Annotated in this window: 125 protein-coding genes and 4 pseudogenes (2 of these 129 cut by a window edge); 63 read left to right on the top strand and 66 right to left on the bottom strand. The window is 39.1% G+C overall.

What is annotated here, in order from left to right:
• On the top strand, positions 1-378 hold the 3' end of the coding sequence (locus tag RCG21_RS05970) for an SGNH/GDSL hydrolase family protein (RefSeq protein WP_308912969.1). It extends 1,254 nt beyond the left edge of the window; only the last 378 of its 1,632 coding nucleotides appear in the window; its start codon lies beyond the left edge, outside the window; its stop codon occupies positions 376-378.
• An 82-nt stretch (positions 379-460) separates the two neighbouring features.
• On the opposite strand, the gene RCG21_RS05965 is transcribed toward RCG21_RS05970, so the two are convergent.
• Positions 461-796 (bottom strand): hypothetical protein, encoded by a 336-nt coding sequence (locus RCG21_RS05965; RefSeq protein ID WP_308912968.1) that lies wholly within the window; start codon positions 794-796, stop codon positions 461-463.
• A 239-nt stretch (positions 797-1,035) separates the two neighbouring features.
• Between RCG21_RS05965 and RCG21_RS05960 the strand changes: the two genes are divergently transcribed.
• Together RCG21_RS05960 and RCG21_RS05955 are read left to right on the top strand one after the other, a co-directional pair.
• Positions 1,036-1,998 (top strand): D-2-hydroxyacid dehydrogenase, encoded by a 963-nt coding sequence (locus RCG21_RS05960; protein WP_308912967.1) that lies wholly within the window; start codon positions 1,036-1,038, stop codon positions 1,996-1,998.
• A gap of 104 nt (positions 1,999-2,102) precedes the next feature.
• Positions 2,103-2,936 carry a glycerophosphodiester phosphodiesterase family protein gene (locus RCG21_RS05955; RefSeq protein ID WP_308912966.1) on the top strand — a complete coding sequence of 278 codons (834 nt, stop codon included), beginning with the start codon at positions 2,103-2,105 and terminating at the stop codon, positions 2,934-2,936.
• Between the two features lie 48 nt (positions 2,937-2,984).
• Here RCG21_RS05955 and RCG21_RS05950 read toward each other — a convergent pair whose 3' ends face one another.
• Positions 2,985-5,729 carry a dynamin family protein gene (locus tag RCG21_RS05950; RefSeq protein WP_308912965.1) on the bottom strand — a complete coding sequence of 915 codons (2,745 nt, stop codon included), beginning with the start codon at positions 5,727-5,729 and terminating at the stop codon, positions 2,985-2,987.
• Positions 5,730-5,968: 239 nt separating this feature from the next.
• Between RCG21_RS05950 and RCG21_RS05945 the strand changes: the two genes are divergently transcribed.
• Positions 5,969-6,496: a hypothetical protein gene (locus RCG21_RS05945; protein WP_133336360.1), complete on the top strand. Its 528-nt coding sequence runs from the start codon at positions 5,969-5,971 to the stop codon at positions 6,494-6,496.
• Positions 6,497-6,539: 43 nt separating this feature from the next.
• On the opposite strand, the gene RCG21_RS05940 is transcribed toward RCG21_RS05945, so the two are convergent.
• The 4 genes from RCG21_RS05940 to RCG21_RS05925 all read right to left on the bottom strand — a co-directional run bounded on the left by RCG21_RS05940 (position 6,540) and on the right by RCG21_RS05925 (position 9,922).
• Entirely contained in the window at positions 6,540-7,262 is a 723-nt protein-coding gene (locus RCG21_RS05940) for an amino acid ABC transporter ATP-binding protein (protein ID WP_133336362.1), read from the bottom strand.
• Positions 7,259-7,915: an amino acid ABC transporter permease gene (locus RCG21_RS05935; RefSeq protein ID WP_026573120.1), complete on the bottom strand. Its 657-nt coding sequence runs from the start codon at positions 7,913-7,915 to the stop codon at positions 7,259-7,261. Before RCG21_RS05935 ends, RCG21_RS05940 begins: the two co-directional genes overlap by 4 nt.
• A 129-nt stretch (positions 7,916-8,044) precedes the next feature.
• A complete protein-coding gene (locus RCG21_RS05930) occupies positions 8,045-8,857 on the bottom strand; it encodes a basic amino acid ABC transporter substrate-binding protein (protein ID WP_133336364.1) in 813 nt (270 codons plus the stop codon).
• Between the two features lie 252 nt (positions 8,858-9,109).
• Positions 9,110-9,922 (bottom strand): basic amino acid ABC transporter substrate-binding protein, encoded by an 813-nt coding sequence (locus tag RCG21_RS05925; protein ID WP_133336366.1) that lies wholly within the window; start codon positions 9,920-9,922, stop codon positions 9,110-9,112.
• A gap of 348 nt (positions 9,923-10,270) precedes the next feature.
• On the opposite strand from RCG21_RS05925, the gene ykzB reads away from it, so the two are divergent.
• From ykzB to leuD, 14 genes are all read left to right on the top strand, one after another.
• Positions 10,271-10,408: a protein YkzB gene (gene ykzB, locus RCG21_RS05920; protein WP_165976309.1), complete on the top strand. Its 138-nt coding sequence runs from the start codon at positions 10,271-10,273 to the stop codon at positions 10,406-10,408.
• 13 nt (positions 10,409-10,421) lie between these two features.
• Positions 10,422-10,583 carry a Fur-regulated basic protein FbpA gene (locus RCG21_RS05915; RefSeq protein ID WP_133336368.1) on the top strand — a complete coding sequence of 54 codons (162 nt, stop codon included), beginning with the start codon at positions 10,422-10,424 and terminating at the stop codon, positions 10,581-10,583.
• 136 nt (positions 10,584-10,719) lie between these two features.
• Positions 10,720-11,049: a MerR family transcriptional regulator gene (locus tag RCG21_RS05910; RefSeq protein WP_208025380.1), complete on the top strand. Its 330-nt coding sequence runs from the start codon at positions 10,720-10,722 to the stop codon at positions 11,047-11,049.
• A gap of 217 nt (positions 11,050-11,266) precedes the next feature.
• The gene (locus RCG21_RS05905; protein ID WP_133336370.1) at positions 11,267-12,526 is read left to right on the top strand and encodes an ammonium transporter; all 1,260 of its coding nucleotides are present in this window, start codon (positions 11,267-11,269) and stop codon (positions 12,524-12,526) included.
• Between the two features lie 91 nt (positions 12,527-12,617).
• Entirely contained in the window at positions 12,618-13,574 is a 957-nt protein-coding gene (locus tag RCG21_RS05900; RefSeq protein WP_308912964.1) for a DUF294 nucleotidyltransferase-like domain-containing protein, read from the top strand.
• Positions 13,575-13,581: 7 nt separating this feature from the next.
• A complete protein-coding gene (locus RCG21_RS05895; protein ID WP_308914250.1) occupies positions 13,582-14,313 on the top strand; it encodes an exonuclease domain-containing protein in 732 nt (243 codons plus the stop codon).
• A 475-nt stretch (positions 14,314-14,788) separates the two neighbouring features.
• Positions 14,789-16,456: a dihydroxy-acid dehydratase gene (ilvD, locus tag RCG21_RS05890; protein ID WP_308912963.1), complete on the top strand. Its 1,668-nt coding sequence runs from the start codon at positions 14,789-14,791 to the stop codon at positions 16,454-16,456.
• A gap of 506 nt (positions 16,457-16,962) precedes the next feature.
• A complete protein-coding gene (ilvB, locus tag RCG21_RS05885) occupies positions 16,963-18,687 on the top strand; it encodes an acetolactate synthase large subunit (protein WP_133336379.1) in 1,725 nt (574 codons plus the stop codon).
• Positions 18,684-19,205, top strand: a complete 522-nt coding sequence (ilvN, locus tag RCG21_RS05880) for an acetolactate synthase small subunit (RefSeq protein ID WP_133336381.1) — start codon at positions 18,684-18,686, stop codon at positions 19,203-19,205. The genes ilvB and ilvN overlap by 4 nt, the downstream gene beginning before the upstream one ends.
• Before the next feature lie 28 nt (positions 19,206-19,233).
• Positions 19,234-20,268 carry a ketol-acid reductoisomerase gene (ilvC, locus tag RCG21_RS05875; RefSeq protein WP_133336383.1) on the top strand — a complete coding sequence of 345 codons (1,035 nt, stop codon included), beginning with the start codon at positions 19,234-19,236 and terminating at the stop codon, positions 20,266-20,268.
• Positions 20,255-21,799, top strand: a complete 1,545-nt coding sequence (locus tag RCG21_RS05870) for a 2-isopropylmalate synthase (RefSeq protein ID WP_133336385.1) — start codon at positions 20,255-20,257, stop codon at positions 21,797-21,799. Before ilvC ends, RCG21_RS05870 begins: the two co-directional genes overlap by 14 nt.
• Before the next feature lie 95 nt (positions 21,800-21,894).
• Complete coding sequence (gene leuB / locus RCG21_RS05865; RefSeq protein WP_133336387.1) at positions 21,895-23,001, top strand: 3-isopropylmalate dehydrogenase; 1,107 nt, start codon at positions 21,895-21,897, stop codon at positions 22,999-23,001.
• Positions 23,002-23,117: 116 nt separating this feature from the next.
• Positions 23,118-24,536 carry a 3-isopropylmalate dehydratase large subunit gene (gene leuC, locus RCG21_RS05860; RefSeq protein WP_133336389.1) on the top strand — a complete coding sequence of 473 codons (1,419 nt, stop codon included), beginning with the start codon at positions 23,118-23,120 and terminating at the stop codon, positions 24,534-24,536.
• A 3-nt stretch (positions 24,537-24,539) separates the two neighbouring features.
• On the top strand, positions 24,540-25,124 hold the full coding sequence (gene leuD / locus RCG21_RS05855) for a 3-isopropylmalate dehydratase small subunit (RefSeq protein ID WP_133336392.1): 585 nt from the start codon (positions 24,540-24,542) through the stop codon (positions 25,122-25,124).
• A gap of 179 nt (positions 25,125-25,303) precedes the next feature.
• Here the strand turns inward: leuD and RCG21_RS05850 are convergent, their stop codons facing one another.
• Both RCG21_RS05850 and RCG21_RS05845 read right to left on the bottom strand, forming a co-directional pair.
• A complete protein-coding gene (locus RCG21_RS05850; protein WP_133336394.1) occupies positions 25,304-25,618 on the bottom strand; it encodes a DUF3892 domain-containing protein in 315 nt (104 codons plus the stop codon).
• 121 nt (positions 25,619-25,739) lie between these two features.
• Positions 25,740-26,408: a hypothetical protein gene (locus RCG21_RS05845; protein ID WP_133336396.1), complete on the bottom strand. Its 669-nt coding sequence runs from the start codon at positions 26,406-26,408 to the stop codon at positions 25,740-25,742.
• 273 nt (positions 26,409-26,681) lie between these two features.
• On the opposite strand from RCG21_RS05845, the gene RCG21_RS05840 reads away from it, so the two are divergent.
• Positions 26,682-27,146 (top strand): VanZ family protein, encoded by a 465-nt coding sequence (locus tag RCG21_RS05840; protein WP_133336398.1) that lies wholly within the window; start codon positions 26,682-26,684, stop codon positions 27,144-27,146.
• Between the two features lie 89 nt (positions 27,147-27,235).
• Positions 27,236-28,810, top strand: a complete 1,575-nt coding sequence (locus RCG21_RS05835; RefSeq protein ID WP_308912962.1) for a glycosyl hydrolase family 28-related protein — start codon at positions 27,236-27,238, stop codon at positions 28,808-28,810.
• 16 nt (positions 28,811-28,826) lie between these two features.
• Here RCG21_RS05835 and RCG21_RS05830 read toward each other — a convergent pair whose 3' ends face one another.
• Complete coding sequence (locus RCG21_RS05830; RefSeq protein ID WP_308912961.1) at positions 28,827-29,417, bottom strand: DUF1836 domain-containing protein; 591 nt, start codon at positions 29,415-29,417, stop codon at positions 28,827-28,829.
• 129 nt (positions 29,418-29,546) lie between these two features.
• Here RCG21_RS05830 and trhA point away from each other — a divergent pair, with 129 nt between their 5' ends.
• Complete coding sequence (trhA, locus tag RCG21_RS05825; RefSeq protein WP_133336402.1) at positions 29,547-30,194, top strand: PAQR family membrane homeostasis protein TrhA; 648 nt, start codon at positions 29,547-29,549, stop codon at positions 30,192-30,194.
• A gap of 26 nt (positions 30,195-30,220) precedes the next feature.
• On the opposite strand, the gene RCG21_RS05820 is transcribed toward trhA, so the two are convergent.
• From RCG21_RS05820 to RCG21_RS05795, 6 genes are all read right to left on the bottom strand, one after another.
• Positions 30,221-30,583: a DUF488 domain-containing protein gene (locus RCG21_RS05820; RefSeq protein WP_133336404.1), complete on the bottom strand. Its 363-nt coding sequence runs from the start codon at positions 30,581-30,583 to the stop codon at positions 30,221-30,223.
• An 88-nt stretch (positions 30,584-30,671) separates the two neighbouring features.
• Entirely contained in the window at positions 30,672-31,019 is a 348-nt protein-coding gene (locus RCG21_RS05815) for a YrdB family protein (protein WP_133336406.1), read from the bottom strand.
• 246 nt (positions 31,020-31,265) lie between these two features.
• The gene (locus RCG21_RS05810) at positions 31,266-32,360 is read right to left on the bottom strand and encodes an LLM class flavin-dependent oxidoreductase (RefSeq protein ID WP_308912960.1); all 1,095 of its coding nucleotides are present in this window, start codon (positions 32,358-32,360) and stop codon (positions 31,266-31,268) included.
• A gap of 79 nt (positions 32,361-32,439) precedes the next feature.
• Positions 32,440-32,670, bottom strand: coding sequence for an excisionase family DNA-binding protein (locus RCG21_RS05805; RefSeq protein WP_133336408.1), 231 nt, complete (start codon positions 32,668-32,670; stop codon positions 32,440-32,442).
• Positions 32,671-32,678: 8 nt separating this feature from the next.
• Positions 32,679-33,707 (bottom strand): P1 family peptidase, encoded by a 1,029-nt coding sequence (locus RCG21_RS05800; protein ID WP_133336410.1) that lies wholly within the window; start codon positions 33,705-33,707, stop codon positions 32,679-32,681.
• On the bottom strand, positions 33,704-34,639 hold the full coding sequence (locus RCG21_RS05795) for a dipeptidase (RefSeq protein ID WP_133336412.1): 936 nt from the start codon (positions 34,637-34,639) through the stop codon (positions 33,704-33,706). Before RCG21_RS05795 ends, RCG21_RS05800 begins: the two co-directional genes overlap by 4 nt.
• Before the next feature lie 154 nt (positions 34,640-34,793).
• On the opposite strand from RCG21_RS05795, the gene RCG21_RS05790 reads away from it, so the two are divergent.
• A complete protein-coding gene (locus RCG21_RS05790; RefSeq protein ID WP_133336414.1) occupies positions 34,794-35,171 on the top strand; it encodes an SET domain-containing protein in 378 nt (125 codons plus the stop codon).
• A gap of 45 nt (positions 35,172-35,216) precedes the next feature.
• On the opposite strand, the gene RCG21_RS05785 is transcribed toward RCG21_RS05790, so the two are convergent.
• From RCG21_RS05785 to RCG21_RS05775, 3 genes are read right to left on the bottom strand one after another with little or no spacing between them, the layout of a single operon-like run.
• On the bottom strand, positions 35,217-36,527 hold the full coding sequence (locus RCG21_RS05785; protein WP_308912959.1) for a purine/pyrimidine permease: 1,311 nt from the start codon (positions 36,525-36,527) through the stop codon (positions 35,217-35,219).
• Positions 36,528-36,550: 23 nt separating this feature from the next.
• Complete coding sequence (locus tag RCG21_RS05780; protein WP_133336418.1) at positions 36,551-37,525, bottom strand: bile acid:sodium symporter family protein; 975 nt, start codon at positions 37,523-37,525, stop codon at positions 36,551-36,553.
• A gap of 15 nt (positions 37,526-37,540) precedes the next feature.
• Positions 37,541-37,897 (bottom strand): rhodanese-like domain-containing protein, encoded by a 357-nt coding sequence (locus tag RCG21_RS05775; protein ID WP_372512747.1) that lies wholly within the window; start codon positions 37,895-37,897, stop codon positions 37,541-37,543.
• A gap of 206 nt (positions 37,898-38,103) precedes the next feature.
• Here RCG21_RS05775 and liaG point away from each other — a divergent pair, with 206 nt between their 5' ends.
• Positions 38,104-38,955, top strand: coding sequence for a LiaG family protein (gene liaG, locus RCG21_RS05770; protein WP_133336422.1), 852 nt, complete (start codon positions 38,104-38,106; stop codon positions 38,953-38,955).
• Between the two features lie 100 nt (positions 38,956-39,055).
• On the opposite strand, the gene RCG21_RS05765 is transcribed toward liaG, so the two are convergent.
• The gene (locus RCG21_RS05765) at positions 39,056-39,991 is read right to left on the bottom strand and encodes a COX15/CtaA family protein (RefSeq protein WP_308912957.1); all 936 of its coding nucleotides are present in this window, start codon (positions 39,989-39,991) and stop codon (positions 39,056-39,058) included.
• Between the two features lie 302 nt (positions 39,992-40,293).
• On the opposite strand from RCG21_RS05765, the gene RCG21_RS05760 reads away from it, so the two are divergent.
• Both RCG21_RS05760 and RCG21_RS05755 read left to right on the top strand, forming a co-directional pair.
• A complete protein-coding gene (locus RCG21_RS05760) occupies positions 40,294-40,608 on the top strand; it encodes a YuzC family spore coat inner layer protein (RefSeq protein WP_504928515.1) in 315 nt (104 codons plus the stop codon).
• 246 nt (positions 40,609-40,854) lie between these two features.
• Entirely contained in the window at positions 40,855-41,370 is a 516-nt protein-coding gene (locus RCG21_RS05755; RefSeq protein ID WP_133336428.1) for a DoxX family protein, read from the top strand.
• A gap of 43 nt (positions 41,371-41,413) precedes the next feature.
• On the opposite strand, the gene RCG21_RS05750 is transcribed toward RCG21_RS05755, so the two are convergent.
• From RCG21_RS05750 to RCG21_RS05730, 5 genes are all read right to left on the bottom strand, one after another.
• Positions 41,414-43,078, bottom strand: a complete 1,665-nt coding sequence (locus tag RCG21_RS05750) for a glycoside hydrolase family 13 protein (protein WP_308912955.1) — start codon at positions 43,076-43,078, stop codon at positions 41,414-41,416.
• Between the two features lie 34 nt (positions 43,079-43,112).
• The gene (locus RCG21_RS05745; protein ID WP_133336432.1) at positions 43,113-44,138 is read right to left on the bottom strand and encodes a LacI family DNA-binding transcriptional regulator; all 1,026 of its coding nucleotides are present in this window, start codon (positions 44,136-44,138) and stop codon (positions 43,113-43,115) included.
• 166 nt (positions 44,139-44,304) lie between these two features.
• Positions 44,305-45,147, bottom strand: a complete 843-nt coding sequence (locus tag RCG21_RS05740; protein ID WP_133336434.1) for a sugar ABC transporter permease — start codon at positions 45,145-45,147, stop codon at positions 44,305-44,307.
• Between the two features lies 1 nt (position 45,148).
• Positions 45,149-46,441, bottom strand: a complete 1,293-nt coding sequence (locus tag RCG21_RS05735; RefSeq protein ID WP_308912954.1) for a carbohydrate ABC transporter permease — start codon at positions 46,439-46,441, stop codon at positions 45,149-45,151.
• A 410-nt stretch (positions 46,442-46,851) separates the two neighbouring features.
• Complete coding sequence (locus RCG21_RS05730; protein WP_308912953.1) at positions 46,852-48,120, bottom strand: extracellular solute-binding protein; 1,269 nt, start codon at positions 48,118-48,120, stop codon at positions 46,852-46,854.
• 266 nt (positions 48,121-48,386) lie between these two features.
• Between RCG21_RS05730 and RCG21_RS05725 the strand changes: the two genes are divergently transcribed.
• The gene (locus tag RCG21_RS05725; protein WP_308912952.1) at positions 48,387-50,147 is read left to right on the top strand and encodes an alpha-glycosidase; all 1,761 of its coding nucleotides are present in this window, start codon (positions 48,387-48,389) and stop codon (positions 50,145-50,147) included.
• Positions 50,148-50,279: 132 nt separating this feature from the next.
• Here RCG21_RS05725 and RCG21_RS05720 read toward each other — a convergent pair whose 3' ends face one another.
• On the bottom strand, positions 50,280-51,950 hold the full coding sequence (locus tag RCG21_RS05720; RefSeq protein WP_133336442.1) for a glycoside hydrolase family 13 protein: 1,671 nt from the start codon (positions 51,948-51,950) through the stop codon (positions 50,280-50,282).
• 200 nt (positions 51,951-52,150) lie between these two features.
• Here RCG21_RS05720 and RCG21_RS05715 point away from each other — a divergent pair.
• Together RCG21_RS05715 and RCG21_RS05710 are read left to right on the top strand one after the other, a co-directional pair.
• Positions 52,151-53,866 (top strand): annotated as a pseudogene (locus tag RCG21_RS05715) (SpoIID/LytB domain-containing protein); the annotation flags it as partial.
• Between the two features lie 30 nt (positions 53,867-53,896).
• A complete protein-coding gene (locus RCG21_RS05710) occupies positions 53,897-54,394 on the top strand; it encodes an Ig-like domain-containing protein (protein ID WP_268884113.1) in 498 nt (165 codons plus the stop codon).
• A 114-nt stretch (positions 54,395-54,508) separates the two neighbouring features.
• Here RCG21_RS05710 and RCG21_RS05705 read toward each other — a convergent pair whose 3' ends face one another.
• A complete protein-coding gene (locus RCG21_RS05705) occupies positions 54,509-55,543 on the bottom strand; it encodes a TDT family transporter (RefSeq protein ID WP_165976311.1) in 1,035 nt (344 codons plus the stop codon).
• A 245-nt stretch (positions 55,544-55,788) separates the two neighbouring features.
• On the opposite strand from RCG21_RS05705, the gene RCG21_RS05700 reads away from it, so the two are divergent.
• Both RCG21_RS05700 and RCG21_RS05695 read left to right on the top strand, forming a co-directional pair.
• Positions 55,789-56,304 carry a DinB family protein gene (locus tag RCG21_RS05700; RefSeq protein WP_133336450.1) on the top strand — a complete coding sequence of 172 codons (516 nt, stop codon included), beginning with the start codon at positions 55,789-55,791 and terminating at the stop codon, positions 56,302-56,304.
• Between the two features lie 234 nt (positions 56,305-56,538).
• A complete protein-coding gene (locus RCG21_RS05695; protein WP_133336452.1) occupies positions 56,539-56,967 on the top strand; it encodes a VOC family protein in 429 nt (142 codons plus the stop codon).
• A gap of 86 nt (positions 56,968-57,053) precedes the next feature.
• Here RCG21_RS05695 and RCG21_RS05690 read toward each other — a convergent pair whose 3' ends face one another.
• The 7 genes from RCG21_RS05690 to RCG21_RS05660 all read right to left on the bottom strand — a co-directional run bounded on the left by RCG21_RS05690 (position 57,054) and on the right by RCG21_RS05660 (position 62,445).
• Positions 57,054-57,671, bottom strand: coding sequence for an exonuclease domain-containing protein (locus tag RCG21_RS05690; protein ID WP_308912951.1), 618 nt, complete (start codon positions 57,669-57,671; stop codon positions 57,054-57,056).
• A 272-nt stretch (positions 57,672-57,943) separates the two neighbouring features.
• Entirely contained in the window at positions 57,944-58,618 is a 675-nt protein-coding gene (locus RCG21_RS05685; protein WP_133336456.1) for a YwrJ family protein, read from the bottom strand.
• A 27-nt stretch (positions 58,619-58,645) separates the two neighbouring features.
• On the bottom strand, positions 58,646-60,010 hold the full coding sequence (locus RCG21_RS05680; RefSeq protein WP_308912950.1) for an arsenic transporter: 1,365 nt from the start codon (positions 60,008-60,010) through the stop codon (positions 58,646-58,648).
• 308 nt (positions 60,011-60,318) lie between these two features.
• The gene (locus RCG21_RS05675; RefSeq protein WP_133336460.1) at positions 60,319-60,885 is read right to left on the bottom strand and encodes a TetR-like C-terminal domain-containing protein; all 567 of its coding nucleotides are present in this window, start codon (positions 60,883-60,885) and stop codon (positions 60,319-60,321) included.
• Between the two features lie 3 nt (positions 60,886-60,888).
• Positions 60,889-61,605 carry an MBL fold metallo-hydrolase gene (locus RCG21_RS05670; RefSeq protein WP_133336462.1) on the bottom strand — a complete coding sequence of 239 codons (717 nt, stop codon included), beginning with the start codon at positions 61,603-61,605 and terminating at the stop codon, positions 60,889-60,891.
• Positions 61,606-61,737: 132 nt separating this feature from the next.
• Positions 61,738-62,010 carry a hypothetical protein gene (locus RCG21_RS05665; protein ID WP_308912949.1) on the bottom strand — a complete coding sequence of 91 codons (273 nt, stop codon included), beginning with the start codon at positions 62,008-62,010 and terminating at the stop codon, positions 61,738-61,740.
• A gap of 180 nt (positions 62,011-62,190) precedes the next feature.
• Positions 62,191-62,445, bottom strand: coding sequence for a YciI family protein (locus RCG21_RS05660; protein WP_133336466.1), 255 nt, complete (start codon positions 62,443-62,445; stop codon positions 62,191-62,193).
• A gap of 184 nt (positions 62,446-62,629) precedes the next feature.
• Here RCG21_RS05660 and RCG21_RS05655 point away from each other — a divergent pair, with 184 nt between their 5' ends.
• Both RCG21_RS05655 and RCG21_RS05650 read left to right on the top strand, forming a co-directional pair.
• Positions 62,630-63,400, top strand: a complete 771-nt coding sequence (locus tag RCG21_RS05655) for an IclR family transcriptional regulator (RefSeq protein WP_308912948.1) — start codon at positions 62,630-62,632, stop codon at positions 63,398-63,400.
• 265 nt (positions 63,401-63,665) lie between these two features.
• Positions 63,666-65,024 carry an MFS transporter gene (locus RCG21_RS05650; protein ID WP_133336470.1) on the top strand — a complete coding sequence of 453 codons (1,359 nt, stop codon included), beginning with the start codon at positions 63,666-63,668 and terminating at the stop codon, positions 65,022-65,024.
• Between the two features lie 281 nt (positions 65,025-65,305).
• Here the strand turns inward: RCG21_RS05650 and RCG21_RS05645 are convergent, their stop codons facing one another.
• The 3 genes from RCG21_RS05645 to RCG21_RS05635 form a co-directional block, all read right to left on the bottom strand.
• On the bottom strand, positions 65,306-65,443 hold the full coding sequence (locus tag RCG21_RS05645; protein WP_155925483.1) for a hypothetical protein: 138 nt from the start codon (positions 65,441-65,443) through the stop codon (positions 65,306-65,308).
• A 12-nt stretch (positions 65,444-65,455) separates the two neighbouring features.
• Positions 65,456-66,715: a helix-turn-helix domain-containing protein gene (locus RCG21_RS05640; RefSeq protein ID WP_308912947.1), complete on the bottom strand. Its 1,260-nt coding sequence runs from the start codon at positions 66,713-66,715 to the stop codon at positions 65,456-65,458.
• A 115-nt stretch (positions 66,716-66,830) separates the two neighbouring features.
• Positions 66,831-68,462: a M4 family metallopeptidase gene (locus RCG21_RS05635; RefSeq protein ID WP_308912946.1), complete on the bottom strand. Its 1,632-nt coding sequence runs from the start codon at positions 68,460-68,462 to the stop codon at positions 66,831-66,833.
• Positions 68,463-68,708: 246 nt separating this feature from the next.
• Here RCG21_RS05635 and RCG21_RS05630 point away from each other — a divergent pair, with 246 nt between their 5' ends.
• The 4 genes and pseudogenes from RCG21_RS05630 to RCG21_RS05615 all read left to right on the top strand — a co-directional run bounded on the left by RCG21_RS05630 (position 68,709) and on the right by RCG21_RS05615 (position 72,485).
• On the top strand, positions 68,709-69,272 hold the full coding sequence (locus tag RCG21_RS05630; RefSeq protein WP_308912945.1) for a biotin transporter BioY: 564 nt from the start codon (positions 68,709-68,711) through the stop codon (positions 69,270-69,272).
• Positions 69,273-69,363: 91 nt separating this feature from the next.
• Positions 69,364-70,827 (top strand): AMP-binding protein, encoded by a 1,464-nt coding sequence (locus tag RCG21_RS05625; RefSeq protein ID WP_308912944.1) that lies wholly within the window; start codon positions 69,364-69,366, stop codon positions 70,825-70,827.
• A pseudogene (locus RCG21_RS05620) lies at positions 70,823-71,919 on the top strand (acetyl-CoA C-acyltransferase). The gene RCG21_RS05625 and the pseudogene RCG21_RS05620 overlap by 5 nt, the downstream one beginning before the upstream one ends.
• An 89-nt stretch (positions 71,920-72,008) precedes the next feature.
• The gene (locus RCG21_RS05615; RefSeq protein WP_308912943.1) at positions 72,009-72,485 is read left to right on the top strand and encodes a hypothetical protein; all 477 of its coding nucleotides are present in this window, start codon (positions 72,009-72,011) and stop codon (positions 72,483-72,485) included.
• A 40-nt stretch (positions 72,486-72,525) separates the two neighbouring features.
• On the opposite strand, the gene RCG21_RS05610 is transcribed toward RCG21_RS05615, so the two are convergent.
• The gene (locus RCG21_RS05610; RefSeq protein WP_133336483.1) at positions 72,526-73,770 is read right to left on the bottom strand and encodes an MFS transporter; all 1,245 of its coding nucleotides are present in this window, start codon (positions 73,768-73,770) and stop codon (positions 72,526-72,528) included.
• A gap of 1,035 nt (positions 73,771-74,805) precedes the next feature.
• Between RCG21_RS05610 and RCG21_RS05605 the strand changes: the two genes are divergently transcribed.
• Positions 74,806-75,216 carry a VWA-like domain-containing protein gene (locus tag RCG21_RS05605; protein WP_133336487.1) on the top strand — a complete coding sequence of 137 codons (411 nt, stop codon included), beginning with the start codon at positions 74,806-74,808 and terminating at the stop codon, positions 75,214-75,216.
• A gap of 33 nt (positions 75,217-75,249) precedes the next feature.
• Here RCG21_RS05605 and RCG21_RS05600 read toward each other — a convergent pair whose 3' ends face one another.
• The 3 genes from RCG21_RS05600 to RCG21_RS05590 all read right to left on the bottom strand — a co-directional run bounded on the left by RCG21_RS05600 (position 75,250) and on the right by RCG21_RS05590 (position 78,042).
• Complete coding sequence (locus RCG21_RS05600) at positions 75,250-76,497, bottom strand: cation:dicarboxylate symporter family transporter (protein WP_026573040.1); 1,248 nt, start codon at positions 76,495-76,497, stop codon at positions 75,250-75,252.
• 507 nt (positions 76,498-77,004) lie between these two features.
• Entirely contained in the window at positions 77,005-77,466 is a 462-nt protein-coding gene (locus RCG21_RS05595) for a hypothetical protein (RefSeq protein ID WP_133336489.1), read from the bottom strand.
• A 312-nt stretch (positions 77,467-77,778) separates the two neighbouring features.
• The gene (locus tag RCG21_RS05590) at positions 77,779-78,042 is read right to left on the bottom strand and encodes a spore coat protein (protein ID WP_235824845.1); all 264 of its coding nucleotides are present in this window, start codon (positions 78,040-78,042) and stop codon (positions 77,779-77,781) included.
• Between the two features lie 21 nt (positions 78,043-78,063).
• Between RCG21_RS05590 and RCG21_RS05585 the strand changes: the two genes are divergently transcribed.
• From RCG21_RS05585 to RCG21_RS05560, 6 genes and pseudogenes are all read left to right on the top strand, one after another.
• On the top strand, positions 78,064-78,339 hold the full coding sequence (locus tag RCG21_RS05585; protein WP_308912942.1) for a spore coat protein: 276 nt from the start codon (positions 78,064-78,066) through the stop codon (positions 78,337-78,339).
• Positions 78,340-78,357: 18 nt separating this feature from the next.
• A pseudogene (locus RCG21_RS05580) lies at positions 78,358-79,493 on the top strand (zinc-dependent alcohol dehydrogenase).
• Between the two features lie 314 nt (positions 79,494-79,807).
• A complete protein-coding gene (locus RCG21_RS05575; protein WP_133336495.1) occupies positions 79,808-79,906 on the top strand; it encodes a YjcZ family sporulation protein in 99 nt (32 codons plus the stop codon).
• A 36-nt stretch (positions 79,907-79,942) separates the two neighbouring features.
• Complete coding sequence (locus RCG21_RS05570; protein ID WP_133336497.1) at positions 79,943-80,080, top strand: YjcZ family sporulation protein; 138 nt, start codon at positions 79,943-79,945, stop codon at positions 80,078-80,080.
• 172 nt (positions 80,081-80,252) lie between these two features.
• Positions 80,253-80,405: a hypothetical protein gene (locus RCG21_RS05565; RefSeq protein WP_165976313.1), complete on the top strand. Its 153-nt coding sequence runs from the start codon at positions 80,253-80,255 to the stop codon at positions 80,403-80,405.
• Between the two features lie 241 nt (positions 80,406-80,646).
• Complete coding sequence (locus RCG21_RS05560; protein ID WP_133336499.1) at positions 80,647-81,318, top strand: hypothetical protein; 672 nt, start codon at positions 80,647-80,649, stop codon at positions 81,316-81,318.
• A gap of 426 nt (positions 81,319-81,744) precedes the next feature.
• Here the strand turns inward: RCG21_RS05560 and RCG21_RS05555 are convergent, their stop codons facing one another.
• The 3 genes from RCG21_RS05555 to RCG21_RS05545 all read right to left on the bottom strand — a co-directional run bounded on the left by RCG21_RS05555 (position 81,745) and on the right by RCG21_RS05545 (position 85,144).
• Positions 81,745-83,979 carry a sensor histidine kinase gene (locus RCG21_RS05555; RefSeq protein WP_308912941.1) on the bottom strand — a complete coding sequence of 745 codons (2,235 nt, stop codon included), beginning with the start codon at positions 83,977-83,979 and terminating at the stop codon, positions 81,745-81,747.
• The gene (locus RCG21_RS05550) at positions 83,957-84,649 is read right to left on the bottom strand and encodes a response regulator transcription factor (protein ID WP_308912940.1); all 693 of its coding nucleotides are present in this window, start codon (positions 84,647-84,649) and stop codon (positions 83,957-83,959) included. The genes RCG21_RS05555 and RCG21_RS05550 overlap by 23 nt, the downstream gene beginning before the upstream one ends.
• A gap of 294 nt (positions 84,650-84,943) precedes the next feature.
• On the bottom strand, positions 84,944-85,144 hold the full coding sequence (locus RCG21_RS05545; RefSeq protein ID WP_133336506.1) for a hypothetical protein: 201 nt from the start codon (positions 85,142-85,144) through the stop codon (positions 84,944-84,946).
• A 120-nt stretch (positions 85,145-85,264) separates the two neighbouring features.
• Between RCG21_RS05545 and RCG21_RS05540 the strand changes: the two genes are divergently transcribed.
• On the top strand, positions 85,265-86,020 hold the full coding sequence (locus RCG21_RS05540; RefSeq protein WP_133336508.1) for a hypothetical protein: 756 nt from the start codon (positions 85,265-85,267) through the stop codon (positions 86,018-86,020).
• Positions 86,021-86,091: 71 nt separating this feature from the next.
• Here RCG21_RS05540 and RCG21_RS05535 read toward each other — a convergent pair whose 3' ends face one another.
• The gene (locus tag RCG21_RS05535; RefSeq protein ID WP_308912939.1) at positions 86,092-86,583 is read right to left on the bottom strand and encodes an SRPBCC family protein; all 492 of its coding nucleotides are present in this window, start codon (positions 86,581-86,583) and stop codon (positions 86,092-86,094) included.
• Between the two features lie 260 nt (positions 86,584-86,843).
• On the opposite strand from RCG21_RS05535, the gene RCG21_RS05530 reads away from it, so the two are divergent.
• Both RCG21_RS05530 and RCG21_RS05525 read left to right on the top strand, forming a co-directional pair.
• Positions 86,844-87,062, top strand: coding sequence for a hypothetical protein (locus RCG21_RS05530; RefSeq protein ID WP_133336512.1), 219 nt, complete (start codon positions 86,844-86,846; stop codon positions 87,060-87,062).
• 26 nt (positions 87,063-87,088) lie between these two features.
• Positions 87,089-87,571, top strand: a complete 483-nt coding sequence (locus tag RCG21_RS05525; protein WP_133336514.1) for a hypothetical protein — start codon at positions 87,089-87,091, stop codon at positions 87,569-87,571.
• Positions 87,572-88,088: 517 nt separating this feature from the next.
• On the opposite strand, the gene RCG21_RS05520 is transcribed toward RCG21_RS05525, so the two are convergent.
• Together RCG21_RS05520 and murG are read right to left on the bottom strand one after the other, a co-directional pair.
• The gene (locus RCG21_RS05520) at positions 88,089-88,271 is read right to left on the bottom strand and encodes a hypothetical protein (RefSeq protein WP_133336518.1); all 183 of its coding nucleotides are present in this window, start codon (positions 88,269-88,271) and stop codon (positions 88,089-88,091) included.
• Between the two features lie 150 nt (positions 88,272-88,421).
• Entirely contained in the window at positions 88,422-89,489 is a 1,068-nt protein-coding gene (gene murG / locus RCG21_RS05515) for an undecaprenyldiphospho-muramoylpentapeptide beta-N-acetylglucosaminyltransferase (RefSeq protein WP_133336520.1), read from the bottom strand.
• 234 nt (positions 89,490-89,723) lie between these two features.
• On the opposite strand from murG, the gene RCG21_RS05510 reads away from it, so the two are divergent.
• Entirely contained in the window at positions 89,724-90,215 is a 492-nt protein-coding gene (locus tag RCG21_RS05510; protein ID WP_133336523.1) for a YozF family protein, read from the top strand.
• A 95-nt stretch (positions 90,216-90,310) separates the two neighbouring features.
• Here RCG21_RS05510 and RCG21_RS05505 read toward each other — a convergent pair whose 3' ends face one another.
• Entirely contained in the window at positions 90,311-91,204 is an 894-nt protein-coding gene (locus tag RCG21_RS05505) for a LysR family transcriptional regulator (protein WP_133336525.1), read from the bottom strand.
• Between the two features lie 123 nt (positions 91,205-91,327).
• On the opposite strand from RCG21_RS05505, the gene RCG21_RS05500 reads away from it, so the two are divergent.
• Positions 91,328-91,768, top strand: a complete 441-nt coding sequence (locus RCG21_RS05500; protein WP_308912938.1) for a class I SAM-dependent methyltransferase — start codon at positions 91,328-91,330, stop codon at positions 91,766-91,768.
• An 11-nt stretch (positions 91,769-91,779) separates the two neighbouring features.
• Positions 91,780-92,013, top strand: coding sequence for a hypothetical protein (locus RCG21_RS05495; protein ID WP_308912937.1), 234 nt, complete (start codon positions 91,780-91,782; stop codon positions 92,011-92,013).
• A gap of 98 nt (positions 92,014-92,111) precedes the next feature.
• Here RCG21_RS05495 and RCG21_RS05490 read toward each other — a convergent pair whose 3' ends face one another.
• The 4 genes from RCG21_RS05490 to RCG21_RS05475 are packed head-to-tail and all read right to left on the bottom strand — an operon-like array spanning position 92,112 to position 93,898.
• Complete coding sequence (locus RCG21_RS05490; protein ID WP_133336529.1) at positions 92,112-92,414, bottom strand: hypothetical protein; 303 nt, start codon at positions 92,412-92,414, stop codon at positions 92,112-92,114.
• A gap of 29 nt (positions 92,415-92,443) precedes the next feature.
• A complete protein-coding gene (locus tag RCG21_RS05485) occupies positions 92,444-93,325 on the bottom strand; it encodes a pentapeptide repeat-containing protein (protein WP_372512746.1) in 882 nt (293 codons plus the stop codon).
• Between the two features lie 28 nt (positions 93,326-93,353).
• Entirely contained in the window at positions 93,354-93,608 is a 255-nt protein-coding gene (locus tag RCG21_RS05480; protein WP_308912936.1) for a hypothetical protein, read from the bottom strand.
• A gap of 50 nt (positions 93,609-93,658) precedes the next feature.
• Positions 93,659-93,898 carry a hypothetical protein gene (locus tag RCG21_RS05475; RefSeq protein ID WP_133336535.1) on the bottom strand — a complete coding sequence of 80 codons (240 nt, stop codon included), beginning with the start codon at positions 93,896-93,898 and terminating at the stop codon, positions 93,659-93,661.
• A gap of 296 nt (positions 93,899-94,194) precedes the next feature.
• On the opposite strand from RCG21_RS05475, the gene RCG21_RS05470 reads away from it, so the two are divergent.
• The 3 genes from RCG21_RS05470 to RCG21_RS05460 all read left to right on the top strand — a co-directional run bounded on the left by RCG21_RS05470 (position 94,195) and on the right by RCG21_RS05460 (position 95,226).
• On the top strand, positions 94,195-94,326 hold the full coding sequence (locus RCG21_RS05470) for a hypothetical protein (RefSeq protein ID WP_268884110.1): 132 nt from the start codon (positions 94,195-94,197) through the stop codon (positions 94,324-94,326).
• A gap of 170 nt (positions 94,327-94,496) precedes the next feature.
• Positions 94,497-94,721 carry a hypothetical protein gene (locus RCG21_RS05465; RefSeq protein WP_133336537.1) on the top strand — a complete coding sequence of 75 codons (225 nt, stop codon included), beginning with the start codon at positions 94,497-94,499 and terminating at the stop codon, positions 94,719-94,721.
• Positions 94,722-94,884: 163 nt separating this feature from the next.
• Positions 94,885-95,226, top strand: a complete 342-nt coding sequence (locus RCG21_RS05460) for a DUF3889 domain-containing protein (protein ID WP_133336539.1) — start codon at positions 94,885-94,887, stop codon at positions 95,224-95,226.
• Positions 95,227-95,319: 93 nt separating this feature from the next.
• On the opposite strand, the gene RCG21_RS05455 is transcribed toward RCG21_RS05460, so the two are convergent.
• On the bottom strand, positions 95,320-95,442 hold the full coding sequence (locus RCG21_RS05455) for a hypothetical protein (RefSeq protein ID WP_268884111.1): 123 nt from the start codon (positions 95,440-95,442) through the stop codon (positions 95,320-95,322).
• 183 nt (positions 95,443-95,625) lie between these two features.
• Between RCG21_RS05455 and RCG21_RS05450 the strand changes: the two genes are divergently transcribed.
• Positions 95,626-97,056 (top strand): LutB/LldF family L-lactate oxidation iron-sulfur protein, encoded by a 1,431-nt coding sequence (locus RCG21_RS05450; RefSeq protein WP_133336541.1) that lies wholly within the window; start codon positions 95,626-95,628, stop codon positions 97,054-97,056.
• A complete protein-coding gene (locus RCG21_RS05445) occupies positions 97,053-97,772 on the top strand; it encodes a LutC/YkgG family protein (RefSeq protein ID WP_133336543.1) in 720 nt (239 codons plus the stop codon). The genes RCG21_RS05450 and RCG21_RS05445 overlap by 4 nt, the downstream gene beginning before the upstream one ends.
• A gap of 57 nt (positions 97,773-97,829) precedes the next feature.
• Here RCG21_RS05445 and RCG21_RS05440 read toward each other — a convergent pair whose 3' ends face one another.
• The 3 genes from RCG21_RS05440 to RCG21_RS05430 all read right to left on the bottom strand — a co-directional run bounded on the left by RCG21_RS05440 (position 97,830) and on the right by RCG21_RS05430 (position 99,181).
• A complete protein-coding gene (locus RCG21_RS05440; protein WP_133336545.1) occupies positions 97,830-98,285 on the bottom strand; it encodes a DUF2269 family protein in 456 nt (151 codons plus the stop codon).
• 218 nt (positions 98,286-98,503) lie between these two features.
• Positions 98,504-98,842 carry a hypothetical protein gene (locus RCG21_RS05435; RefSeq protein ID WP_133336547.1) on the bottom strand — a complete coding sequence of 113 codons (339 nt, stop codon included), beginning with the start codon at positions 98,840-98,842 and terminating at the stop codon, positions 98,504-98,506.
• Positions 98,843-98,968: 126 nt separating this feature from the next.
• A complete protein-coding gene (locus RCG21_RS05430) occupies positions 98,969-99,181 on the bottom strand; it encodes a hypothetical protein (RefSeq protein ID WP_133336549.1) in 213 nt (70 codons plus the stop codon).
• Between the two features lie 166 nt (positions 99,182-99,347).
• Here RCG21_RS05430 and RCG21_RS05425 point away from each other — a divergent pair, with 166 nt between their 5' ends.
• Entirely contained in the window at positions 99,348-99,644 is a 297-nt protein-coding gene (locus RCG21_RS05425; protein ID WP_133336551.1) for a hypothetical protein, read from the top strand.
• A gap of 237 nt (positions 99,645-99,881) precedes the next feature.
• Here RCG21_RS05425 and RCG21_RS05420 read toward each other — a convergent pair whose 3' ends face one another.
• Positions 99,882-100,178 carry an antibiotic biosynthesis monooxygenase family protein gene (locus tag RCG21_RS05420; RefSeq protein ID WP_133336553.1) on the bottom strand — a complete coding sequence of 99 codons (297 nt, stop codon included), beginning with the start codon at positions 100,176-100,178 and terminating at the stop codon, positions 99,882-99,884.
• A gap of 96 nt (positions 100,179-100,274) precedes the next feature.
• On the opposite strand from RCG21_RS05420, the gene RCG21_RS05415 reads away from it, so the two are divergent.
• Positions 100,275-100,787: a CBO0543 family protein gene (locus RCG21_RS05415; RefSeq protein ID WP_133336555.1), complete on the top strand. Its 513-nt coding sequence runs from the start codon at positions 100,275-100,277 to the stop codon at positions 100,785-100,787.
• A 24-nt stretch (positions 100,788-100,811) separates the two neighbouring features.
• Positions 100,812-100,955: a hypothetical protein gene (locus RCG21_RS05410; protein WP_165976315.1), complete on the top strand. Its 144-nt coding sequence runs from the start codon at positions 100,812-100,814 to the stop codon at positions 100,953-100,955.
• Here the strand turns inward: RCG21_RS05410 and RCG21_RS05405 are convergent.
• Genes RCG21_RS05405 through RCG21_RS05395 form a run of 3 tightly spaced genes read right to left on the bottom strand, consistent with a single transcriptional unit; the run spans position 100,952 to position 102,857 of the window.
• On the bottom strand, positions 100,952-101,452 hold the full coding sequence (locus tag RCG21_RS05405) for a GNAT family N-acetyltransferase (protein ID WP_133336557.1): 501 nt from the start codon (positions 101,450-101,452) through the stop codon (positions 100,952-100,954). The two genes, RCG21_RS05410 and RCG21_RS05405, sit on opposite strands and share 4 nt — an antisense overlap.
• A gap of 7 nt (positions 101,453-101,459) precedes the next feature.
• A complete protein-coding gene (locus RCG21_RS05400) occupies positions 101,460-102,464 on the bottom strand; it encodes a glutathione S-transferase family protein (RefSeq protein ID WP_133336559.1) in 1,005 nt (334 codons plus the stop codon).
• Positions 102,465-102,476: 12 nt separating this feature from the next.
• Positions 102,477-102,857 carry a PaaI family thioesterase gene (locus RCG21_RS05395; protein WP_372512577.1) on the bottom strand — a complete coding sequence of 127 codons (381 nt, stop codon included), beginning with the start codon at positions 102,855-102,857 and terminating at the stop codon, positions 102,477-102,479.
• A 171-nt stretch (positions 102,858-103,028) separates the two neighbouring features.
• Between RCG21_RS05395 and RCG21_RS05390 the strand changes: the two genes are divergently transcribed.
• The gene (locus tag RCG21_RS05390) at positions 103,029-104,183 is read left to right on the top strand and encodes an amidohydrolase (protein WP_133336784.1); all 1,155 of its coding nucleotides are present in this window, start codon (positions 103,029-103,031) and stop codon (positions 104,181-104,183) included.
• A 458-nt stretch (positions 104,184-104,641) separates the two neighbouring features.
• Positions 104,642-105,199, top strand: a complete 558-nt coding sequence (locus tag RCG21_RS05385) for a cysteine hydrolase family protein (RefSeq protein ID WP_268884112.1) — start codon at positions 104,642-104,644, stop codon at positions 105,197-105,199.
• Between the two features lie 101 nt (positions 105,200-105,300).
• Here the strand turns inward: RCG21_RS05385 and RCG21_RS05380 are convergent, their stop codons facing one another.
• The 5 genes from RCG21_RS05380 to RCG21_RS05360 form a co-directional block, all read right to left on the bottom strand.
• Entirely contained in the window at positions 105,301-106,437 is a 1,137-nt protein-coding gene (locus RCG21_RS05380) for a Ger(x)C family spore germination protein (RefSeq protein WP_133336565.1), read from the bottom strand.
• Positions 106,421-107,527, bottom strand: a complete 1,107-nt coding sequence (locus RCG21_RS05375; protein ID WP_133336567.1) for a GerAB/ArcD/ProY family transporter — start codon at positions 107,525-107,527, stop codon at positions 106,421-106,423. Before RCG21_RS05375 ends, RCG21_RS05380 begins: the two co-directional genes overlap by 17 nt.
• Positions 107,517-109,016 (bottom strand): spore germination protein, encoded by a 1,500-nt coding sequence (locus RCG21_RS05370; RefSeq protein ID WP_133336569.1) that lies wholly within the window; start codon positions 109,014-109,016, stop codon positions 107,517-107,519. The genes RCG21_RS05375 and RCG21_RS05370 overlap by 11 nt, the downstream gene beginning before the upstream one ends.
• A 112-nt stretch (positions 109,017-109,128) precedes the next feature.
• A complete protein-coding gene (locus tag RCG21_RS05365) occupies positions 109,129-109,569 on the bottom strand; it encodes a ferritin-like domain-containing protein (RefSeq protein WP_133336571.1) in 441 nt (146 codons plus the stop codon).
• Between the two features lie 84 nt (positions 109,570-109,653).
• Positions 109,654-110,325 carry an alpha/beta family hydrolase gene (locus RCG21_RS05360; protein WP_133336573.1) on the bottom strand — a complete coding sequence of 224 codons (672 nt, stop codon included), beginning with the start codon at positions 110,323-110,325 and terminating at the stop codon, positions 109,654-109,656.
• A gap of 322 nt (positions 110,326-110,647) precedes the next feature.
• Here RCG21_RS05360 and RCG21_RS05355 point away from each other — a divergent pair, with 322 nt between their 5' ends.
• The 3 genes from RCG21_RS05355 to RCG21_RS05345 all read left to right on the top strand — a co-directional run bounded on the left by RCG21_RS05355 (position 110,648) and on the right by RCG21_RS05345 (position 113,912).
• Positions 110,648-112,321, top strand: a complete 1,674-nt coding sequence (locus tag RCG21_RS05355) for a ribonuclease J (RefSeq protein ID WP_133336575.1) — start codon at positions 110,648-110,650, stop codon at positions 112,319-112,321.
• A 179-nt stretch (positions 112,322-112,500) separates the two neighbouring features.
• Complete coding sequence (locus RCG21_RS05350) at positions 112,501-112,953, top strand: cupredoxin domain-containing protein (protein ID WP_133336577.1); 453 nt, start codon at positions 112,501-112,503, stop codon at positions 112,951-112,953.
• Positions 112,954-113,405: 452 nt separating this feature from the next.
• Complete coding sequence (locus RCG21_RS05345) at positions 113,406-113,912, top strand: HAD hydrolase-like protein (RefSeq protein ID WP_308914248.1); 507 nt, start codon at positions 113,406-113,408, stop codon at positions 113,910-113,912.
• Positions 113,913-114,013: 101 nt separating this feature from the next.
• On the opposite strand, the gene RCG21_RS05340 is transcribed toward RCG21_RS05345, so the two are convergent.
• Together RCG21_RS05340 and RCG21_RS05335 are read right to left on the bottom strand one after the other, a co-directional pair.
• Positions 114,014-114,223: a DMT family transporter gene (locus tag RCG21_RS05340; protein ID WP_133336581.1), complete on the bottom strand. Its 210-nt coding sequence runs from the start codon at positions 114,221-114,223 to the stop codon at positions 114,014-114,016.
• A 279-nt stretch (positions 114,224-114,502) separates the two neighbouring features.
• Positions 114,503-114,924: pseudogene (locus RCG21_RS05335) on the bottom strand (recombinase family protein); the annotation flags it as partial.
• Between the two features lie 259 nt (positions 114,925-115,183).
• On the opposite strand from RCG21_RS05335, the gene RCG21_RS05330 reads away from it, so the two are divergent.
• On the top strand, positions 115,184-115,343 hold the start of the coding sequence (locus tag RCG21_RS05330) for a spore germination protein (protein ID WP_133336583.1). 1,436 nt of this gene lie beyond the right edge of the window; only the first 160 of its 1,596 coding nucleotides appear in the window; its start codon is at positions 115,184-115,186; its stop codon lies off the right edge, out of view.

Below are 115,343 nucleotides of genomic sequence, written 5' to 3'. Positions count from 1 at the left end.
GTCCAAAAAGTAAAGGTCATCGAAATTAATAACATTAAATCGAAAACAGACGATCCTGGGAATGGAAATCCTGGTGATGACGGTACTACTAACCCTGGCGATAATCCAGGAGATACCGGTAATGATAACCCTACTGATAATCCCGGGGATACTGGTAATGACACCACTACTGAAAATCCTGGGGATGGCGGAAGTGATCACCCAACATCAGATTCCGCTGATAAAGGCAGCAAGAGTCCTGCATTCGCAACAGATAATTCATTACCAGACACTGCAACATCAATGTACAATTATGCTGCATTGGGACTTGCCCTACTACTAGCTGGATTAGTGGCAATGAGGGTCCAGCAAGTAAGAAGAAAGAGAGAAAATATCTAATTTAATAAGAGATTCGTTTCATTAGAGACTAATTATAAATAAACCTGCCATTAAAGGCAGGTTTATTTGTTGTTATATTCTTCTAAGATGCGAAATTTTCCGAATCACCAAGACCCAACTCCGGCGGTTGTTTCCGGAAAAACTTTGTGATGAACAGCAAATGAATGATTCCTATGAGACTTTCTATTTTTTTAACAAAATTATTAAGTAAATCATAGTTATCAAACAAATCGTACTCGACCACGCCAAAGAACGTTCCATCTTTTTCATAGATAGGGTACCGCGTACTAATGAGGGTCGCATTTTCTAAAAAATAAGGGTCAGCAATGGCGGGTGTTTTCATTTCGACCGTTTTATGAATTTTCGTGGTGGGAATCACATCGTGAACATGTTTTCCAATAATCTCTTTCAGATCCACCTTAATTTAGTCTGCCGTTTTTTGATTCATATATATGATTTTCGCATCTTTATCCACTACAACTAACCCGTCAATATATTCTAAAATTAAGTGACATTGCTCCAATGAAAGCATAATACATCCTCCCAGGAATTTAATCTGGTAACAAACTTTATTAATATAAAGATGTTACCATTTTTCCTATTTTTCCGTTATCATAAAATTTAGTTAATAGATTTTTAATAGAACGGAGCGATGGTATGGAAAAGAGAAAAATGGTCATTACCCATAAATTAACACAGCAGCAAGTTAACCTAATCCAAGAAATCATCCCTGATTGGGAATTAATCGTAGGAAAAGATAAAGAAATTTGGCAAGAACACCTGCAGGATGCAGAAATTATTGCCGGTTGGAAACGGGGGCTTGAAGAATCTTGCCTCACCCCTGATTCAAAACTAAAATGGCTTCAGACATGGAGTGCCGGAGTCAACTCCCTGCCAATTGAAAAACTGGAATCAAAAAACGTTTTCGTGACGAGCGCTAATGGTGTGCATTCCTACCCTATTTCTGAAACCATCTTTGGCTTAATGCTAGGGTTAACGAGAAAAATCCATACCTATGTAAAGAACCAACAATCGAAAAAATGGCACCATGCAAACATGGGCTTGGAATTGCATGAAAAGACGATTGGAATTTTAGGTGTTGGGGCAATCGGAAAGGAAACCGCAAAAATAGCGAAAGCCTTTGGTATGCATGTAATCGGCGTCCGTCACTCAGGAAATCCTGAAGAATATGTCGATGAAATGTATACACCGAACAAACTCGATGCCCTCCTGCCAAATTGTGATTATGTTGTGATTACAATGCCATTAACGAAGGAAACGTATCAATTAATCGGAAAAGAGCAATTTGATCAAATGAAACCTTCTGCCTTTTTCATTAATATTGGCCGTGGTGAAATTGTCGTAGAAAAGGATTTGGTTCAAGCCCTACAAAACGGAAAAATTTCCGGTGCTGGGCTCGATGTTTTTGAAAAAGAACCATTGACTGAAGACAGTCCGTTATGGGAAATGGAGAACGTGATTATTACCCCACACACCTCCGGCTCAACTGAACATTATAATCAGCGGGTAATTGAAAAAATACTTATTCCAAATTTAAAAAGCTATCTTTCCGAACAAACTCCATCAGAAAATCTAGTAGATTTTTCGAAAGGCTACTAGTGGTCTATGGCGCAAATCACCATTGATAAAACAAAAAGGCGAGGCGTCAAATTTTTAAAGATTCTTGTACCGGCTCTTCTTCTTTTTCTGCTCCTGTTAATCTTTTGCCCGTTCAGCCTATTAAGGAGAAGCCATTTTTCAAAAATAACCGTCCATTGGTTGTTGCCCATCAAGGCGGTGAACTGCTCGCTCCCTCCAATACAATTGCGTCATTTTCTAATGCAGCAAAACTTGGGGTTGATGCACTCGAAACTGACCTCCATATAACAAAAGATGGGCAGTTAGTAGCCATCCATGACCCGACTGTTGACCGGACAACAAATGGACATGGGGCTGTAAAAGACTTGACCCTGAAGGAAATCCAAAAGCTTGATGCCGGGTACCATTTTAAAGACGTGCACGGCCAATACAGTTTTCGTGGCAAAGGTGTTTATATTCCAACCGCTGTAGAGATTTTTCAAAGGTTCGGGAACATGAGGATTGAGATGGAGATTAAGGATGATAATCCGCCGAAGCGATATGAAGAAATGGCTAAAAAGCTCTGGGCTTTAATTGAAAAGTATCACATGGAGGATAAAATACTTGTTGCCTCTTTTGACCAAAATATTCTTAAAACCTTTGATAAGTACGCAAAGCAGCGAGTGGCTACTTGTGCTGGTAAACAAGAGGTAACAAAATTTGTTGTGTTTCATAAGTTCTTTTTACGAGATTTATATCAGCCGCAGGTGGATGATTTTCAGTTACCCGTTGCGGATAGCGGTTTCGATTTAACGGACAAGAAATTGATTGATGGTGCACATCTGCGCGGCATGCAAGTTCATTACTGGACCATTGATGATCCGAAAACAATGAAAAAATTAATTGCAGCCGGGGCAGATGGGATCCTAACCAACAGGCCGGACCTGCTGCTTAAAGTGATGAAAGAAATGGGGATATAATACGAAAGGCTGCAGATTGATTGATAACCAACCGGCAGCCTTTTTTTATTAATAAACCGTTTGTGCCCCTTTACCCGCAACCGTCATCCATTCAAACTGTCGAAGTCTAACCTCAAACAATGTCAATGGGTCGCGGAATAGTTCAGGATTGGTGTTCATTTTTCCAAGCAAATCTTGATTCGTTTCAATTTCTGATTGCGCTTCTTCAATTGCTCGCGATACCACGCTTGCCGGGCCTCTAAAAAACAAGCTAATATCCCGTTCCAACGCTTTTTCAAATAATTCAAATTGCTGGAAAAAACGAGCATTTACCAGTGCAACCGTTTCAGAATAATCCTCATTCTCCACAAATGCTTTGTACTTATTGAACAACATGGTTTTGTTTTGCGACAACGCACCTAACAGCTTCCCTGCACTTTTTAACAAGAACTGTGATGGGGTACGGCGCAGCAGGATATTAACAGGCTCTAAGATGAATCGGCTTGTCATTCGATCCGTATCCCTCCGCCAATCATCAAGAACCTTAAAATCACATTCCAGCTTAAACCGTTCCTCTCCATACATGACATTGAAGCCTTCCGCCATTTCGTCTAAAAATTGTTGGCTTTGAATGAATTCCTCTTTCGTTTGCCCAATCCACTCCTGCAACGAAGTATAGTATTTCGGAAGAATCGTCTGCTCTAAATATTCTTGCATTCTTTTATTCATTTCGTTATTTAGCTCAAGATGAATATTGCTAAAATCGCTATTTTCTTTGATTAATAGAGAGCATTCCTTCAGCATTTTCGGTATCACACCAGAAATTTCCTTCTGAAGTTCCGTCTTAATGAGTCCATAGCTCCTTGAAATGGTCTCAGCTTTTTGTGATTCGGTATCCTTTAGTTGATTAAGGGCTCCGGTCAATTTCATGTGCATCTCTTCATTCCATCGTACCGATTCAATTAATTGGTTCTCCACATCAATACGTTTTTGCAGCAGCTCTGTTATGGTAGAACGGATAAAAAATAATAATTTTGCCAGCCGTTTATCTTCAAGATTTCTAGTATGCTTAATCGATTGGATAAACTCAGTCAACTCACTTAACTGCTGACCGCGATCATTTTGCGACGAAAACGCCAAAACCTTCGAATCTGGTAAATAGGAATTGATTTCCGCCTTTGTTTCATTAAAAATCCGTACGGTATCCTGTTCATTCGCAATCGTATCCATTTTATTCAGCAGAAAATGGATTGGAACATTCGGTGCCTGGTCATGGATTTGTGAGAGAATTCCCCGCTCCTTAGCAGTAAAGGGTGCATTGGCATCTAGCACAAATAACACCGTATCTGCCGCATGAATCTGTTTCATCACTTCATACTGATTCCCATTTAGCCCAGGAGTATCAATCATTGCAAGTCGATTCTCCTTCAAAAATGGATTAGGCCGCTTAAATTCAATCAGCGACTCTAATGCATTCCGACGCCGATCCATTCTTTCTTGAAAGTCAACTAGGTCCGTCAATTGAACCGTTTCCTTATTGTTGATTTCATCTATTTCAAGTTCCGGATGGTCCTTAAACATAACAACAGATGAAGTGGGACTATCCTGCAAATCTTCACCAGAAATCATATTGATAAAAGTTGATTTGCCACTACCGCTCAATCCGGTTAGTAAAAGATGATGGGTTTCAAAATCAATTAGCTGCTGAACCATCCACTTTAGACGATGATTCTCTCCCATTTCGTGTGCTTCTGCCCAATGTAAAATCGATTCAAACAGCTTTAGGCATTCTTCGAGTTCGTCGATTTCATGATCCATTTTACTGATAAACTTTTCAGCCTCACTCACAATCAACATATTAATGCTTACTGGAAATAACTCATTCCAAGAAAGGACCGCAGCTGACGCCAAAACAAGTTGGGAAGAATTCGAGATCCGAATCCAATTAGAAAGTAAATCAGGAATTATATCAGTTAATTCCTTAATCAAATAGCTTCCATCTATCAAGCTGAAATAGGTTTCTTTAAAAAGGGCAGAAAGTTTTTCCCAGTGTTCGTTTTGATCCATTTCCAAATTGGATAAAAGGTAATTGATTTCTTTTAACCAGGTAAAATAGCAATCTTCCGTTTTATAACTGTTCCAAAGTGCAGCGGTCAACTCTTCAAATTGCTTCCTATCTAATGTATAAACCACGTTCAAGGCATGTGAAAAATAGCCTGGTAAAAGACGTTTTGTTACACCATTATTCACATAGGAGTTTACAATTCCGAACCATTCCGATGACTCTGTACGAATGGCCTCATTTACTGCAAGTTCAATGGCATTTTGCCAATCCTGCCGTTCCTCAAAAAACTTTCTGGCGATTTCTGTAACCTGCGGATAATCCGGATTGGAAAGAACCGTTTTCTTGATGACTTCGACTGCTGAGTCCATTTTTCCGCGTTCAATATAAAGTATAAATAACTGTAAAGATACTTCAGTCTTTAAGGTAAGATTGTCGGTTTCAATAGCGGTATACAAGTCCTCCGCATTGGACAACAGCCCCATTTCGTAATAAGCATCTGCTGTATTTTTTTGCGCCCATGGCTCCAGTTCATTAATAATATTTCCCCATTTAAAAATGGCTGTCTCAAAGTCTCTATTGTGAAAATACACTTCACCTTGTGCAAAACGTATATAGGCTAAATCCGGTATATCCTTTTGCATTTCTTCTTGATAGGCATCCCCGAGAACACGAATCGGATGTACCTCTTCATGTTCATTAATGAACATGCTATAGTACTGTTTCTCTGTTAGCTGCTTTTCTACCGACATTGTTTTCCCTCCAATTGCAAGCACTTCTATGTCATTCATATGGAAAAGAGGCATATTTATTCCTCATACTATTCGAACAATGGGACGATTATAAGTCCATAACAGAATAATTCTACCAAATGAATTTTTAAAAGCGATTTCAGTTATGTTTCATTTTGGAGACAAAGCTTTTCAAATCGCTTTTTTTCTCCGCTTTTACACCGTATAATGATGTCAAAGAAAGCTAAGGAGCAATCATTTTGGAAAAGGAACAGGCAATCTCACTCAGTAATTGTATAGAAAAGTGGAATGGAACTGGCTATGAAATCACTCAGTTAAAAACAATTGACAATACTTTACCAAAGTTTCATCAATGGACAAATGGAAAATCTGTTGTAGCGGGTTATAGAGTTACCCGGATTGACTATGATACAAGCTACTACTTTATATTTATTGACTGGCATCGAAACGACAAGTATTATTTAGTGATTTATACGCATGATAAATCGACGACCGTCGCTGAAATTCGTAATGTGGAAGAAATTAACGGGGACCAGCATCTGTTATGGACATATAATCCATTAAAGAGGGACGGAAAAAATGCAGAACGTAAAGCCTACTTTAAACAAATGTTTGGCTCTGTGACTGTTCAGATTAAGCTTCCATCATCCCCCCTTGAGTTAGCCGAATTCTTTAGCCAACTATTTCTTCTTTGTTCAAGAAGGATAAAAGCGGACCGGATTGTCGAAGTCTTTGACTTTGATGATCCACATAAACTAGAACGATAGTAAATTGAAAGGGAGGCCATTAGCGGGCCTCCCTTTCACAAGATTATAAAACCTTACTCAAAAATGATTTCGTTCTCTCTTCTTGCGGGTTATCAAATAGCTCACTTGGAACATTTTCCTCGACAATCAGGCCGCCATCCATGAAAATAACCCGGTCTCCAACTTCCTTGGCAAAGCCCATTTCATGCGTGACGACAACCATCGTCATGCCTTCTTTTGCGAGCTGCTTCATTACCTCTAACACTTCACCGACCATTTCTGGATCAAGCGCTGAGGTTGGCTCATCGAAAAGCATGATTTTCGGCTCCATCGCCAGTGCCCTTGCAATTGCAACCCGCTGTTTTTGCCCTCCGGAAAGCGAATCCGGATAGGCATCCGCTTTTTCTGCTAATCCTACCTTTTTCAATAAATCCAGACCTTTTGATTTCGCCTTTTCGGCAGATACATTCCTTACCTTCATCGGTGCCAGCATTATATTTTCAATGACGGTTTTATGCGGAAATAGGTTAAATTGCTGAAACACCATTCCTACTTCTGTTCGCACTTTATTAATATCTGTCTTTTTATCAGTTATATCGATTCCCTCAATCAAGACATGTCCGCCTGTGATGGTTTCTAGTAAGTTAATACAGCGAAGAAAAGTGGATTTCCCTGATCCGGAAGGCCCGATGACAACAACCACTTCCTGGGGTTTTACGGTAACATTAATATCTTTTAAAACTTCATGATTACCAAAGCTTTTTTTCAAATTGGTTACTTTAATCATTCTGTGGCCAACCTTCTTTCAAGTCGAGATAACAGGAAGCTTAAGGAAAGAGTTAACACTAAATAAATCGCTGCTGCTGTAAGATATGGCTCCCACACACGGTAATACTGCCCTTGCATGGCTTGTCCCCAGTACATAAGCTCTGGTGCCGCAATGAGCGCTGCGAGGGAGGAATCTTTGATTAATACAATAAATTCATTTCCAAGTGGCGGAATCATACGTTTAAAGGCCTGCGGCAAGATGACAAATCGCATTGATTGTACATGGTTCATACCTAATGAACGGGCTGCTTCCATTTGTCCTTTATCAATTGATTGAATCCCGGCACGGAAGATTTCAGCGATGTAGGCAGCTGAGTTTAAAGAAAGTGCAACAATGGCAGCCACAATCGCATTGGTTTCGCCAAGGAATACTGGAACCACAGCAAAATGGATGAGCAATATTTGAACCATAAACGGTGTCCCGCGGAAAAAGGCAATATACCATTTAAACGGTAGCGCTGCCCATTGATTTTTCATCATTTTTCCTAATCCAATTAATAGCCCCAGTACTGTTCCAATGATGATACTGCCAATGGAAAGCCCAATGGTTAATAGGGTTCCCTTCAAGAAAAAAGGACCATACTCAGCTAATAAATCCCAACGAAAATCCATTCATTGACCCCCTCAATCTTTTTAAAAATCCACCTTTTATACTTTAGTTATTTATCGCAATAAAATATTTTAAGCAGATGCAAAAATTGCGTAACTGCTAGTATTCTAGAGTTACGCAATTTTCATCTTCTATTGTTGCTTTAACGAATTCAAATCCGGTTCAAACTTAAACCATTTTTGATAAATTTTTGTGTATTCACCGTTTTCCATCATTTTCTTAATCGCCTGATCAAATTCTGCCTTTATCTTACTTCCTTTTGGAAACAATACGCCATAAAACTCTTTAGCAAATGCAGAGTCATCTGGAATGACAACAAAATTTTCATTTGGATTATTTTTTACATATTGCTCAACAACTGTGTTATCAGCGACCACTGCATCGGTACCGCCGCTCTTAAGCTCCATAATCGCTAGATTATTATCTTTGAACTTTTTAAGTTTCGAATTATTTTTTCCAAACAGAGCTTCTACCGCTGATTGACCTGTTGTACCATTCTGTACGGCAACTACTTTCCCTTTCAGATCTGCAGCACTTTTAATTGCACTACTTTTCGGAACTAAAATTTCATTTTTAGATAAAAAGTATGGAGTAGAGAAGTCATAGGTTTGTTTGCGTTCGTCATTGATGGTGATTGCACCAACTCCGATATCAGCATTTTTCCCTTTCACTTCAACAAATAGCGGTTCCCAGCCCACATGCTCAACTTTGATGCTATAACCGGCTTCTTTAGCAGCCGCCTGGATTAAATCAATATCAAAGCCAACAATTTTCCCTTTATCCATATATTCAAATGGCGCATAAGCAGCATTTGTTACGACTCGTAAAGTCTTCTTTTGATCTCCTTTTGCACTGCCATTTGTCTTTTCGCTCGTTCCACAAGCTGATAGAACAAACATCAATGCCACAACTAAAATGGTAGAAAAAATCTTAACCTTCTTCATTTTGTACCCCCCAATATTTTTCTATAAAAATATTAATAATATTTCGAATATATAATATTATAACCTATTTTTATAGATTTTTCTACAAATATCAGGAATATTTTGAACATACATGATTATAACTACCACTGCATTCTTATTCAATATGTAATAAATTACTATTTCAATATGGTAAATAATGGTTTGATCGCATATTTTTTGATAGGAATAAAAATTGCGTAACGGCAAAGGGTTACGCAACTTAATTCTTTCCTATTGTTGTTTCAATGCATTTAAATCCGGATCAACCTTAAACCATTTTTGATAAACCTTTGTGTATTCCCCATTCTCAATCACTTTTTGAATCGCTTTATCAAAATCAGCTTTTAACTTGCTGTCCTTTGCAAACATTAATCCATAGAATTCTTTATCAAATGCAGAGTCATCTGGAATGACTACAAAATTTTCATTTGGATTATTTTTTACATATTGTTCAACTACTGTGTTATCAGCAACAACTGCATCGGCACCGCCGCTCTTAAGTTCCATAATCGCTAGATTGTTGTTTTTGAATTTTTTAAGATTCGAATTATTTTTACCAATTAGCGCTTCGACTGCTTCCTGGCCAGTTGTACCATTTTGTACGGCAACTACTTTATCTTTTAGATCTGCAGCACTCTTAATTGGGCTATCCTTTGGAACTAAGATTTCGTTTTTTGAAAGGAAGTATGGAGTAGAAAAATCATATGTTTGTTTACGCTCATCATTGATGGTAATGGCAGAAATTCCACCATCGGCCGTCTTTCCTTTAATTTCTACGAATAACGGATCCCAGCCAACATGTTCAAGTTTTACATTATATCCTGCTTCTTTTGCTACAACATTAAGGAAGTCTACATCAAAACCAACTACTTTACCCTTATCCATATACTCGAATGGTGCATAGGCCGCATCGGTTACGAACCGTAAAGTTTTCTTTTCCTCTTTTTTGGGACTGGCATCTGTTTTTTCACTTGTACCACAAGCAGATAAAACAAACATCAAGGAAAAGACTAGAAGCGTTGAAAAGATTTTGAACTTTTTCATTTTCTACCTCCAATGTTTTTTTATAAAAATATCAATAATATTTAGAATATACAATAATGCCTATCATTTTTAAAGTGTTTTCTGAAAATATTGATAATTTTTCTGTATTTCATGATTCTATCGAACTATGTATTTTTATTCAGTTTTTAGCTTATTACTATCTTAATACACTAAATCATTAACTAAATGAATAGCATGATTCGTTAAGCCCTCTTCTGTCAAAATATTTTTGGGATAAAACCTTCCACCGGTGTTTCAATTTGTTTGTTAATTTTTCTAACAGCTTCACTGACAAAAAGGAAAAAAATAGATATCTTAACATTACAAACCATCGAAAGGAAGATTTATATGTATCGAAAAAACGATATCCAACTGGCAGCAAAAATAGTGGAATTAGATTTATTACGAGACGAACTGTATGAAGAATTAATGAGACAGCTTGGTTCCAAAGCACATGAACTTTTAAGAAAAATTCAAAATCAGTAAAGGAGTGAGAAGCATGTCTACACATTTGCGTATAGGAATAGACACCCTAAAAAAATATTACATTAATAAGTTAATTCAATCTGGTCCCGATAAAGATTTTAAAACTGAATTAGATTCCCTTACTTTAAGCGAATTAAAATTGATCCTTAAAAATCAAATTCCCAATCAAAAATGATTCCACAATCTAATCCACTTTTCTATAATATCAAAATTATAGAAAAATTCATTCAAATGTGAGAAGATGTAACATAAACTGTTATAAAGTTTACAATCTTTTAAAAATAGATGAATAGAGTGTGGTGAGAAAAGATATGGGAAAAGATTTGTCTTATAAAGATAAGAAGGTTATTACCATCGGAGTAGTCAGAGATCTAACCGGTCTATCCGAAAGGCAAATCCGCTATTACGAAGAAAGAAAACTCATTTTCCCAGAAAGATCAGGCGGTGGCAGTCGAAAATATTCCTTTAACGATGTTGAGTTATTAATGGAGATAGCAAATAAGATTGAAGACGGGATACAAACTCACGAGATTAGAAGAGAAATGCTTCGTGAACAAAAGAAACAAAACCAGGAAGAAATACGCAGGAAAATGATCCAGGGGCAACTAAACGCGCAATTTGGTTTAAGGAAAGGTCAATAAACTAAAAAAACTTTAAATATTTTTGGAGCTTGGGCCTCGCTGTTACATTTGAAGCGGGCTTTTTATTTTGCCCCCCTGTTACTTTAGCAATCTTACAACATCCAAAAAATCATGTGAGATAATCTAACATAATTATAGAAATCAACCGCACATTCATGCAAAAATACAACTACAGTGAATGTTAGCAAATTTAACATTACAAAAAGGGGGAGAACGAATGGATACTTTGTTTTTATTAAACAGTTTATGGGTGATGGTAGGTGCAGTCCTTGTGATCCTCATGATTGGAGGTTTTATCCTTCTAGAAACAGGATCTACTCGAATGAAAAATGCAGGTCATATTGCTGGTAAAACGATTCTAACCTTTAGCATAAGCTCCATCCTATTTTGGGCTGTAGGATATGGATTATCCTTTGGAAAAGGTAATGAACTGATTGGCCTTTCCAATTTTTTCTACTCCGGTTATGAAATCAAAGGATTATCTCTATCCGGCTCAGTATTCTTCTTGTTCCAATTAGCTTTTGCCGGTATTTCTTTAACCATTGCCTTCGGCGGTTTTGCCGAACGGGCAAAATTATCTGCCTATTTAGTATTTGCGGTCCTTTTCTCTGTACTGGTTTACCCTCCTATCGCCCACTGGATTTGGGGCGGCGGCTGGTTAGCAGAGCATGGGAAACAGGATTTTGCAGGCTCAACTGTAGTCCATTTAACAGGTGCCATGGCGGCACTAGCGGCTACCATTCTACTAAAACCACGGATTGGAAAATATAATAAAGACGGATCACCTAATAATATCGCTGGGCATAACCAAGTTTTTACAGCATTAAGCGTTTTGCTTTTATGGGTTGGCTGGTTTGGATTCAATGCAGGTAGTACATTATCTGCAGACAAAGCATTCTTTGGATTTGTTGCCCTAAATACAAACCTGGGTGCAGCAGCTGGTACTGTTGCGGCAATGATGATTTCATGGATGGTGATGGGAAAAGCAGATGTGCCAATGATGTTAAATGGCGCTCTAGCAGGATTAGTCGCCATCACTGCTTCCTGTGGCTTTGTCGATACATGGGCTGCTGTCGTAATCGGTTTTATCTCTGGCATCCTTGTATTTTATAGCATTCGTTTCTTTGAAAAGAGAAAAATCGATGATCCGATTGCTGCTTTATCGGTCCACGGAACGGCCGGTGTTTGGGGAACACTTTCAAATGGCTTGTTTGCCACAAAGGAATTGGCAACCGTAGGTAAACCGGGGTTATTTTATGGCGGAGGCTTTCACCAATTAGGCATTCAAGCTATGGGGGTCATCACATGCGCCGCTTACGCATTCATTGTATCCTTTATCATTTTGGCAATTATGAAGGCGGTTATGAATGGGTTACGCGTTACGGAGGAAGAAGAAATTATTGGACTCGATATGAGCGAGCATGGAAGCTATGGTTATCCTGAATTAATCAAAGCAGAACAAAAACTGAAAGCTTAATAATCTTTTAGCAAAAGTGCGGTGTCCAATCTCTCTTCACAAGCCGAGGGATTGCACCGCTATATCCGTTTTTACAGATAGGAGGTAAAAAATGACCTATGAAAGCTTCCAAGAAATCAGAAACTTTAGAGAAAGTCAGTTAAAAGATGCCATTTGGGATCATTTACAATTAAATCATTTACATGACGAAATCATTCAGCATGTCATAAAGACTGCCATCAAGAATGTTACTCATCTCCTCGGTCCTCCCCCATCCCCTTTTTCTTTTTTTGTTATGGGAAGTGCGGGCAGATCTGAACAATCCATATGGAGTGATCAAGATCATGGAATCATCTATCAAAATCCAAGTAAAGCAGCACAGGATTATTTCCTCGCATTAGGGAAAGAAATCTCACATGGACTCTACATAGCAGGGTATGCATTCTGCGAAGGCGGAGTAATGGCTGATCATCCTTTATGGTGCAAATCCTATCCTGATTGGCAGCGACAATTATTAGATTGGATGACCGCTGCATCCTGGGAAACCATTCGGTATTTGTTAATCTTTATGGATGGACGGTCTCTTTATGGAGAATCCGGCTATATTCAAGAATTAAAAATAATGGTTTTTCAAAAGGTTAAAAAGAATGTTCTGCTGCCATCCATTTTGAGAAATACCTTGCATGTAAAAAAAGGAGTCGGCATATTAGGCCAGCTTTTAGTGGAAACACACGGGAATCATGCCGGCTCGCTTAATTTGAAAGAAATGGCCATTTTACCATATGTAAATGCTGTTCGGGTATTGGCCATTCAAGATCATCTGCAAGAGACTTCCACGCTTTCAAGACTTAGTCAACTAAAGATAAAAGATCACACTATCTATAAACAGCATTTCTTTAAATTACTAGAATACAGGCTGCATTTCGGAAACCACTCCGATTATGGATCGGGGCATTATTTACCTATTGCCTCACTGGACAAAATTCAACGTAAAGAAGTTAGAAACATCATAAAAAATGGCATGACTCTACTTCAATTAACCATCAAGCTAGTAGGCAAGGGGGATTAACTTGAGAATGAATGAAATGATTCAATACTTTAAGCAAATATCAGGAAAACTGGGTTCAAACTTATACACAGGATTCCAAGATACGCATAATCTGCAACAATTATCTTTTATAAGAAACCTGCAAAAAGAAATGAAAGATACTAAAGTCTTGGACGTTCCCTTGCATGAATTAAATTTTACAGTTTTTGACTTGGAAACATCGGGCTTTTTCCCTGAAAAGGGAGACCGGATCCTTTCCATTGGAGCTGTTAAAATGAAAGGGACTACGATTATTTCGGATCAAACTTTTTATGCCCTTTTAAAATCTGAACACCCTATCTCCGATGAAATTTCTTTATTAACCAAGATACAAACTGATGAACTACACAACGCCCCCGATGGGAAAGAAGTGTTACTCCAATTCTATCAGTTTATTAAAAAGGATATTCTTGTAGCCCATCACTCCAAACATGAAAAAGCCTTTATGCAAAAAAGCTGCTGGGATCACTTAAAAATAAGATTTGTCCATCGAATCATCGATACATCTTTTCTGATCCGATTATCCAATCCACAATGGAAATCGTTCTCACTTGATGATACATGCCAAAAATGTGGAATTGAGATAAAAAACCGCCACCATGCACTGGGAGATGCGATGATGACTGCTCAAATTTGGGGGTATTATTTAAATAAAGCACAAGAGATGGGGTTTAAAAATTTAAGAGAAGTGTATGAATACCTTGCAAAATCATATAATTAACAATTCTAAAATAATAAAAATGGTAAAAAACAGGATGATTTATCATTAGTAAAAATGTATCACTGACTGCCATTTTTTCCTTTATAACCCCATAAATTCCTCTCGTTTTTCTCCCGCTATTATCAAAAAAGAGTGTGAAATAAAAATTTTTAAAATTTTTTTATTCTTGGGTTTTCCTTATCGTTACAACATTGTAAACGCTACCAGCTTTTACGATTAGTTTGAATTGTCAGATTTTTATGTTGACCATGTATACAAATGGAGTTATGATAACTGACAATAAAACTTATACGAAAGTGATAAGTTGAACACAGCCTTTTACATTCTTCTATAAATAGAAGGAGTCAGGCTGATCATTTACAACCATTTTTAAAATATGAATGATAAGAATTTAGATGAATTGTTACAACAGACGGAGTCGCTTATTATCCATCTGCTGCAAACCACGCAATTGTAAGTTAGGAGGCGCGAAAATATGCGCAGCGATATGATTAAAAAGGGGATTGACCGTGCTCCCCACCGCAGCCTATTATACGCAACTGGGGTAAAAGTGAGTGATCTTGACAAGCCGTTCATCGGTGTATGTAACTCCTATATTGATATTATCCCTGGTCACAGACACCTTAATCATTTCGGTGAGATTGTGAAAGAAGCCATTCGTGAGGCAGGCGGAATACCTTTTGAATTTAATACCATCGGCGTTGATGATGGTATTGCAATGGGACATATCGGGATGAGATACTCCCTTCCAAGCAGGGAAATCATCGCTGATAGTGCCGAAACAGTAATAAACGCACACTGGTTTGATGGTGTGTTTTATATTCCAAACTGTGACAAAATCACACCGGGAATGTTGATGGCAGCTGCCAGAACCAATGTCCCATCAGTCTTTGTTTCAGGTGGACCAATGGAAGCGGGAAAAACCTCTTCCGGAGAAAACCTTTCTTTAACATCTGTTTTCGAGGGTGTTGGAGCCTATCATAAAGGTACCATGACCGAACAGGAGTTATATGAAATTGAAACAAGTGCCTGTCCAACATGTGGTTCTTGTTCAGGGATGTTTACAGCGAACTCAATGAACTGTCTGATGGAAGTACTTGGAATGACGGTTCCTGGGAATGGAACGATTGTGGCAACCTCCGAAGAAAGACATGAATTGATTCGTCAAGCTGCAAAGCATTTGATTGAATTAGTGAAAAAAGATATCCGCCCACGCGATATCATAACAAGAGAAGCAATTGATAATGCATTCGCATTGGATATGGCCATGGGAGGATCCACCAATACGGTATTACATACCTTGGCAATCGCTCATGAGGCCGGTATTGAATACGACTTACGTGATATTAATAAAATTGCAGAAAAGGTTCCTTATCTCGCAAAAATCATGCCAGCATCTAATTATTCAATGGATGATGTTCATCGGGCTGGTGGAATTAGCGCCATCCTTAATGAACTTTGTAAGGTTGAGGGAGCGCTTAATAAGGATTGCATTTCAATAACAGGAAAAACATTAGCTGAGAATGTAAAAGATGCAGTCATTACCGATGAAAAAGTTATTCGGACAAAAGATAATCCATACAGCCCCGTGGGCGGACTATCCATCCTATACGGAAACATTGCCCCAGATGGCGGTGTCATCAAAGTAGGAGCTGTTGATCCTTCAATTAAAACATTCTTGGGTGAAGCCATTGTTTTTGAATCCCAGGATGAAGCGCAGGAAAACATTAATAATGGAACGGTTCAAGCAGGTCATGTTGTTGTAATCCGTTATGAAGGTCCAAAAGGCGGTCCGGGAATGCCGGAAATGCTCGCTCCTACCTCCGCGATTGCCGGAAGAGGGTTAGATAAGGAAGTAGCCTTGATAACAGACGGCCGTTTCTCTGGTGCAAGTCGAGGTATCTCCATTGGACATATTTCACCGGAAGCTGCTGAAGGCGGCCCAATCGCCCTAGTGCAAAATGGTGACAAAATTTTAATTAATTTACAAGAACGTTCGATTGATCTTCTCGTAGATGATGAAGTATTAGCGGAAAGACGCCGCTCTTGGCAAAAACCGGAGCCAAAAATCAAATCTGGTTATCTTGCAAAATATGCAAAACTTGTTACCTCTGCTAACACAGGCGGAGTCATGAAAATCTAAGTTAGTTAAATTCCAAGGGATTGATTAGTACCCCTCCCCTTCCGAAGAGAAGTAAAGGTGCTAAAACCATATTGACAACGGAATATTTATAAATCGATGACGGGAATAAAAGAATAAGAAACTTGTATTTTCAGAGAGTCGGGGTTGCTGTGAGCCCGGCAATACAACTTATTCTGACATCATCCCTGAGTGTTGGGCTGAACGGCTTAGGTCTAGTAGGTTCAATCGGGTGTTAAATCTTAGACACCTGTTACTAAAAGAAGCGTTAATCCATTTAATATCGCTTCATAAGGCAGTATTCGTAAGGATACTGTGAAACCGGGTGGTACCGAGAAAATGAAGGCCCTTTTCTCCCCGATTACTCTGCTTTATTTCTATTAATTGCAGTTTATTCGGAGGGAAAAGGGCTTTTTACTTTGATTATATCCGATTGAAGGTTCGGCTTAACGCAAAACTGCATGCTAAGTTTTTAAAATATTCAAATAACCCTAAGGAGGGATTACGACGTGAAAGTTGAAGCAAAACCGGAATTCCAAACTAGTACCGCACCATTAACAGGTGCAGACCTTCTCATTGATTTATTAATTAAAGAGGGTGTTGACACAATTTTTGGGTATCCCGGAGGTGCTGTCCTACCAATTTATGATGCAATCTGGCGGGCTCAAAACTCAATTAAGCACATTCTTTTCCGCCACGAACAAGGTATGATCCATGCTGCAGAAGGGTATGCCCGAGTTACAGGAAAACCTGGTGTAGTCCTTGCAACTTCAGGACCTGGGGCAACTAACCTTGTTACAGGAATTGCAGATGCCATGATGGATTCCTTACCGCTCGTTGTTTTCACCGGGCAGGTTGCACGAAGCGTGATTGGAACAGATGCCTTCCAAGAGGCTGATGTTGTGGCTATCACTACTCCAATTACAAAACATAATTACCAAGTGCAATCGATTTCTGATTTACCAAGAATCGTTAAGGAGGCCTTTCATATTGCTTCTACTGGCCGGCCTGGTCCAGTCTTAGTCGATATACCAAAGGATATTCAACAAGTCACTTCTTTAAGTGAACAGGAAGAAACTGAGATTCAATTACCGGGCTATCAGCCAACAACGAAGCCAAATCCGCTGCAAATTAAAAAACTGGCTGATGCACTTTCTAAAGCGAAGAAGCCTGTAATTCTTGCCGGAGCCGGTGTACTTCATGGAAAGGCTTCAGCTGAACTGACAGCCTTTGCAACAAAACACAATTTGCCAGTCGTAACCACCCTGCTTGGGTTAGGAAGCTTCCCTGCTAACAGCCCTCTATCACTTGGAATGGCCGGCATGCATGGAACTTATGTTGCTAATATGGCTCTATATGAAACTGATTTACTTATCAACTTCGGAGCACGCTTTGATGACAGACTTACCGGAAACCTTAAACACTTCGCACCAGATGCAAGGGTCGCTCATATCGATATCGATCCGGCGGAAATTGGAAAGAATGTTCCAACACAAATACCAATTGTTTCCGATGCAAAAGAAGCATTAAGCGAATTATTGGCGGAAGAAGTTGACTCACCACAAGCTGAGGAATGGCTAGAAAAACTTGCAAAGTATAAAGCGGAATATCCACTATGGTATAAACATAGTCCAAACGGTATGTGCCCGCAATGGCTCATTGAAGCTGTTCATAAAGTAACAAATGGTGAAGCGATTGTCGCTACTGATGTTGGTCAGCATCAAATGTGGGCTGCACAGTACTATACATTCAATCATCCACATCGCTGGATCACCTCCGGCGGCCTTGGAACAATGGGCTTCGGTTTCCCTGCTGCAATTGGGGCACAGTTGGCATCACCAGAAAGTACAGTGGTAGCGATTGTCGGAGATGGTGGTTTCCAAATGACCCTTCAAGAATTATCGGTCATCCAAGAAAGAAACTTGCCGGTTAAAATTATCCTTGTTAATAATGGGGCTCTTGGAATGGTTCGTCAGTGGCAGGAATTACAATATGATAATCGTATTTCCGAATCCCTGCTTCCGGTACAGCCAGATTTCGTAAAGCTTGCTGACAGTTATTCTATCCGAGGCATGAGAATTGATTCTCAAGAAGAACTTATTGCAGCACTTCCTGAAGTATTTGCTTATGATGGTCCTGTTCTTCTGGATTGCCGAGTCCTTCAAAAGGAATTAGTGTTCCCAATGGTCGCTCCAGGGAAAGGTTTACATGAAATGATTGGGGTGAAACCATGAAACGTATTATAACAGCAACGGTTCAGGATCGCTCAGGCGTGCTAAACCGTGTAACTGGCCTTTTGCTCAGACGTCAATTTAATATTGAAAGTATTTCAGTCGGAAAAACTGAAGTCGAGGGAATCTCCAAAATGACCCTTGTGGTTGAGATTGAAGATGAACAGCGTCTCGAGCAAGTTACAAAGCAATTAAACAAACAAATTGATGTTTTAAAAGTTTCCGATATTACCGACAAAGCTATCGTCGCACGGGAACTAGCTTTAATAAAAGTAGCAAGCAGTTCACAGCTACGAAGTGAGATAAATGGCATTATTGATCCGTTCCGTGCAGTGATTATTGACGTAAGTAAAGATAGCTTAGCTGTCCAAATTACCGGTAAGCCGGAAAAAATTGATGCATTGATTGAATTACTTCGCCCTTATGGCATTAAAGAAATTGCAAGAACCGGCCTGACTGCCTTTTTACGTGGGCATCAGCCACAACTTAACGAGCTAGCAACATATTCACTATTAAAATAAACTACTATACTTGGAAGGATGATATTAAATGGTAAAGGTATTATATAACGGAGATATTCAAGCAGAGGTTTTACAAGGAAAGAAAATTGCAGTAATCGGTTATGGTTCACAAGGACACGCACATGCTCTTAACTTAAAGGAAAGCGGCTTTGATGTGGTTGTTGGTTTAAGAAAAGGAAAATCATACGATAAAGCAGTAGAAGATGGCGTTGAAGTTACCTCTGTTGCTGAAGCAACTGCTGCTGCAGATGTAGTAATGGTTTTACTTCCAGATGAAATGCAGCCAAAAGTTTATGAAGAAAGCATTAAAGATAACTTACAACCTGGTAATGCCCTAGTGTTTGCTCACGGTTTCAACATTCATTTTTCACAAATCGTACCACCTGCAGATGTAGACGTATTCCTAGTAGCTCCAAAAGGACCAGGACACTTAGTTCGTCGTACTTACACTGAAGGTGCCGGAGTGCCAGCTCTATATGCTGTATACCAAGACTATACAGGCGAAGCTCGTAATCTAGCACTTGCCTATGCAAAAGGAATCGGTTCTGCTCGTGCAGGTGTATTAGAAACAACATTCCAAGAAGAAACTGAAACAGACCTATTCGGTGAGCAAGCCGTTCTTTGCGGCGGTACTACTGCCCTAATCAAAGCTGGTTTCGAAACACTTGTAGAAGCTGGTTACCAGCCAGAGGTTGCTTACTTTGAGTGTTTACATGAATTAAAATTAATCGTTGACCTTCTATATGAAGGAGGACTTGAAAACATGCGTTATTCTATCTCTGACACTGCTCAATGGGGAGATTTCGTATCTGGACCACGCGTAGTAAACGAAGATACAAAAGCACGCATGAAAGATGTATTAAAAGATATCCAAACTGGTAAATTTGCTCAGGGCTGGATCTTAGAGAACCAAACAAACCGCCCGCAATTTAACGCAATTAATCGTGCAGAAAACAACCATCAAATTGAAAAAGTTGGCCGCGAGCTTCGTGCATTAATGCCATTTATTAAAAACAAACCTGTAAACGAGAAAAAGGAAGTGGCGGTAAATGGTTCACGTTAACATCTTTGATACAACACTACGTGATGGCGAACAGTCCCCTGGTGTTAATTTAAACCAGCTTGAAAAATTAGAGATTGCCAGACAGCTAGAACGGTTTGGCGTTGACATTATGGAGGCCGGCTTCCCGGCTTCCTCACAAGGTGATTTCGAAGCAGTAAGAGCCATTGCCAGAACCATCAAAAACTCATCAGTTACCGGCTTGGCACGAGCAATGAAATCGGACATTGACATTGCGTGGGATGCTTTAAAAGATGCAGCAGAACCTAGATTGCATGTTTTCATTGCAACCTCCCCTATCCATATGCAATACAAATTAATGAAAACGCCTGATCAAGTCGTGCAAACGGCGGTCGAGATGGTAAGTTATGCTAAAAAGAGATTTCCACATATTGAATGGTCGGCTGAGGATGCTTCCCGTTCTGACCTTGATTTTCTTGTAAAGATTATTACAAATGTAATTGATGCTGGAGCTACAGTTATCAATCTTCCAGATACGGTGGGTTATACAACTCCTGAAGAATACGGCCGCATGTTCCGCTATATTCGCGAAAATGTGCCAAATATTCATAAAGCAGCATTATCCTGCCACTGTCACGATGACTTAGGAATGGCTGTTGCCAATTCACTGGCTGCCATCGAAAACGGCGTTACACAGATTGAAGGTACGATTAACGGAATCGGGGAACGCGCCGGTAATGCCGCATTAGAAGAGATAGGCGTTGCTTTAAATATTCGTGGTGATAAATATCCTTACACAACCAACTTGGTTTTAAAGGAAATTAAACGTACAAGTGACTTAGTCAGCCGTTTCACAGGTATGAAGGTCCCTCCGAATAAAGCAGTTGTCGGAAAAAATGCTTTTGCCCATGAATCAGGAATTCACCAGGATGGCGTCTTAAAAAATGCCCAAACCTATGAAATTATTACTCCTGAATTAGTAGGAGTCGGATCGAACGACTTAGTCCTTGGAAAACATTCCGGACGCCATGCGTTTAAAGACAAAATTGAGCAAATGGGCTTTGAGCTATCTCATGAAAAGCTGAACGAAGCGTTCCAATCCTTTAAACAACTAACCGATAAGAAAAAAGAAGTAACGGATGAAGATTTATATACCATTTTACTAGATATTCAAACAGCTTCTATCGATGTAAAAAAATATGAGCTTGTTGCTTTCCAAGTTCAGAGCGGATCTGGGAACTTACCTACCGCTACAGTTGCCCTTACAACTCCTGATGGAAACAGAGTAGAAACAGCCCGTACTGGCAGCGGAAGCGTCGAAGCATTATACAACACGCTTGAGGCATTAATTGAAGAAAAAATTCATCTTACTGATTTTAACTTGAGCTCTGTCGGCAAAGGTCGCGATGCTTTAGCTGAAGTTCACGTAAAAATGACCGTTAACGGTACCCCTGTCAGTGGACGCGGTTCTGCTCAGGATGTTTTAGAAGCAGCAGGAAAAGCCTTTTTGAACGCAGTAAACCGTGTATTTTTTAATCAACAGATTGCCTTAAAAGAACCAGCAAACGCATAATACCAAGACAGCTCTAGAAAAAGTGTAAGTGCCGCCTTTGCGGCGCTTACCAACAACTCTTTTGGTGTCAAAATAAAATGAGGAGGTTGCTCTTAATGAATAAACGAATTGTTTTGCTTCCAGGTGATGGAATCGGTAAGGAAGTTGTTGAATCTGCAAAAGATGTATTAAGTGCCATAGCTGAAGAATTTAATCATACTTTCAGCTTCGAAAGCCATGATATCGGAGGAGCGGCCATTGATTTGCACGGAACTCCCCTGCCGCAATCAACCGTTGATGCTTGTATGCAAGCAGATGCTGTTCTATTAGGAGCCGTTGGTGGTCCAAAATGGGACCAAAATCCCTCCCATTTACGGCCTGAAAGAGGATTGCTGGGAATTCGCAAGGCGCTTGATCTATATGCAAATTTAAGACCAATCAAAGGGTTCAAAAATCTACTACATGCCTCCCCTCTTAAAGAAGAAGTGATTACAGGCAGTGACCTTTTAATTGTCCGTGAGTTAACAGGCGGTCTATATTTTGGGACGCCAAGCGAACGCCGGGACGGAGGCCAAACTGTTGTTGATACACTTGCCTATTCCCGCAGAGAAATTGAGAGAATTGTAGATAAAGCCTTTCAAGCTGCCGAGCAGCGCCGCGGGCATCTAACCTCTGTCGATAAAGCAAATGTGCTTGAGTCCAGTAAGCTATGGCGCGAAATTGTAGAAGAGAAAAAGGCTCAATATCCAAATGTTGTCGTTGAGCATGCCCTAGTGGATTCAACTGCCATGAAGTTAATTACCAATCCAACCGAATTTGACGTGATCGTTACCGAGAATATGTTTGGCGATATTTTAAGTGATGAAGCATCCGTATTAACTGGTTCTCTTGGAATGCTCCCTTCTGCCAGCTTACGTGAAGATGGTGTTGGTCTTTACGAACCAGTTCATGGATCTGCACCGGACATCGCCGGTAAAGGGGTAGCTAATCCGATTGCAGCCATCTTATCCGCTGCCTTATTACTCCGCTACTCTTTTGGATTAGAAGATGAAGCGAAATTAATTGAAGAAGCTGTTCAATCAGTACTTGATGCAGGCTACCATACAGCTGATCTACAAGTAAGTGAAGGACGCCTTGTCGGCACCTGGGAAATGGCGAAGCTAATTGTTGATTTTATCCAATCACAAAATGCCTCAAAATGTATCATGAGCTGTTACGTGTAAGAAAAGCTATGGGTTTGGACTCGGTTACCGGGGCCGAACCCATATTTTTAAAAATCAGATTTTTAGTCAAAAGGCAAATAATTGCCTAAAAAATATGAACGTTGAGGAAGGAAATTATGCAAAAACCAAAAAATATTATTCAAAAAATTTGGGAACAGCATGTAGTACATCAGGAAGACGGCAAACCTGATTTATTGTATATTGATTTGCACCTTGTTCACGAAGTAACTTCTCCTCAAGCATTTGAGGGATTACGAATGAACGGCCGCAAAGTACGCCGCCCTGACCTAACTTATGCAACAATGGACCATAACGTTCCAACGCGCAACCGCGAAGTAATCAAAGATCCAATTTCAAAAACTCAAATGGATACATTAGTGAAAAACTGTGAGGAATTCGGTGTTACCCTTGCAGGCATCAACCACCCTGATAATGGGATTGTTCACGTCATTGGTCCAGAACTTGGCTTAACACAGCCTGGTAAAACCATTGTCTGCGGTGACAGCCATACCTCTACTCACGGTGCCTTTGGGGCCTTGGCGTTTGGTATCGGAACAAGTGAGGTTGAGCATGTTTTAGCAACTCAAACGCTTTGGCAGGCTCCTCCTAAAACTTTAAATGTTAAAGTAAATGGCAAGCTAGGCACAGGAGTAACTGCAAAAGACTTGATCCTTGCTATCATCGGTAAATTTGGTGTTCAGTTTGGTACAGGCTATGTAATGGAATACACTGGCGAAGCGATTCGCAACCTTTCTATGGAAGAACGGATGACTGTTTGTAACATGTCCATCGAAGCCGGAGCAAGAGCGGGATTAATTACCCCTGATGAAACTACATTCGAATACTTAAAAGGCAGACGTAATGTTCCACAGGGCGAGGAATTTGAAAAAGCCGTTGAAAGATGGCGTGCACTTGCATCAGATGAGGGAGCTACTTATGATGCGGTTGTTGAAATTGAAGCTGCTGATGTAGAGCCGCAAGTAACTTGGGGAACAAATCCTGGCATGTGCCTTCCAATTACGGCTTCTGTTCCAAATCCTGACGACGCTGTAAAGGCAAGTGAACAAGATGAAATCAAACGCGCGCTTGAATATATGGGTCTTGAAGCAGGCCAATCCATTTCCAGCATTGAAATTGACCATGTCTTCATTGGTTCTTGTACAAATTCAAGATTAAGCGATTTACGTAAAGCCGCTGAAGTGGTGCGCGGTCATAAAGTAAAGCCATCCGTTAAAGCGATAGTTGTACCAGGTTCCTTCAGTATTAAGCTTGCGGCTGAAAAGGAAGGAATCGATCAAGTGTTTATCGAAGCAGGTTTTGAATGGCGTGAAGCTGGCTGCAGTATGTGTCTTGCCATGAACGACGACATCGTTCCACCGGGCGGACGCTGCGCTTCTACCTCTAACCGGAATTTCGAAGGCCGTCAAGGGAACGGGGCACGCACCCATCTTGTCAGCCCTGAAATGGCAGCTGCCGCTGCAGTTGCTGGGCATTTCGTCGATGTCCGTCAATTTACTGCCCAGGAGGTTGGTTAATCAATGGAACCGTTACGCATTCATACAGGCCTTGTTTGTCCATTAAACCGGACAAATGTGGACACAGATCAAATTATTCCGAAGCAATTTCTTAAGCGTATTGAACGCAGCGGCTTCGGCCAATTCCTTTTTTATCACTGGCGTTTTGATGACGAAGGTAAATTAAGAGAAGATTTCATTTTAAATAAGCCTCAATATCAAGGTGCATCTATCTTGGTTGCCGGTGATAACTTTGGCTGCGGATCTTCCCGTGAGCATGCTCCGTGGGCTGTTCAAGACTTCGGGTTCAAGGTCATCATCGCTCCAAGTTATGCTGATATTTTTAAAAACAACTGTGTGAAAAATGGTATCCTTGCGATTGTCGCAAGCGAAGACCAAGTACAAACCCTTATGAAAAAGGCTGAATCTGAAGGGTATTCATTAACAGTGAACTTGGAAGAGCAAGTGGTTACCGATAATGAGGGCTTTGAAATCAAGTTTGATATCGCTCCCTACCCTAAGCAAATGCTGCTAAATGGCTGGGACGAAATCGGCGTTACATTAAGCTATGAGGAACAAATTAATAAATATGAGGCTGCACATAGGTAGTTTTTAAAAATTGCCCCCAAATTAGGGGGCAATTTTTATATTTTGTTGCCTTTTTTATTAGCCATTTGGCTTTTATCTGCGTTAAATTAGTATTTATCTGCGATACTCACCAGTTTATCTGCGATAAGTTCGGGTTTATCTGCGAAAGTAGTCAATTTATCTGCGTTGGAGTCTTCCCTTTAAAACTCCGGTAATTGATCCAAGTTATTTTCTTTGATTCCATCCGGCTCACTTCGAATAATATCCCGACCATACTTATGGAAAACATCAATGTGCGCGATCTTCCCTGCTTTTGCATCCTCTAACGCAGTGATGTAATCCAATTCCCGGCCTGTGCTGGTTTTAAACGCAATAATATCACCATCATCATTTTTCCGAACAGCAACAAATTCCTCTTTCCCATTCGGATTACTGTTCCCTGCTTCTATTTGAGCCTGCTGTTCACTTTGCTGTTTGTATTCCTCATAAATTTTTTCAAAATCCTGTTGTTCCATTTATTACACCTCCGAACATACGTTTAGTATTTGTCCTTTTTTCTTAATTATCCATTGGTACAAAGATGATATCGCATTAAAAAAAGCCCTCCACTAAATAAAATGTGTGAAGGGCGTTTGCCTATCTAAATTTTAAGTTATATGAAACAGTTTCTCCTAATTGGATAAATTCATCATCGAATGGTCCATCCACCTGTATTTGTATGGATTTAATCGAATCCAGGTTACTTTTATTTACTTTTAATACAATCTTTCCACTCTTTGTTGTATTCCCAAGGAACTCCCCATCAACCTGTTGTGAGTATGAAATGGCATCCTCTATTTGTTCCCCTGTATTAAAAGCGTAAATTCCTTGTACAGGGAACCAATTTACCTTTTTAGCGGATGTGTTTTGAACCTTAACATCTAAAACCACCGCTTTAATTGCCGGCATGTATTGGTCATATTTGTAACTAGGATTGACTGTAACCTTACTCACGGTCATTTTCATCGGCCCTGATTGAAGTACAGCATTTACATTATAGGATTTCAGCTTAGTTCCACTTGGATGATAATCCTTAGATGTAACAATATATTTATTTGATTTTTTATCATATTTTACTTTACCACCAAACCACGAAACAACGTCGGTAAGAGGTACATATGCTTTTTTATTAATCATTTTAACACTTACTTTTTTAGCTTTACCATTAAACCAAACAGATAATTTTGGTGCAGCCCATACCCCTAAACTAAAAGATAAAAATACAAAGAATGCTACAAACCCTGATAATAATACTTTTTTCTTCAATTTCAACTTCCTTCCATGTCTAATTTATTCGAATTGAAAGTTCAATACGATGATATGATCGCCTGCACTAACCAAAATTTTCTTTTCAATCCTTTTAAAACAGTTATCCCGGAACGATAAAGGTCCAGTTATTATTTTCTCCTTATATTTCTAAATTACTAATAAAAAGCAAGTAACAAACATTAACTTCATCTTGCAAAAGCCTTATAATTTGTTTAGAGCCATTAAATTCCGTCAAAAATGATGGATAAAAGAAGTCTAGGAGAATTAATTATGAATCAACAACGTACCCCCAAAATAGTTGATCCCCAAAAAGATAATCAGCCTATTAAAATTTTCGCAATCCTTCTATGGGGCTTGTTTCTATTGATCAATACTTGGACAAATAACCTTGAATTAATGATTCACTCCGGGTCTGTTGAATTTCAATGGAACTCGTCACCAGACTTTATATCATTCTTTAATTTTAATGACATCGCCCTAATCCATCCCTACTTTGTTGTGATCAAACTGGGACATTTTATTGGCTTTGCTATCATGGACCTGCTCATTTTCAACTTGTTAAAAAGCCATAAGTCGTCAATTACAATATCCGTAGCCTTCGCCTTCTTCACTGAGTTTTTTCAACTCTATTGGGGGCGTGATGGCCGTTTATATGATCTTGGCATCGATACACTTGGAATATTGACAATTTATATCACGATAAAGACACTAAATAAAGAAGATCAGAAAAAATAGAAGTTCTGTCCACTCCACACGGACAAAACTTCTATTTTTTCCATGGACGGTGCCTGTCACTTTGTGAAATAAACGGAGGTGAATTTTAGTTGCTTACTTTAGGTAAAAATCATGATCCAAGAAGGAATGGGGAGTTTCTCAGCCAAATCAATGGCGGTCAGCTTGACCTAAAAAGAGTTTTGCATGAAACTGAGAAACTATACTTGGAATGTACGGAGAAAAAGATTCCCCTCCCTGCTCCTGTGCAAAGGAAGCAAGCTTTTCAAGAGAAAATCCTTTCTGGACTATTTCGTCCCCTGTCCTTCGTAACAGAGCTCGGAGCTCCTTCCAAAATTATGATGGATGCAGCAGGAAATGTTTATCCAGAGTGGAAAGAGGCGCTAGATAATGAATACAACCACTTATTAAGCCGTCTGACTCGAGAAGTAAATGTAGCCGATTTTGGTGCAATCGGAGATGGGCGAACGGATAGCACCGCTGCCTTTAAAAAAGCGATTGGGACTGGCCGGGTTAAGGTTCGTGTGCCAGAAGGTATTTTTATAACAAAAGGAATCCTTTTGCCCTCCTGGACCTGCATAGTTGGAGCAGGAAAAGGGAAAACAATCATCAAACTCCACCGTGACGCCCCAAAAGGAACAAGGCTTGTGACAAACACCAATCATTGGCGCGGTAATCACCATCTCTTTGTGCAAGGCATGACGTTAGACTGGAATGTCGAAAGACTTGGTCATGTTCCAAAAACGGCCACTTGGGGTAATCATTCCAGCTGTTTAACGTATGCGAATGTTACCTATGGCTGGGTTCGAGATGTCGAAGCGATTAATCCTGGTCTCCATTGCTTTGATATTTCCTCTACCCTGTACAATTATGCCGGGGATGGCTATCGTGCCAAGGGCGGAAGCAGCTATATATGGCTGGATAACCTGAATGGCTACGGGTTTGGCGACGATGGAATTACCACCCATCACAGTGAAAAGGTCTTTATTTCGAATTCCCATATGTGCGACCCAAGCGGGCGTGCTCATAAAAAAGGCTTTTCAAATTCTAATGGTATTGAAATTGATGACGGCTCTAGAGACGTTATGCTCGTCAATAATTCCACAGCTAGATGCTTTGGCGGAGTTGAATGTAAGGCACATGAAAATTCCTCTGCAGCTGCAAATGTGCAAATCATCGGCCATCTTTCCGTGAACGATAACCGTTCTTTTAATTTTCGCCATATCGGCCATCACAAAAACACTGATAATAAGTCAAAAACGGCCTATAATCTAATGGCAACGAATCTAGCTTCCATTGCGCCGATTTACTCGGATTTATACGCTGACTCGACACCAAGGGGGTTGGTTGTTTCTGCTTATGAGAATGTTGTCATCAACCATTTTACTCTTGTGGGTGATCCTGACTATGAATACAAAGGAAACCCCGTAATCGCGATTCAATACCGTGCAAGAAAGGTCATTTTAAACCACATAAGCCTTTGCGATTTTAAAAAAGCAGGAGCCGGTATAAAGATTTACGGCGGTGCCAATCAGGCTGATTCCGTTCGAATTGAAAATGTAGTCTCTAAAAATTCTTCGTCTAAAGCGGTTGAGATTGGGCAAGGGATACAAGATGTGTTGGTCACAAATGTGAAGGAGTATACAGATCTAGCTATAAAAAAATAAGCGCCATATAGATTATTCATCTATGGCGCTTTCCTTCTTTTTCAACCGTAATCCCATCCACTAGCTTCTCAGCCACTCGTCGATAAAGATTACTCATATGGACTAACGAAGAAATCATTAAAACTTCCTCTATATACTGAGACTTTTCCTCCTGCAATCCCTTTACCTCTTTTTTTACTGCTTTAATCCGCTCCTCAATATCCGCGTCAAAATCCTCTACATTCTGGGCAGAGAGATTCAAATAGCTTGAATAAAAAGAGTCTAAATCAATGTCATCTATAGTAATTTTTTTATTCATCCCATCGAGCGTGACCTTAATATCATTGATGGAGAGGCCTCCTTTAAGTTGATAAATCAAACTGATTAAAATGAGATGTTCTTTCGAATATTTTTTATTTTGTATTGGAAAAATAAGTTTTCCTTTTGCATAGTTATTAATCATGGTTTTCGTCAAAACCTTATCGTCAACTTTCCGTTTTGACTCGCCAAATTTATTTTCAAATAATTGAATAACCTGATCCATATACAAATCAATCTTCGGAATTTCCTCTAAAGTCAGGCTTGTATTTAATTCAAGCTGATCCATAATATCTTTAATTTTTTCCATCCCAAAACCCCGTTCTCAACAATTTCTAATTTGATTATACCTAAACGAATAAACATTGACTAGCTAATGTTTTATCGATATGATTATATGTAGTTATCAATACTACGTGTTACGTTAGGAGGATTTAATATGTATCAGTATGTTCGTGAACCCATCAATGGATTTACCCATTTGGCCGGAGCCCTTTTATCGTTTATCGGCCTGCTTGCAATGGTCATCAAAGTATCGATGAACACTCCATCACCACTTTCAATTACCGCCGTTATTATTTTTGGAGTCAGCATGATTTTGCTGTATTCGGCATCAGCCACCTATCACATGGTCATCGCACGTGATAAAGTGATTGCTTTCTTAAGACGACTCGATCATTCGATGATTTTTGTGTTAATCGCAGGGACGTACACTCCTTTTTGCTTTATTAGTTTAAATGGAAAAATTGGCTGGATTCTCTTTTCGATTATTGGTGCTGTTGCGATTTGCGGGGTTGTTTTTAAAATGGTTTGGTTTCAATGTCCGCGGTGGATTTCGACCTCACTCTATATCGCGATGGGCTGGATGATTATTTTTGTGTTCTCTCCCCTTGCAGGTAGTTTGAACCCGTTCGGTTTGTTTTTATTAATTTTAGGCGGTGTTTTTTATACCATTGGCGGTGTAATTTACGGAGCAAAACCTAAATTTTTGGAATTTAAAAATATGGGATTCCACGAGATTTTTCATATTTTTATCTTACTTGGAAGCTTAGCTCATTTTCTCTGTGTTTATCTTTATGTAATATAAAAAATCGGCTTCCAAAGCCGATTTTTTTATAGCCTTCGTTTTAATTCTTCTAGTAAAACAATGGCATGATTAAAGATTGGATCCTTTGCACCATAAAGAAGTGTTACTCGGCCATTGGAGGTTAAATCGAAGATATGGTTAATCCCTTGTACCTTTTCTTCATCGTTCCGAAGTTCTTCCACATATCTCAACTTGAACTCCTCAAAAAGCTCCGGTTTATGGCAAAACCATTTCCTGAGTTCGCTGCTAGGAGCCACATCTTTCAGCCACTCATCTAGTTTTGCAGATTCCTTTGAGATTCCGCGAGGCCAAAGGCGATCAATTAAAATTCGATAACCATCCATTTCATCATAAGGGTCATAGATTCTTTTTAAAAATATATCAGCCATAGTTTTTACCCCTTTTAAATATTCTGATCCGTCCATTTAATTATATAATTTACATACGCTAGAAGGGAAAATCTCCTATGAATCTCTTCTATTGCTTCCAGAAATACATAAAAAGCTTATTAACTAAAAGCAAGCTCCCCAGGATCCAGGCCATTTCTGGCTTCCCGACTGTAACGAGTAATAGGACTGGCAAACCAAACACAATGATTTCTAAAATTAAATGAACTGGTTCTGATAATTGAATAGCTGCCTTTGGAGCACCCATTAGTCCCCAAATAACCGCGACCACCAAAGGAGTACCAATCGCTAGTAACCATTGAAGTAACGGACTATTTCCCGTTTTATAACCCCAATATCCCCACACATAAAGTGAAGTCAGTTCCAATAAAAATCTCAGTAGCAGATTTAAAGACTGTAATCCGGCAAGCAAACTCATTTAGTTGTCTCCTCCTTATGAATTATTTATAAGCATCTTCATTACAACCTCACACTAATTATATTAATAATATAACTAATAATATTAGTTAAAACAAGCAATAAAACCATTTTTTTCTAAAAGGTTTTTATAAGTAAACTAAAATTAAAATAAAAAGGTACCAGCAATTTATTTTGCTGGTACCTTTTTTATTACGATCATAGAAAAATATAAATCAGTAAGATTCACTTAAAGGTTATGGTTTGTTTATTTGTCAGCTTGGGCAGCCAATTTTGAATTTTTTGTTTCCTTTCGAACGACTGGAGCTACCTTCGTTGCCAACAACTCAATGTTTTCAGCTACTTTTTTAAACGGCATTCCACCTATATCCATTTGTGCAATAAAGCGTTGATGTCCAAAAAGTTCATATTGGGTTAGAATTTTTTCAATGATTTGTTGAGGACTTCCGACAAATAATGCTGTATCCGGTCCGGCGAGCTGTTCGAATTCTTCTCGGCTCATGTGATTTCTTCCTTGCTCTTTACTGAAAAAATCCCGGTAATGTGCATAATAAGGATAATATTCGTCTTTCGCCTGCTGGGTCGTTTCCCCAATAAACGCGTGTCCCGTTACAGCCACCTTCAAATCTTCCGGCGCATGACCGGACTCCCTCGATGTCTGGCGGTATACATCCACAAGCGGTTTAAATCGTTTCGGATCTCCGCCAAGAATGGCCATGGTTAAACCCGTACCGAATTTACCCGCACGTTCTGCGCTTTCAAGAGAACCTCCCGCCCCTACCCAAAAGGGAATGCCTTTTTGCACAGGACGAGGTGCAATTTCTGCATCAAACAACGGCGTCCGAAAATGGCCGTTCCAGGTCACTTTTTCATTAGAATTTAATTTTAAAAATAAATCAATATTCTCTTCAAATAAACCGTCATAATTGTCCAAATCATATCCGAACAATGAAAAGGATTCTACAAAAGCACCCCGCCCTGCTATAACTTCAGCACGACCGTTGGATAAAAGATCCAGTGTAGCAAAATCTTCAAATAACCGGACAGGGTCCACAGTTCCCAATACAGTTGTGGTACTTGCCAGTTTAATCCGCTTTGTAACCTGCGATATGGCAGACAATACAACTGGCGGCGATGAAATCGCATAGTCTAAACGATGATGTTCACCAACACCAAAAACATCCAGACCAGCTTCATCAGCCATTCTTGCTGCTTCAATAATTTCTTTCAATCTCTCACTTGCATGAATCGTTTTCCCTGATTGGGGATCTGGTACTAAATCCCCTAATGTATAAATTCCAATCTCCATACCATAATGTTCATCTGCCAAAATTATCTTCATTCCCCTCCATAATTCAGAAAAGAAAATTTGTTATTAGTATGCATTCCATGATAGCTTTCATTCATTGCTAGCCTGAAAGCTAATCCTCATCCTTCACATCAAGATCTTCCGGAATTGGCTCATTTAAGATTTCCTCGACTAGTTGTTTGTATTTTTCCATCTGCCTCAAATGCGTACTAAATTGGTCCTTATAAATTAAATATTCAGTTCCGTCATAGAGGGCACGAATTTTTCGCTTCTGCACGAGCTTTTCTACAGTTGAAACCGGGACAGATAAATACTCTGCTGTTTCTTTTATAGTTAAATACACTTTAAAGTTCATTCCTTTTTAAAATAAAGTTGGTTAACAACACGGCCATTACGCCCCTTTGTGGTCTCAGCCTGTGACAAGGAGTTAAGAATCGCCTCCTCGGCGGCCTCAGCAGCTCCCATAAAAAGCTGATTCATGATCGAATGGTCTTCGCGAAGTTGTGTGTGCATCTCCAAAGGGCCCTCAGAAAAATGAAGAATTTTATGTGCCGTTGAAAAAGCAATCACAATATCTCCGCTCCCATGGCTGAAATGGCTGCCTGTCCTTCCTAAGCCAATTCCGCAGCGCTTAGCCACACGCTTAAGCTGCCGGTCGCTTAACGGCGCATCTGTCGCAAGAACAATGATTATCGAGCCATCAGCCGGTTCCGAAAGAGCTTCTCCTTCACCAAAATAACGTGCCCATTGAAACTCTTCTTTTTTTCCAAAATTGCTTAGAACAAGGCAGCCAATCGTATACTCTTCAAATTTACGTGAAGACGTTCCAATCCCGCCTTTATAGCCAAAACACACCATCCCCTTTCCGGCACCAACAGCCCCTTCCCTAGCAGGCTCAGCGGTTGCTTTTCGAATGGCTTCCACAGCATGCTCTGGCTTTACCGGAAAAAGCCGAATTGAATTAAGATAGCTGTCATTGCATTCACCGACAACCACATTGATCGTTCCTGTTGTCTCTCCAATTTCGGGATTGTCCTCAAGCATATATTGAAGTGTCCCCTGCGTAACCGCCGGAACAGCAAAGGTATTCGTTAACAGAATGGGTGATTCAAGCACTCCTAGTTCATTGATTTGCACTAGACCCGTGGTTTTCCCAAATCCATTAAGGACGTGGCAGGAGGCCGTGACTTTTTCCCGAAACAAATTTCCGTTATGCGGCAATATGGCAGTAACTCCTGTACAGGCATACTCATTCCCCGATGCATCCAGAGGGTAATCCAACGTTACATGTCCTACCCTAACCCCTGCTACATCGGTAATACAGTTCTTTTCACCTGTTGGCAGTTTCCCGATTCTTAAACCAGCCCCCCTTATCTTCATCTTCCAATTCCCGGTCTCTTATCTAGGAAGTTTTGGCCGGCAAAGCCTCTAACCTCTGATTCGGAATAATGCTTTAATAATTCATTAATGAGGTTTTGGCTCTTCGATGCATCTTCCAAATCTATAATAAATTCAGAAATCCCATCAAAATCCGAACCCAATCCAATCTGTTTTACACCGCCAAGTGAACAAAAATGGTCAATATGTTTAATAAGATCTGCGATGGTTGCTTCTCCCTCTTCTTTTACAAAGGGAGGATTATAGACAACATGAATTAACCCGTCCTTTTTAAACATTTCCACAGCCATTTCATCCGTTAGATTCCGTCGATGGTTGCAAAGCGTTCTTGAGTTGGAATGACTGGCAATTGGATATTTTGCAATCTCCATTACATCCCAAAATGCCCGGTCGCAAAGATGGGAAACGTCTGTTAGGATTTTATGATTATTATGGAACTTGACGATTTTTTTCCCAAAATGGGTAAGTCCAGCACCGCGTGGTTCCCCCGCTCCATCTGCTGCAAGGTTGGCATTATTCCAAGTCAGGCCGACCGAACGAACTCCAAGCTGATAAAGAATATTCAGCTTCGCTAAATCATTGCCAATTGCATCAACACCTTCAAGCGTTAACATCGCGCCAATCTGACCAAGCTTAAGATTGTCAAAATCTGACCACTCCCGTATCTGAACCATATCTGGGTTCTTCCCAAGAACCTCCTTGTAAAAATAATCAATTTGCTGAAGGGCTTCTTGGAATTTTTGATCAGAAGGAATATCCGGTTCGATAAAAATCGCAAAGCACTGAACTTTCACTTTTCCTTTATGTAAACGTGCTTTATTCGTCTCTAATTCAGGGGCATCGGCAAAACGCAGTCTTCCCTTCCCCTCTGATAGCTTAAGTAATGCATCACAATGCAGGTCGATGATATTCATATTGAAAGCTCCTTTTAAAAAGAAATAAAAGATACACCCATTATACTTCTCTTCCACGTAAAAAACAGGTACTTGATTTAAGAGTAAAAATATTTGCTTTTATCCATACTAACTGTCAAGCTAAGAAGAAAAGAACTTTAAACAGGAGATTAATATGATTGAGATTAAGACTTCAACGATCAGTGCAGGAGAGTTTAATCGGGGCGTATTTGCCACTTGTGATATTGCGGAAGGGGAATTGATTCATGAAGCCCCGGTCATTTCTTATCCGAATGAAGAACATGAACACATCGAAAAGACACTTCTTGCGGATTATGCCTTTGAGTATGGGAAAAACCATACAGCCATTTTATTAGGATATGGGATGCTGTTTAACCATTCATACACACCCAATGCCAGGTATGAGATTAACTTTGATAATCACACCTTTGATTTCTATGCCTACAAAGATATTAAAGCAGGAGAAGAAATCTTCATTAATTATAATGGTGATGTCGATATCGATGATCCTCTCTGGTTTGATAAAGAATAACAAAATCCTCTCGGCGAAGAACGCGAGAGGATTTCGTTTTGTAATTTAGTTCAAATATATAGCAGGATTTTTTTTCTCCCGAAATACCACATGTTCTAATAGTAAACATAAAATTAGACCAACAAGTAGGCCATTGGCCATGATATTACGCAGCCATGGAGCAATCGTTTCAAACGCAGCGGTCGGGACAAACATCATTCCAATCCCAGCCATTAACGAAAGACCAATTACTAGTAAATTTCTCGACGATGGTTCCTGCCCCATGAGATCACGGATGCCAAAGCCCATCATTTGAGAAAATAGAATAAATAGGGATGTATAGGCAACCTCCATTGGCAAGTGAGAAAAAAACTCACCAATGTATGGAAAAAAGCTAGAAATCACAATTAAAACCGCCCCAACCACAATGGGACTTTTTTCTTTAATTCCTGTGGTTCCAATGAATCCTGCAGAAATGGATAATGGCACAACTCCTACTACAGAAAAGAGTCCTGAGAGAAATAAATTGACCCCATTGCCGAAAATCCCTTTTGAATACTCGCGTGGCTTTATCTCCTTATCTATAGCAGTCCCAACCACTAGTATACTTGCAATTACATTAGAAATTAAGATAATGGCAGTGATGACAGAAGTTAGGACAATCCCGAAATCAAACTGTGGTTCACCCCAGGTAAATACTTTCGGAGTAGCAAACCATCCTGCGGGCTCATACGTTTTTCCTGGTTGAATTAATCCTAAGAAATGAAATAATAACCAGCCGATCACAATTCCAATTAAAGGTCCCATGCTCCTCAGAATTCCTTTTGCCTTTAAGGAAAAAAATAAAATTACAACGATTTCTATTAAACATATACCAATAATTTTCCCATTTAGATGATTCGTTTCGGTAATTCCCAGCATGCTTTTTATAAAGGAACCGCTCATTTGGCTGACGAGCAAAATTAAATAGACTCCAGTTACAATAGGGGTAAACAAATTTGTAACTTTTTCGATTATTGGTGAAAAACCCAATATCACTAAAATAATTCCTGCAATGACTAGACCCATTTCTAATTGCTGCAATAAATGCTCTTTTTCAGACCCCATGGAACCAAGAACAATGAACAAAGCCCACCACATACCGGCAGCACCTTCTACCACTTGAAGACGGTGTCCAAAGAACAACTGGACTAAGGTAGCTGCCCCCGTTACAAATAGCATGCGTTGCATAAAAGTTGAGATTTCGGCGGGAGACATATGAAAAGCTGCCCCGACGACTATAGGGACGGCAATAATATTGGTGAGCATAAAGACTGACCACTGAATGCCTTGAATTCCAGTCAAAAATCCACTTCCCGTTTTTGTGAAATTACTCATTCATCTTTACTCCTTTTTAACAACTATACAGCAACAGATTTAGATTCTCGGTGTCCAATCTTTCTATCATAATATTTATTTAAAAAATGTCCATTTAATGATGCTAAAATTTGTTGGAATAGCATGCCGACCACGACAGGAACGGCTACTGCAGCAGGGAAATAAGAAACGGCAATAACAGCTCCTGCACTAATATTCCGCATTCCTCCGGTAAAAGTTAATGTAATCACAGTATCACGGTCACTTTTAATTAACCGTCCTAGGAAAAAGGAAAATAAATAACCAGTAAGGGCAATGAAAAATACCACCAAGGTAATAAGGACTAATTTTAGATGGGCATGCCGCAAATAGGGGGCAACAACAGAGCCGTTTAACATTACAACGACCCCCATGCAAATTTTTGAAAAAGGAGCAAGCTTTGAACCTAGTTGCTCCTTAATCCTTCCCTTCGTTAGCTGATTAAAGAACATACCGATTAACGAAGGAATGACCACCATTCCAAATAACCCCTTCATAATACTTATGAAATCCATGTCGATTTTTTGGCCCATGAAAAGAGAAATGGAGTAAGGAACAATGAGTGGGGAAAGTAATGTATCCACTAAAATAATCGATAAGGTCAACGGAATATTTCCTTTGTAAATTGATACCCAAATAAAACTTGTGACACCTGTTGGAATGACCATAGCTAGGATTAACCCTGTGATTGTAAAGTCATCACCGTAAAAGGCAACATGCCCCACCCCCCAGGCCCAAAGCGGCATGAACACATGTAAAATGCACATAGCTAAGAATACAGGGAATGGATGGGTAATTACCTCTGTTAGCGATTTAAAATTGGAACTTAGGCTCCCGGAAAAGGTCATAAATGAAAATAACCAAGGGATTAAATAGGAAAAGTCCTTTAGATAAACACTTAATATAACTCCTAGGATGACGCTGATGGGTGTTATCAAAGGCATAATTTTTTCTAGTTGCTTATTTAATCTTTGCAGCATGAAGATCTCTCCCCACTATTTTTCCAGCGATTTTTGATATTCCTTCCATGCCGTACGGCCACCCTCTAAAACTTTGACTTTATAATCAAGGCTGCTTAGGATATTAGCACATTTCGCTGCAGAATTTCCTGTCGTACAGGTAACGATGATTTCCTCTTCCCTTGGAAGGGATAATTTCGCTTCCTCTTTTGTTTCCTCTACTCCAAAAATAATCGTTTTAGGAATATTGAGGTTTTCAATTTGAGGGGCTGCTATGTGTTCAGCCTGATATTTATCTTCAGCTCGGACATCAAGAAGCAAAACCTTTTCATTTCTTTCTAAACGTTCATGTAATTCTTTTGGCGTAATTTTTTCTGTTGTCAACTTAAACACCTCCAATACAAAGAATAGCACAAATTCCAGTAAATTAAAGTATTTCGTCTACCAAAATATATCCATTTTTACTTTGTGTGAAAGGTCCCCCGGCTCCATACGTCTTAAGTCTTAAAAAGAATTAAATCTCCAGTACATTGTGAGAAATGCCTTTCCCCTATAAGATGTATTTAGAGATAAAAACTGGAAATAAGGTGGGGGAAAAGATGAAAAGAATTGTGATTATTTTATTAATCATTACGGGTTTATACTTTGTTTTTCAACAATCGCTGCGTTTTGATTGGTTTTCTGCCGGAAGTCGTGAAGGCAGTGCTGTGATTTCAGGGGATGTCCATGTCATTAAGGTTGATGTTTCCGCTGTTAATGCTAATATAATTCCAGCGGATCGCATGAATTTAAAAGCTGTGCTTCAGGGAAACGGGAAACTGACTGTGAACGAGAACGGGGATACGGTTGAAGTCACGGTGAAAAAGAAATGGTTTGACTGGTTTGATTGGACCCCATTTAAAAAGAAAACATTAAAAATCTATATTCCGGAAACTTATAAACAAGATATGGAAATTGATATGGGCTCTGGGAATCTTGAATTTTCGGGGAAGTCTATGAAATTAGATGAACTATCCCTCGATATTGGATCTGGAAATATGAAGCTCGACAACCTCACTGTGAATCATTTTAATCACGATGGTTCTTCAGGTAATGTTCAAATTGATTCATTAACGACCAAGACAGGATCGTTTGACCTCAGTTCAGGGAATCTTGATATTCAACATTATAAAGGCAAAATAAACGGGGAAGTTTCATCAGGAAGAGCAAAAATTCAGGTAGACAAATTAACCGATTCGATTAATCTTGATTTAAGTTCCGGGATTGTTAATCTTGACCTGCCGGATGATGCAGACTTTGATTTAGATGGAGAAGTAAGCAGCGGTAATATTTCCTGTGATTTCCCTTTAAAATCTAAGGAATTTAACCGTAAAAGCATAAGGGGAACATATGGCACCGGAGAGCATAAAATTAATCTTTCGGTTTCGAGCGGGAATATTGATATTCATTGAGAAATGCGCTTGGATTTCTAAAAATCCAAGCACTTTTTAATTTATCAGCGTATTTTTCACTGTTATCAGCGAATTGGAGCAGTTTATCAGCGAATCCTTATCAAAAACTACTTCGCCGCCCATGCTCTCCAACTTTTTGCGGATATTTAGGACCTGCTTTAACTGCCAAATTCCCCGCATAAACCCTTGCTTCCGTAACAAAAGCGAACAAAGCAGTAGCGATGGCCAGGTGGAAAACAGCCCATGGGAGATCAAGCTTTGTGACAATAACCATTACGCCAATCACAAGCTGCATAAGTACCGTAAAGGTACACAATAACATGCGTCTCCTTAAAACCTTGCCCCAACTTTTTGAAAAAGCATAATATGTTACGACTAGAAGATAAAGTGCCGTGACAACTGCTAACCCTCTATGAAAAGATTGCAGCACCTCTGGTGTTGTCCCTCTGAAAAATGATTGCCTGCAGCCCAACCAGCCACAGGCCAGTCCGTAAGTTTCATGCTTAATATAGGCCCCAAATCCCAAGGTTAATAGAATAAGGCCCAGTAAGATGTTTAAATGAAAGATAATTGATTTGTGACTTCGGTGTCGAACCTGATAGGACTGTTGCGCACCATCTAAATAAGGGTAACTCCATATCCATATTAAACAGCCCATAAAAAGCATCGCAATTAATAAATGGATGGTAATGATAATGGAAGGCAGGTCGCGTACCACGACTACTGCACCAAGAAGAACCTGAAACGTGAGCAGCCCGAGCATCGTAAAGGATACCATACGAGCAGTAAAACCCAGCTTTGAGCGAAGAATATGGAAAAATAACAGTAAAGACAGGATTCCAAGTAAAGCCCCAATCACCCGGTGCAGATACTCAATCAGAGTTGCTCCTTTTAAAGATGGAATAATTTCACCATTACACATCGGCCATTCAGGTCCGCACCCCATACCGGAATTAGAGGAAGCCACGTACCCTCCGAACACAATCAAAAAATAGGTAAGAAAAATAGTCAGCAATGCTAAATTTCGTTTGTTCAACCTTCATCCCCCTGTATTTAAATATTTTGACTCTAGGGACAATTTACCAGATAGAGACAAGTTATTCGGTGATATGTATCACGTTATCAAGGAATTCACCGATAAACCTTCCGACAAGGTTTTACATTCCTCTCCCGCCAAGGAATGAATTTTTACAAAGTAACCAAAGTATCCCATTCTTCATAAGGTATAATGCCTTATGTCTCTACAATGGAAGGAGAGTTACAAATGAACTATAACCCTTTTCATTACCCAAATTATCTTCCCTTAACCACCTACCCTGGTTATTATATAACCCCCCCATACCAAGAACGTACCCGCCCGTTGATATAAAAATATTTTCAAATTCGGTGAAGTCCTTTCGCCTCCTAATGGAACAAGGAAGTATTTTATTAGACCGTTTAGGAGATCCTGGATTTGCTAGGAAAATGATGACAGTCGCCCAACAGGGAAAAAAGGCTGAGGTTGATCAATTAATACACTCTATTGGCTTAAAAGTCCCAGTGATTACAAAATTTACTCCTTCTGGCGTAATCTTTGAGCTGAGCACACAAGCTACTCAGCAAGCACCGATGAGCTGCTGCACCTTATCCGTTTCCATGAAATGGGGAACATAGATTTTAAATATGAATGACCTATCTAAAAAAACTCACCTATAACCGAAGAGCATAATAGGTTATAAAAAAAGCGATCTTCTCTTTGTCCAAGAGAAAATCGCTTTTTTTAGATTCTAACCCAGTCAACAGTTTGTCAAAACATTTCGAACAAACGGTGAACATAATCCTATCAATATGTTAAAAAGATGACCGGTGAATACATTGTAGTATAAAGAATCAATAAAAACATGAAAGGTGGAATGAGTTATGTTTAATCAATTTTTACGGGAAAATAAAAGCGCTGCCGTCCTTTTAACGATATTACGTTTATACTTGGGTTACTCTTGGTTCACAGCAGGGCTGCACAAATTAATGGGAGGATTCGATGCATCTGGTTATTTAAAAGGAGCGATTGCCAACCCGGTAAAAGGACCTGAAGGGGATGTTGTTTTCAGCTGGTTTGTAGGGTTTCTTAAAGGCTTTGCACTTCCAAATGTAGATTTATTCAATTTCCTTGTACCATGGGGAGAAACACTAGTCGGACTTGGTCTTATTCTAGGCTGCTTCACTACTGCTGCCATGTTCTTTGGCTTATTGATGAACTTTACCTTCTTCTTAGCAGGAACCGTATCTCATAACCCACGAGACATCTTCCTTGGCTTTATTATTTTAACTGCCGGATATAACGCGGGTAAAATTGGGTTAGACCGCTGGGTTATTCCTTTCCTTCGAAAAGCAAGGAAAAATCATATTGAAAAAGAAAAACCTAAAGCAATATCTTAATTGAAATTTAAAAAGCGGAGGTCAATATTCCCTCCGCTTTTTTCTATACCCGATAGACTCTTGTTTCATATGGCTTTAACGTAATTCGTTCAGATGGTTCATGTTTCTCGATCTCATAGTTCTTTAAAAGTAGATTTTTATAATCAAATACAATGCCATTTCCCTCGCCTATGCTAGCAGGCCGTTCAGATAGATTGGCCAATACTATCACCCGGTCCTGTGATAATGTTCTTGTATAGGCATAAATCTGCGGGTCTTCGGCTAATAACAAATTATACATCCCATAAGTAAAAACTTCATTCGCCTTTTTTAACCGAATCATTTTTTTATAAAAACTCAAGACGGAATCTGGATTCTTCTCTTGGTCCGCAACATTGATTTCCGAATAATTTGGATTGACCTTCATCCATGGCGCTCCGGTCGAAAAACCTGCGTTTTGTTCCGCTGACCATTGCATTGGTGTTCGCGAATTATCACGGCTTGATGCCCAAATGATTCTCATAACCTCTTCATGTGGAACCCCAGCTGCCGTTTTCAAGTGATAAAGATTTTTCGTAGCAACATCGTCGTAATCATCAATGGACTCAAATTTTACATTGGTCATCCCTATTTCTTGTCCCTGGTAAACAAATGGAGTTCCCTGCATCAAAAAGTACATAGCCGCAAATGCCTTTGCACTTTCTTGCCAATATTCCTGGTCATTTCCCCACGTGGAAACTACCCGAGCCTTATCATGATTTTCGATGAATAAGGCATTCCAGCCCATACCTTCAAGTCCCTTTTGCCAGCGGGATAAAACATTTTTTAGTTCAATAATATTCAGGACTTTTTTCAGCTCCGCATCCCAAAGGTTGAGATGCTCGAATTGAAAGACCATATTGAATTTCCCCTGCTTCTCATCGACCCAAAGATCAATATCGTCCACTGAAACACCATTCGCTTCCCCAACAGTCATAATGTCATATTTTGCAAAGGTTTCTTCTTTTAACTCTTTTAAAAAAGTATGAATCCCTTTTACATTCATATGTTTATCAAAGGAAGGGACATATTTTAGACCATCCGGATTTGGCATATCCTTGAGTCCTGGTTCCTTTTTAATATGGCTGATGGCATCCACGCGGAAACCGTCAATTCCTTTATCAAGCCACCAATTGATCATTTCATAGAGAGAATTCCGCACCTCCGGATTCTCCCAATTCAAATCAGGCTGCTTACGCGAGAAAATATGAAGAAAATACTGGTTCGTTTTCTCGTCATACTCCCATGCCGAGCCGCCAAAAATACTTTCCCAATTATTCGGCTCTTCCCCATTCTTACCATCCCGCCAAATATACCAATCCCGTTTAGGATGATCCTTAGAAACACGAGATTCAATAAACCATGGATGTTCATCGCTCGTATGATTGATCACTAAATCAAGGATTAATTTCATACCACGGTCATGGACTTCTTGTAAAAGCTGATCAAAATCAGCCATCGTTCCAAATTCATCCATGATTTTTTGATAATCGCTAATATCATAGCCGTTGTCATCGTTAGGGGATTTGAACATGGGGCAGACCCAAATTACATCAATCCCTAACTCTTTTAAATAGTCCAGCTTTGCAATAATCCCCTGGATATCCCCAATCCCATCCCCATTTGAGTCCATAAAACTTCGGGGATATATCTGATAGGCAACCGCTTCTTTCCACCATAATTTATTCATATTAATTCCTTCCCAAATCGTACTTTTACCCCTGTTACTTGATCGGCTCTGCACATGAAAGACGTTCAACCAATTTGTGAGCGATAATAATCCGTTTTGTCGGTTCTTTGCTATTTTCAATCATTTGGATCAAGCTCTTTGATGCTTGATAGCCAAGGTCGAAGATATTGATATCAACAGAGGTTAACGGCGGCTTTGACATCTCCGCCAAAAGAACATTATTAAAGCTGACAATGGAGATGTCTTCGGGAACCTTAATCCCTAATTCATCAAGCATGTTCAAAACACCAAGTGCCATGAAATCATCCGCGACAACCAGTGCCGTCGGCCGTTCTTCAAGCGACATTAACTCCCTAACAGCCTCTTGCCCGCCTTCTCGCAGAAATTCCTCGTGAATAATATATTCATTTTTCAAAGGAATTTTAGCATTCCTAAGCGCCCGCTCAAAACCTAAAAGCCGCTCAACGGTTACAGTAAGTTCAAGACTCCCGCCGATAAAGGCAATTTGACTGTGCCCGTGCTGAATTAAATATTCAGTCGCCTCTTTCATCGCCCGGAAATTATCATTATCTACGTGGGTAATTTCCTCTACATCCTTATATGGCTTTCCAATCAGGACAAAGGGAAACTCTCTTCCTTTTAAATAGGAAATCACCTGGTCTTCTACCTTCGAATTAAGAAGAATGACACCATCTACGCTTTTCCCCTGAACCATCCGAGTCACTGCATCAAGGATTTCTTTATCTGTCTTCCCTGTTGTTATATGCATCGCATATTGTTTTTCATGAGCCCCTTCGCTGATTCCTTGTAAAACAGTAGGGAAAAACGGGTTTTGGAAAACCACATCCCCTGAACTCGGCATAACTAGCCCGATGGTTTGAGTGGACTGGCTGGCTAAATTTCGTGCATTTAAGTTCGGATGATACCCTAATTGCTCCATCGCCTTTTTTACTTTTTGCGCTGTTGCTTTACTAATCCGAGGATTATTGGCAATAACCCTCGATACAGTAGACGGGGCCACATTCGCAAGCTTTGCCACATCTTTTATCGTTATAGTCATTTATTTCACCCCACTTTATATTGAAATGCGCAAGCGCCTTGGTCAGCCCCGACCAGCACAAGACAGGCCGGCCGAAAGGTTGTTCTTTAACCTTTTGGACGGATTGGCTTGTGACCTCGAGGGGCTAGGCGCTGGAGCTAGACAATTCTCAAAGATTAAAATGAGTTTAACCTTTTGTACCTCCGGCCGTTAAACCAGAAACAAAGTAACGCTGGAAGGATAAGAAAAGAATCGCTATCGGTACGGCGATCAATACAGCACCAGCTGCAAAAGTTGTAAATTCAGCACCAAATTGTTTTGCAACAAGATCATATAATCCTACTGCTAATGTATAATTTTTTTCCGTTCTTAGCAAAATGCTGGCAATGATAAAATCGGCAAATGGTGCAATAAAAGCGAATAAGGCTACAACTGCAATCATTGGCCTTGCGAGCGGCATCACGATTTGGAAAAAGATTCGAAAATGACCTGCACCATCAATTTTAGCTGATTCATCCAGCTCTTTTGGAATCGTATCTAAGTAACCTTTCATCAGCCAAGTATTCATTGGAATTTGACCACCGACATACACACAGATAAGTCCTATATGCGTATCAATTAAACCGGTCAAGGTCGCTAAAATATAAATAGCGATAAGTGCCGCAAAGTTTGGAATCATTTGCAGGATCAGAAATGTCATTAAGCCGTTCTTTCTCCCCACAAATCGGTAGCGGGAAAAAGAATAAGCAGTCAAGCTGACAATCATAACGGTAAAAACCATTGTTAAAATACTTACCTTTAACGAATTGATATACCAGAATACATAGTTGCTTTTATCCAGGTCAAACAACTGCTTGTAATGGCTGAGTGTCGCATGCTTCGGAATAATGCTCGAGCCTGATAAACTTTGACCCGGATTAAAAGAGGAACCGATAATCCAAGCGAGTGGGTACAAAATCAGGACAAACATAATTAAGATCACCAAATAAGTTAACGTAAGCCGAATGAAATTTTGTCTTTTTGTATTCATATTACATCATATCCTCTTCTTGGAATGACTTAGTTCGCTTAAACTGCCAAAGTGCGACAGTAATGACAATCACGGATAACAACAAGGTTAACGTGGCAGCCTTCGAGTATTGCGCCGACGTCATTGTCAAACGATAGATCCATGAAATGAGAATGTCAGTCCCGCCGGCGTTTTGACCGGTAACTGCCGGTCCGCCGCCATTAAATAAATAGATGATATTGAAGTTATTAAAGTTAAAAGTATATTGTGTAATGATGACGGGCGCAGTGGCAAATAACACTAACGGCAGGGTAATGTTTTTAAACTTTTGAAAGTTATTTGCTCCGTCAACTGTTGCCGCTTCATAAAGATCAGCAGGGATTGATTGAAGTACACCTGTTGTCATCGCAAAGATGAACGGAAAGCCGAGCCAAGTTTGAATGAAAATAAGGGCAATTCTGGTATAAACCTTTTCTGTCATCCATGGGAGACCGTCTATTCCGAAAAATCCGAGGATATCCCGGTTAATGGCACCGAAGGATTCGTTAAACATCCCGGCAAAAACTAGAATGGATACAAATGCCGGTACAGCCCAAGGCAAGATAAAGACAGTACGAATGATGGCTTTTCCCTTTACATCCTTTTGGTTTACGATGACCGCTAGGAAAATTCCTAAACCAACCTGAAGCGTAGTGGCAACAAATGTCCACACCAATGTCCAAGCCAAAACAGAGAAGAAGGTTTGCCGCCAAATATCGATTTCAAAGATTTCCGCAAAGTTTCTGAACCCAACCCAGTCCACCAGTTTCGCAGGAGGTGTATGGTATAAGTCATAGTTAGTGAACGCTAGTAACACAACGAAAATAATCGGAAAAATAACCACGAAGACTAATAGCAAAAAACCAGGTGACATGATTAAGTATGGAAATCCATGATCAACAAGATTACGATATTGTTCCTTGATGGTGCTAATTGGTTCTTCACTGTCACGTTTTTTCCCTACCTTATAGGCATCACGCAAATTAAATACGTAGAATCCAAGACCAAAAATAATGACGATGACAGATAAAATGCCGTATACAAGCAAGAAAATGGAATGGTCTTCTGGTACAATTTCTCCTAGTGTCACTAATCCCCATAATCCAATATTAATTAGGTCTTTAAAAACATATACAAATGCTGCACTTAAGATAAGAAAGAAAAATCCTTTTAAAAATTGCTTGTTGTAAAGTTGACCGACCCCTGGAATTATGGAAAGAATTAGTGCTTTTTTTCGGTGACTGGTTGGATAGGATTCAGAAACAGCTTTTGGCATCCCCCGCACCCCTTTCTTCAAGTACTATTTTTTAAGCTCAGAGGCTTTGTCAGTAGAAAAGCGGAAGCGCCTTCGGAACAAGCACAGCTTGTTCCTGCGGTGATTATTCTAAGGAGTTTTCCTTAGTGGTCAGCCCCGATATAGGGAGACTTTGTCTTCTGGCGTAGCCAGAGACTTAGTCTCCCTTAATGCGTACAGAAAGCGTTAGCTTTCTGTAGCCAAGTGCTGGAGGAACTGGCGGTGAAGTCGTTCTTTGACTTCATCGGCAGGGCCGAAGCAACCTCGAGGGGCTAGGCGCTGTAGCTGGACATTCTCAAAGTCGTTTCTGCTCACAAAGCATCTGATGAGTTTCTACTATTATTTAATAGACAGCAGTACCTCAAGGGGGATGAGGTACTGCTGAGAAATCATTACTTAGAAGTTTCGATATTTGCCTTGATTTGTTTTACCGCATCGTCTAGTGCATTTTTAGGAGTTGCTTTACCGGTTACAACCGTTTGAAGCGAGTCAGCCATTGGCTTCCAAACTTGACCCATTTCAGGGATATTTGGCATTGGCACAGCGTATTGAGATTGCTCAGCAACCGCTTTAGCACCTTCGTTACCCTTAATAGCGGGATCGTCAAGTAATGCTTTATTTGTTGGAACTTCAGCTGTTTGTTCAAAACGGTATTTTGCATTTTCATCATTTGTGATGAATTCTAAGAATTTCGTAGCCCACTCTTGATTTTTAGAATAGGCTGAAACATGCCAACCTTTTACTCCCATGAACGTTTTAATATGTTCACCATTTGGCATAGTTGGAAGTGCACTCATACCAATTTTGATACCTGCATCCTGGTATGGTTTATACGCCCATGGTCCGTTCATAACAGATGCTACTTTTCCTTCAGTAAATAGACCGTCTAAAGCGGATCCGCCATTTTCACCGATGATTCCTTTTGGGAACAATCCTTCTTTATACCATTTTTGAATATACTCCGTACCTTTAACAGCACCTTCATTGTTCAAACCAATATCATTTGGATCAAGGGTTCCATTGTTATTTTTGAATACATATCCACCCATTCCGCCGATAATTCCATGTGCGAAATAGAAGTTATCCCAAAGCGCTAAGAAACCGTATTTTCCGCCATTTGTGAAATCTTTAGAGAATTTATATACCTCATCCATTGTTTTTGGCGGTTCTGGCATTAAATCTTTATTGTAAATAAAAACAGGTGTTTCAGAGGACTTTGGAAGTCCGTAAAGTTTTCCATTGTAAGTTTCTGCATCAATAGAAGATTGAGAGAATGTATCGGTAACACTTTTATCTACTTTTAGCTCAGCAATTAAACCCTCCGTTGCAACCTGGCCAATTTGATCATGTGGTAATGTAACGATATCCGGGCCTGTACCAGCAGGTCCATCAAGACGCAATTGGTCACGCATTTTTGTAGCCATTTCAACTTCTTTGTATTCAATTTTAATTCCGTTTTTCTTTTCAAAATCCGCAGCAACCTTTTTCAGCCAGCCTGATTTGTCTTTATCTTCCCAAACAACTAGTTTTTCCGGTTTTGCTGCAGCTTCTTCTTTTTTGCCATTATCTTTTGTGCTAGACGCGTCTCTTTTAGGACCGCATGCTGCAAGAACACCGAGCATTAAGACAATCATCATAAAAATCGAAAGTGCCTTTTTCATTTCTACCCCTCCTGTTTTATGTAGTATTAAAGTTTTGTGGTGTGCTTAGTTTTCACCAAATTGAAGAAAATACTATAACGCTTACATTTTGCGAAAACGGTTGCACAACATAATTTCATTATAAGGGGATTATTAAATTTTACAACTATTTTTTTAAAAAATATTTTTATATTATTTGAAAATGGATAAACTAAATTCTACTAAAATTAGTGATTATCTAGTAAAATTAACCTTATCTGACACTAAAATGAAAGAGTTGATTCGTATTGTTAAGAGAAGCGATTTATCATCGACCAAAAGATAATTATGCATACGTTTGCACAAATGGCGAATTACACATTCAACTACGGACGAAAAAAAACGACGTAAAAGAAGTCATTCTCCTTCATGGTGACCCATATGCTTGGGCTGACAACGGGTGGCAGCCGACAACTGCACCGATGAAAAAAAACGGTTCTGACCAACTGTTTGATTATTGGTTTATTGCCGTCGCTCCTCCTTTCAAAAGGCTGCGATACGGTTTTATCCTAACGGATGAGTCTGAATCAGCCTGCTTTACGGAAAAAGGATTTTACTCGGATCCTCCCTTGGACGATACTGCCTATTATTTTAGTTTTCCTTTTTTAAATAATATTGATATTTTCCGAGCTCCTGTTTGGGTAAAAAACACAGTATGGTATCAGATTTTTCCGGAGCGTTTTGCAAATGGGAACCCTGACAATGACCCGGAAGGAACCCTGCCTTGGGGCAGCACTGAGCCGACTCCTGTTAATTTTTTCGGCGGCGATTTAGATGGAGTTATCCAACATGTTAAATACTTAAAAGATTTAGGGATTAGCGGTATTTACTTTACCCCCATCTTTAAAGCCTATTCCAACCATAAATACGATACGATAGACTATATGGAGATTGACCCGCAATTTGGCACAAAAGAAACCTTTAGGGAGTTAATTGATGTATGTCATCAAAATGATATTAAGGTGATGCTTGATGCAGTATTTAATCATAGCGGATTTTATTTTCCACAGTTTCAGGATGTTTTAAAGAATGGAGAAAACTCCCGCTATAAAGATTGGTTCTATGTCCGGGAGTTTCCTTTGGTGACGGAGCCGGAGCCAAATTATGATACGTTTGCCTTTACGCCGTTTATGCCAAAGTTAAATACGGAAAACCCGGAAGTGAAAGAATATTTGCTGGAGGTTGGCCGTTACTGGGTAAGAGAGTTTGATATTGACGGCTGGCGTTTAGATGTAGCCAATGAAGTCGATCACGCATTTTGGCGCGATTTCCGAAGGGAGGTAAAAGCAATCAAGCCAGATGTGTATATTCTCGGTGAAATTTGGCATGATGCAATGCCGTGGCTTCGTGGCGACCAATTCGATGCGGTAATGAATTACCCATTTACCTCCAATATCTTGAATCTATTTGCGAAGCAAAAAATATCAGCAAAAGAGTTTGTAGAAAATATGACGGGTTTCATTCATATGTATCCTCGTAATATCAATGAGGTAGCTTTTAATTTGGTAGGAAGTCATGATACACCTAGAATATTAACGGAATGTGGAGAAGATATTGAAAGAGTGAAGCAAATCTATACCCTTTTATTGACTTTTATTGGTACGCCATGTATCTATTACGGGGATGAAATTGGCATGACAGGAGTGATGGACCCGGGCTGCCGCAAATGTATGGAGTGGGATAGCGCTGGGCAAAATCATGTGCTTTTTGCACATGTACAAAAATTGATTCGGCTCCGCAGAGAAAATCCCTTGCTCGCAAATGAAGGTCAGCTTTCGTTCATTCCGCCAGAATACCACGAAAGCTGCTTAGCTTATACAAAATCCAATGGCAACCGGGCCATTTTGGTGGTTTTAAATACGAGCAGCATAGAGACTCAGTATGTGGTTCCTTTTGAACTGCGTGGAAAAACGATAACGAACCTTTGGGAAAATGAAGAGCATGTTGTTTCTGGGGATGAATTTAGTGTTGTTCTGCCTGGGAACGGGTTTATGATATTGGAATTTTAAAGCTTGTAGGTTTTTTAGGACATTTCTTGGCTTGTAAAGGCCGGAAATGTCCTTTATTTTGGTTTTTGGGACATTTCTTCGCTCTGAAACACCCAAAATATCCTTAATCCTATCCATCTAACCTCAAAATTCCTATTTACCTTTTAAAACAATCGCCTCGTAAGACCGCAGCTCTTTCGGATCCGCCTCATCATAGTTAGCAAGGATGATCTCATACTCAGGAAAACGGTTTAGCAAATCCTCATCCTCCATCACTATCGTTTTGTCACCAAAATTACAGAATACAAGCAGGCTTTCATCCTTCCAGTTGCGCTCATACGCGAATATCGACGGATGATCCTCTAAAAGCAATTGAAAATCTCCCTCAACGATAATGTCCATCTCTTTGCGAAGAGAAATTAATTTTTGATAAAAATAAAAAATAGAATTCGGATCCTCTAAAGCAGCTGTTACATTAATCTCTTTGTATCTTGGATTCACTTTAATCCAAGGAATTCCACTCGTAAACCCGCCGTGTTCGGAATCATCCCATTGCACTGGAGTTCTGGCATTATCCCTTCCTTTGACATAAATCGATTGCATGATTTCATCATGTGCATATCCTAATGCTTTTCTTTCTTCATACATATTAAGGGTTTCAATGTCACGATAATCCTCAAGCGACTCAAATTTCACATTGGTCATGCCAATTTCTTCCCCTTGGTAAATATAAGGAGTCCCCTGCATGAAATGGAGGCAGGCTGCAAGCATTTTAGCCGATTCCACCCGGTATTCCTGATCATTACCGAAACGGGAAACAATCCGCGGTTGGTCATGATTGTTCCAATATAAACTGTTCCAGCCTTTTTTGTGTAAGGCGGTCTGCCATTTTGCCAAGTTTTCCTTCAAATCGACAAGATTCAGCGGCTTTAAATTCCACTTTCCACCTGGCGCACTATCCAAATCCATATGTTCAAAGGTAAAAATCATATTTACCTCATTTCGATTGGGGTCCGTATATTGCGTCGCATCCTTAGGCGAGGCCCCAGGCATTTCCCCCACTGTCATCACCGGATAATCCGACAAAACCCGTTCGTTGATTTCTTGTAAAAACTCATGAATTCTAGGACCGTTCATAAAATAACGGCTGCCATCCCCATAGGTTTGTCCATCGTGAATTTCACCCTCGGGCAGCCCTGGCTCTTTCGAAATAAAATTAATGACGTCCATCCGGAAACCGTCAATCCCCTTATCCAGCCAAAATCTCATCATTTGATAAACCTCTTGCCGTAGCTTTGGATTTTCCCAGTTCAGGTCGGGCTGTTTTTTTGAAAAAATATGTAAATAATATTCATCAGTGATTTCATCATATTTCCAAGCAGATCCGCCAAAAACAGATCCCCAATTATTCGGTTCTCTTCCGTCTTTCCCTTTCCGCCAAAAATAATAGTCCCGATAAGGACTTTCCTTCGACTTTTTTGACTCCATAAACCAGTAATGTTCATCAGAAGTATGATTCACGACCAAGTCCATGACTAACTTCATACCACGTTGGTGAACTTGATCCAGTAATAGATTAAAATCTTCCATCGTTCCGAACTCCTGCATGATTTCCTGGTAATTACGAATATCATATCCATTATCATCATTAGGTGAGTCATAAACAGGACTTAACCATAGAACGTCCACACCTAAAAGCTTCAAATAATCCAATTTTTCAATAATCCCTTGAAGATCACCAACTCCATCCTGATTGGAATCATTGAAGCTTCGCGGATAAATTTGATAAACCACACTTTTTTTCCACCATTGATTATTTTCCAAATAAATCCCTCCTGTATTCTCCAATATAACATATTTATTTTTGTAGATTAGCTATCGTCTTTTACAATCCTTTAATTGGTCGAAATATCCACTTAAGGGAAAAAACTAACATTGTAGCCATTTTAATAAATTAATATAGTTAAATTACAAATATATAACACTATCAAAATAGATTATAAATATACATCAGGGGGAAAAAAATGAAGAAGTATTGCTCTGCCTTTCTAGTCCTGCTACTTTTTCTTTCTTCACTTAATTGTATAAATATTGCATCAGCAGAGGAAGTCAAGTTGATGACAGTTAAGCTAAAAAACTACATTGGCAATCAGAAGACACTGACTATTTCTGTGAAAGGTAAATACGACATTCCGGATACGGATGTTTCATTAGTAGAAGGAAAAACGTATAAAGTACAAGTTGAAAACAGTGCACTCTCTTTATATGAAAATAGTACTTTGATTTCAAAGTTTACTAGCTTTACTTCTGTACCGAAAGAATATGGAACAAACAATGTAATCTCCATCAATAATCTCCCGTACCTCGGAACAATGAAATTTACATTAGAAAACAATGCGTATGTCCGCCCTGTTAACACACTTCCATTAGAAGATTACTTAAAAGGCGTTGTTCCTTATGAAATGATGGCGTCTTGGAACAAGGAAGCATTGAAGGCCCAGGCAGTTGCTGCTAGAACCTATGCGGATCGTTACAAATCAATATCCGGATTTGACGATACTGTAAGTTTCCAAGCCTACGGCGGCTATTCCTGGAATTCAAATAGCACATCTGCAGTAGAAGAAACAAACGGACAAACCTTAACCTATAATGGCAAGCTGATTGATGCTTTTTACTCTGCCAGTAATGGGGGAATGACCGAATCCAATGCAAGTGTTTGGGGAGGCACTCCGCTCGCGTTTTATCCTATTAAAGAAGATCCATATGATAAAAAGGTTCCCTAGAGTTTTACCTTAAATAAAACACAAATTGACACTTCTTCATTAGATTTATCCCATCCACAAAACTGGTGGGCTTCGGTAAAAGAAACGGATTCCTCACTTGTTACGAGTATAACAAGCTGGATGATCCAAAATGGCTATTCTGACAAAGAGATTAAAATTATCTCAATCCCAAAATTATCTTTCTCCGACCAATTAACTGCTGGGGGCAGAGTAAAATTAGCAACGATTAAGCTGAACTTCTTTTTAAAAGATAAAACCACCGGTGATTTTGTACTGGATGACCAGAAGCAAATTAAAACAAATACACTTGAATTTAAAGATGTTACAGCGACAAGAATTCGTGGCATGATTGGCATTAATGTAATGAAAAGTTATTTATTGACCAGTTACCAAGAAAATGGCACTTCTTATATCGTTACAGGTCTGGGTAATGGCCATGGCGTGGGAATGAGCCAGTGGGGTGCGCAAGCGATGGCCGACCAAGGGCTGAGCTATCGTGAAATTTTAAATTTTTATTATCCCGGGACAACGTTAACAAACCCTGATTTTGCACCGGTAGTAAATATAGGTACTCCTAATAATACTAGTGGAACCGATAATCCCACTTCTAGCGTTGTAAATGAAGCTCCTGCTCCTGCGGGCTCCAGCAATGACAATGGGATTGAGCAGTCAACACCATCTGCTGATGCTCCCGAGAGTACGACGAAGCCACCGAGTATTTCAAATGTTAGCTCTGGTTACAATTCTAAAACCAGACAAATTACTGTTAACTATACCGTTTATGAAAATGTTACCTCAACTGTTTATGTAAAAAATGCTGCTGGAAAGATTATTTCCTATCCTATAAAAGAGGTTAAACAAAAACCCGGTAACCAGCATGTGACATTAGATGTTTCAAAGCTGCCAAATGGTGTATATACATTTGGGATTATTATTTCAAACTCACAAAAATCCTCAGCTATTACGAAGGTTACCATAAACAAAATTGTGGTTACTCCTAAGGTCGGTACAGTTTCCAACACGTCTTCATCCGTTTCCGGAACAGCTGAAGCAAAAGCGGCCATTTATGTAAAAGCCAGTTCAAAAGTGATTGGTAAAGGTGTTGCTGACACAAAGGGCAAATTTAAAGTAACGATTCCTAAACAAAAAGCGGGAACTAAACTTTCAATTTATGCTAAAGATGCCATAGGCAATACAAGCAAATCCTTTAATTTAGCCGTAAAGGATAAAATTGCTCCATCTAAACCAATGGTGAATCCTGTTACTTATCGGGACACAGTAGTAACAGGAACAACCGAGGCCAAAGCTGCGATCACGATTAAAACTCGTACAAAAACGCTGAAGTATGCGAAGGCAGACTCAAAAGGAAAGTTCAGAGCAACGATTTCAAGACAAAAAACCGGCACAACACTATATGTGACCGCCAAGGATCCTTCAGGAAATGTAAGCAGTGCAACGGCTGTGAAGGTGAAAACAAGAAGATAATGAGAACCAGGTTTTCTGGTTCTTTTTTTATTTTAATTAGAGAGAACCTCTTGTATGTTTTACTGCTGAATAGTAAAAAGAGCTGCACCGTTTTAGGTTCAGCTCTTTCTTTTGTTATGCATTTAATTCGCTGTTTTTTTGATATTGCTTAGGATAATTGCGACTGAATTGGAGGAGATGATTTGCACAAAGGCATACCTCCAAAATGAGCAAGCATGGAACTGCCCAAATTCCAATCGTAATAATTATTTTTTGAATGGCGGATAGTGCAGACAAGCCAGGAGCTATCATGTAGGTGAAAGTAAAAAACATACCAAATGTAAAAACCCTGCTCCACTGGCTTAAGTCATAAATAAAGATTGCCGTTTTTAATCCTAAAGATTTCATTCGCTTATACATTCGATAGATTTCGATCGACTCAACAATCACAAAAATAGTGGCTGCACATACCCATATCGCGATGATTACCTGTTCATTTACTGATTGGGATCGAATACAAGCCAGTCCTGTGATGGACAAGGCACCATGGAGAATACAATTGGTGTTATTCCAGTCCTTTTCAATCGACCAAGAGGACGATTTCATAAGATAACGCTTCACGATGATAAACGCACTAATTAAATAGAAGCACAACCCGAGCATGATAAAGAAATGGTCAACGGCGATAGGTACCTTTTTGTAAACGGAACTCATGACAAGCACCAAGGATTGTGTACTGACGGTCGTTAAGAGCAGGATGCCGTGAACTTTTTCACTGAGCCTTTTGCTGTTTAATTCGAAAAATGCTTGAATGCAAATGAGGACATAAAAAAACCACAGGCAAAAATTGAAATAGGATATGATTTTGGCAATCAGTGCCCATTCGGTAAACTGCTTTGCTATTAAAATCGTACAAATTGAGGTTCCCGCTACCCATGTCCCGATTCCAAACCGATTGATTGGATTGGAATAATGGATTTCCCTAAACTTTTTGTTAAAAAAAGTCATCAGGATAGAAAAGGAAAAGGAACTCCATAAAGCGAAATTGATGACACTGAGAATTTTTTCAAGGGAATGAATTCCGAAAAAGTTAGAAAGTACTCCCTGTGTGATAATTCCAAGCGACATAACAGCTGCCATTGTCGATGTAGGGACATATATTTTTTTCAAAAGAAAAAATGCAATAAGGCTTGCGCACAGAAGGATAAAAATAAAAAAATATAACACTATTATCACCTTAGAAAAATTTATAAGTTCACCTAATTGTAACATTTATAGATTGATTTTTTAATTGCTCAATGGGTTTTATTTAAATATGATGGAGCGCTGGGTTTGGAATTTAGTCAGCAAGAAAAATGTGGTAGGATAGTTTTAGGAATTGATTTTTTAAACGAATGGGAAGGGAGAGTTTTAAAATGTTGCAGCGACCAAATGAAAATGAATTTCCAGCTTATTATCAACCTTATATTCAGTTAGTTCCTGAAGGTGAACTTTTGCAGGTGCTAAAAGATGATCTAAAAGAAACAATTGCTCTTTTTGAAGGGATATCCGAGAAAGATAGTTATTTTCGATATGCTGAAAACAAATGGAGCATTAAAGAAGTACTTTGTCATATAACAGATACGGAGAGAATCATGAGCTACCGCCTGCTGCGAGTGGGCCGCGGTGACGAGACTTCTTTAGCCGGATTTGATGAGAATGATTATATAAAAGGCGCACAAATTGAGAGGCTGCCATTAAAAAATATTCTGGACGATTTTATAGCAACACGAAATGCCACCATCAGTCTGATTCAAACCATGCCGGAAACAGCGTGGGAAAATAACGGATTCGCCAACAACATGCCCATCACCACCCGTGCCATCGCCTACATCATCGCCGGCCACGCCATCCACCACAAAAAAATCGTAAAAGAAAGATACGGTGCCTGACACCGTTCGTGGACAAACAGGCAAATTTGTCCGCGTATGGTGGACACTCACAACCTCACCATAACTTGATATTTTTTATTTTTGTGTTGCGAACAGATGTTCTTGGTTATATAATTTGTTTATGGGTAATAATAGGATTTGTGTTTCTTCATTGTTTTTTTGTAAAATCGATGAACTAGGTTTTAATCTTTACCCATATAAAAAAAATATAAATGAACCGGGAGATGATGATCAATGTCAGTACGTTTAATTCCTTATTTAGTAATGGACGGAAATGCGAAAGAAGCGATTCAGTTTTACCAAAATGCCTTGGATGCCCAAGTCCTGTTTTCTCAATCCTTTGGTGAAATGCCAGAAAACCCGGACTTCCCTCTTCCAGCTGATGCAAAGGATCGTATTTCACATGCTACGATAAAAGTTGGTGAAACGGAACTAATGTTTTCTGATACGTTTCCTGGTCAGCCGCATCAAACTGGATCACAGGTTACAATCTGCGTAACAACTGATGATGCGGAACAAGCAAGAAAATTCTTTGATGCTTTATCAGACAACGGTCAGGTGACCATGCCGCTCCAAGAAACTTTTTTTAGTCCTGCATACGGCAATGTAATCGACAAGTTTGGTGTACACTTCCAAATCTTCACGGAAGGCAAACAACATTAAAAAAATCGCATCTAGTGATACATAAAAAACAAGAAAGTCCCCTGCCAAAAAAGGGACTTTCTTGTTTTTTAAAATACCTAACCCACTTACCCCATTTTCCTTTTGGCTGCAGCGGGCTGATATTTCCGCATTGGCCCGAATTCAAGGACTTCCTGTAAATAGAGATTCCCATTAGGACTTGTTTTCTTGAGCAGTTCCATCAAGTATGTAATATCGTCCATTGCTCTATGCGTTTGGTGATTCGTGATATTATGCGATTGTAAAAGAGTTAAAAGCTTTCCATTTGCGAAGCCATAGTTTTTCCAAGGGATATTCCGCATCGTGCAAAACCATTTCTGGTCATTCACCTCTGGGTACATATGAACCAAGAAGCTCCGGTCAAATGAAGCATTATGAGCAAATATAGAATCCGCGCGATGAAAATAGGCTTTAATTTTTACATCATAAAAGCTTTTCCCCCTAACCGATTCAAAAGGAATTCCATGAACTCTAAAAGCTCGATCATAATTGTTCAGGGCGGTGGTGGACAACGGCTCACGCAAAAAGGAATCTTCCTCAAGAACATCCAAAATCTCGCCTGTATCCTCCCGATAAGAAAACAATTTTAACGCAAGTTCAATCACTTCATCTGTAGTAGGCCCTAATCCAGTTGTTTCTACATCGACTAACAATCCTAATTTTTGGATACTGTGCAAATTTATCACCTTTTATCTGTAATCTTATCCCTATTATAACAAAGCTTATCTTACCTTCCTATTTCCAAATTAATCAAAGAATCAGACAGAGGGAACAAAGTGATTGCTAAAAACATACCTTATATAGTAAATACATGGTGAAAGTCCGTGGCACCCATATGCCACGGACAGATTGTAAATCCGGAATCATTTATTTATCCATCTTGTCTGTTTAACAGAAGATGGATTATTTTTTGCCGTTTTTCGTTCCACTAAGCAAAATGTTCTAAATCTCCTTTTCATTAAGGCAATTGAATCGTTTTAATATGCTCTAAGTTCCGATACACCGTTTCCCTTTCAGCTGTGACAATCGTCATTTTGTTATTTCGAACCTTTTGAAGCAGGCCGATTTTTTCCGGATGGTCACCGCCGTCTAAAATAACCATCTGGTTTTCCAATTTTTTCATCTGTTCTTCAAAGGTCCTGGCCAACGGAGCAGCTGCGGGTATTAGCGGAATACTTTCTTTACTTAAATTATAAGGCGTTGCATTTTCAGGGTATGGAATCAGCCACTTTACATGCTGCATCGAAATAAACATCGTTTTGTAAGCGGGTGAATGGAAGACAAAATAGTCATTTAAAATGCTGGTTAAATAGCCATGGATGGATTTGTTTCCTGTCACATAAACCTGGACAAACCGGCCTTTTGCATTGTTTAATATTTTACGAAAAGAGATGGATTGGGTTTCGAGCTCAATTGGTTTTTCTGATGGGGGGCCTTCAAAATAATACTCTTCGATCACGATTTCTTTTAATCTTTGAATATGAACAACTGGAATATAGAGAAAGGATTGAGTTCTGCCATCATAAATTACAATGATGTCCAGCCCGGAATCGACGAGAACCCCGATATGGAAACTACCTCCGGAAATTTCAACCTCAATAGTTTTTCCTAATAATTCATTAAAATCATTCATTATGATTCTCCTTTTTCCTATAGACAATTATGATTGAAGTGCTCCTCCAAAAATCCACGAAACCCAGTAATATAAGACTACTAATGTGAATATTACAGCAGGAGGAATAACGACACCTGTGATTTTTACATATTCCCACCAAGTAATGCGTACTTTTCCTTTTCTGACGATATGCATCCACATCAACGTTGCCAAGGTTCCCATTGGGAGCAGCAAGGATCCCATATCACTGCCAATGACATTCGCAAGATAGGAAACTTTCAAAGTAAGCGTGTCCAATCCCATATTGGTTAATGTTAAAGTTCCTACCATTAACGCCGGGTGGTTATTGAAGATATTGGAGAGGACTGATAAAAGCACGCCCATCATAACACTTGCATGGAGCAAGCTCCCAGAGACAATCGGGCGCATAAATCCAACCAGCCATTCGGTTAAGCCGATATTATGGAGACCGTAAATGATCACATACATGCTAAAAGCAAAAATGATGATATACCAAGGCGTTTTTTTCAACATATCAGTTGGAGGCACCTTTAAATACATCCACCTCCAGCCCAAGAGAACAAGTGAGCCAAAAACAGCCATTACAGATACGGGAATGGACAAGAACGAAGCAACAAATAGGCTGACTCGGACAGCAAACACGAATAAAAGAACGTTTCGCATAAAACGGGAGCGCTGCTTTTCCGTTTTATATAACGGCCCTGGTTTTAGTGGATGATAGGATGGAAATGACAGCCCTGAAACTTTTGTCGGGACAGTCTTTGGAAGGATTTTATAAAATCTTAGAAACAGCAGACCAACGAGAAAAAGCAGTCCAAGTGTGGCTGGGACAAACATCATCGCGGTATGCATATATAACGACATATTAACGATTTTTAACGCAATTAGATTCACAATATTACTTACTCCAATCGGTGCACTCGATGCAGTCGCAATCAAGCCTCCAGAAAGTAAATAAGGAATCTTTTGGTGATTTTTCAACCCCATATTATTGAGTAACATAACAAGAATAGGGGTGGTAATTAGGATACTTCCATCATTGTTGAAAAAAAGTGTCATAAGAAAACATAAAAGGTTGACGTACCAGAATAAACGAATTCCGGAACCCTTTGCTTTGGCAGCGAGCTTCTCCGCCACCCAGTGGAAAAATCCAAAGCTCTCGAGAACAATCGCCATGACGATCGTGGCCATAATAGTAATCGCGGCACCACTGATTGTTTCGGTGATGATTCCAAGGTCGGAAAGTGTTACACTTCCGCTTAATAACACAAGGATCGCGCCCATCGTGGCCGGAATCGCTTCGTTGATTCCTTTAGGCCTCCAGAGAATGAGAACCAGTGTAACTACAAATGTGAGTATGGTCATCCAAACCATCGGTTGAAGAAACATGTCTTTCCCCTTTCAAACTAGTTCGTAATTCATGATGTTTCATGAGACGACCTCCCTCCTCAGGTGGATACTCCGCTCTTGTTCCCCCCTTCCATCTATCCCTATTGCCAGGATGTACTCTATGTATATGTATCACACGAGAGACAAGCTTGGGTTTGTACCCGCTTTTTCAACAAATCCGCAAGACACTATAAACGTTTGTCCAATAGAAAATGACAGGCACCATGTGAAGAATTCACATGGTGCCTGTCACCGTTCGTGGACTTTTCGCCCTATTTGTCCGTTTATAGTGGACACTACAATGAAGGCTAATCCCCCATACCAGCGAGGAAGGCCCTTATTATAATGAGCAGGCTCTCATCAGCATCCAATGCCATTTTAAATCCGCCTCTTTGTTCTAATGAAGAAAAGCCATGGAGGATGCTGCGTAAGCCTCTTACGGCATGAATTGCTTGGTCCCCCTCTAAATCATAAGCCTGTAGTACCCGGAGAGTAAGCTCGACGATTTTCGCTCCTGCCTGGTGAACTTCCCCATCTTCCGGGTCTGGTGCCATTAATGTTGATTCATACACTCCCGGGTGTCTTCTCGCAAATTGAACATATGCCCTACTTAATGCAATGACAGCTTTATCCCCCGATACCCCAATCGCTGCCTGCGCTAATTCGCCATAAAGCTGATTTAACCCATAAATGGCGAGTTCCTTCCGTAGTCCCGGCAGCCCATTAAAATGGTTATACAGCGATGGCGGCCGAATATTTAATTTTTTTGCCAGATTGGCCAAGGTGACCTCAACTGATCCATAATGGTCAGCAATTTCCCCTGCCGCTTCAAGAATCGTTGGTAAATCAAGTCCTACTTTCGGTCTGGGTGACATTTGCTATGCTCCTTTTCTTACTTTTCTCTCAAAATTTTCAATCGCCTGTTCCATTGCTTCTACAGGATTCTCTATCAACTCGCCATGCCCGACAGCAAGCAGTGCTGGTCGGAACCCCGCTAATTTCTTTGCACTTGCTAATGCTGTTGGTTTACTCCACGTACCAAAGGCAGGGAAAGGAAACCAAGGGTTTATATCTCCCGCTACAGCGATGCCCCCTCTTGTTTGGAATGCATCCCCTGCAATTAACGCATTGGTTCTTTTATCTAAAAAGGACATCGACCCGGGCGTATGCCCTGGCGATGGGATTGCGGTCAAAGAACCAACCTGATCGCCATCGTTCAATAATACATTGGCCCGCGTTTGTAACCTTTTCGGAACGCCGCCTTTAATTGGGGTTGGGTCTTCATGTTGATCCAGCGAACGGTCGCCATTCATTAATCGGTGATCTCTTATTGAAATATACACCGGGACATCCGGAAATTCTGCTTTGATTAAATCAAGCGCTCCAACGTGATCCTCATGGGCATGGGTTAAAACAATTTTAGTGATCGGCTTGCCAATTCGATTCGCTGCTTGAAGAATCCCCTTTGCACTAAAGGAAAGAGCAGCATCGACTAGGGTTAATCCCTCTTCCTCCTCCACCAAATAGCAATTGACTGGAAAAACCTTGGCCATGAACGTTACTTGATACAAAAAACCGTTTTTGATCATTCTCATTATGATCATCCCCTTTTAACTAATGTTATTAGTTTTATAATAACTAATAACATTAGTTTTATCAAGCGTTTAATGGAAAAAATTATAAAAAAACCTCACTTTGGGAGTTCCTTCCAAAGTGAGGCATAAAATTTATAAACTATTATCTTCATTACCTTCTCCAACAGCGTTTCGATTTTGATACCAATTTGTCACTTGTGTCAGGATGGCAAATACAAAGAAGAAATTCATCGCCCAGACATTGATAAATGGAGTCATTCCACCGAATTCAATCGTTTGATACCCCTTTAAATACATGACAATCAATGATTCTAGAAACATTAAAATAAAACCGAGAACCCCAGCAACTGCTGCACGAATCAATAAATTCCCCTCCATAATTTTCAAGGTATAAATTTCTGACAAAATTGTGACATCCCTAATGCAATTATATTCCAACAGCGTTTAAAAGCAATAGTCCGGAGGCTTATAAAATCAAAACATCCTGTTTGAAAATTTAATGAGGCAACAACTTTTAAATATAAATAGGAGCGCCACCCTAATAAGATAGCCCCCCTTCTTTTTTTTCTATATAAAGCTCTTATTTTAGTTTGCATTCCATTCCTTAACAGTGTAAATGGATTCATTTTCTTGATTCATAGGATCTTTGTTTACAAGACTTTTGGCTTCTTCTAAGGAAACCGCAGTAACAACATAAGCCCCACCGGTTTGGTCTTCGAATCCGCCAGCAATAATTAACACTTGCTGTTCTCGCAAACTCTGTAAAAATTCTCGGTGACCTTGAATGTAACTGCCTGTGAAAGAAGGTTTTCTCTCAATCAACACCAAATATTTCTTCATCTTTTCACCTCACCCGTTTTATCAAATTAGATAATACTGTTCCCTATTTATATAATGATTTAATCATATTGTCAATATTATTAATAGAAGGCACTTTCAGAAAATTTAACTTTTGTTTGCCTGTGGGATATCATTAGCCGCTATGCTAATATAAGAAATAGTAGAGCTCTGTAGGAGGATCATTATGGAAGTAACGAAAAAGGGAACGACAATTCAATCCTTACAGATTGGAATGGGTATTGTGGATTTAATCGCTAAACAAGGAAGGCCATTAAAATTTACTGATATCCAGGATCTAACACAAATTACAAAGAGTAATCTTTACAAATATTTAAATACCTTTACCCAATTAGGCATCCTTTATCGAAGCAAGGATACCGGAGAGTATGTGTTAGGGAGTAAGCTAATTGAATACGGAATGGCTGCTGCAGACCACGAAAATGTTGTTGATCGGGTTACACCCTTTCTGCAAGAAATTAATGAGAAAAGTTCGAGTACGGTTCTATATTCTAGCTGGACACACAATGGCCCGATGATTGTTAAAGATATCAACATTCATCGAGGCTATAATATTGGAGCTCAGATAGGAACCTTTCTCCCTATTCATTCCTCAACCGGGAAAATATTCATGGCTTTTATGGATGAGCAAATGATTCATGATTGGAAAACAAAGGAATTCATGCAGCTTTCACCAGAAAAAGTTCGTCAGCTTGAAGAAGAACGTTACGTTATCCAAGAAAAAGAAATATCCTTTGCAAGGGAACCGTTGGTTTCATCCGTATCCTCTGTTAGTTTCCCTGTATTTAACTATAAGAAGAGACTGCTTGGAGCCGTGACGATTGTAGGCTTTTCTCAGTTCATTCCCAATCATGAAGAAGATGATTTAAGTCAATATTTAGTACAAATCAGCAAAGAAATATCCGGCAGTTTCGGATTTAATTCTGATGAGAAATAAAATAATAAGGGATAGATAAAAAGCGGGAAATCCCCGCTTTTTTGCGTTTTATTAAAATATGTTGGTTTCCCCAATTAACAGAAAATAATTAATATTAAAATTTCCTTATTGAAAATAGTTTAACAGTTGTTTATAATCCATAAATAGAGAACATTTTTCACTATGGGTACAGTGGAGGTGGTGTTTAATCGTTAACGAATAAATTTTTTATAGGAATTTCGTAAGCGTTGTCTTTTAACTATTTTGAAAAATAGGGGGAAAAAGTTTGGCAAAGATTAATTCAACAGAAGTTATCGCTGGCAGTAAATTTAACCGCTTTCATTTAATCCTACTATTATGGAGTTTCTTCATCATTTCGTTTGACGGATATGATCTTGTTGTATATGGAACCGTCGTGCCGACCCTAATTGAAAAATGGAACCTTACTCCTGTTGAAGCCGGAGCAATCGGAACCTATGGATTATTTGGTATGATGTTCGGTGCTATCCTGTTCGGAACACTTGCCGATCGGATTGGAAGGAAAAATGTTATTACGATTACCCTCCTTTTGTTTAGCTTATTTACATTTCTTTGCGGATTCGCCCAATCACCAACTGTTTTCTCTACCTTTCGCTTTTTAGCTGGATTAGGACTTGGCGGGATTATGCCGAATGTCATTGCTTTATTAACGGATTATGCACCTAAAAAAATGAGAAGTATGATTGTATCCATCGTATTATGCGGTTATTCAGTCGGGGGAATTCTTGCTCCTCTATTAGGAATCTTTTTAATGCCTAAATTCGGCTGGGAGGCCATTTTTTGGTTTGCTGGACTGCCTCTACTACTTTTACCCTTTATGCATAAACAATTGCCTGAAACGGCGAGTTACCTTATTCGCACTGGCAGAAAAGAAATATTAATCGCTACCCTTTCCAGGGTAAGTCCAGAATCCACGTTTAATCAAAATGATGAAATCGTAGAAGTACAGAAGACACAAGAAACAAAGGTACCGATTATTGGACTATTTAAAGAAAAACGAGCACTAAGTACTATTATGTTTTGGATTGCATTTTTCAGTTGTTTATTAATGGTTTACGGTTTAAATACTTGGCTTCCTAAATTAATGATCGAAGCAGGCTATGGACTAAATTCAAGTCTGGGTTTCCTGATTGCACTTCAAGGCGGTGCCATTATCGGAACACTTATTATTGGTCGACTTTGTGATCAATACGGTTCCAAAAAAATGCTTGTTCCGATGTACGCCTCTGGAGCAGTTGCTTTAACGTTACTTGGTTTTGGCGGAAGTTCATTTTTAATCTACTTATTAGTAGCCATTGCGGGTGCAGCGACCATTGGTTCCCAAAATATTGTCCAAGCCTATGTTTCTCAGTACTATCCACCGTATGTCAGGTCCACTGCTTTAGGAATGGCTTCTGGTATTGGCAGGATTGGCGGAATGGCTGGGCCACTTTTAGGTGGATTCCTTTTGTCGATTTCTTTACCGATTCATTTAAATTTCATAGCATTTGCTATCCCCGGATTAATTGCGGCCATTGCCCTTGCGGTTGTACCTGTTAAAAATGCGTATACCAATGAAATGGATAGCAATGTAGAATCGATTAAGACCCAGGTTGATGCAGGCTAACCTGCTAAAAAATAAGCGCTTTTATGTCCTAAGTTACTTTTGCTAAAATTGGCGCTTGTTCCTGCAATCATTTCTCGATGAAGGAATCTTCACAACTTCCACACAACTTCTCCCTAAGTTCTACACAAGTATGTTTTATGATAAAAGTAACTTAATCAAGTTTTTGGAACCTACAAGTCCAAAAACTTCCCATAATTTTGATTGGTGGATTACACCAATCTCTTTTTTTGCATAATAAAAACCTTGCTCACCGCTGGGCAAGGTTTTTGTTATTATTCCGTTTACAAAGTTTCATTTCCTTGTGAGTAAATCACTTTTGGCAGGATGTCATGTGCTGTATCATGGCTTGAAGAAACCTTTAATGCACCTGCAAGAAATGCCCCGATTATCACGGTCACCAAGATTAATTTTTTCAACATAAAAATTCCCCCTTAGTTAATATTTTTACGAGCGTTATTCGCTAATCGGTAGTATTCACTCGCCTTTTTATACTTTGTATTTTTAAAATAAAAGTTTGCCAGTTTTTCCGAGCATTCCGTAACATATTGATATAATTGTTCACGCTCAAAATAGGAGATTGCTTTCAAAAGTAACTCCTCATATTGGCTGTTTTCAACCTGCTCAATCTCAAGATCCAGCACGCGGATATGGTAATAGTATTCATCAATTGGTACAGTTTTAAGCTTCGAAAGTGCTTGATCACACCACCTCCTTGCCTCCTGCTTATTTCCAAGATTCATATATTCCTTTGCTATTAAGTAATACGTACTTAAAAGTTCATGGTCCAAAATACCATTGGAATCGAGTGCTGCTTGAAAATTTTGAAGAGCCTCCTCGGTTTGATTCATACTGGAATATAAATAACCCAAGTTGTGGTAAATGATTGAAGTCGAGTGATCATCCTTTAATTTTTGTGATAATTGCAAAGACCTTTTTAAAAATCGTTCCGATTCTCTGTAATTATGAACGCGTCGATGGTTAATCCCTAGTAAAATAAGCGATTTTAGACTGCTTTCATTATCAAATTCCCGGCGGAAAAATTCTAATGCCTTTTGGGTAAAAAGAATGGATTGAAAATATTGATAGATACTCGTACAGGCAAGGGCCTGGTTATAATAGATTCTTCCTTTTTCTCCCTCTGTTACTTCGGGAAGATTAAACAAAAGAATCATATTCTCATTGCAAACTATCGCCTGTTGAAATTGTTCTTGAAGATAATAATAGATGCTTAAAAAATAATAGTAGTCAAAACGAAGATGGGGCCTGTCCTGCAAAAGCTCTGGATATTTTTGAATTTTTTCGAGTAAGAATTGGGATTGCTCGGTTTTCCCTGAAAAAACATAAAGACCAAATAGATAGATATCATACTTCATATGAACCTGCTGTGATTGACTCTTTTGTATGGCTTCCTTTAAGGACTCATTCATTTTTTCAGCTTCCGAAAATTGTTTGTTCTTTACTGCCAATTTAAATGGATCCATTTTTTTCAACAAGTCCCCATCATAGCCTTCATCTAATGTTTCATCACTAAGTTCCAATCTTTCACAGAGCAAACGAATAACTTCTTCACCCGCAGCAGCTGTTCCACTCTCAATTTTCGAAAGATAAGAGATGGCACAAATGCCCTCTGCCAGCTGTTTTTGCGTGATATTTTTCATTTTTCGAAAATAGCGAATCCGTTCTCCGATCAATTTCCTCGCTCCCTGCACCTCCAATTGTATTAAGAATATTCTATTTTTTGCAAACTCATAAGTCAATAGGACTGGGAACCTATTCCCAGTCCTATCATTCCTATCATTCCTATCTTTAGTAGACTCCAACCTGTGACCAAGCAGATGCTACTGCACTATATTGAGTGCTTCCAGATCCGTAAAGGTCTGCCGCAGCAGCAAGAAGGGAAGCCCGTGCATCACTAAAGTTACTCTTTGGAGATAAATATACTGTTAGGGCACGATAATAAATTTTTTGAGCCGTATCGAACCCGACCTTTTGAATCGTTAAATACGCAGCTTTGTTTGGAATACCGCTGTTGGTGTGAACCCCGCCATTGTCAGAGGTCGTGTTCACATAGCCGCTCATATTATCCGGCTGACCGTAAAGAGTTGGGTCCGATAAACTTCTTAGAGCATCTCCGGCTTTTTTCGGTGTGTAAACGTCCTCGCCAATTAAGTAATCCCCACGGTCCATAAATACCCCAAATGTATCGGAAATCGACTCATTGAGGGCTCCAGATTGATATTGATACTCTAATCCAGCCGTTCTCTCCGTGACTGCATGGGTTAACTCATGGCCGACGACATCAACTGCACCGGATAAAGAGGTAAAGGTTGTCCCATCTCCGTCCCCATAAACCATTTGCGAACCATTCCAGAAGGCATTGTTATAATTTCGGCTGTAGTGAACCGTTGAGCGGATGGTTGCACCATTGTTATCAAAGCTGTTGCGATTGAAATTATTTTTATAATAGTCATAGACAACACCTGCATAGTAGTGGGCATCAACATCTGCTCGCTGGGAGGTTGCATTAAAATTATTATCAGCGTCAACGGAATAGTTGCCCGGTAAGCGCTGGGTATTGGCCGCTGTCCTTGTTTCAATTACACCGGACATTGGTTTGGTTATATCATATAAATAATAGGTTCCGCTTGAATAATAGGTGTTAATGGTTTTTGTGTCGCCTAAAACCCCAACGCCAGTCCCCTCTGCGACTGCATTATAGGAATCTAGGATGTTACCATTATTGGCATCGACATAGACGACCCAGTTTGCCGGATACGGCAGAATAAATTGAAGATTGATTTTGTAGGCGTGATAGAAGTCATTCCCTTTTTTATAGATCACTTGCTTACTCTTTTCAACCAGCCCCCGTTCTTTTTCTCCCCTAGGGCCAGTTTCGGCATCAATAAGTGTTTTATCTTTTGTCAGATTGATTGATTTCCATGCATTGGCAAGCGCTGCATCCTTCGAAAGCTGTGCTTTTAGCTTTCCTTTAAAATAACTGGACGCTTCTGGGAAAACATCCCCGTTGACGGCAGTTACAATTCCGTCTTTATCGGTATGAACCTTAAAGGCAGCCCCGTCGACAGGTATTCCTTGCACCGATTGAACAAAATCATAATGTGTGCTGCCAATTTCATCGGTTTGAATATTTAATAATGTGAGATCTTTATCCGAATCTAATTGATAGATTTGTTTATTCTCTTTAATAAATTGTTTAATAGCTTCCTTGTCTTTATGACCTTTAGTTGATAGTTTTCCATGTACAAAGGTTGGAACGGCTTGTCCCTTTTTCCAGGTCACCTTTGCACCTTTATTGAACTGATCTTCCTTTGAAGCCATCACATTATACGGTGTTTTGGCTTGTGCGGCTGCCGTAAATGGCATGACTGCTCCTACTGTTAGACCAAGGGCAAGAACAAGTGAAGTACGTTTTTTCATCTACTTTAGACCTCCCGAAAGACAATTTATAATTTTCAAAATAATTATAGCATGGGAAAAAGCAGGGGAAGATTGGGAAAGAACACCCAAAATCTATCAATATTTTTGAAAAAATAGAGTAATTTTCCCAATATTTCATTTTTATATGTTAACTTTACATAAAATTAAGTTGACATATATTTCTGCCGCTTTTACAATAAAATTGAAAAAAGTACAAATCTATAGTTAAATATGAGGAGATGGAATATGAAACTTTTAGACATTACATATGTTGCTTTATTAGCTGCCTTTATGGGGGCTTTAGGCTTTGTCCCTCCAATCATGCTTTCATTTACACCGGTTCCGATTACACTACAAACATTAGGTGTTTTGCTTGCCGGCGGTTTATTAGGTCCAAAACGCGGTGCTTGGAGTATGATCATTTTCCTTTTGCTAGTAGCGGCTGGTGCACCATTGTTGTCCGGTGGACGAGGAGGATTTGCTGTTTTTGTAGGGCCAAGCGCGGGCTATTTAATTTCATGGCCAATAACTGCTTTCTGTCTTGGCTATTTCATCTCGCGTTTCAGTAAATTACGATTTGCGAGAATTCTATTAATCAACCTAACGGTAGGAATACTCATGATGTACATAATCGGCATTCCAGTCCAAGCCTTCATCATGCACATCAAAATCACCGACGCCATCATCACTAGCCTAGTCTATATCCCGGGAGACATCCTAAAAGCAACCCTAGCATCCTACCTCGTATACAGACTAGCCAAATCACCGGCTATAAAACGAAACCTGCACAAAAACGTTGAGACACTATAACGGTGTCTCTTTTTACTATCATTCGACAAAATTCAGGTGGTGCCTGTCACCACCCGAATTTTGTCGAACACAAACAGAGAGGAGATTATAGATGGCTTCAATTACTGACTCATATGCAAATCATGCAAAGAAGTTTCCAATGAAAACAGCGATTTTAACGGCTACAGAGAGGTTTACCTATCAGGAATGGTATGAGAGTGTTTGTCGAACGGCGAATTGGTTTAGGTCCTTCCACTCTTTTAATAGAACGGTTGCAATTTTGCTCCCAAATGGGATTCCATTTCTGCAATTGTTTACGGGGGCGGCAGCGGCTGGTTGGACGGCAGTCCCATTTGATATTAAATGGACCGAATTAGAGGTAGAAAAACGGCTCGCACTTTCCAAGGCTTCGCTTGTTATAACGACAAAAAACAGGATTTCTTCCGTAAAAAACCTCCATTCCCCTACTAAAGTTTTCATTTGGGATGAATGCCGGGAGGAAATTCAGCAGGGACCGGCGCCGGAAACCATGCCCTCAAACGGGGAACTTCCCTTTTACATGGGATTCACTTCCGGTACGACAGGTAATCCGAAAGCATTTATTCGCTCACACAACTCGTGGGTTGCAAGCTTTGCCTGCAACCGTGTTGATTTCAAGATGGATGAGAATGACCACGTTCTGATCCCTGGGGCGCTGATTCATTCCCACTTCCTCTACGGTGCAATCAGTACGCTATATCTGGGCGGAACCGTTTATTTGCTTGAAAAATACATCCCATCCCAGGCAATGAGGTGGATTGATACGACTCCGATTACCGTCCTCTATGTCGTCCCGACGATGATTTCCTCCCTTTTTCAGGCGGAACGTACCATCGAAAGGCCGCTAAAGATTCTTTCCTCCGGAGCCAAATGGGAGGATCATTCCAAACGCCAGGTCCGCAGCCAGTTTCCGAACCTGACCCTGTATGAGTTTTACGGGGCAAGCGAGCTAAGCTTTGTAACCGTATTATCCGATCGGGAAATGGAGCGAAAACCGGGTTCTGTCGGCAGGCCCTGCCATAATGTAAAAATCGAAATCCGCCTGCCGGATTCTAAGCTTGCAAAGCCGAATCAAACAGGAAAGATTTATGTGAAAAGTAAAATGATTTTCAGCGGATACCTGGAGCCCAATCAAAACACAGTTCAAGCAGAACATGATTGGCTTACCGTTCATGACATGGGCTATTTGGATGAAGAAGGATACCTATATATTGTCGGTCGGGAAAAGAACATGATTCTCTATGGCGGCATCAATATTTTCCCGGAAGAAATTGAAAAAGTACTTTCCTTACATCATGAAGTGGAGGAAGTAGCCGTTATTGGAGCAAATGACTCTTACTGGGGACAAATCGTAACCGCAGTAGTCAAAGGCACAGCCACAAAATTGGAACTTCAAAGATTATGCAAGGAAAAGCTTGCTTCTTTTAAAATCCCGCGAAAATGGGTATTCGTCGATGAAATGCCCTATACAAGCGGTGGAAAAATTGCCCGCAGGCAGGTAAACGAATTGGTCGAAAGCAAGGTGAACAACCATTAAAAAAGCAGTCATTGTCCAAGCAAAGCGAACTCCCATCGGAAAACAAAATGGAATATTTCAATCGCTACAGCCCCATGAGTTGGCTGGTCCCTTGCTTGAGTACTTAGCAAGTGGAATCGAGGATCAGCTTGACGATTGTCTTTTAGGAAATGTGACAGGACCGGGGGAAACATTGCCCGGCTTTCCACCTTAACAGCAGGCCTTCCACTTCAGGTCCCCGGTGTAACCCTAGACCGCCAATGCAGTGCCGGTCTCGAAGCGATTCGAATGGCTTCCTATTTTATCCAAGGTGGTGCAGGTCAGTGCTATCTAGCCGGTGGTGTCGAAAGTCCAAGCACCTCACCTTTTCCAAAAAGAGCCCGCTTCTCACCTGATCATATCGGTGATCCGGATATGGGGGTTGCGGCTGAATATGTTGCGGAAAAATTTGGAATCAGCAAGGAAACACAGGATGAATATGCCTTGTTAAGCTATTTTCGGAGCTGGGAGGCTTATAAAGAAGGGCTTTTTACAGAAGAAATCGTCGCAGTTGAACGGCATATCAGGGATGAGGAATTTAGTAAGGAACGAAACATGAGCGCACTGCTAAAACGGGCAAAACCGACTTTTGTAAAAAATGGGACCGTGACCGCTGCAAACAGCTGTGGGATTCATGACGGTGCAGCTGCCGTGGTCGTAATGGAGGAGTCAACCGCACATCTTCTTGGATACAAACCGATTCTTCGCTTCGTTGACAGCCAGGCTGCAGGAGTACATCCCCATTATCCCGGAGCAGCACCGATTCCGGCCATTCAAACTTTACTAAAAAGAAATGGACTGACCATTGAAGAGATTGATCTTTTTGAAATCAACGAGGCATTCGCTTCAAAAATTGCTGCGTGCGCACAGGAACTTTCAATCCCGTACGAAAAACTAAATGTGTCCGGCGGCGCCTTAACCATCGGTCACCCGTACGGAGCATCGGGTGCCATTCTAGTTACGAGGCTGTTTTATGAAGTACAGCGAAGGAAAAATGCCCGTTTTGCTGTAGCCGCGATTGGCAGCGGCGGTGGTGTTGGAGTTGCCGTACTATTTGAAGTTGTGAAAAGATAAGTCAGGCAGCTACCTGGCTTATTTTGTACTAACGGCGCGTATAAAATAACGAACACTATGGGTAAATTAGCTTAAAAAAGGAAAATTCCATGATTGGACTTATTATTGCCATTATAGTGTTTAACCTTACTGCCTTTAAAACAAATAAAATTCTTACTGCCAATCTGATTGCACATATCTGGGTTTTTACGGTTGCTTTACAAAGCCTTTTCGACATCATCATTGAATTCAAATTCCATGCCTATTGGTATTTTGGTAAAGAAGTCGATTGGTCTGGGCTAATTCCGCATTTATTTCTTGTCCCGCCTGTTAATATGATTTTTCTTAATCGGTTTCCCTATACGGCCAATCTCCTAAAGAAAGCTGTTTATATATTCTTTTTTGTTATCGCCATTTTATTATACGAACTAGTGACCCTTCTACCGGAACCCTGGGGATATTTTCATTATGGTTGGTGGACACTTTGGCATGCAGCCATTCTCGATCCCTTTTTGCTGCTCATTCTACTTGGTTATTATAGGTGGGTACGTCACTTGGAAAAGAAAGCTCTAGGGAAACCTAAATAAAACAGAGCTTGGGTTTCCAAGCTCTGTTTGTTACAGCCAATTACATTTCTTCCGTTCCTTTTAATACCGAAGAAGAGCGCTTAAATAAAGGCACTAAGGCCAGCACCCCTACAATAAATAACAGGGCTGAAGCTTCATACATGGTTAGAAGCGAAAATGTTTTTTTCAACCATCCGCTCGCACTCATGGAAATTACCATCGTTCCCATAAACATCGGGTTTAAGATCCCATTAACCCTTCCGATAAAAGCAGCCTCAGTATTTTGCAGAATCATCGTGTTAATCCCGATATGAATGCACGGCATGAACAGTCCGCTGATAAATTGGGCTGTCAAGGTCAGCCATAATTGATCTGATACCCCCATTACGAAGAATCCGATTGCACTTACGGACATTCCAAGCGCAAGCAGGATTTGCGGTGGGGTTTTTTTCGCAAGACCAATTGTCAGGCCTCCTCCTAAAATCATCCCTATTCCAAAAGCAGCCATCAGCCATTGCAGCTGTTCTTTTGGTAGCCCAAGACGTTCGGTAACAAGGAAAACAGCTAATGGTTGGGTAAGCCCTAACCCTAAGCCTGCAGCAGCAAAACATCCGCCAAGAAGTGTTAATGCACGACTGTTCCAAACATAACGGAATCCTGCCTTCATTTCATTTAGAAGCGTGGTCTTCTCTTGATTTTCCTCACTCTCTTTATCAGGAGGCAGCATGAATAAAATGGCTGCAGACAACAGAAATGCAATTCCCATGATGGCGATTGCAGCATTAATGCCGTAATGCTGAAACACAAAGGTTCCAATAATTGGACCGAGAATCATAAACAAAGCGAATACCGTTTGGTACATCGACATCCCCATTTGGATCAATTCTTCTTTGACATGAATCTTGAATAGCTTCATTCCAGATGGTTGTGAAAACTGCGATAGAATCGATGAAACAAGGGTCGCAAAGAAAATGACCTTCCAACTTCCGAAAAGAAGTGTCAATAAGACAACAAAAATCGACAGTGCGCTAAGAAAATCGCACCAAATCATGGTACGCTTTGGACGCCAGCGGTCTGCAAAGGTTCCGCCAATAAAGGAAAACAAAAAGATCGGGGCAAATTCCGCTACAGAAATAAGCGAAACGGCTACTGGATTTTCATGAGTTCGTTCAATGACATAAAGTAAAATTGAATAGTTACGTACCCAGATACCAATTTGCAGGAAAAATACGGATAAGAGAATGGTACGAATAACCTGGTTTCGAAACAACGCTCCGACAGTGATATCTGATTTTGTTTTTTCCATAAAAAAACCTCCATATTCCTAACCTGGACAGGAGGCAAAACATACACAAAATGGGCATAGTACATTAAATTTCCCTGTACTCCCCATAGGTTATGTAAAAAAGTCCGCACTAATCCTATCCAGAAATATTTTCGTTGATACGAATTTTTTCTTACAATAGGATTAGTAGATCATCGGCTTAATGGTCACCCTTTTCATAAATAGTAAGTTAATACTACTTTAATTTGAGTGAATAATCAAGAAAAATTTGTAATTAAATGGTAAGAGCAGACACCCTTTAAGGAAGGGTATTATTGACACCAAAACATACTAGGCATCAATAAAGAGTTTACCCAATCACAAAAAACTATCTGTATCTTCTATACCCTCCACAGGTGAGTGATGTTTTCATTTTCATAAATTCATACATGAGATTTGCGTTTCTTCCTTTTTGTGTATGTGGATTTCTTTTATAGCGCAGACATTCCATGAATTCATAATCACATTGGCAAGGGGATATTCCATAATCGAGGCAGGTGTCATGTCTATAGCAGCAGTAATCAACATCATTTATCGGTGCACCAGGACCACTGCAACCCGGACCACACCATCTATATTCCGGGAAAATACAGATTGGAAAAAGACTTTTTCGTTTCTTTCTTCCTTGCACCATCATCACCCCCAAAATTATAATTTATATATATAAATATGTAGAAATTATAAAAATGAAATGGCAAATCCCCAACTTGTACAAATTCCTCTTTTTTATAATAAAGAGCTGTTAAACTTGGTTGTTGATTTCCGCTCCAGGATGCTCGCTTTCCGCGGGGCTGGCGGTGAGCCTCCTCGGCGCTTAAGCGCCTGTGGGGTCTCACCTGTCCCGCTGCTCCCGCAGGAGTCTCGCACCTTCCGCTCCAATCAACGTTTTCAAAATCAACATTGTCCTATAACACGGACTATAATAAAAAGAAGGCTAGAAGCATTAACCAACATATTTTCTTCGCTGAAAAAGCAAACTAAAAACTGCTGCTCATAATACAAGGGAGTTGGTTTTAGTTGAAATGGCATATGAGACTTTTATCGATGATTCAAAAAAAAGAAGATAAAAAAATCGCTCTTGCAGTTGATACCTCATCCGTTGAAGTACAAACAATTCTAATTAATAACATTGTTAAGCTATTCGAAACCGTTAAGCCTGATACTCTTCTCGTCCAAGCCGATTTCAAAATACGTAGTATTACCCCGGTTAAATCAGACACCATCAAATATTATACACATGGAAAAGCCTCTTATACAGATGTATTAGAATGGGCCGAAAAGGAAAAGATTGATACCTTATTCTACATAACCGACGTAACCGGTTATATTTATGAAGAAATCACAAAGGTGGAATACGAGCTATACTGGCTGGTCCCAGATGAATTTTTGCCAAAAGTCCCTTTTGGGAAAGCCATAAAGATTGCTTAAAAGAAAAAAAGGTGCCCGAGGCACCTTTTTTATTTACGCCACTTGCTCTTCACCAGAGTCATCGAGCTTGTGACCTTCCCATTTTGTAATCACAATAGCAGCCAAGGAGTTTCCAACCACGTTCACGCATGTACGGGCCATGTCTAAAATCCGGTCGATACCTGCAATAAAGGCAAGACCTTCAACGGGAATGCCGACCGTTCCTAAAGTTGCTAGTAAAACAACAAACGATACACCCGGAACCCCGGCAATACCTTTTGATGTAATCATTAATACCAATACTAAGGTGATTTGATGGCCAATACTCATATGAATTCCATACATTTGTGCAAGAAACAATGCTGCAATCGCCTGGTAAAGTGTTGATCCATCAAGGTTAAAGGAATATCCTGTTGGAATAACAAACGATGTAATCGCTTTTGGACATCCGAGCTTCTCCATTTTTTCCATGATTTTTGGTAACACAGTTTCGGAGCTTGCGGTTGAATAACCTAAGAGCAATTCGTCCTTCAAATACTTTAGGAATTTAAAGATATTAACTCCAACGAGTTTTGCCACAAGTCCGAGCACAACCAGAATAAAGAAGAACATCGCACCATATACCACGATTACAAGTTTTCCAAGTGGTATTAAGGAGCTTAAACCAAATTTAGAGACTGTAACCCCAATTAAGGCAAATACACCAAGCGGCGCAACCTTCATAACTTGATTCGTCACGTAAAACATGGCCTCGGCTGTTCCTTTAAAGAAATTCACAATCGGGGTTCCTTTTTCTCCAATTGCCGCAACTCCAAGCCCGAACATAACGGAGAAGAAAATAATTGCAAGCATGTCGCCATTCGCAAGTGACTGCATGATATTAGTTGGGACAATATTGACAAATGTGTCAACCATAGAATGTGTTTCTGTGGTTTTTGCGGTTTCTACATACGTATTTATATCAGTTTTCGTTAAACGGGACATATCCACTCCGGAACCCGGATGAAATAAATTTGCTGCTAAAAGACCGATTACAATTGCTACGGTCGTAACAATTTCAAAATATAGTAGTGTTTTTCCCCCAAGCTTTCCTAACGATTTCATATCACCCGTACCAGCAACACCAACGATCAAGCTTGAGACAACAATCGGGATGACAATCATTTTAATTAAACGAATAAAAATATTCCCAATTGGCTGCAAATAAGTTTCAACATGCGGGTTTCCATAAAAAATGGCACCGACAATGATACCTAAGGCTAACCCAATGAAAATTTGCCATGCTAAGCTAATTTTCCTCATCTATATCTCCCCTTTTGTGAATGTAATCAAGCTGTTTTGAAATACAACTTGAGGATGTTAAAAAACCGGAGTAAAGAAAGATATTATTTCAATATAACGCTTTCAATATCTAGCATAAAGGATTTACAGCCTTATATCAATGAAAAACTCCTGGAAGTTGAATAAAAGTTCACGTTTCATTCGCTATCCCAATATAAAATTCAATTGATTTATTCTTTCCGTTTGTTGAATATTATTTTCTTAATTTGAATTAATATCCTCAAATTATAATAGGAAATACGTTCAATTTGGCCAAATTTTCCGAGTGGAATTTTTGAAAGTGTGCTAAAGATATTGGCAATCATACCTGATGGACTGGTCGTTCTAAAATAGTACGAATGAAGCAAAAGCTAAAAGCCTGTACCAAAAACAGGTGTTGCAGCACCTTCTTTATAAGATGAACAACCCACAACAAACAACAGAAGCTCAAATTCCGAGCTTCTTTTTTATAAAAACAGAAAAATCACCCTATGAAAAATGGAGGATAATTTTTCGAATGACCATACCAATGAATAATCCAGGAATCATAAACAAGATCGGAAGCCATACAGGACCGAATAGAACCCCAAATAATATAAGGGTATTGGAATACATACAGCCAACCGTTACAAAATAGGCAGCAAACACAAAAGGTATAAATGAATATCGGTCCTTCCCACCTCCAGCATCCTTCCATGCATCCCACATGGCGAAAAAATATAAACATGGATAAAACATTAGCCATTGATAGTTCGTCTCTTGGATTGCTTTTACGATTTCTCCTTGAAAACTTAACATGATAATCGTATTAAAATGGGCTTTGACATTGATCAAAAATTCTAATCCGACAAATAATAGCCCTTTTAGATATTTACCATTTAGAAGCTGCCCAAATCCAGGGAGGGCAATACTCCAAAAAAGCATTTCAACTTTGCGGTCACTTTTTCCCATTGTCTTCCCAACTTTACCATTAAACTTTTTTTGAATGAGGTTTTATTACAGAAAAGTCCTTATTCTGTATTTTGAACCATTATACTTTTTCTATGAGTACAAAGCCTTTTTTTTAGGTATATATAAAATGAAAGAGCCTCAATGATGGAATTTAGTATGGTTGGACATTAAAAAAAGTCTGGGAATACTTTGTACGATGACGGGGGTTATATTTTGATTGAAAATGGCTGCTTGAAGAACCACTTTTGTCTGCTGACCGTGATAAATTTGCAAAAGAATAGATAAAAGACCCCAAGTCAACTTGGGGTTTTTTTACGATTTCTGTGCAAGATTAAATGCTGTGTCAGCTGCTGTTAAATCTACCTGAAGCTGGTCGCCCAATTCATGTGGATGATAATATCCCCTTGCCATCATAAAGTTGGTGATTTTTTCATGAGTTTCAACGGCATCCCGTAATTGCTCCCGAAGGGCTTCTCTTAATTCCAGAGTGGCTGCCTCTGTAATCGCCGCAGCATAATTTCGCACCCCCGATTTGACCGAAATCAAGAAATCCGTTGCAATTACTTGGTCTGTCATTCCACCCATTCCCATTTATCAGTGAAAACCGGAATACGAAATTACAGTTTTGCGATTACCGAAACAACTAATCCCGAGCTAAGAAACGCACTGTACAAGCAAATGGATGCAGCTATTGACTTACATGGAGAAATTAAAGATTTGATGATAAAAAGAGGCTGGCTTCACCCCTTTGATTTCAACGAACAAATACCGATTGATTTAAAGGCAGCCCAAACCGCAGTACAAATTGCCCAGCTCAATCTTTTCCCAAATGACACTGACAGACGCGGCATGTTTGCTACACCAAATAAATAACAGGAAGGAGTGATTACAGTGAAAGCCGTAACGTATCAAGGCATCAAGAATGTGCAAGTGAAAGAGGTAAAAGATCCTTCCATTAAAAATGCCGATGATATTATTGTAAAAGTTACCTCCTCGGCCATTTGCGGTTCTGACTTACATCTAATTCATGCCATGATTCCCAATTTGCCGACCGATTATGTGATTGGGCACGAACCAATGGGCGTGGTTGAGGAGGTTGGTCCTGAGGTCACAAGTTTGAAAAAAGGCGACCGAGTTATCATTCCTTTTAATGTGAGCTGCGGCCACTGCTGGTATTGTACACATGATTTGACAAGTCAATGTGACAATGGAAACCCCCATGGCCATGGTTCAGGTTTCTTTGGCTATTCAGAAACCACGGGTGGATATGCCGGTGGCAAGGCAGTATCATGCGGGTCCCATTCTGAAACTTTACTCCCTTTAAAATTCCCGATAATTGTGAAGTCGAAGACGAAAAATTAGTGCTGCTTGCTGATGCAGCACCAACCGCCTACTGGAGTGTAGATCATGCAGGTGTAAAGGATGGCGATACCGTCATTGTCCTAGGCTGCGGCCCCGTTGGCTTGTTGGCACAAAAATTCTCTTGGTTAAAGGGTGCTAAACGTGTTATTGCTGTTGATTATGTTGGGTACCGTCTCGAGCATGCAAAACGGACGAACAAGGTTGAGATTGTTAATTTTGAAGATCATGAAAATGTCGGGGATTACCTCCTTGAGATTACCAAGGGCGGAGCCGACATCGTGATTGATGCGATTGGAATGGATGGAAAAATGACCCCGCTCGAGTTTCTTGCTTCCGGGTTAAAGCTGCATGGCGGTTCAATGGGTGCAATTGTAATTGCAAGTCAGGCCGTAAGAAAAGGCGGAACGATTCAGCTTACGGGAGTTTACGGCGGCAGGTACAACGCCTTCCCGCTTGGTGATATTTTCCAACGGAATGTTGATATTAAAACTGGGCAGGCCCCAGTCATTCCGTATATGCCGTTCCTTTACGATATGATTAATGGAGGAAAAATGGATCCAAGCGATATCATCACCCATGTCCTTCCATTGGATCAGGCAAAGCATGGGTATGAGGTGTTTGATACAAAAACTGAAGACTGTATTAAGGTGATTTTACGGCCATGATGGTGTTGGGGAAAAAATTTATTTATTCATCTGCTATTTTTTGTCCCCTATACTGCTTATTGGAAACCCTATTCTTGATTTGGGTGAATTTTTTGTCCCCTATAGCGCTTATTGGAGACACATTCCCCGGTTCTCCCATCACTTTTTTCCCTAATCACAGAACCTCGAAGTTTATAACACGTTGCCTTTTACCTATGAAGTAATTCCTTTTTTTCATAAGATTTCTTCACATCTTCCTGAAATAGGTATATGCCCTTCCATTATTTTCATCCATTACATATTTTGTTAGTACCTAAATCAGGAGGTGTAATACGATGTCTGATGGATACGCTGGAGGATTTGCATTGATTGTTGTATTGTTTATCCTCCTTATTATTGTAGGAGCTGCATATATTGGAGGCTGCTTCTATTAAGAAATAAATGTACTTAATCTTGAAAGGGGGATTATTATGTTTGGCTACGGTGGATTTGGATATGGTTATGGCGGATGCGGTTACGGCGGATTCGGTTATGGTGCTGGCGGTTTTGCCTTAATCGTAGTATTATTTATTCTTTTAATCATCGTTGGAGCAGTTTGCTTCTATTAATAGAAAAAGTTTGTTTTAAAAAAATACTTTAAAGCAATGCAAAAAAACTTGCATTGCTTTTTATATTTATTAAAACACAAAGAAATGAACCCGGATCATTTTTCAATTGGGCATTCCTCCAAGTGAATAGTTCTATAAGGAATAGAAACCCTATTTAGTGGAGGTGGAATCAGTGGAAAATGAAAATAAAAATCCTCCAAATACCGTTAAATATAGTATTTGGGAAACACGGACCGATGAAGAGCAGATGGAGAATAAGCATAAAATCACAGAAGCCATTCATGGTACAAGTCTCGAGTCAAAGATTTCAGAAAAACACGAATAACAAGTCAAGAGCAACCATTGGAGGTTGCTTTTGTCTTGTTATTTTTAAAATATACCTATATTATTTTTATAATCTATTGCATTTTCATATTATTTTATAAGGGACGGGAAGACTTATTTTAATCTATTCAAGAAAAACAATCACAGTTGGAATCCTTTGTCTTCTATTCATCGGTTTCTTTACATTTTATCTTCTCCATAATCCGGATCAAACAGAGCTACACAAGAATAAGCACACAGTTGTGAAAAAGAAAGAAGACATACCTATCGTGGAATATAACGGGGGAGGCCATCTAAAGGAAATTGGCCAAAAAGTCCGGCAAAAAAACTGGGGGACATTAACCCTAATAGATAAAGTAGAAGTAAACAAGACATTTACGATTTCCCCAATGGTGATTAAGTTAAATGACGTAAAAATAATTAGACTATCAAACCTAACCAAACAAACTAAAGAATACTTACGAGGATATACCGGTTTAAGTAATGAAGAGGCTTATCAATTATTTACAGAGAAAAATCTAAGCAATGAAGAAATACAAGACCGCGTAGAACTTTCACGGACAGAAATCGACAATAATACTACTTATATAGAAATTACTTATTCTGTTAAAAATACTGGGTCAAAAGAACTTCAATTTTTCAGCATGGAAAATGTTACATTAAACCATAAATGGTCTTATAAAGTTCCGGAAGAAAACTTTATCCTGTCAGATGATACCTTAATAGGTGCTAAAAGTGTCAGCAGAGTGGATTACAGACCTAGTGAATTACGAAAAGGAACAATTGGCTTGTTGAATGAGTCAGAAACCCCCATCCATAAAATAACCTCTTTTTCGTTTACAACGGATGACCTACTTGACGGAGATTCCCACCATCTTTTAGCCAAACCAAAGACATTCACGATAAATTTTTAGCTAAAATAATTAGGGCCAGATTGATCATCTGGCCCTTTCTCAATTCCAGGATGCCGTAGCAGTCCGCCTTTGTTAGTTTTTTTATTATCCTTGCTCTTTACAATAATATTATATGGCTCACTTTCTATATTGACGAGACGATGGTTGAAATAAGAATGTCGCCAATTGACGGTCAAAATTGTTGATATATTGTAAAAAGTGTTGATATATCTTTAAAAGTGTTGATATCCTTCTAAAAAATGTTGATATATCTAAAAAAGTGTCGATATCCTGCTAAAAAGTGTTGATATCCATTCCATCTTCTTAAAAATTCCTACTCTTAAGATCTATTGATATTCGATTACCAATCTGGAAACCCATTCCTAAAATAAAAAGGAGATGATTACAGCATTAAAAACGGCTGTAACCCGTGTCCATTTCACTAAGCTATTCCGAAAGCCATAATGAAATACTTACCTTAAACAAATCACCATCTGTTTCGATTTCAAGGCTGCCTTCGTGGAGGTCAACGATGGATTTCGCTATCGCAAGGCCCAATCCTGAGCCATCTGTATGGCGTGAAGTGTCACCACGCTTAAACCGCTCAAACAGCTCATCACTATTATCATTTAATTCATATCTAGAAACATTTTTAAAAGTAATCATCGCTCGATCATTCAATTTGGAAATCGTTATATACACGCGGGAATTCTCCATTGAATATTTCAGGATATTGCCTATTAAGTTATCAAACACTCGCCAAAGCTTCTGTCCATCTACAATCGCGTTAATGGGCTTCTCCGTGTTCGTAACCCGAAATTGCAGGCTCGATTCATTGATCATATCATCGTATTCTCCGAGTGCCTGCTGCAATAACTGGACGAGATCCACCTTTTCCTTTTTCAATTCCATATTGCCGCTCGCCATTTTCGATACTTCAAACAAATCATCAATTAACACCTTTAATCGCTTTGACTTCCGATCAATAATTTCAAGATAAGCAGTCCGTTCCTCTGTTGATACCTCATCTGATTTTAACAACTGAGTATAGGTAATGATAGAAGTCAGCGGCGTTCTTAGGTCATGGCTGACATTGGTAATTAACTCGGTTTTCAGGCGTTCACTCTTGGCCTGTGCATTCTGTGAGGTTTTTACCCCCTGCTTTAACACATTAAGATTAGCGGCCAGCGTTGCTAGGACTGATTTCCCCGCTACCTCCAAATCCTGCCCCATCTTTCCGGCAGCGAGCTCATTTGTTTTTTCAACAATCTGGTTCAAATATGCCATCCTGTTAACAAGCATTACGACGATGGGAATTGCCATGCAGCCCACTAAAATAAGATAAAAAGGAAGGAACACAGGTTGGATGACAACCAAAACAGCAGCTAATCCCAACCCAAACGCCGCCGCCATAAGAATAAACACCTGCGTGGCCGCCGTTTGATTTAAAAAGGCTTCTTTTAATTTGGTAACTGCTTTCTCAAAAAAAACTTTACTATTTTTTCCTGATTTATAAATCAAAGCTTTTTCCCACTGGGTTTTAATCGTTTTCCACTCTTTTACGACTGCAGTTAGATAGTTCCATTGGACAAAAGTAAGTGCTCCCAAAATCAGCCCAATGAAAAGAAGAATCACGAAGTCTTTTCCAGCATTTATTGGATTTTCATAAAAATAAATGACCTGATTGTTTGTTACAAACAAACTGAAGATGAATCCGATTCCCAATAGTTTGAATAGGAACACCCTTACATCAACGGGTAACTTGTTATAATATGGCCTCCATTTTTCGATTTCTGCCTGAATCCCTTTTGAATTTTTTCGGATTAAGAAACCGAGAAGAAGGGTTACAATACCCGATATAACATAAACCCATATGATATTTCGCTGTTTATTGTAATTTTCTGCTTCGACCATTAACCAATTTTCAGAGGAGAGAGACTTAGGTACCCCTATTTGTAATCCAATTGATTTTGGAATCATGGCATTAATAACATCATGATCACCTGGGCCAAAATACATGAAATCCTCTTGCTGAAGATAATGATTTGTATAAAACAGCATATCTTTAGGGTTCATTACATCTTTTGCTGTTTTTCCATCCGACAGTTGAAGGTTTGTGTAGACTTTTCCCGTGGACTTGTCCTGATAATAGTAAATAAATGCATCCTTAAAGCGCTGAAAATCTTCGCGATAATTCTCTCTTTCTTTAAAGTACTTTTCGATCTTCTTTTCTTTTTCCTTCACAATCTTTTGTTCGACATACTTGTCACTATTAAAAGTATTGGTGATATCCTTAATCTTATGGTCTCTTTCCGCAGTCAATGAATCCACTGTCACTTGATCCTCTTTAGCCTTTGCTTCATAGATTCGTTGCTCGTATTGCTCTTTAATGTTATTTTCCTGCTCAGACAGACTTCCGTACCGATAGCGATACTCATTGATGTCATCCTTTGTAACCTTAATCGTCTTTTTCGCTTCCTCCAAGGGGATATTCGTTAGCTCAAACATAATAAAATACCCTGGGAATTGTTCCATATAGCTTTGAAAATCGTCCGTATGGAAATAGTCACGAGTAAAAAGACGTTCTCCCGCAGTAATAACAGTTAATATACCGCTCAGTCCATACGTGATCAGCAACGCCCAAATTCCAATAAGAACTTTATTTTTCCATTTTATACCCAATCCCCCACACCACCTTCAAATATCTTGGATTTTTCGGATCAATTTCAATCTTTTCACGAATTTTTCGGATGTGAACTGCAACCGTATTTTCCGAGTTATAGCCCGGTTCCTTCCAAACCCGTTCATAGATTTCATCGATAGAAAACACCCGGCCGGCATTTGTCATTAGAAGCTCCACGATTTTATATTCGATTGGGGTCAGCTTCACAGGTTCCCCATGGACCGTTACTTCTTTTGCCGCTTGATCTAAAATTAGCCCATTTAGATCAATTACCTTTTTGATTCCCTCATATGTACCTAAGGTTACAAACCGTCTCAGCTGTGATTTTACGCGGGCCACAAGCTCCATCGGATTGAACGGCTTTGTGACATAGTCATCCGCCCCCACCTGTAAACCCAAGATTTTATCGGTATCCTCGGTTTTTGCACTCAAAATAATAATCGGGATGTTTTTCGATTCGCGAATTTTATAGGTGGCAGCAATCCCATCGAGCTTCGGCATCATTACATCAAGAATAATCAGATGAACTTGATGTTCATTGAGGATTTCCAATGCTTCAAGCCCATCCTTCGCTTTTAATACCGTAACCCCTTCATTTTTCAAATAGATCTCGATGACATCCCGGATTTCTTTTTCGTCATCAACCACTAGAACATAATATGGATCCATGTTTCCCCTTCTTTCTATCTACCAATTTTTTCATTATTTATATAATAAACGGAAAATCTTAACATTCATTTTGGATAATTCTTAAGAATTTCTTAAGATTATTTTATACTAGAAGTTTGATAGGAGGGGGAATTTGGGAAAATTTGAGCGAAGATTAAACTATCTTTGTAAAAATAAAAAGCCTCTTTTGCTGTGAAACTTAAAATAAACGATGGAGGTGCTACGATTGGATAAAATCTTACATATTCTATTCCAGGTGAAAGGTCCAGTGTGGGTACTGATTGAGCGGTTATTTTAGGAAAAGGAGTTGCAAAACACAGCAACTCCTTTTTTTATTCGAAGATTATTGGGAGATTTATTGTCCATCTGGCCATTTGTGGTACCTCGGCGCACATGATTATCTTCAAAGTTATTTTCACGAAGTTTTTCGACCTTGTGGTTCAATAACTGCTTTTGATCCACTTCCGGTGAGGGCGTAAACTTTTTCTTTGACACCTTGAATTCCTCCTTTATTTTTGCCTCCCTTATTTTTGATTATTTTTCAAAAAAAATAATCCATTTACAGTCTAGAATATTTCCGTTATTGAAATGGGAAATTAATGATAGGTGATGAGTATGAAAAAAGCATTCATTGTATATCTTTTGATAATGTGGCTGGCGCCTATTTCAATAATGGCAAAGTCCCCGGACGCAACGCAGACCGTCCTCCAAGATTTTGTAATAGCGATTATGAAAAAGGATGAAAGATTGGCCAGGAAACTGATTAATCCGTCGGTTAAAATCCCTGAAATTCGTGAAAACACACCGATTCAAGGAATTGAAACACTTCCTTCTCCCCATAAAAATGCTAGAATTCTTTTAGCACGTTTTGAACGGGAATACTTTGATAACCATTCATTCACTGAAAGAATTGCTTTTATATGGGAGGTTTATGTCAAAAATAACAAAATTTCTAGGATCAAAGTGCTTTCTGACCATTCAAACCCATTTATGAATGAACCAATCAAGGAATACCAAGAGAAATATAATAAGCAGCTGCTCGTGCCCACTTATTTCCCTTTTAAGGTAACCCATGTACGAGGTAATGTAGTCTATAATGAGGCCATTTGGTTTTATCGAGATAAAACTGGTAAATTGTCCATTCAAGCAACGCCTCATTTAGGAAAGTTTAGTGTTTTAAAGGATTATCGCGCTCTAATACTGAAGAATGGTCAAGAGGCATTTATTAAGGAGATTCCAGCTGGATATCAGGTTATTTTTCTGTATGATGATATTCAATATACTGTGAAGCTAGAGAGTGAAAAGAAGCTTTATCAACCGACGGAAAAAGAGCTGATTGATGTAGTGGAATCAATGTTTCCGAATCGATAGCAAAGGGGTAGATGAAGGAAATTATCACGGGGGACTACCTCATTTTGTCCTTCATCTCACCCAATGGTGCTTTAATCAGCATTTTCTGAGTTAAATTCCTGTACACCATGAATATATTTTTCATACCAGATTTTCCATTCCTCAGCTCGTGATTCGATCGTTCTACCATTTAACAATGCGAGGATTACCTCGAGACACATATGCCAGCCAGCAAGATCCTTGGGTGTATGGTCTGTGATTTCTTGCAAAGTCTCCGTTAACACCAACATACATCCACCCGATTCTGGGCTTAATTCAAAGCGCATCTTGTTCTCCCACCAGGTAAACTCTAAAACAGAATACATTTTTAGTTCGGTTATCGTTAGTTTATCGGAAGTACCATCGGGCATATGGAAAATAATTGCCCCGCCTTCACGGAGTTCCTCCACTTCGAGCTCTGAAAACCAGTTAGAAAGTTTATCGTTCTCTGTTAACCACGCCCAAACTTCTTGTACAGAATACTTCCAGTGCCGTTCGTACCGTGCAATTGCTCCACTTTCTGTTTTTATCAATTCCGCGATCATTTCATCATCCTCCTTACTAATTGGGCAAGACCTTAACTATTTTAAAAATACCATTTCCTCAAAAGATTAAAAACTCATCTATTAGATTTTACGGCTAAATTTTCATATTTTCCATTTTTATAGGGAATATTATCATCAACAGGAATGTGTAGGAGGTTGTCAAGTGGAAGATAAAACGAAAATTCCTTTAACGGCTGCAGAAATGTCCGGGTTATGGAATGTCGATTCTAGCTATGCAAGCGAGTGGTGGGGTTTTGGGGTTGGCCACACGCTCAGATGTAACCTCTTTTCATAAAAGAGTTTTAAATGCAGGAGTAACGTTGCAGGATTTAACTCGTGATTTAATGCTGAAACAAGAAAACTATGTAAAACCTCCCTACATTGAAACTCCAGAAAAAGCAGAGTATGTGAAAAAGCAGCACTTTCTTGCAGGTTTTTTTGGACATGATCGACACAATCCCCAGACCGCGATAAATTAATTAAGGACTAGGTTAAGGTGATTACTTTGAATTCACTAACTAGAAATTTAGATTTACATGCTCAAGGAAATTGGCTGCCAATTGTTTTATCTCTGCTATTGTTTTTGTATGCTCTCTTTATGCCTAAAAAAGAGATTGGCTGGAGAGAGTTTTATGTTACATTTGGATTAATTGGTTATATTGCTTGGATTTCTGATTCTGTTTTAGGAAAGATGTTCGACCTTGTTGATTTCGGTAACCCAAAAGTCACGGGAATAGGTGAATTTTTAAGCTACAGCTTAATCCCATCCTCCCTTTCAGTTATTTATTTAAACTATTTAAAGAAGACAAATAGATGGATGCTAGCCATTATCTTTATTTTAATTTCTACTTTAATTGAATGGGGAATGAGGAAAGTAGGTTATATGAAAACTAATGGCTGGAGCTTTATTATTTCAGTTCCATTGTATTTTGTGGTATTTAGTTTTTTACTTCCTCTACACAAAAAATTAATCAGATGCAAATCGTAATGTAAAAAGGAAAAGTCACTGTTGGCCGTTGCAGCCTCAGTTACTTTTCTTTTTTTCAATCTTTTTTAATCTAATATTCGGACTAAATATACCACATTTTACCAATCAGCCCTTTAGTATAAAAAGGACATGCTCTTTTTTAAAATCAGAACGTAATATGTAAAAAAATAAGTTGGTGGTAACATGCATACGATTATTACTGGGTCAGGTGCGCCTATTTATTTAGGATATTCTGCCCCAATGTTTGGACCTTGGAATCAAGTTATACACCATCATAGTATTCAGCTTGGTCATAACACTATTCACATCCTTTCAGCCCTTCATGGTTATCCACCTATGTTTCCCTATTTCGGACCGTTCGTACCTTTCCGCAAAATCGTTTAAAAATCAATACTTACACTTTGAAAGAAAAAGATGGCTGCAATAATAATGATTAAGGCAGATAATGGAATCCCTAATAAAGGAAAAACGATACCGGATGTTTTCAGGTATCGCCTTAAAGATTAAAGAATGTAAATTATAAGCTTCTAACAATTAAAATAACAATCGCCAAAATTAATACTGCCATAATGATAAAAGGAGTTAGCCCGGAACTAAAAACAACGTAGACCGTAATATGGCGGAAAGCATTTACAACCATATAAATGAATAAGACGATACCCAAAAATACGATTAGAGCCGCATTATTTTCTCTTTTCACTTCAACGAGCTCCTTTCAAAGCAAAACCATTCATCCAGACAGTTAGTCCTTTATATAACACTTTATTAACTATAATTTTTATTATTCTTTTTGCCCCAAATTTCCCATAAATAAAGCGATCCTCCACAATCGAAGAATCGCCTACTTTTTTCATGAGCTCAGTCCGTTAATTTCGTTCACAAGAGTCTGCAATGCATCCCCCATTTTTGACTGTTCCATATTCCTGCGGATTTCTCCACTTTTTTTCTGCAAAGTCTCCAACTGATCAACGAAAGTTTCCATCGTTAAGTTTTCTTCCTTTAACGTTATAGAGTACCCTTCTCCTTCGAAGGCTTTGGCATTTAAAATTTGATCCCCGCGGCTTTGTTCTAGACCTAAAGGGATAATAAGCATCGGGATTTTTAAAGCTAGAAATTCAAAAATGGAATTGGAACCGCCTCTAGTTATAACTAAATCCGTAGCAGCTAGAATATCAGGCAGCTCATCATGTATATATTCAAATTGCTTATACCCTGGCACAGATGAATAACTCGAATCCATATTATTTTTTCCACATAAATGCACAATTTGGTACTCAGCGGCAAGCTTTTTTAGAGCCCCTCTTACAGCCTCATTAATTTTTTTCGCCCCCAAACTTCCACCCATAATTGTCAAAATCGGCCGGTTATCATGAAATCCGAGAAACCTTCTGCCCTTTTCCTCTGAACCTTTAAAAATTTCTCTTCGAATCGGCGACCCGATCACGGAAGTCTTTTGTGCCGGAAAATACTTTTTAGTTTCTTCAAATGAAGTAAAGATTTTGGTTGCAAACCTTTGTGAAATTTTATTGGCCAAGCCTGGGGTAATATCACTTTCATGGATAAAAATTGGAATTTTTAATGACCTAGCAGCGATGATAACCGGCACGGATACAAACCCGCCTTTAGAAAAAACAAGATTCGGTTTTATCTTTTTCAAAGCCTTCCTCGCATCGAGACAGCCTTTTAATACACGAAAAACATCCATTACATTTTCAACATCTATGTATCTTCTTAGCTTCCCGCTGCTTATTCCGTGATAAGGGATATTGATTTTTGAAATTAACTCTTTTTCAATCCCATTTTTCGAACCAATATATTGAATATTCCAGTCATTACCGATCTCCTTAATGATAGCAATATTAGGTGTTACGTGGCCGGCTGAGCCTCCACCAGTAAACACAATCGTCTTTTTTGACATAAATCCTCCTGATAACAAAGCATTTTTAGTATTGATTATATGGGAACATAAGCCTACAATGCCACTGTCTGAATTGAATAGTTTATCATAAATGGAGAACAAAGTTTATAGATTACTCGATTTCAACCATTATTCACAGTTATTCTCCCTTCTATCAATAAAAAACATTTCATATTCCATTCTATTTTGGGAAAAATAATCCCGACTGACTAAATGTTGGGGGAAATTTGAAATATGAAAACAAAACTTACCACCTTTGCGTTAATTCTTTTATTCCTTATCTCAATCGCTTTAGAGACAGAGGCGCTGAGCTTCAATAAATTACCAATCAAACATTCATCGATGCAATGGTCCGTGGAAGTAGCAGTTCCCGGGCATGGCAAGGGACTGGCTAAATCCAAAAAGGGAAAGTTTAATACTTATTCTTTAGAGGTCCATAACATTGGTAAAAAGGTAAATTCAGTGGAAGTGTTTATGTATCGGAATGAACCAAATTCCACGACAAAGTTCTCTCTTTTTGGATGCCCTGATGGGGAAGAGTGCACCGAAGGCCGCTTTGAACAGGCAATCTCTTTAGCCAAACAATTGAATAAGGGTAAACCTTTTCGTTTTGAAAATTTTCCTTTGACTGATAAAGCTACAGAATTAGAGGTAGAAGTGATTTGGACACAAAAGGGCCAAGAAGGCAGGCCATTAAAAGAAACCTTTACCTTCGCTGTGGAGTAAAAAAGGCATCGCATTGCACGATGCCTTTTAATACACCTTTCCTTTTGGTTTTATTCTCTATCTAAATCCTTTAATTTTCAATCTTTAAAACTTCTCTATTTTTTCTCAAATTCCCTCATCCAGTACCTAATTGAGGAGCTAAATTCCCCTGCTTCCGGCGTTTCTCGTTTCGTGATGACATAGGTAAAAGAATCAGGAAGATTGATTTTATCCGGTTTTATCTCAACCATTTTTCCATTTTTTAATTCTTCCTGAACAATCGATAACGGTAAATAGGAAATACCCAGTCCCGTTTCGATAAACCGCTTGGTAATTTCCATTTGAGTAACAGGGATTGTCCGAATTCTTGGATAGTATCTTTTAATCTCTGACAGTAGCGTGTCCCAATAGGCTGGATGGTTATCGGTTAATAACCTGAATTGCTGAAGAACGTTCTCCTCATTTATATGCGTCTGTTCCTGTTCTTTTCCCTCCAGATTTGGAGCCACCATAATTACTGGATCACGATGAATAATTTCATAAAACAGATCTGTTTGAATCGGTTTCATCCTTGATAACCCAATGTCAGCTTTGCCAAGGCTTATATCTTCACCAATCTCAAAAGAACGAACAACATTGATGATCACCTCAATATCCGGGTGTTGTTCGATAAAAGTCCGCAAAAATATTGGGAGAACAGATGCAGCGATTTGAGGGGCCACCGCAATCGTCAGTTTACGATTGTATCCTTGTTTCCATCCTTCGAATTCCTCCATCTCATCGTCATATCTATTCAAAATTTTGAGGGCAGACGAGAGGAACCTAGAACCTGCCGAAGTAAGAGTGACATTTTTCCCTGTCCGTACAAATAAAGAAATGTGCAAATACTCCTCCAACCTCTTTATGTGCTTGGTAACAGCTGGTTGTGTCAAAAATAATTCCTCCGCTGCTTTCCGGAAATTTTCATATTTAGCCGCTAGGATAAATGTTTTTAACCACTTTATATCCATTTCACTTACAGTCCTTTATTTAATAACGAAGGGTTATTGATTTTATTGAAATTTGTTAATTTTCATTATATAGGAACTCTTTTATAATTCATATTAAGTTACATTCAAAAGGGGCTGATTAGATTGAACGAGACAACAAATAGGATTAAAAGAAAATTTGACGAAAATGCACTGAATTATGATCATCAAAGAAGAAAGTTAATTCCATGTTTTGATGACTTCTACTCCATTCCCGTTTCAATCATTCAGACTAAAACTGAAGCCCCATCCGTTCTGGATATTGGTGCAGGAACAGGACTATTTTCTTTTTTTCTAAAAGAAAAATATCCAAATGCCCGTATGACATTGATTGATTTATCAGAAAAAATGATGGATGTTTCAAGGGAGCGTTTTAGCTGCCACCAGGATATCCGCTACATTGTTGCAGATTATACTAACTATAGGTTTGAAGAGAAGTTTGATGTCGTCATCTCATCCCTTTCCATCCACCATCTTTCAGATGAAGAGAAACAAAAATTATATGATAGAATTTTCTTTTTGTTAAAGAGGGCGGGATTTTCATAAACGCGGATCAAGTGCTGGGGAATACACCATTTATTGAGTCGCTATACAAAAATGACTGGAAAAACAAAATCGAAAAAAGCGGTTTAACGAAGCAAGAAATTGAGGCTGCTTATGACCGAACAAAGCTTGATAAAATGGCTGCGCTTGGGGAACAAATCAAATGGTTGAAAGCTAGCGGTTTTCAAGATGTTGATTGCATCTATAAATACTATAATTTTGTCGTTTTATTTGGCAGAAAGCTTTAAATATTTTACTTGATATGGCTTTTAGATTAAAGTTCCACCTTATTACAATGCAACAGGGGCACCAAGCCATTATCACTTGGTGCCCTTTACGTTTTAGTTTAATCATCATACGGCCAAATATAAAAGATAGCAGAGACACCCTCGCTAGCTGCTTCATCATAACACTCAAGTGCATCCTCATTTTCAGAATCATCTTCATACTGTTCACGAGTAGCAATAAACTGTTCCTCTACCGTAATTACTTCCCAGCCTTCATTGGTTATGTAGTTTTTTGCTTTTGCTAATGCGAAGTTAACATCAATTGAATCCACCCAGCAACAGACAACTGCACCGGCACATTCCTTTTTTTCGGGATTTTCTGCTAAGGGTATGGCGTCAAAAGTAAAATAATAAATCGGCATTGTATACTCCCTTAAATAATCTCTGTCTCTTATTTATTTTCTTTAGTAAGCCAATGGGCTGGGCGGGTAAGTGTTTGCGGTAATTTTGTGTTTACATCGCCCTTTGCTGCGTTGATTTGAGCCTGCGTGAGAAATATCGTTCCGATTAAGTTAGCTCCACTAATATCTGCGTCGCGGAAGTCCGCACCAATCAGATCCGACCCTCTTAAATCGGCATCCTTAAGATTTGCTGCAATGAGACATGCTCCTCTTAAATTCGCACCTTGGAGATTAACCTTTCGAAGATTTGCTCCAAACAAATCAGCTCCCCGACCGTAGGTTTTTCGAGAGCTTTTCGATCCGTTCTTCTTGCCCCCTGACTCAGTACGTACTAGTTCACTAGTCTTAAGGAGCAACACATTTACCTCTGCCCGATGTGCAGGCAAATCTAGTTCCATTAGAGATTCGGGATCAAGAAAGGTAAGCTCCTCTGTTTTCTGAAGCATGGATTTGAGCTCTTTGTGGATGGAATGAGTTTCCTTTAACATTAGCGCTTCGTTTAAATACAAGAGCATCTCATGAAGCTGCTGCATCACTGGAAACACATCAAACATTTGTTTCGCAGATTGAGGATTCTCGCGCCAGTCGTTCCCTTCAAAAGTAATTTGAGAAACCTTTTGACCAGCACCAAAGCATTCATATACCGTGCAGCCTTTAAAGCCCATTTTCCTTAAATCTTTATGGATACCGCAGCGAAAATCCGCTTGAAGATTCGAGCAAGGACAGCCGCCTTCTTTTCCTACTGCAAAGTCTGCTGAGGCTGCGAACGGTAAGGCAACGCAGCACAAACCAAAACAATTGCTGCAGTCAGAACGGAGAATCTCTGGACTAATGCTGTGATTACTTGAATGGAGTTGATTTTTAGACAAAATGTGCACTTCCTTTAGAGGATTGTTCTATTTATTTTTGGATTAAGCCTGTTTTAAATTCCATTCCTAGAAGGACGAACAAGATTCCAATGGCAAAATGAATTTTCTTTTCGGCTATTTTTGTTTTTTCTAAAATCCAAAAGATAGCTAGGTATAATAATAAATTAAATAAAAATCTAACCCAGTTCGGGGAACCTTCAAAAAACAGATCAGGAAACCGATCCCTAAGACCACCCAAAATCCCAATGACAAGAAACAATAAAGGTATTCTTAATTTCCAATACATCCCCATCCACCTAATCATACTATTTATTTCAAAAGTTTGTCCTACAATTTTTAACGCCTTGATCTTTTTGAAAAATACGAAAACAATATAACTAATATGCCGGTTAATTGAACACTAAAACCTATTAAGGTGATGACAATTGAACGCGACATATAATCATAATAATAAAAAGTTCCATCCTCTGGATATTTAATATAATCAGTCCATTCCTCTGCAATGTTTGGACTATACAACATAAAAGCTAACCCGATAATGATAAAACAGGCTCCTAATGAGTATTTACTACCCATTTGATCTAGCTCCCTTCCTAATTAAACACGAATCAAAAATTATTCTAGTAAACTTATATTCGACACTATTCCATTTTTATCCTCCATTTTAACAAAAAATGGGTTTATAAAAAGAACCCCTTTGAAATGGTCCTTTATAATGAATGATTTATCTCATTTTTTTCTTTTCTTCTCATGATAAAAAATTAATGAATTGAGACAAAAATACCATTTCTTATTTTTCCAGTAAAAACCACCTGACAAATGGAACCGCTTCCATTAAAATAAAAATATAAATAGGAGAGGGGATAGAAACAATGGAACTTTTATTTGAACTACGTGTATACAATCAGTCTGAAGAACCTTGTGAAGAAAACATCCCAAATAAAGAAATTGAAGAGAATTTCGATATCCCCGATTATGATTATAATAAAAGATTGTGGTTTTAATATAAAATAGGGTTGTAATAAGAGCTTGAGGTAATCCTCAGGCTCTTTATTATTTCTCATCCATTCCATTATAAAAATCAAGCTCATTTTAAAATATGGTCTAAATTGAATCTTTCTAAAATATTTTATATGAAGAATACCCAAAATCATATGAAATAGGAGAGAGTAAAATGTTTGTTGTTTATTTTTTTGAAAACAAAAATCTTTTATTAACGCAGCTTCTTCAACGTGTTCCATCGGTTGGCGAGGATTTAAAAATTAAAGGCCGTAAAGGAAAGGTTTCGAGTGTTACTAGCGTGGATGAGCAAAAGTTCCAGGTGCAAATTGTTTTGGAAACCGTTAATAAAAACAAGCTTGCGGCAGTTGTAGATAATTCTAAAAAGAAAAAAAGATAACAAAAAACCTTTAGAGCACACATTTTTGTGTGCTCTTTCAATTTGCCGCAGCAATATACTATTTAAGCACTATGAGTCAAAACTCTATACTAAATCGCTGAGATTTACATAAGTTTTTACTTCATATGGAAAAATAACATTAAAAACAAAAGAGGGAAAATCCTTGAAAAAGCTACTTATTAGTTTGGCCTTGTCAGTTGTTTTTTGCTCAGAAATCATTGTTCCAAGAAATTTATTGAATACAGCATACGCACAACGGAAGCCTATTCCTCCCTATGCGAAGTGGGGAGTTTTTGCGATGAAGAAGACAAAAGAAAAGTATCCGAAGGCACAAATTATTGACTACCTTCATATTGGCAGAATCAGTGGCCCCACAACTTCTACGGAAAAATTCAAGCTTTGGTTAAAAGAAAATGGAAAGGAATTTGGGGTTTTTATCGATATTGAGTTTAACAACCAAACAGAGCAAGTAAAGAAGGTTACTTTAAAAGAGACACCTAAATAATGGGGGATTTTAATAACTCGACTATCTCAGTCGAGTTCTGGTAAGTTAAACTATTTTTGTTCCGTTATTTGATCCAATTAACTTTCAATCTTTTTACTTGTTCATTTTTGGAAGAACGGCTTCCTCATCAGGCAATGAAACAGTCTTTCTTTTCCCTTTTTCCTGTTTGTTGACCCTAATCGGGCAATGAAACAGTCTTTCTTTTCCCTTTTTCATGTTTGTTGACCCTCATCGGGCAATGAAACAGCTTTTCTTTTCCCTTTCTTATGTGTGTTGACCCTTATAGGGCAATATACTGGCCTCGTATACATACTCAATTAATTATGGTAATCTATTTAGTTATAATAAGAATATTTAGATAAATTATAAAAATCAGCTCATTATTAGGGGGGAAGAATTATGCCGATGAAAATTGGAACGGAAGCTTTTAATCATCGGGTAGATGCCGGAATTAACAACGCGTTTATGAGAGGTGCAGTATCCAGTGCTCAGGATAACTTAAGTTCAAGGAAGCTAATGGCGGCGGAAGAGCTTGGCAACTGGGAGGAATGGCGTTCACACGGTGAAGAAATCCGTAAACACGTGCTAGAAAACCTGGATTTTTATTTATATCAATTAAGTGAAAATGTCGCAAGCAGAGGCGGCCATGTCTATTTTGCAAAAACAGCGGATGACGCAAATCAATATATTCGTAGAATAGTTGAAACGAAACAAGGTAAAAAGGTTGTTAAGTCCAAATCAATGGTTACAGAAGAAATTAATTTGAATGCCTGCTTAGAAAGTGCAGGCTGTGAGGTCATTGAAACCGATTTAGGAGAATATATACTGCAATTGGATGACCATGATCTTCCCTCCCATATCGTCGGCCCTGCCATGCATAAAAATAAAGAGCAAATCAGGGAAGTTTTTGTGAAAAAATTAAACTATCAAAAGTCAGACAAGCCTGAAGAGATGGCCTTGCATGCCCGTGAAACACTCCGCAACGAATATTTAACCGCTGATATCGGCATTACTGGCTGTAATTTTGCCATTGCAGAAACAGGTTCCATCTGCTTAGTAACAAATGAAGGAAATGCGGATTTGGTAACAGCTCTACCAAAAACCCAAATTACAGTGATGGGAATGGAAAGGCTTGTACCAACTCATGAAGAGTTGGATGTCCTTGTTAGCCTGCTAACAAGAAGCGCCGTCGGCCAAAAGCTGACAAGCTATGTTACCGTGTTATCGGGACCAAGAGATGAAGGCGATGCCGATGGACCGGACGAGTTTCATTTAGTGATTGTTGATAATGGCCGGGCAGATATTCTTGGCGGTGAGTTCCATTCAATTCTCCAATGCATCCGCTGTGCAGCTTGTGTGAATGTTTGTCCTGTATACCGTCATGTCGGGGGGCATTCTTACGGTTCTATTTACTCCGGACCAATCGGAGCGGTTTTATCACCATTACTAGGCGGTTACGATGACTACAAAGAGCTTCCCTATGCATCGACATTATGCGGGGCTTGTACGGAAGCCTGCCCGGTAAAAATACCGTTACACGAATTGCTTCATAAACATCGGCAAATCATCGTCGAAAAAGAAGGAAGAGCACCCATTTCAGAAAAACTCGTAATGAAAGCATTCGGACTTGGTGCCGCTTCCCCCTCTCTTTATAAATTAGGATCAAAACTTGCACCGTCTATGATGAATCCCTTTACTGTCGGAGATAAAATCTCAAAAGGCCCGGGCCCATTAAAGGCATGGACAGAAATTCGGGAATTTCCTGCGCCTAATAAAGAGCGCTTTCGTGATTGGTTTAAAAACCGTTCGAAAGGAGAGGACAGATCATGAAGGGTTCCATACAAAATAGGGATGAATTTCTTAGTAATATTGCTGGGCGTCTAGGAAGAGATTTAGTAACCGTGGGGGTAGAAAGGCCAAAGTGGAAATACTCCCCTCAGGATGCGGTATTAAAAGATGCAAGTTCAGATGAGTTATTGGACGTTTTGAAACGACAATGTGGGAACATCCTTACAGACATTGTTATAACTAATAAAATCAAATTAGCTGGAACCATAAATAAAATGGTCGCCAATTATGGCGGCGGGCCGATCTTGTCGTGGAAAGATCCCCGCTTTGAGGAATATGGATTATCTCCCTTGTTTAATGAGAGATGGCCTGAGGAAGGGATTGAATTTCAAGAGTGGGATTCTTCGATCGGAGAAGAAAATATTAAGCGGGCGGAACGGGCTAATATAGGAATTACGATAAGTGATATTACGCTTGCTGAATCCGGCACAGCTGTTCTTTTCAGCGGCAATGATAGGGGCCGGACTGTTAGCTTCTTACCTACCACTTCGATTATCCTGATTCCCAAAAGTACAATTGTTCCAAGAATGACCCAAGCAGCAAGAATGATACGGGAAAAAGTAGAACGTGGAGAGCATATTGCTTCCTGTATTAATTTTATTACAGGGCCAAGTAATTCCGCAGACATCGAGTCAAAGCTTGTGGTTGGTGTGCATGGGCCGGTTAAAGCGGGTTATATTGTTATTGAAGATTTATAGGATTTTTGTCCTAAATCAAAAGAAAGGGCGCCCGGACTTTCCTGGCACCCTACTTTTTTAAAACGGTTTCAATATCATTAGCGAAATAATGATGATAAAAATGATATTTTCAAGATATTCAGTCCGAAAAAGACTTTTGGCTAAACGTTTATATTCTTCAGGGATTTCCTCGCCTTTATGTGTTTCCAATAGGGCTTTTATCGGTTTCGATCTTGGTGATAGCGCTAGTGGGCCCATCGCCAAGGAAATTAAAAAGAGAATAAGGCTTGTTACATACCACCCCATCCGAAATAGCGCCGGATTAAGAAATCCCATGGTCAATCCGGTAATTAACAATAACGTGCCGCCCACCATCACAAAAATATGTAATTTATGTCTAATTTTATAGGAATGCCTTAACTCCGTCATGGTATTCCCCATTCTGACCACGGTTGTTAAAATAAAACCTGGTCCCATTCCGATTATGGCAGAAAATATATGTATGAAAACGATGATTTTGTAGAAAGTAATCACATTATGCCCCCTCCATTCCCATCTCTAATTTTACCATATTCTTAGGAAAAAACATTTGATAGAAATGGCAGACAGATCGTAAATTAGTGGTGAATGCTCAATTAGCTTCCCATTCATTATACTATTTTAGCATATATATCCATTGCATTTTTGATTGTTTTGCAAGAGGGAAAATAAAAAGAAAAGGCCTCGGTCATTTTCCCCGATGCCTCTTCCTTTCAACCACCCACCTCTTTCTTTTTCCGAAGAACATAACAGGTTCCATCCTCCGCAAAATACAAGTATTCCCCCTGGTCGATATTAAAATGAACATTCTCTTTGTCGTACAGGAGTTTTGCAACTTTTACAAATTGCTCCACTAGATCACTTGTTGGATTAAAGATGATTTCTCCACTTTTCTGGGTTGTCACAAATCCTTTCGGGTTACATTTTCGTTCCGGTTTTAATTCAGTGGTCCAGGTTCCATTGAGAAGAACAGAACTTGCGGTAACCCTAGATTTTCTGTTTTGAACGGACCAAATTTTCCGGCAATTACAACGATGGATTTTGCTCTTCATCACCAAATACCTTCTTTCAATAAGAAGATGAAAAAACGTATCATGGTAATTATATTCAGCAAGAGTTTGGCCTATTTTATCAAAAATAAAAAAGCCTGGATATCTCCAAGCCTGTGTAATCATAATTTAAATTTCATTATTTTTACTTATAGCCTTTAGTAGTTCATCAAGCTTTTCATTTCTTTCCCGATCTAACTTTGTTTTTTCATTCATAAACTTAATAACTTTAATGACGAAAAGAATTCCTAGTACAATCAGCACTAAATAAACAATAATCGGCAAAAAGCTAAATAAGACAAATAGGCCCTGTGATGCAAAAAAGGAATGACCGCTAGACACCAAAATCCCCCCTAATTTCTATATATGCATATTATACCTTAGTTTCCATTTTTGGTAATTATGATCATTGAAAAGGAAATTAATTTCTAGCTTTAGATTAAAATGGCAGAATAAGATTGGATAAACAATGTTATATATATAAATAAAGATTTATGGGGGATTTAGAATGTCACCTTCCAAAGTTCTTAAATGGGTAACGGGCGGTTTAGAGGCATTACTGGGAATTCCGATTCTAGGAGGAACGATTGTCTTAAGTCTTGCTTGGACACCACTAGGGATCATGCTTGTTTTACATATTATTACTCTTGTTTTAGCCAAAAAGGATGGCGGTGCTGCTTCGGGGAGCATCCTCGGGATTGTGACTTCCTGTATTGCTTGGATTCCAATTGTCGGAATGATCATGCATATTGTTACGGCTATTGTACTAATGGTCGACGCTGCAAAATCGTATCGACAAGCATAATTGCACATCAAAAGCAGTTCTAATAAGGTAGAACTGCTTTTTTAATTTAGTCTGTGTTAAAGGATAATATTGATTTTGAAAAGCGTCGATTGGAGCGAAAGGCACGAAGACTCCTGTGGGAGTACGGGACAGGAGAGACCCCGCAGAAGCGAAGCGACGAGGAGGCTCGCCGAACCGCCCACGGAAAGCGAAGTGCCTGTAGCGGAAATCAACAACCAAGTTTAACACAGCCTTAATTTAAGATAGATTCACTTTTTCGAAATGTTCAACCGTAGGGAACGGATCATAAAAATGATGTAAAAGCTTTTTCCATTCCTGATATTCATTTGATTGCCGAAATCCAACAGTATGGTCTTCTAATGCCTCCCATTTCACCGTTAGCAAATATTTTCCGTCAACCTCCAGACAGCGCTGTAACTCATGGGATATATAACCACCCATAGAGGATATTATTTTGGAGGCTTGGCGAAAAGTCTCCTCGAATTCCTGCTGTTTACCTTGTTTAACTTGAAGCATAGCCGCTTCTAAAATCATAAAATCTTCCCCTTTTCACTTTAGCAATGTCTAAAACGATGAATGCAACATCCTCTTTTGGGAATTATAGGATAAAACGACTTTGAGGAGTTCTTCATGATTGCAATTGCCTACTCGATTATCTGGATTGTCGCTGCCTTTAAGTTAGCAGACCGCAATTGGAAGCCCTATTATCCCACACTACTGTATGCTTCGTTTGGAAATGCTTTATACGAACTCATATGCTATAAATATCAACTATGGCAAATGGAGCCAAATGGGCTGCCTTTTGCGATGATACCGATGTTGTTACTTATTTTACTAGGGATGCCACTATCGACCTGGATTTACCTTTCAAAATATCCTTTTAGAAAAGGGCTCTCCTCCCAAGTGCTTTACATTTCTTTATTTGTCGTCCTTTTTGTTATATTGGAATTTTTATCGATAAAATGGGGTGCCATTACCTATCACCATAACTGGAACTTATTGTGGTCACTATTATTCGTAATTGTTATGTTCATAATGCTCCGGATTCATTATCAAAGACCGTTGCTGGCACTTATCCTATCTGTCATTTTTTCTGTTTTTCTATGCTTGATGTTTGATGTTTCCCTGGATAAAATGAAATAATTGTTAATGCCGGAGGTTTCGCTCTTGCTTTTTCACAAATTTGAAGCATCGAAAAACGAGTTATCTGCGAAAAAATCGATTTTATCTGCGGTAATTACCTTTTTATCTGCGATTCTCAACCATTTATCTGCTTTCGGAGGAATTTTATCTGCGATACGATTTTTTTAAAATGAAAGCCTGTACGCTTTGACGATGATTCCGTCATTTGCAGGCTCAAAATCGAATTCCGGCAGCCTTTCAAAACCAAGATTTTCATAAAGCTGCATCGCACTTTCCATAAATTCTCCGGTATGGAGCCCAATTGCACTATGTCCAAGCGTCTTTGCACGTGATATACATTCTAAAATCAACGACTTCGCCACACCTTTACCACGGGCTTCCGGCGTGACAGCGAGCATTCGAATTTCGGGATAATCCAGCTCCACCAACAGCCCTTCGTAAGCATCCGTTTTTGCTGGGAATAACACCACACTGCCTACAATTGCACCATCCCTTTCGGCAACAATCCGAACCGCCCCTGGATGCAAATCCCCTTCTGAGGAAATTCCATGTTTCAACGCATTCCAATGGCCTTCAGGAATACGGGCAGCATGCTCCTGGTAAGCAAGGACTCTCTGTTCACGAATAAAAGACAATTCCTCCAATCGTGCCTCACGTATAATCAATAGCCCATCATCCCCTTAAAAATTTTTCTTCCTTCCTGCTTAATTCATGGCGGTTATGCTCGGAATATAGACCTGACAGATCTGGACCTTTAGGCAAAATGCCTTTATGGCCTTTTTGGTCATCACTCGCGATATGGTTTGATAAATGATAATGCCTCTTAATTGCATCAAAATCTGTTGTATCGCCAAAGCCAGGTGTCTGATATAAATCACGTAAGTAGCCCCATAAATTTGGAAAATCCACAATCCGATTTCGATTACATTTGAAAGCTGAATAATAGGCACAATCAAATCGGACCAGCGTTGCATAAAGTCTAACATCTGAGTCCGTAATATAATCGCCAAATAAAAACCGCTGCTTCGCAAGTCGTTGCTCTAGGACATCTAGTCGGGCGAAAAGAACATCATATGACTCTTCATAGGCTTCCTGCGATTGGGCAAAGCCGCATTTATACACCCCATTGTTCACTTCATGGAAGATGACGTCGTTTAGAGCATCAATCTCTTCACGTAAGTGTTCCGGATACAAATTCGGTGCATTTTCCTTATGAAACGGTGCCCAAGAAGTTTCAAGATAGTTTGTTAGTTTAAAATAATCATTGTTAACGACCTTTTGTTCCTTTACATCAACAAATACAGGAACCGTTGGCCGTCCCGTATAATCGGGGTCAGTTTTTTTATAGATTTCACTTAGGTAGAGGATTCCTAAAACTGGGTCTACACCGTTCTCATCCAAAGAAAATTCCCAGTCCACATGCGCAAGCTTTGGACGCATTGGACTTGCAGTTCCCAAACTAATAACTTCCTCTAATCCTAGTACTCTTCGAACAATCACCGATCGATGGGCCCAAGGGCAGACAGCCGACCATAATAGCCGGTATCGTCCTGCTTCTACTGGAAGTTCACCCTCGCTTGTACCAAAGGGTGTAATAAATCTATTTTTTTGACGTTTAAAAGAACCATCGGAGCTTATTTCAGTAACAGTTCCTGAAGTGTTTTCGCTTTTTGACATGTCAGGCACCTCTCAACTATTGAATAAAATTGCTTTTGCCTTGGCTACTAATTTTTCTTGATCATCGTAGATGGAACATTCCGCATGGGTAAGCGTGCGGCCTTGCTTAAATACATGAGCATGAGCAATAAGGTATTCTCCCTTTGCTCCTTTTAAAAAAGTAACATTTAAATCGGTTGTCACGACCCTTTGTGTACCATCTTCGTTGGCAGCAATAACATTGCACATAGCTACATCCGCGAGGGAGGAAATAATCCCTCCGTGTATAACGCCAACACTGTTTACATATAACGGTTGAATGGGCAAAGTTACTTTTATCCTGTTTTCGTCGACTCTTTCATATTGGAATCCTAAAAATTCATCCAACGGTTGTTTTATAAACAAAGTGCACACCTCTGTTTTGATTCAAGTAATTTCAAGTTTTTCAATAGGTTTAATTTATTTTAGACTTTTCTTTATTTTTAAGTCAATCAATACAGGTCGAATATTCTGAAATTACAGAGGTTTGATTAATTGACTTCTTTACTTGAGATACTTACCATAGTACCTAAATTCGTTAGGGAGATGAGCACCTTGCAAGTGAAGGAAATAGGGGATTATTTAGTGAACTTTAGACGAAATCTTCATTTGGAACCAGAATTGTCAAATGAAGAATTTGAAACGACGAGAAAAATTAAAGAAGCGCTGCTATCTCAAGATATTAGCATTCTTAACCTCCCGCTAAAAACAGGTGTGGTAGCTGAAATTAAAGGAAGTCAACCCGGTCCAACTATTGCGCTTCGCTGCGATATTGATGCATTGCCAATTTTGGAACAATCCGAGGTAAGCTTCACCTCGAAACGTCAAGGCGTAATGCACGCCTGCGGGCATGATTTTCATACCTCCGTCATTTTAGGAACTGCCTTTTTATTGAAAAAAGAAGAAAATAACTTAGCCGGAACGATTCGACTGATTTTTCAACCGGCGGAGGAAACAGGCCATGGTGCTAGAGCAATCCTCGATACCCATGCATTAGATGATGTGGACGTTATTTTCGGACTCCATAATGATCCGACACTTAAAATTGGTGAATTGGGGACAAAGCATGGCGCTCTGACTGCCGGAGTCGACCGCTTTGAAATTCATGTTACCTCAACTGGGGCTCATGCAGCCAAACCGGAAGAAGGAAATGATCCGATTATCATCACCGGGCATATCATTTCCAGTCTGCAAACCATTATCAGCCGAAATGTACCACCAAGGGAAACGGCCGTTGTAAGCATTACCCAAATTCACAGCGGATCCACATGGAATGTAATTCCGGATACTGCCTATCTGGAAGGAACAGTCCGGACATTTAGTAAGACCCAGAGAGCTTTTATTCAGAAGCGCATGGAACAAATTTCACACGGAATTGGTGTGACGTTTAATGCAAAGGTAGAGCTTGTTTGGCATCCGGGGCCACCATCCGTGGATAATGCGCCTGAATGGGCAGATTTTGCGCTTGAGGTTGGGGCTAAAGCCGGCTACAAGACAAGAGTAGTTGAGGCCAGTTCCATTGGCGAGGATTTTGCCTTTTACCAGGAAAAGCTTCCAGGTGCATTTGTGATGATTGGGTCAGGCGGTCCTTTCGATTTACACCATCCGAAGTTTGTTGTGGATGAGGCAGCCCTTCTACCAGCATCTGAATATTTTCAGCTTTTGGCTGTAGAGGCTTTGGGGAAATTAAAGCAAGGTTAAACTTTTTTATGGTTGAGGTTGGCTTGAACCATTTGTTGCTTGAATACGGGAACTATACACAGCTTATAGGTCCCGTACCTATTCTTTTTCTTTGATCGCGGGCATTATGGGAACCTGATAGTTCCCAAGCTTTTTTGTTTTTCTTCCCTACGGGCACTATGAAGTCCTGATGCTTCCCGCACTTCCTAGTTCTTCTTCCCTACGGGTACTATGAAATCCTGATGCTTCCCACACTTCTTAGTTTTTCTTCCCCACACACCCTCTCTTTTTCTATAATCATCGAAACTATCAACTCTTATTGGAGACACTTTTCCTTTTTCTTATCTGATTTCCGCCCTCAATAACCTCGACCGTTTTATTGCATAGATGTTACATTGAAAAAAGGTAATTTATTTAGTGATGCCGAATATTATGTACAATGGTAATCCAATATTTTGATAGAGAAAGGGGTATATAAATTGGACAAGACCGCCTTAATTCTAGTTGATATCCAAAATGATTATTTTCCTGGAGGAAAAATGCCACTCCACGAAACAGAAAAAGCTGCGAAAAATGCGAGGACTATCTTAGATTATTTTCGTGAAAACAATCTCCCTCTTTTTCACATTCAACACATTTTCAAAGATACACAAGCACCATTTTTTGCACCGGACACAGAAGGAGCTCAGATTCATCAAAGTGTTACACCATTAGAAAGTGAAACTGTGATTCAAAAGCATTTCCCTAACAGTTTTCTACATACTTCATTAGAAGCAGAATTAAAAAATCTAGGTATCGAACATGTAATCATTGTTGGCATGATGAGCCATATGTGCATCGATGCAACAAGCCGTGCGGCTGTAGACCTTGGCTTTAGTTGTACTGTCCTTGAAGATGCATGTACATGCCCTGATCTTACCTTTAACAATAAAACCATTAAGGCTGTAGATGTCCATGCTGCGTTTATGGCAGCACTTGGAAGCCTGTATGCTACAATCAAGACAACCGATGATTTTCTTGTTAAAACAACAAACTGATAACTATTTTTAAATAAGCAAAAGGAGAAACGTTTCGTCGATTGCGGCCACGAAGAACTGTTTCATGGCCGTAATCTTTTTTGATGAAGCATAAGACACCTTTAATTAATGATTCCAGAATTCAACAGCTCCAATTGAAGGTCTACCTTTATTGGGATCTCTTTAATCGCAACATTTTTATATTTTCCCTCCCAAAGTCGATGATGGTGGACCTTGATTTCTTCTTCAATTCCAAACCCATCACAATTCGCTTTTTGTAATTTCGATATCGTTCTTTTAGCAGTATTCGTTAATCCAACTTTTATTTCATTATTAAGCTGCTCTAAATGAAGCGGACTTGTTAAATGATTTTTAGGATATTCCCTAATCCGATATTGGAGCTTTAGGGCTAAATTTGCGGTAACTGCACCATTTTTCACATTTAGTTTTGTCTTTGGCCGGGAATTGAGAATTTCAACAATGACATAATTCAATTGGTTTTGTTGATAACGGTGATTCGTTTTCACCAAGAAGGAAACATTCTGTTTTATAGCTCCACTAAGAAGTATAAACATCTTTGATTCTGGAATGGTTAGTTTTCCAGTCATTTTTTCATTATTAAACAACGCCATCCCCACTGATTCTGCCCGATTACCTTTACTATGAATTTTGATCAGCGGTAATAACGGATCCTTTGTATGTTTAAGTAATAAAGGACAGACCGACTGAACATTATAATCTGTATAAAAACCTGTTGCTACCCCGCTTTTTAAAAACTCATCATAATATCGTCCATTTAAATCAGCCTCTACCTGTTTTAAACGAATCGCATCCATTGCCCTTCCTTGAACAATAGCCACTTTTGCACCAAGAGCACCTTTTGGATTCCGATAAATATTATCAAGTTCTTGATAGAGTCCTTTTGCTGCAATCCTCTCTCCGAAAAGTATCACTTGAGTTTTTGAAGTGTCAATTTTTTCAGAAATCTTCAAATCCTCCTGTAACAGCGAATCTCCAGCTGTTTCCCCACGTGAGGTAAGAATGGTACTTTTCGAAGAAGTTGTTGAGCTAGAAGTTAAATTTCCTGAACTCCCCAAACCGATTGGATACGAGGTACTAGCAACTACTTCCCCTTTAGAGCCAACATCATATCCAATTAGTTCAATTATTTTTTGCTCTTTTAAAAGCCGCTGGTCCCAACAGCCTGTTAAGAAAAACGGAATATAAACTACCATAAACCATCTAATTATCTTTTGCATTGGATTCACCCTTCTGCTGCTTTTTAAATAAAAGGGAAATGATTAAAAGAGATATAGGAATAACCATTAAAAAGATGAAACCAACATAGGTAGTGAACTGCGTTAATTTTTCTATCGCTTTTTGATGATTAAAAAATAGAGCAACACCAAAACAAATGATGGCTGATAAATAAACGAAAGACCTTCTATTCCATTTCTTTATTAAAAAAGTACCAGCTAACGATGCACCGTAAAGGTAGCTTATAAAGGATGTCCCCACCAAAATAATCCACAGAGAAATAAGGACTAAATCAGGTCTTTCGATAATTTTGAAAGTAAAAGACTTTAAAAGATAAAGGACAGGCTCTGGGAACAGAATCATTTCGTCATTACTAAAGTAAATTAAGCAGACAAAGGTTAGGAATGAATATAATAGGGTGACAAATAAATTAGCCAATGTAACAGCTTTAACCCGTTCCTTTCCTGTTGAAATAACAAAAGGTGATACGATCAGAAACATTTCCATCCCCTGCCATGCTAAGGTGGCATGTGAAGCTCCTTTTATCATGTTCAAAATTCCTGAATGACCAATCGGCATGATATAGTGAAAATTTCCATCTCTAAAAGCAATTGAAGCAGTAAATATAAAAACGAATAATACAAAAGTAGCAAGAAAATAAAACCTGGCAATTACCTTAAGGTTTTCGACCGCCATGTATATTCCGATGGAGCACATCAAAATAAGGATCACCCAATAAGGAGTGTAAAGGAGCATCCATTTTTTTATAATATAGACAAATAAAATTAGAATGGTGGAGCCAGTCAGTAAGAAATAGAATGCATAAAAAACGGTTAAGCATTTTCCCAAAACCCTTCCCAAAATTGATTGCAGGATTTGAAATAAATGCTGCTTAGGGAACCGATTACATAAAATCAGATAGACAATAGCAAGAACCTCCATAAGAAGCCCTGTAAGGAGAAGGGATATCCAGCTATCTCCTTTTGCAAATTTGTGAATGTCGTATGGTAACGAAAGAAAAGCCACCCCTATTTGAGTCTGTATTAAAAAGGTAATAAGCTGAAGCTTCGTAATTTGGTTTTCATTTTTCATTTTTTTCCCATCTTCTTGGTCGATATAGTCGTTTTTTATTTTGAACTAATAACTCTCTAGGTCGGAACTTTAAAAGCCAAAGTGGGAATCGAATAAATGCATCCTTCATCCCTTGTACATTAAACGGAGCAACAGGTGTAAAATACGGTGTTCCAAGGGACTCAATTTTACAAAGGTGACCAACGATAAACATTAAAGAAAAGATGATTCCGACAAAACCAAAGGTAGCAGCAGAAAGCATAATTGGAAAGGTTAGCAGCCGAACAGTGTTACTCATTTCATAGGATGAAATCGTATAGGATGATATCGAAGTAAGGGCAATCACGATAACCATAATATTTGATACTAATCCTGCCGAAACAATTGCATCCCCGATGATCAGACCACCGACAATTCCTATTGTTTGTCCAATTGGTGATGGCAGTCGAATTCCTGCTTCTCTAATTAATTCAATCGTGAACGCCATAATCATTGCCTCGATTAAAGGTGGAAATGGAATGTTCTCTACCGAGTTTTTTACAAGAAATAAAATTTCATTTGGGATAATTTCAAAATGGAAACCGATCACTGCAATATATAAAGCTGGTAATAAAAGTGAGAGGAAAAAGCTCGTTACTCTTAAAAGCCGAAAAGTAGAGCTTGTTAAAATCCTACTGTTGTAATCATCCGTCGTTTGAAAGAAAGAAAAAAATGATACGGGAAGAACAAGAACATCACAACTGCCTTCGGACATTAAGACAATTCTTCCCTCCATTAATTGAGCAATTGCCCGGTCTGGTCTTTCCGTAAAAAGTATATGCGGAAAAGGAGATAATGGCTGATCCTCAATTAACTCTTCTAAGTACCCGGGGCTAAAAGTCATGTCTGTAGATAGTGTTTGAAGTCTTTCTTCAAGTCTCTTTACCAACGTAAGGTTTGTTATACCATCCATATAGACAACGGCTATTTGGGTGTTCGTATATTGACCGGTACGGTGATAATTAACTCTAAGATGTTTACTCTGAATCGCTTGCCTGATAAAGCCTAAATTTGTCGATAAACTTTCAACAAATCCAGCATGTGATCCTCTTACTGCTTTTTCATTATCGGGCTCCTTGGGGCTTCGTGATAGGTCTTTCTTTGTATTAAATGAAAAGAGATCATCCTCTCCATGAACGATCAAAATTGTATTTCCTTGTAACAATGCATTTATGGTATCTTCAAGCATAATCTTACTTTTTGTTTCAGCAGTATATGGAATCTCACCAAAATCTAATTCTGGATTTTTACATAAAGGAACTAAGATACTTTCCTGGATTTTCTCCGAATCGGATATCGTTTCTAAATAGAAAAGAATTCCTTTCTCCTCATGATATAGAATAGGAAGCATTAACAAATCCTCGGTGTTACCAAAAGCATCCTTAATAAACTGTACACGGCACTCGAATGCAGACTTTCCAATATCTGAAGGCAGTTTATTTGGTTCACGATTAAATAAAGGTCGTTTCATAAATGAACTCCTATGTTTAAAATGTTCATTTTATGTTCTGCAAAATTTTCCAAACTTATCCCTAGAAATGAAAAAGAACCCTGAAGTAGGTTATTCTGGGTTCTATCGACTGTTATTTATGTTTAGTAAAATAATAAAGAAACCACACCGCATGGTTTTGCTCGTCTGCTGCAGCTCTTCGAAATACTTCTTTTATATGCTCTGTTGTAGCTGCATCAGCAATTTCCATATAAAAATCAACCGTTTTTTGTTCATCTTTTAGCGCAAATTCTAACCCGTCTAAATAAGCAGCCGGACACTCCTCCACAATTTTCGGCTGCGGTTGTCTCCCCGTGAGACTCACATATATCTGTTGGAATTGTTGAAAATGCTTGACTTCATCTTGACGAATTTCAAGGATTCTCTGCCGTTCTTCCTCATTTTTAGCCATATTTGCTAATTTGGAATAACAATTGATTGCACTATACTCCCCATTTACAGCCTTTTCAACATCACTGACCAAGTTATTCGGTTGTCTAAAAAGAGCATCATGATAATTTGTATATGGATACATCCCTTACCCTCCCCATCTTACTGTTACTATCCTATGGGAAGATGAAGAAATGGGTGCTAAAAACTCTTACTCTTGCCACTTAGACTAATAAGGTTTATACCTCATCATAAAATCCTCTACTCTTTTCATAACTTCTTTTAATGCTTCTATTGAGGCAAAAATATCGCCCCCAATTTCCAAACTATGATCAGCATCTGGCACAATAAATGTATAGACAAGAGGATTATTTTTTAAAGTTGAAACTTTTTCCTCATTAAAATGATGGTCCATGTCCCCAATCACACAAAGTGAGGGGTGGTCAGCATTTAATAATGCTTCATAAGCATTATCAATTTTAACAAGGGGAGTCAGCCAGATACCAACTGCATTTTGAACAAAACCTTTTTCTGACCATTCCTTGGCCATTGGAATCGATCCAATCGATTTACCAAAAATAAAAAACTGTTCATAATTTGTATTTTTTAAAACTTCAACAACGACAACCTTCACATCATCGTACATCCACTGTGTTTGATCCGCATCAGGAAGCTCTTTAAACCGCTCATTCTTTGTAAACTGATAATTAATCTGTAAAACATCAACTTGATGATTTAAAAATAACCCCGTTGCATAATCAAAAAGCGGCCGCTGCGTTGTATAGCCTAGGCCTGGCAGCATGATACATATGCTTTTATTCGGTTTGTCACTGCGAATCCATGTATATGGAATTATTGAAAATTCATTTCTGATCACTTGAGCTTCAGATATTTGATACACACTAGCTCCTCCCGTTCTATTGAACATACAGCCTCTTTATTCCCAACCGTTTTTCGGCATACCGACAAATATCTTTTTTAATAAAAACTCATCTTTGTCCTTCATTAACTACAACTAGTTTCTATTTTAATTCTTGATAAAAGCATAATATACCTTTTTTGGGATGCGAGACTAATTGGCCGACTAGCCGCTCCATAATATCGTATCGATTTAATTAAACGATTGATTAGTATATGAATATCCCTTAAAAAGCTCTATTTTAAATAAAGAATTTCGAAACGGGAATACTAAATTTACCTATTTGGCTTTGGGAGGTATAAACTTGAGTACCCGTGAAAATACATTGTCAATTTTCGCTTTAGGCGGTATTAATGAAATCGGTAAAAATATGTATGTGGTTCAATATTCAGAGGAAATTGTGATAATCGATTGTGGAGGAAAGTTCCCCGATGAAAGTTTATTAGGAATTGACCTAATTATCCCTGACATCACTTACCTTGAGGAAAATCAAGAAAAAATTCGCGGGATGATTGTGACCCATGGACATGAGGACCATATCGGCGGAATTCCATACTTTTTACGAAAATTAAATGTACCCATTTATGCAACCCGCTTTACACTTGGCCTGATTGAATTAAAGTTAGAGGAACATCGGCTCAAAGGCGACACCAAACTTGTTCAAATTGATTCGGAATCGATATTGGAACTTGGCAAGATGAAGGTTTCCTTTTTCAAAACAAGCCATAGTATTCCTGATTGTCTGGGGATTGTTTTTCACACACCTGAAGGGAATGTCGTCCATACAGGGGACTTTAAATTTGATTTAACTCCTGCCAATAATGCATCATCTGATATTCATAAAATGGCCAAAATCGGCAGCGATGGAGTTCTGGCTTTAATCTCTGAAAGCACCAATGCCGAGCGTAAAGGACTGTCGCCATCAGAGCAGATGGTCGGTAACCATATGGATGAGGCCTTTATGAAAGCACATGGGAAAATTATCGTGTCTACATTTGCATCGAATGTGAACCGGATTCAACAGGTTGTCAATGCTGCTATGCTGACCAATCGAAAGCTGGCACTGCTTGGCCGAAGTATGGTAAATGTCGTAGGTGTTGCAATCGAACGCGGGTATTTAACCGTGCCTGAAGGGATGTTGATTGAGGCACGTGATGTAGATCCATTGCCGCCAGAAAGAGTAGCGATACTTTGTACCGGAAGTCAGGGAGAACCAATGGCGGCCCTCGCCCGCCTTGCTAGCGGAAGCTATCGGGATGTCGCAATTTATCCAGACGACACCGTTATTTTAGCAGCATCTCCTATACCTGGAAATGAAAAAGACGTATCGCGGATTATTGATAACCTCTTTAAACTTGGCGCAAGAGTCATTTATGGCTCCGGAAGTTCAACCGGAATGCATGTTTCCGGGCATGGGTATCAGGAAGATCTAAAGCTTATGCTTACCTTGATGAAACCAACCTATTTTATTCCGATACATGGTGAATACAGAATGCTCCATCATCACCAGTTGCTGGCGGAATCTGTTGGAGTAGAAAAAGGTAACACCTTCATTATTAAAAATGGTGATGTTGTCGATATTGAAAACTCGGTCGCCCGCCAGACGCGAAGTGTTCCATCCGGGGATACATATGTTGACGGTATGGGTGTGGGGGATATCGGGGAAATTGTGCTTCGCGACCGCAAGCAGCTTTCGGAAGATGGAATGTTGGTGATTGTGATTACTATTAGTAAATCCGACAGAAAGATTATTTCCGGTCCGGACACGATTACACGTGGTTTCGTCTTTGTAAAAAATTCAGATGATCTTCTTAAAGAGGTGAATCGTCTTACCAAAAAGACCGTCACTGACCTTCAAGGAGAAAACATCCGGCAATGGAATGTTATTAAACAAAATATTAAAAAATCAGTCGGTCAATACCTTTTCACCCAAACAAAGAGAAAGCCAATGATCCTTCCGATCATTATTGAAATCTAAATTCACAAAAATGGCTCAGTTCCTGCACTGAGCCATTTTTCGTATTTTCAGTAACGTTTCTAAACCTTAAAACGACATTCATTCTTTTTTAATAATTTTTTCAGAGACCCTTCATTTTGTCTCTGTAAATATATGTTACGTTTTATAGGTATTAAAATTCGAGAGGAGAAATCTTACCTATGAAAAAGAGAATGGGATTTTTATTTGCAGCAGTAGCTTTAATGGTAATGATGTTAAGCGCATGTGGAAGCACTAGTAATAATTCTTCAAGCGCGACAACATCTTCTAGTAAAAAGTCAGATACCACAACACAGACAGCTAAAACTGGGAATACACAAAAGGTTGCCGCAAAAAGTGCTTCAACAGGAAAAGTAGTTACTATCAAGGTTATGGCAAAGGATTTTGAATACGATAAAAAAGTAATCCATGTTAAAAAGGGTGATAAAGTAAGAATCACTCTACAAAGTAATGATGGAGGTCATGGCTTTGCACTTCCAGCATTCAATGTAAACATTCAGGGGAATAAAAGTGCTGAGTTTACTGCTAATAAAACTGGGACATTTGAATACCACTGTTCTGTAGTATGCGGAGCAGGACATTCTAAAATGACGGGAAAATTAATAGTAGATTAGTATTTTGCTATAAAAGGGACTTTCTAATAAAGATCCTAAAAAGAAAAGAGTTGGCGAAAAACAATACTAGTTTTCCCAACTCTTTTTTCTCCAAAGTTAAAAATTTGTTGATTATTTCTTTTTTAAAAGTTTAGGCAATTCCTGCGCAATAATTTTGAGAGGGCTGCTTACTTTTTGTGTTAAACAAAGCATAATCCCCTATTTCACATAAAATGGAAAATGGGTCTTCTGCGTGGATAATCTCTCCCCATGGACGAGCATATTATTCATGAGTGGAAGGCGACTGAATTTAAGCCTATTCCTCAAAAGTTGGTTAGCCAACTCGAAGATGAATGTGATTTTTAAATTTAATATGATATGAATATAAAAAACAAGGAGGAGCAGGATTTTATGAACATATTATGGGATTTTGACGGAACGCTTTTTGATACGTACCCGGCACTTTTAGAAGGATTTATGCAATTAACCCCCAAAAACTAGATCGGGGTGAAGTCTTAAAATGGCTGAAAAAGGACTCAAAAACAGCGTTTAAACATTATGGGATTAGTGAAGACCAACGAGGAAAATACGAAGAATTATACAACTACTATTCAAAACTAAATAGTAAACCGTTTGATTACATCGAAAATGTGTTATCAACTGTTAACAGCAATGTCATCGTCACTCACCGAGATAAGGAATCTACCATCTATCTCTTGGAAAAGTTCAATTTAAAAAAGTATTTCAAAGACATTGTTTCTGTTGAGGAAGATGGTTTTATTCGAAAACCCCATCATCCTTCTTATGAACACGTTCTTAAAAATCACAAAATAGATTTGGTGGTCGGGGACCGGGAACTAGATTTAATTCCTGCGAGAGAATTAAAGATTAACACGGTTGCTTTTCAAAACAAAGGTATTGAAGCAAATTTTCATATTGAGAGTTATGCGGATTTTATTCCTGTGGTTCTTCAGCGATGATATGGAACAAAATCTCCCTAGATTACTGATGGATTTGGAATTCATCGGGGTCTTGAACACAAACTCCTTAGATGACTAACGGATTTGGTCTTCATTGTAGCCTATAATTTTATATTGATTCCAGTCCATATTGCGTAAGCCGGCCCGATTGGAAGAATCTTTAATGAGAGGGAAGGAAAATAAAAGCTGAAACTTCCAAAAACAAGACATGCTACGGTAGGAAGAAATTTTTTAAATCCTTCTCCACGTTTTAGGCTTATTACACTTCCATTTTCAGCAAATCCGGCTAGAGGGAGTAACAGCCTTGCCATCTACTCATCACCTAACCTTGGACAAATTATCGTACTTCTTGTTGACCATCATTTGACTCGAGTTTTTATCCGATTATGCCAAAAATCATTAAAATGACAAAAAATATTTTTAACAGATTATAGACTCTCCCCAAAAAATCGCCCCAACAGCTTTTGTTCCAACCGTACCCAAACCCGTAAAAATGGGCATACCCTGTTCCCACGAGTATTATACGTAAAGCTTTGGACAATAAAAAAGCTGAAAATAATAACCCCAAAAAGTAGATTCAGTAGGCTGTTCTAAATCGGCAATTCCAGTAAGCAAGTAGTAAATACCGTGCCATTCTTTATCAATTTGAAATTATTTTTTTGCATCTTACGATACAGAGTCATTCTAGATATACCAGCTTTTTCTGCAGCATTAGTATGATTCATCCCTTGATTCAGAAGATATAAGGCATAATTAACTTTTTCCTCATCAGTTTTCGGTCTTCCAGGATTTTCCCCCCTCGTTTCCTTGCAGCCTGGATACCTTCCTTTGTCCGTTCAGAAATTAAATCTCTTTCAAATTGAGTAATACCAGCGAAAATGATAAACTACTTTTTTCCATGTGTTGTGGTTGTATTCAGCCTTGATTCCTTTAGACCTTCCAAGTGTACTCCCTTTTTAGAGATAAGTTCCGTAATCTCAATCAGATCCTTTGTAGAACGTGACAATCGAGTAAAGACTACTTTACAAAAATAGCGATAAACATTTGACATTAACTTGAAATGCTTTATTGCGGGTGAGAAAGCTTTGATGGTACTACCCCGCTAGTCGGGTTGATAATAGAACCTCTGTAGAAATTACTTTCTACTTGTTACATGTAACAGGAGTTTTTGGAAATAATTGAATAATTTTTAAAAAGGAGTGAGACACTTTAACGATGGAATATTGTGTTTTTTTTAAGTTAGATTTTATAAATCATATATTGGGGGGAATATGATGGTAAAAATTCGTAAGATGAGGCCTTTAAAAAAAGCCATTCAGGAACTGGAGAGTACCGGCGTATTGCCCCTAAATGTTCAAGATGAGGTACTCGCAGCGGATATATCCGTGAATGAACAGATTTTGAAACAAGTGTTTGAAAATTGTTCTGATA

Source organism: Bacillus salipaludis, assembly GCF_030938565.1.
Classification (GTDB): domain Bacteria; phylum Bacillota; class Bacilli; order Bacillales; family Cytobacillaceae; genus Neobacillus; species Neobacillus salipaludis_A.
Note: the sequence above shows the minus strand (reverse complement) of the source record. Positions and strands in the feature narration are given on the sequence as shown.

Bases quoted from the DNA above. Each gene is read 5' to 3' on its own strand.
- RCG21_RS05960 (WP_308912967.1), top strand. From the start codon at position 1,036: ATGGAAAAGAGAAAAATGGTCATTACCCATAAATTAACACAGCAGCAA.
- RCG21_RS05950 (WP_308912965.1), bottom strand. From the start codon at position 5,729: ATGTCGGTAGAAAAGCAGCTAACAGAGAAACAGTACTATAGCATGTTC.
- RCG21_RS05940 (WP_133336362.1), bottom strand. From the start codon at position 7,262: ATGATTAAAGTAACCAATTTGAAAAAAAGCTTTGGTAATCATGAAGTT.
- RCG21_RS05935 (WP_026573120.1), bottom strand. From the start codon at position 7,915: ATGGATTTTCGTTGGGATTTATTAGCTGAGTATGGTCCTTTTTTCTTG.
- RCG21_RS05930 (WP_133336364.1), bottom strand. From the start codon at position 8,857: ATGAAGAAGGTTAAGATTTTTTCTACCATTTTAGTTGTGGCATTGATG.
- RCG21_RS05925 (WP_133336366.1), bottom strand. From the start codon at position 9,922: ATGAAAAAGTTCAAAATCTTTTCAACGCTTCTAGTCTTTTCCTTGATG.
- ykzB (WP_165976309.1), top strand. From the start codon at position 10,271: ATGTATCGAAAAAACGATATCCAACTGGCAGCAAAAATAGTGGAATTA.
- RCG21_RS05915 (WP_133336368.1), top strand. From the start codon at position 10,422: ATGTCTACACATTTGCGTATAGGAATAGACACCCTAAAAAAATATTAC.
- RCG21_RS05910 (WP_208025380.1), top strand. From the start codon at position 10,720: ATGGGAAAAGATTTGTCTTATAAAGATAAGAAGGTTATTACCATCGGA.
- RCG21_RS05905 (WP_133336370.1), top strand. From the start codon at position 11,267: ATGGATACTTTGTTTTTATTAAACAGTTTATGGGTGATGGTAGGTGCA.
- RCG21_RS05900 (WP_308912964.1), top strand. From the start codon at position 12,618: ATGACCTATGAAAGCTTCCAAGAAATCAGAAACTTTAGAGAAAGTCAG.
- RCG21_RS05895 (WP_308914250.1), top strand. From the start codon at position 13,582: ATGAATGAAATGATTCAATACTTTAAGCAAATATCAGGAAAACTGGGT.
- ilvD (WP_308912963.1), top strand. From the start codon at position 14,789: ATGCGCAGCGATATGATTAAAAAGGGGATTGACCGTGCTCCCCACCGC.
- ilvN (WP_133336381.1), top strand. From the start codon at position 18,684: ATGAAACGTATTATAACAGCAACGGTTCAGGATCGCTCAGGCGTGCTA.
- ilvC (WP_133336383.1), top strand. From the start codon at position 19,234: ATGGTAAAGGTATTATATAACGGAGATATTCAAGCAGAGGTTTTACAA.
- RCG21_RS05870 (WP_133336385.1), top strand. From the start codon at position 20,255: ATGGTTCACGTTAACATCTTTGATACAACACTACGTGATGGCGAACAG.
- leuB (WP_133336387.1), top strand. From the start codon at position 21,895: ATGAATAAACGAATTGTTTTGCTTCCAGGTGATGGAATCGGTAAGGAA.
- leuC (WP_133336389.1), top strand. From the start codon at position 23,118: ATGCAAAAACCAAAAAATATTATTCAAAAAATTTGGGAACAGCATGTA.
- leuD (WP_133336392.1), top strand. From the start codon at position 24,540: ATGGAACCGTTACGCATTCATACAGGCCTTGTTTGTCCATTAAACCGG.
- RCG21_RS05850 (WP_133336394.1), bottom strand. From the start codon at position 25,618: ATGGAACAACAGGATTTTGAAAAAATTTATGAGGAATACAAACAGCAA.
- RCG21_RS05840 (WP_133336398.1), top strand. From the start codon at position 26,682: ATGAATCAACAACGTACCCCCAAAATAGTTGATCCCCAAAAAGATAAT.
- RCG21_RS05830 (WP_308912961.1), bottom strand. From the start codon at position 29,417: ATGGAAAAAATTAAAGATATTATGGATCAGCTTGAATTAAATACAAGC.
- trhA (WP_133336402.1), top strand. From the start codon at position 29,547: ATGTATCAGTATGTTCGTGAACCCATCAATGGATTTACCCATTTGGCC.
- RCG21_RS05820 (WP_133336404.1), bottom strand. From the start codon at position 30,583: ATGGCTGATATATTTTTAAAAAGAATCTATGACCCTTATGATGAAATG.
- RCG21_RS05815 (WP_133336406.1), bottom strand. From the start codon at position 31,019: ATGAGTTTGCTTGCCGGATTACAGTCTTTAAATCTGCTACTGAGATTT.
- RCG21_RS05810 (WP_308912960.1), bottom strand. From the start codon at position 32,360: ATGAAGATAATTTTGGCAGATGAACATTATGGTATGGAGATTGGAATT.
- RCG21_RS05800 (WP_133336410.1), bottom strand. From the start codon at position 33,707: ATGAAGATAAGGGGGGCTGGTTTAAGAATCGGGAAACTGCCAACAGGT.
- RCG21_RS05795 (WP_133336412.1), bottom strand. From the start codon at position 34,639: ATGAATATCATCGACCTGCATTGTGATGCATTACTTAAGCTATCAGAG.
- RCG21_RS05790 (WP_133336414.1), top strand. From the start codon at position 34,794: ATGATTGAGATTAAGACTTCAACGATCAGTGCAGGAGAGTTTAATCGG.
- RCG21_RS05785 (WP_308912959.1), bottom strand. From the start codon at position 36,527: ATGAGTAATTTCACAAAAACGGGAAGTGGATTTTTGACTGGAATTCAA.
- RCG21_RS05780 (WP_133336418.1), bottom strand. From the start codon at position 37,525: ATGCTGCAAAGATTAAATAAGCAACTAGAAAAAATTATGCCTTTGATA.
- liaG (WP_133336422.1), top strand. From the start codon at position 38,104: ATGAAAAGAATTGTGATTATTTTATTAATCATTACGGGTTTATACTTT.
- RCG21_RS05755 (WP_133336428.1), top strand. From the start codon at position 40,855: ATGTTTAATCAATTTTTACGGGAAAATAAAAGCGCTGCCGTCCTTTTA.
- RCG21_RS05750 (WP_308912955.1), bottom strand. From the start codon at position 43,078: ATGAATAAATTATGGTGGAAAGAAGCGGTTGCCTATCAGATATATCCC.
- RCG21_RS05745 (WP_133336432.1), bottom strand. From the start codon at position 44,138: ATGACTATAACGATAAAAGATGTGGCAAAGCTTGCGAATGTGGCCCCG.
- RCG21_RS05740 (WP_133336434.1), bottom strand. From the start codon at position 45,147: ATGAATACAAAAAGACAAAATTTCATTCGGCTTACGTTAACTTATTTG.
- RCG21_RS05735 (WP_308912954.1), bottom strand. From the start codon at position 46,441: ATGCCAAAAGCTGTTTCTGAATCCTATCCAACCAGTCACCGAAAAAAA.
- RCG21_RS05730 (WP_308912953.1), bottom strand. From the start codon at position 48,120: ATGAAAAAGGCACTTTCGATTTTTATGATGATTGTCTTAATGCTCGGT.
- RCG21_RS05700 (WP_133336450.1), top strand. From the start codon at position 55,789: ATGTTGCAGCGACCAAATGAAAATGAATTTCCAGCTTATTATCAACCT.
- RCG21_RS05695 (WP_133336452.1), top strand. From the start codon at position 56,539: ATGTCAGTACGTTTAATTCCTTATTTAGTAATGGACGGAAATGCGAAA.
- RCG21_RS05685 (WP_133336456.1), bottom strand. From the start codon at position 58,618: ATGAATGATTTTAATGAATTATTAGGAAAAACTATTGAGGTTGAAATT.
- RCG21_RS05680 (WP_308912950.1), bottom strand. From the start codon at position 60,010: ATGTTTCTTCAACCGATGGTTTGGATGACCATACTCACATTTGTAGTT.
- RCG21_RS05675 (WP_133336460.1), bottom strand. From the start codon at position 60,885: ATGTCACCCAGACCGAAAGTAGGACTTGATTTACCAACGATTCTTGAA.
- RCG21_RS05670 (WP_133336462.1), bottom strand. From the start codon at position 61,605: ATGAGAATGATCAAAAACGGTTTTTTGTATCAAGTAACGTTCATGGCC.
- RCG21_RS05660 (WP_133336466.1), bottom strand. From the start codon at position 62,445: ATGAAGAAATATTTGGTGTTGATTGAGAGAAAACCTTCTTTCACAGGC.
- RCG21_RS05655 (WP_308912948.1), top strand. From the start codon at position 62,630: ATGGAAGTAACGAAAAAGGGAACGACAATTCAATCCTTACAGATTGGA.
- RCG21_RS05645 (WP_155925483.1), bottom strand. From the start codon at position 65,443: ATGTTGAAAAAATTAATCTTGGTGACCGTGATAATCGGGGCATTTCTT.
- RCG21_RS05635 (WP_308912946.1), bottom strand. From the start codon at position 68,462: ATGAAAAAACGTACTTCACTTGTTCTTGCCCTTGGTCTAACAGTAGGA.
- RCG21_RS05630 (WP_308912945.1), top strand. From the start codon at position 68,709: ATGAAACTTTTAGACATTACATATGTTGCTTTATTAGCTGCCTTTATG.
- RCG21_RS05625 (WP_308912944.1), top strand. From the start codon at position 69,364: ATGGCTTCAATTACTGACTCATATGCAAATCATGCAAAGAAGTTTCCA.
- RCG21_RS05615 (WP_308912943.1), top strand. From the start codon at position 72,009: ATGATTGGACTTATTATTGCCATTATAGTGTTTAACCTTACTGCCTTT.
- RCG21_RS05610 (WP_133336483.1), bottom strand. From the start codon at position 73,770: ATGGAAAAAACAAAATCAGATATCACTGTCGGAGCGTTGTTTCGAAAC.
- RCG21_RS05600 (WP_026573040.1), bottom strand. From the start codon at position 76,497: ATGAGGAAAATTAGCTTAGCATGGCAAATTTTCATTGGGTTAGCCTTA.
- RCG21_RS05595 (WP_133336489.1), bottom strand. From the start codon at position 77,466: ATGGGAAAAAGTGACCGCAAAGTTGAAATGCTTTTTTGGAGTATTGCC.
- RCG21_RS05590 (WP_235824845.1), bottom strand. From the start codon at position 78,042: ATGACAGACCAAGTAATTGCAACGGATTTCTTGATTTCGGTCAAATCG.
- RCG21_RS05575 (WP_133336495.1), top strand. From the start codon at position 79,808: ATGTCTGATGGATACGCTGGAGGATTTGCATTGATTGTTGTATTGTTT.
- RCG21_RS05570 (WP_133336497.1), top strand. From the start codon at position 79,943: ATGTTTGGCTACGGTGGATTTGGATATGGTTATGGCGGATGCGGTTAC.
- RCG21_RS05550 (WP_308912940.1), bottom strand. From the start codon at position 84,649: ATGGATCCATATTATGTTCTAGTGGTTGATGACGAAAAAGAAATCCGG.
- RCG21_RS05540 (WP_133336508.1), top strand. From the start codon at position 85,265: ATGAAAAAAGCATTCATTGTATATCTTTTGATAATGTGGCTGGCGCCT.
- RCG21_RS05535 (WP_308912939.1), bottom strand. From the start codon at position 86,583: ATGATCGCGGAATTGATAAAAACAGAAAGTGGAGCAATTGCACGGTAC.
- murG (WP_133336520.1), bottom strand. From the start codon at position 89,489: ATGTCAAAAAAGACGATTGTGTTTACTGGTGGAGGCTCAGCCGGCCAC.
- RCG21_RS05510 (WP_133336523.1), top strand. From the start codon at position 89,724: ATGAAAACAAAACTTACCACCTTTGCGTTAATTCTTTTATTCCTTATC.
- RCG21_RS05505 (WP_133336525.1), bottom strand. From the start codon at position 91,204: ATGGATATAAAGTGGTTAAAAACATTTATCCTAGCGGCTAAATATGAA.
- RCG21_RS05490 (WP_133336529.1), bottom strand. From the start codon at position 92,414: ATGCCGATTTATTATTTTACTTTTGACGCCATACCCTTAGCAGAAAAT.
- RCG21_RS05480 (WP_308912936.1), bottom strand. From the start codon at position 93,608: ATGTATTGGAAATTAAGAATACCTTTATTGTTTCTTGTCATTGGGATT.
- RCG21_RS05475 (WP_133336535.1), bottom strand. From the start codon at position 93,898: ATGGGTAGTAAATACTCATTAGGAGCCTGTTTTATCATTATCGGGTTA.
- RCG21_RS05470 (WP_268884110.1), top strand. From the start codon at position 94,195: ATGGAACTTTTATTTGAACTACGTGTATACAATCAGTCTGAAGAACCT.
- RCG21_RS05465 (WP_133336537.1), top strand. From the start codon at position 94,497: ATGTTTGTTGTTTATTTTTTTGAAAACAAAAATCTTTTATTAACGCAG.
- RCG21_RS05455 (WP_268884111.1), bottom strand. From the start codon at position 95,442: ATGAAAAAGGGAAAAGAAAGACTGTTTCATTGCCCGATTAGGGTCAAC.
- RCG21_RS05450 (WP_133336541.1), top strand. From the start codon at position 95,626: ATGCCGATGAAAATTGGAACGGAAGCTTTTAATCATCGGGTAGATGCC.
- RCG21_RS05445 (WP_133336543.1), top strand. From the start codon at position 97,053: ATGAAGGGTTCCATACAAAATAGGGATGAATTTCTTAGTAATATTGCT.
- RCG21_RS05435 (WP_133336547.1), bottom strand. From the start codon at position 98,842: ATGAAGAGCAAAATCCATCGTTGTAATTGCCGGAAAATTTGGTCCGTT.
- RCG21_RS05425 (WP_133336551.1), top strand. From the start codon at position 99,348: ATGTCACCTTCCAAAGTTCTTAAATGGGTAACGGGCGGTTTAGAGGCA.
- RCG21_RS05420 (WP_133336553.1), bottom strand. From the start codon at position 100,178: ATGATTTTAGAAGCGGCTATGCTTCAAGTTAAACAAGGTAAACAGCAG.
- RCG21_RS05415 (WP_133336555.1), top strand. From the start codon at position 100,275: ATGATTGCAATTGCCTACTCGATTATCTGGATTGTCGCTGCCTTTAAG.
- RCG21_RS05400 (WP_133336559.1), bottom strand. From the start codon at position 102,464: ATGTCAAAAAGCGAAAACACTTCAGGAACTGTTACTGAAATAAGCTCC.
- RCG21_RS05390 (WP_133336784.1), top strand. From the start codon at position 103,029: ATGAGCACCTTGCAAGTGAAGGAAATAGGGGATTATTTAGTGAACTTT.
- RCG21_RS05380 (WP_133336565.1), bottom strand. From the start codon at position 106,437: ATGCAAAAGATAATTAGATGGTTTATGGTAGTTTATATTCCGTTTTTC.
- RCG21_RS05375 (WP_133336567.1), bottom strand. From the start codon at position 107,527: ATGAAAAATGAAAACCAAATTACGAAGCTTCAGCTTATTACCTTTTTA.
- RCG21_RS05370 (WP_133336569.1), bottom strand. From the start codon at position 109,016: ATGAAACGACCTTTATTTAATCGTGAACCAAATAAACTGCCTTCAGAT.
- RCG21_RS05365 (WP_133336571.1), bottom strand. From the start codon at position 109,569: ATGTATCCATATACAAATTATCATGATGCTCTTTTTAGACAACCGAAT.
- RCG21_RS05350 (WP_133336577.1), top strand. From the start codon at position 112,501: ATGAAAAAGAGAATGGGATTTTTATTTGCAGCAGTAGCTTTAATGGTA.
- RCG21_RS05340 (WP_133336581.1), bottom strand. From the start codon at position 114,223: ATGGCAAGGCTGTTACTCCCTCTAGCCGGATTTGCTGAAAATGGAAGT.